Annotated in this window: 93 protein-coding genes and 5 tRNA genes (1 of these 98 running past the window's edge); 62 read left to right on the top strand and 36 right to left on the bottom strand. The window is 73.8% G+C overall.

Annotated elements, in window-relative coordinates:
• From nadD to P3H78_RS02255, 8 genes are all read left to right on the top strand, one after another.
• Nucleotides 1–40, top strand: the end of a protein-coding gene (nadD, locus tag P3H78_RS02290; RefSeq protein ID WP_276107006.1) for a nicotinate-nucleotide adenylyltransferase. It extends 635 nt beyond the left edge of the window; the window shows 40 of its 675 coding nt (coding positions 636–675); its start codon lies off the left edge, out of view; the stop codon is at nucleotides 38–40.
• Nucleotides 41–56: 16 nt separating this feature from the next.
• Nucleotides 57–1,817 (top strand): LytR C-terminal domain-containing protein, encoded by a 1,761-nt coding sequence (locus P3H78_RS02285; RefSeq protein WP_276107005.1) that lies wholly within the window; start codon nucleotides 57–59, stop codon nucleotides 1,815–1,817.
• Between the two features lie 114 nt (nucleotides 1,818–1,931).
• On the top strand, nucleotides 1,932–2,378 hold the full coding sequence (rsfS, locus tag P3H78_RS02280) for a ribosome silencing factor (protein WP_276107004.1): 447 nt from the start codon (nucleotides 1,932–1,934) through the stop codon (nucleotides 2,376–2,378).
• Nucleotides 2,375–3,046: a histidine phosphatase family protein gene (locus P3H78_RS02275; RefSeq protein ID WP_276107003.1), complete on the top strand. Its 672-nt coding sequence runs from the start codon at nucleotides 2,375–2,377 to the stop codon at nucleotides 3,044–3,046. The genes rsfS and P3H78_RS02275 overlap by 4 nt, the downstream gene beginning before the upstream one ends.
• A 92-nt stretch (nucleotides 3,047–3,138) precedes the next feature.
• Nucleotides 3,139–3,211, top strand: a tRNA-Ala gene (locus tag P3H78_RS02270).
• 333 nt (nucleotides 3,212–3,544) lie between these two features.
• A complete protein-coding gene (locus tag P3H78_RS02265; protein ID WP_276107002.1) occupies nucleotides 3,545–3,718 on the top strand; it encodes a hypothetical protein in 174 nt (57 codons plus the stop codon).
• A 3-nt stretch (nucleotides 3,719–3,721) separates the two neighbouring features.
• A complete protein-coding gene (locus tag P3H78_RS02260; RefSeq protein WP_019523121.1) occupies nucleotides 3,722–3,955 on the top strand; it encodes a hypothetical protein in 234 nt (77 codons plus the stop codon).
• Nucleotides 3,956–4,117: 162 nt separating this feature from the next.
• Nucleotides 4,118–4,190: transfer RNA gene (locus P3H78_RS02255), tRNA-Ala, on the top strand.
• 126 nt (nucleotides 4,191–4,316) lie between these two features.
• Here P3H78_RS02255 and P3H78_RS02250 read toward each other — a convergent pair.
• On the bottom strand, nucleotides 4,317–5,930 hold the full coding sequence (locus tag P3H78_RS02250; RefSeq protein ID WP_276107001.1) for an NADH-quinone oxidoreductase subunit NuoF family protein: 1,614 nt from the start codon (nucleotides 5,928–5,930) through the stop codon (nucleotides 4,317–4,319).
• Complete coding sequence (locus P3H78_RS02245; protein ID WP_276107000.1) at nucleotides 5,927–7,213, bottom strand: cytochrome b/b6 domain-containing protein; 1,287 nt, start codon at nucleotides 7,211–7,213, stop codon at nucleotides 5,927–5,929. The genes P3H78_RS02250 and P3H78_RS02245 overlap by 4 nt, the downstream gene beginning before the upstream one ends.
• A 431-nt stretch (nucleotides 7,214–7,644) precedes the next feature.
• Here P3H78_RS02245 and leuS point away from each other — a divergent pair, with 431 nt between their 5' ends.
• The 8 genes from leuS (at nucleotide 7,645) to holA (ending at nucleotide 19,080) form a co-directional block, all read left to right on the top strand.
• Entirely contained in the window at nucleotides 7,645–10,527 is a 2,883-nt protein-coding gene (gene leuS, locus P3H78_RS02240) for a leucine--tRNA ligase (RefSeq protein ID WP_276106999.1), read from the top strand.
• A 137-nt stretch (nucleotides 10,528–10,664) separates the two neighbouring features.
• Nucleotides 10,665–11,384, top strand: coding sequence for a hypothetical protein (locus P3H78_RS02235; RefSeq protein WP_276106998.1), 720 nt, complete (start codon nucleotides 10,665–10,667; stop codon nucleotides 11,382–11,384).
• A 72-nt stretch (nucleotides 11,385–11,456) separates the two neighbouring features.
• A complete protein-coding gene (locus P3H78_RS02230) occupies nucleotides 11,457–12,302 on the top strand; it encodes a DegV family protein (RefSeq protein ID WP_276106997.1) in 846 nt (281 codons plus the stop codon).
• 220 nt (nucleotides 12,303–12,522) lie between these two features.
• Complete coding sequence (locus tag P3H78_RS02225) at nucleotides 12,523–13,791, top strand: ComEA family DNA-binding protein (RefSeq protein WP_276106996.1); 1,269 nt, start codon at nucleotides 12,523–12,525, stop codon at nucleotides 13,789–13,791.
• Nucleotides 13,792–14,036: 245 nt separating this feature from the next.
• Entirely contained in the window at nucleotides 14,037–16,736 is a 2,700-nt protein-coding gene (locus P3H78_RS02220) for a ComEC/Rec2 family competence protein (protein WP_276106995.1), read from the top strand.
• A gap of 4 nt (nucleotides 16,737–16,740) precedes the next feature.
• Nucleotides 16,741–17,595, top strand: coding sequence for an arylamine N-acetyltransferase family protein (locus tag P3H78_RS02215; RefSeq protein ID WP_276106994.1), 855 nt, complete (start codon nucleotides 16,741–16,743; stop codon nucleotides 17,593–17,595).
• Nucleotides 17,596–17,702: 107 nt separating this feature from the next.
• The gene (locus P3H78_RS02210) at nucleotides 17,703–17,948 is read left to right on the top strand and encodes a hypothetical protein (RefSeq protein WP_276106993.1); all 246 of its coding nucleotides are present in this window, start codon (nucleotides 17,703–17,705) and stop codon (nucleotides 17,946–17,948) included.
• Between the two features lie 142 nt (nucleotides 17,949–18,090).
• A complete protein-coding gene (holA, locus tag P3H78_RS02205; protein ID WP_276106992.1) occupies nucleotides 18,091–19,080 on the top strand; it encodes a DNA polymerase III subunit delta in 990 nt (329 codons plus the stop codon).
• Between the two features lie 211 nt (nucleotides 19,081–19,291).
• Here the strand turns inward: holA and rpsT are convergent, their stop codons facing one another.
• The gene (rpsT, locus tag P3H78_RS02200) at nucleotides 19,292–19,558 is read right to left on the bottom strand and encodes a 30S ribosomal protein S20 (RefSeq protein WP_276106991.1); all 267 of its coding nucleotides are present in this window, start codon (nucleotides 19,556–19,558) and stop codon (nucleotides 19,292–19,294) included.
• Between the two features lie 258 nt (nucleotides 19,559–19,816).
• On the opposite strand from rpsT, the gene lepA reads away from it, so the two are divergent.
• The 4 genes from lepA (at nucleotide 19,817) to hemW (ending at nucleotide 27,446) form a co-directional block, all read left to right on the top strand.
• Entirely contained in the window at nucleotides 19,817–21,685 is a 1,869-nt protein-coding gene (gene lepA / locus P3H78_RS02195; protein ID WP_276106990.1) for a translation elongation factor 4, read from the top strand.
• Nucleotides 21,686–21,929: 244 nt separating this feature from the next.
• Nucleotides 21,930–23,804: an AMP-dependent synthetase/ligase gene (locus P3H78_RS02190; protein WP_276106989.1), complete on the top strand. Its 1,875-nt coding sequence runs from the start codon at nucleotides 21,930–21,932 to the stop codon at nucleotides 23,802–23,804.
• A gap of 374 nt (nucleotides 23,805–24,178) precedes the next feature.
• Entirely contained in the window at nucleotides 24,179–26,146 is a 1,968-nt protein-coding gene (locus P3H78_RS02185; RefSeq protein WP_276106988.1) for a SpoIIE family protein phosphatase, read from the top strand.
• Between the two features lie 67 nt (nucleotides 26,147–26,213).
• On the top strand, nucleotides 26,214–27,446 hold the full coding sequence (gene hemW / locus P3H78_RS02180) for a radical SAM family heme chaperone HemW (RefSeq protein WP_276106987.1): 1,233 nt from the start codon (nucleotides 26,214–26,216) through the stop codon (nucleotides 27,444–27,446).
• Between the two features lie 88 nt (nucleotides 27,447–27,534).
• Here the strand turns inward: hemW and P3H78_RS02175 are convergent, their stop codons facing one another.
• Entirely contained in the window at nucleotides 27,535–28,344 is an 810-nt protein-coding gene (locus P3H78_RS02175) for a DUF3097 domain-containing protein (RefSeq protein ID WP_276106986.1), read from the bottom strand.
• Between the two features lie 32 nt (nucleotides 28,345–28,376).
• A complete protein-coding gene (locus tag P3H78_RS02170; RefSeq protein WP_276106985.1) occupies nucleotides 28,377–29,102 on the bottom strand; it encodes an MBL fold metallo-hydrolase in 726 nt (241 codons plus the stop codon).
• A 171-nt stretch (nucleotides 29,103–29,273) separates the two neighbouring features.
• Between P3H78_RS02170 and hrcA the strand changes: the two genes are divergently transcribed.
• The 9 genes from hrcA (at nucleotide 29,274) to P3H78_RS02125 (ending at nucleotide 39,487) form a co-directional block, all read left to right on the top strand.
• Nucleotides 29,274–30,290, top strand: a complete 1,017-nt coding sequence (gene hrcA, locus P3H78_RS02165; RefSeq protein WP_276106984.1) for a heat-inducible transcriptional repressor HrcA — start codon at nucleotides 29,274–29,276, stop codon at nucleotides 30,288–30,290.
• Nucleotides 30,291–31,430, top strand: a complete 1,140-nt coding sequence (gene dnaJ, locus P3H78_RS02160) for a molecular chaperone DnaJ (protein ID WP_276106983.1) — start codon at nucleotides 30,291–30,293, stop codon at nucleotides 31,428–31,430. It begins immediately after the preceding gene.
• Nucleotides 31,431–31,506: 76 nt separating this feature from the next.
• The gene (locus P3H78_RS02155) at nucleotides 31,507–32,634 is read left to right on the top strand and encodes a nitronate monooxygenase (protein ID WP_276106982.1); all 1,128 of its coding nucleotides are present in this window, start codon (nucleotides 31,507–31,509) and stop codon (nucleotides 32,632–32,634) included.
• Entirely contained in the window at nucleotides 32,631–33,371 is a 741-nt protein-coding gene (locus tag P3H78_RS02150; RefSeq protein WP_276106981.1) for a 16S rRNA (uracil(1498)-N(3))-methyltransferase, read from the top strand. Before P3H78_RS02155 ends, P3H78_RS02150 begins: the two co-directional genes overlap by 4 nt.
• 16 nt (nucleotides 33,372–33,387) lie before the next feature.
• On the top strand, nucleotides 33,388–33,780 hold the full coding sequence (locus tag P3H78_RS02145) for a VOC family protein (protein WP_276106980.1): 393 nt from the start codon (nucleotides 33,388–33,390) through the stop codon (nucleotides 33,778–33,780).
• Nucleotides 33,781–33,870: 90 nt separating this feature from the next.
• Nucleotides 33,871–37,113, top strand: coding sequence for a S41 family peptidase (locus P3H78_RS02140; protein WP_276106979.1), 3,243 nt, complete (start codon nucleotides 33,871–33,873; stop codon nucleotides 37,111–37,113).
• A 40-nt stretch (nucleotides 37,114–37,153) separates the two neighbouring features.
• Entirely contained in the window at nucleotides 37,154–37,507 is a 354-nt protein-coding gene (locus tag P3H78_RS02135; protein WP_276106978.1) for an HIT domain-containing protein, read from the top strand.
• A 30-nt stretch (nucleotides 37,508–37,537) separates the two neighbouring features.
• Nucleotides 37,538–38,443 (top strand): ribonuclease Z, encoded by a 906-nt coding sequence (locus P3H78_RS02130; protein ID WP_276106977.1) that lies wholly within the window; start codon nucleotides 37,538–37,540, stop codon nucleotides 38,441–38,443.
• A gap of 45 nt (nucleotides 38,444–38,488) precedes the next feature.
• The gene (locus P3H78_RS02125) at nucleotides 38,489–39,487 is read left to right on the top strand and encodes an adenosine deaminase (protein ID WP_276106976.1); all 999 of its coding nucleotides are present in this window, start codon (nucleotides 38,489–38,491) and stop codon (nucleotides 39,485–39,487) included.
• Nucleotides 39,488–39,537: 50 nt separating this feature from the next.
• Here P3H78_RS02125 and P3H78_RS02120 read toward each other — a convergent pair whose 3' ends face one another.
• Nucleotides 39,538–40,866 carry an MFS transporter gene (locus P3H78_RS02120; RefSeq protein ID WP_276106975.1) on the bottom strand — a complete coding sequence of 443 codons (1,329 nt, stop codon included), beginning with the start codon at nucleotides 40,864–40,866 and terminating at the stop codon, nucleotides 39,538–39,540.
• Between the two features lie 528 nt (nucleotides 40,867–41,394).
• On the opposite strand from P3H78_RS02120, the gene P3H78_RS02115 reads away from it, so the two are divergent.
• The 6 genes from P3H78_RS02115 to P3H78_RS02090 all read left to right on the top strand — a co-directional run bounded on the left by P3H78_RS02115 (nucleotide 41,395) and on the right by P3H78_RS02090 (nucleotide 48,371).
• Nucleotides 41,395–42,561 (top strand): carbohydrate kinase family protein, encoded by a 1,167-nt coding sequence (locus P3H78_RS02115; protein WP_438827894.1) that lies wholly within the window; start codon nucleotides 41,395–41,397, stop codon nucleotides 42,559–42,561.
• 309 nt (nucleotides 42,562–42,870) lie between these two features.
• On the top strand, nucleotides 42,871–44,958 hold the full coding sequence (locus tag P3H78_RS02110; RefSeq protein WP_438827893.1) for a glycoside hydrolase family 31 protein: 2,088 nt from the start codon (nucleotides 42,871–42,873) through the stop codon (nucleotides 44,956–44,958).
• Between the two features lie 160 nt (nucleotides 44,959–45,118).
• Nucleotides 45,119–46,198, top strand: a complete 1,080-nt coding sequence (locus P3H78_RS02105; RefSeq protein WP_276106974.1) for a PhoH family protein — start codon at nucleotides 45,119–45,121, stop codon at nucleotides 46,196–46,198.
• A gap of 12 nt (nucleotides 46,199–46,210) precedes the next feature.
• A complete protein-coding gene (gene ybeY / locus P3H78_RS02100; protein ID WP_276106973.1) occupies nucleotides 46,211–46,708 on the top strand; it encodes an rRNA maturation RNase YbeY in 498 nt (165 codons plus the stop codon).
• Nucleotides 46,705–48,015, top strand: coding sequence for a hemolysin family protein (locus P3H78_RS02095; protein WP_276106972.1), 1,311 nt, complete (start codon nucleotides 46,705–46,707; stop codon nucleotides 48,013–48,015). The genes ybeY and P3H78_RS02095 overlap by 4 nt, the downstream gene beginning before the upstream one ends.
• Nucleotides 48,012–48,371: an MmcQ/YjbR family DNA-binding protein gene (locus P3H78_RS02090; RefSeq protein WP_276106970.1), complete on the top strand. Its 360-nt coding sequence runs from the start codon at nucleotides 48,012–48,014 to the stop codon at nucleotides 48,369–48,371. The genes P3H78_RS02095 and P3H78_RS02090 overlap by 4 nt, the downstream gene beginning before the upstream one ends.
• Here P3H78_RS02090 and P3H78_RS02085 read toward each other — a convergent pair.
• Nucleotides 48,333–49,784 (bottom strand): MFS transporter, encoded by a 1,452-nt coding sequence (locus P3H78_RS02085; RefSeq protein ID WP_276106969.1) that lies wholly within the window; start codon nucleotides 49,782–49,784, stop codon nucleotides 48,333–48,335. The genes P3H78_RS02090 and P3H78_RS02085 overlap by 39 nt on opposite strands.
• A gap of 93 nt (nucleotides 49,785–49,877) precedes the next feature.
• Between P3H78_RS02085 and P3H78_RS02080 the strand changes: the two genes are divergently transcribed.
• Together P3H78_RS02080 and P3H78_RS02075 are read left to right on the top strand one after the other, a co-directional pair.
• Nucleotides 49,878–50,753, top strand: a complete 876-nt coding sequence (locus P3H78_RS02080; RefSeq protein WP_276106968.1) for a helix-turn-helix transcriptional regulator — start codon at nucleotides 49,878–49,880, stop codon at nucleotides 50,751–50,753.
• A gap of 85 nt (nucleotides 50,754–50,838) precedes the next feature.
• Entirely contained in the window at nucleotides 50,839–51,201 is a 363-nt protein-coding gene (locus tag P3H78_RS02075; protein WP_276106967.1) for a cytidine deaminase-like protein, read from the top strand.
• Between the two features lie 158 nt (nucleotides 51,202–51,359).
• Here P3H78_RS02075 and P3H78_RS02070 read toward each other — a convergent pair whose 3' ends face one another.
• Together P3H78_RS02070 and P3H78_RS02065 are read right to left on the bottom strand one after the other, a co-directional pair.
• Nucleotides 51,360–51,698, bottom strand: a complete 339-nt coding sequence (locus P3H78_RS02070) for a P-II family nitrogen regulator (RefSeq protein ID WP_276106966.1) — start codon at nucleotides 51,696–51,698, stop codon at nucleotides 51,360–51,362.
• Nucleotides 51,695–53,050: an ammonium transporter gene (locus tag P3H78_RS02065; protein WP_438827892.1), complete on the bottom strand. Its 1,356-nt coding sequence runs from the start codon at nucleotides 53,048–53,050 to the stop codon at nucleotides 51,695–51,697. The genes P3H78_RS02070 and P3H78_RS02065 overlap by 4 nt, the downstream gene beginning before the upstream one ends.
• 178 nt (nucleotides 53,051–53,228) lie before the next feature.
• Here P3H78_RS02065 and era point away from each other — a divergent pair, with 178 nt between their 5' ends.
• Nucleotides 53,229–54,182: a GTPase Era gene (gene era, locus P3H78_RS02060; protein ID WP_276106965.1), complete on the top strand. Its 954-nt coding sequence runs from the start codon at nucleotides 53,229–53,231 to the stop codon at nucleotides 54,180–54,182.
• A gap of 79 nt (nucleotides 54,183–54,261) precedes the next feature.
• Here the strand turns inward: era and P3H78_RS02055 are convergent, their stop codons facing one another.
• The 4 genes from P3H78_RS02055 to P3H78_RS02040 form a co-directional block, all read right to left on the bottom strand.
• Nucleotides 54,262–55,545 carry an MFS transporter gene (locus tag P3H78_RS02055; protein ID WP_276106964.1) on the bottom strand — a complete coding sequence of 428 codons (1,284 nt, stop codon included), beginning with the start codon at nucleotides 55,543–55,545 and terminating at the stop codon, nucleotides 54,262–54,264.
• Nucleotides 55,542–56,846, bottom strand: a complete 1,305-nt coding sequence (locus P3H78_RS02050; RefSeq protein WP_276106963.1) for a GH1 family beta-glucosidase — start codon at nucleotides 56,844–56,846, stop codon at nucleotides 55,542–55,544. The genes P3H78_RS02055 and P3H78_RS02050 overlap by 4 nt, the downstream gene beginning before the upstream one ends.
• A gap of 71 nt (nucleotides 56,847–56,917) precedes the next feature.
• Nucleotides 56,918–57,184, bottom strand: a complete 267-nt coding sequence (locus tag P3H78_RS02045; RefSeq protein WP_276106962.1) for a protealysin inhibitor emfourin — start codon at nucleotides 57,182–57,184, stop codon at nucleotides 56,918–56,920.
• A 21-nt stretch (nucleotides 57,185–57,205) separates the two neighbouring features.
• The gene (locus P3H78_RS02040; protein ID WP_276106961.1) at nucleotides 57,206–58,276 is read right to left on the bottom strand and encodes a M4 family metallopeptidase; all 1,071 of its coding nucleotides are present in this window, start codon (nucleotides 58,274–58,276) and stop codon (nucleotides 57,206–57,208) included.
• 359 nt (nucleotides 58,277–58,635) lie between these two features.
• On the opposite strand from P3H78_RS02040, the gene leuA reads away from it, so the two are divergent.
• Entirely contained in the window at nucleotides 58,636–60,357 is a 1,722-nt protein-coding gene (gene leuA / locus P3H78_RS02035) for a 2-isopropylmalate synthase (RefSeq protein ID WP_276106960.1), read from the top strand.
• Between the two features lie 184 nt (nucleotides 60,358–60,541).
• Nucleotides 60,542–61,237, top strand: coding sequence for a TerB family tellurite resistance protein (locus tag P3H78_RS02030; protein ID WP_276106959.1), 696 nt, complete (start codon nucleotides 60,542–60,544; stop codon nucleotides 61,235–61,237).
• Between the two features lie 37 nt (nucleotides 61,238–61,274).
• On the opposite strand, the gene P3H78_RS02025 is transcribed toward P3H78_RS02030, so the two are convergent.
• Complete coding sequence (locus tag P3H78_RS02025) at nucleotides 61,275–61,499, bottom strand: hypothetical protein (protein WP_276106958.1); 225 nt, start codon at nucleotides 61,497–61,499, stop codon at nucleotides 61,275–61,277.
• A 374-nt stretch (nucleotides 61,500–61,873) separates the two neighbouring features.
• Here P3H78_RS02025 and P3H78_RS02020 point away from each other — a divergent pair, with 374 nt between their 5' ends.
• Genes P3H78_RS02020 through P3H78_RS02005 form a run of 4 tightly spaced genes read left to right on the top strand, consistent with a single transcriptional unit; the run spans nucleotide 61,874 to nucleotide 64,688 of the window.
• Complete coding sequence (locus tag P3H78_RS02020) at nucleotides 61,874–62,494, top strand: DUF1266 domain-containing protein (RefSeq protein WP_276107325.1); 621 nt, start codon at nucleotides 61,874–61,876, stop codon at nucleotides 62,492–62,494.
• Between the two features lie 22 nt (nucleotides 62,495–62,516).
• Nucleotides 62,517–63,266 (top strand): DNA repair protein RecO, encoded by a 750-nt coding sequence (gene recO / locus P3H78_RS02015; RefSeq protein ID WP_276106957.1) that lies wholly within the window; start codon nucleotides 62,517–62,519, stop codon nucleotides 63,264–63,266.
• A gap of 26 nt (nucleotides 63,267–63,292) precedes the next feature.
• Complete coding sequence (locus P3H78_RS02010; RefSeq protein WP_276106956.1) at nucleotides 63,293–64,132, top strand: isoprenyl transferase; 840 nt, start codon at nucleotides 63,293–63,295, stop codon at nucleotides 64,130–64,132.
• A gap of 22 nt (nucleotides 64,133–64,154) precedes the next feature.
• Nucleotides 64,155–64,688: a YcxB family protein gene (locus P3H78_RS02005; protein WP_276106955.1), complete on the top strand. Its 534-nt coding sequence runs from the start codon at nucleotides 64,155–64,157 to the stop codon at nucleotides 64,686–64,688.
• Between the two features lie 10 nt (nucleotides 64,689–64,698).
• Here the strand turns inward: P3H78_RS02005 and P3H78_RS02000 are convergent, their stop codons facing one another.
• The 4 genes from P3H78_RS02000 to P3H78_RS01985 are packed head-to-tail and all read right to left on the bottom strand — an operon-like array spanning nucleotide 64,699 to nucleotide 67,884.
• Nucleotides 64,699–65,115, bottom strand: a complete 417-nt coding sequence (locus P3H78_RS02000) for a Fur family transcriptional regulator (RefSeq protein ID WP_276106954.1) — start codon at nucleotides 65,113–65,115, stop codon at nucleotides 64,699–64,701.
• A gap of 59 nt (nucleotides 65,116–65,174) precedes the next feature.
• Nucleotides 65,175–66,092, bottom strand: a complete 918-nt coding sequence (locus P3H78_RS01995) for a metal ABC transporter permease (RefSeq protein ID WP_276106953.1) — start codon at nucleotides 66,090–66,092, stop codon at nucleotides 65,175–65,177.
• Nucleotides 66,092–66,904, bottom strand: a complete 813-nt coding sequence (locus P3H78_RS01990; protein WP_276106952.1) for a metal ABC transporter ATP-binding protein — start codon at nucleotides 66,902–66,904, stop codon at nucleotides 66,092–66,094. The genes P3H78_RS01995 and P3H78_RS01990 overlap by 1 nt, the downstream gene beginning before the upstream one ends.
• Nucleotides 66,905–66,921: 17 nt before the next feature.
• Nucleotides 66,922–67,884: a metal ABC transporter substrate-binding protein gene (locus tag P3H78_RS01985; protein WP_276106951.1), complete on the bottom strand. Its 963-nt coding sequence runs from the start codon at nucleotides 67,882–67,884 to the stop codon at nucleotides 66,922–66,924.
• A gap of 218 nt (nucleotides 67,885–68,102) precedes the next feature.
• Here P3H78_RS01985 and P3H78_RS01980 point away from each other — a divergent pair, with 218 nt between their 5' ends.
• The 3 genes from P3H78_RS01980 to P3H78_RS01970 all read left to right on the top strand — a co-directional run bounded on the left by P3H78_RS01980 (nucleotide 68,103) and on the right by P3H78_RS01970 (nucleotide 71,291).
• Nucleotides 68,103–69,485, top strand: coding sequence for a glycine--tRNA ligase (locus P3H78_RS01980; protein ID WP_276106950.1), 1,383 nt, complete (start codon nucleotides 68,103–68,105; stop codon nucleotides 69,483–69,485).
• A 187-nt stretch (nucleotides 69,486–69,672) separates the two neighbouring features.
• Nucleotides 69,673–70,677, top strand: coding sequence for an aldo/keto reductase (locus tag P3H78_RS01975; protein ID WP_276106949.1), 1,005 nt, complete (start codon nucleotides 69,673–69,675; stop codon nucleotides 70,675–70,677).
• A 26-nt stretch (nucleotides 70,678–70,703) separates the two neighbouring features.
• The gene (locus tag P3H78_RS01970; protein WP_276106948.1) at nucleotides 70,704–71,291 is read left to right on the top strand and encodes a TetR/AcrR family transcriptional regulator; all 588 of its coding nucleotides are present in this window, start codon (nucleotides 70,704–70,706) and stop codon (nucleotides 71,289–71,291) included.
• 378 nt (nucleotides 71,292–71,669) lie between these two features.
• Here P3H78_RS01970 and P3H78_RS01965 read toward each other — a convergent pair whose 3' ends face one another.
• Complete coding sequence (locus P3H78_RS01965; protein WP_276106947.1) at nucleotides 71,670–73,100, bottom strand: MFS transporter; 1,431 nt, start codon at nucleotides 73,098–73,100, stop codon at nucleotides 71,670–71,672.
• Nucleotides 73,101–73,201: 101 nt separating this feature from the next.
• On the opposite strand from P3H78_RS01965, the gene P3H78_RS01960 reads away from it, so the two are divergent.
• A complete protein-coding gene (locus P3H78_RS01960) occupies nucleotides 73,202–74,101 on the top strand; it encodes a helix-turn-helix transcriptional regulator (protein ID WP_438827891.1) in 900 nt (299 codons plus the stop codon).
• A gap of 49 nt (nucleotides 74,102–74,150) precedes the next feature.
• Here P3H78_RS01960 and P3H78_RS01955 read toward each other — a convergent pair whose 3' ends face one another.
• Nucleotides 74,151–75,605: an MFS transporter gene (locus tag P3H78_RS01955; RefSeq protein WP_276106946.1), complete on the bottom strand. Its 1,455-nt coding sequence runs from the start codon at nucleotides 75,603–75,605 to the stop codon at nucleotides 74,151–74,153.
• 161 nt (nucleotides 75,606–75,766) lie between these two features.
• Between P3H78_RS01955 and dusB the strand changes: the two genes are divergently transcribed.
• Nucleotides 75,767–76,921, top strand: coding sequence for a tRNA dihydrouridine synthase DusB (gene dusB, locus P3H78_RS01950; RefSeq protein WP_276106945.1), 1,155 nt, complete (start codon nucleotides 75,767–75,769; stop codon nucleotides 76,919–76,921).
• An 85-nt stretch (nucleotides 76,922–77,006) separates the two neighbouring features.
• On the opposite strand, the gene P3H78_RS01945 is transcribed toward dusB, so the two are convergent.
• From P3H78_RS01945 to P3H78_RS01935, 3 genes are all read right to left on the bottom strand, one after another.
• Nucleotides 77,007–78,665 carry an alkaline phosphatase family protein gene (locus P3H78_RS01945; protein WP_276106944.1) on the bottom strand — a complete coding sequence of 553 codons (1,659 nt, stop codon included), beginning with the start codon at nucleotides 78,663–78,665 and terminating at the stop codon, nucleotides 77,007–77,009.
• A gap of 1,116 nt (nucleotides 78,666–79,781) precedes the next feature.
• Nucleotides 79,782–81,719, bottom strand: coding sequence for an amylo-alpha-1,6-glucosidase (locus P3H78_RS01940; protein ID WP_276106943.1), 1,938 nt, complete (start codon nucleotides 81,717–81,719; stop codon nucleotides 79,782–79,784).
• A complete protein-coding gene (locus P3H78_RS01935) occupies nucleotides 81,716–83,434 on the bottom strand; it encodes an MGH1-like glycoside hydrolase domain-containing protein (RefSeq protein ID WP_276106942.1) in 1,719 nt (572 codons plus the stop codon). The genes P3H78_RS01940 and P3H78_RS01935 overlap by 4 nt, the downstream gene beginning before the upstream one ends.
• 122 nt (nucleotides 83,435–83,556) lie before the next feature.
• On the opposite strand from P3H78_RS01935, the gene P3H78_RS01930 reads away from it, so the two are divergent.
• From P3H78_RS01930 to P3H78_RS01920, 3 genes are all read left to right on the top strand, one after another.
• Nucleotides 83,557–85,023 (top strand): ROK family protein, encoded by a 1,467-nt coding sequence (locus tag P3H78_RS01930; RefSeq protein ID WP_276106941.1) that lies wholly within the window; start codon nucleotides 83,557–83,559, stop codon nucleotides 85,021–85,023.
• Between the two features lie 558 nt (nucleotides 85,024–85,581).
• Nucleotides 85,582–88,329 carry a pyruvate, phosphate dikinase gene (ppdK, locus tag P3H78_RS01925; protein ID WP_438827890.1) on the top strand — a complete coding sequence of 916 codons (2,748 nt, stop codon included), beginning with the start codon at nucleotides 85,582–85,584 and terminating at the stop codon, nucleotides 88,327–88,329.
• A gap of 320 nt (nucleotides 88,330–88,649) precedes the next feature.
• Nucleotides 88,650–89,153: a P-loop nucleotide/nucleoside kinase family protein gene (locus tag P3H78_RS01920; protein WP_276106940.1), complete on the top strand. Its 504-nt coding sequence runs from the start codon at nucleotides 88,650–88,652 to the stop codon at nucleotides 89,151–89,153.
• Nucleotides 89,154–89,840: 687 nt separating this feature from the next.
• On the opposite strand, the gene P3H78_RS01915 is transcribed toward P3H78_RS01920, so the two are convergent.
• The 3 genes from P3H78_RS01915 to P3H78_RS01905 form a co-directional block, all read right to left on the bottom strand.
• The gene (locus P3H78_RS01915) at nucleotides 89,841–90,458 is read right to left on the bottom strand and encodes a class F sortase (RefSeq protein WP_276106939.1); all 618 of its coding nucleotides are present in this window, start codon (nucleotides 90,456–90,458) and stop codon (nucleotides 89,841–89,843) included.
• Between the two features lie 112 nt (nucleotides 90,459–90,570).
• On the bottom strand, nucleotides 90,571–91,095 hold the full coding sequence (locus P3H78_RS01910; protein ID WP_276106938.1) for a GVDTG sorting domain-containing protein: 525 nt from the start codon (nucleotides 91,093–91,095) through the stop codon (nucleotides 90,571–90,573).
• Between the two features lie 438 nt (nucleotides 91,096–91,533).
• Nucleotides 91,534–93,177 (bottom strand): M4 family metallopeptidase, encoded by a 1,644-nt coding sequence (locus tag P3H78_RS01905; protein ID WP_276106937.1) that lies wholly within the window; start codon nucleotides 93,175–93,177, stop codon nucleotides 91,534–91,536.
• Between the two features lie 131 nt (nucleotides 93,178–93,308).
• Between P3H78_RS01905 and P3H78_RS01900 the strand changes: the two genes are divergently transcribed.
• Complete coding sequence (locus tag P3H78_RS01900) at nucleotides 93,309–93,725, top strand: gamma-glutamylcyclotransferase family protein (protein WP_276106936.1); 417 nt, start codon at nucleotides 93,309–93,311, stop codon at nucleotides 93,723–93,725.
• Between the two features lie 79 nt (nucleotides 93,726–93,804).
• On the opposite strand, the gene P3H78_RS01895 is transcribed toward P3H78_RS01900, so the two are convergent.
• On the bottom strand, nucleotides 93,805–94,491 hold the full coding sequence (locus P3H78_RS01895) for a SanA/YdcF family protein (protein ID WP_276106935.1): 687 nt from the start codon (nucleotides 94,489–94,491) through the stop codon (nucleotides 93,805–93,807).
• A 213-nt stretch (nucleotides 94,492–94,704) separates the two neighbouring features.
• Between P3H78_RS01895 and P3H78_RS01890 the strand changes: the two genes are divergently transcribed.
• The 5 genes from P3H78_RS01890 (at nucleotide 94,705) to P3H78_RS01870 (ending at nucleotide 101,309) form a co-directional block, all read left to right on the top strand.
• Entirely contained in the window at nucleotides 94,705–94,902 is a 198-nt protein-coding gene (locus P3H78_RS01890) for a hypothetical protein (protein ID WP_276106934.1), read from the top strand.
• 135 nt (nucleotides 94,903–95,037) lie between these two features.
• Nucleotides 95,038–96,423 carry a deoxyguanosinetriphosphate triphosphohydrolase gene (locus tag P3H78_RS01885; RefSeq protein ID WP_276106933.1) on the top strand — a complete coding sequence of 462 codons (1,386 nt, stop codon included), beginning with the start codon at nucleotides 95,038–95,040 and terminating at the stop codon, nucleotides 96,421–96,423.
• Between the two features lie 154 nt (nucleotides 96,424–96,577).
• Nucleotides 96,578–97,843 (top strand): NAD(P)/FAD-dependent oxidoreductase, encoded by a 1,266-nt coding sequence (locus P3H78_RS01880; protein ID WP_276106932.1) that lies wholly within the window; start codon nucleotides 96,578–96,580, stop codon nucleotides 97,841–97,843.
• Nucleotides 97,844–97,880: 37 nt separating this feature from the next.
• Nucleotides 97,881–99,800, top strand: coding sequence for a DNA primase (gene dnaG, locus P3H78_RS01875; RefSeq protein ID WP_276106931.1), 1,920 nt, complete (start codon nucleotides 97,881–97,883; stop codon nucleotides 99,798–99,800).
• Between the two features lie 180 nt (nucleotides 99,801–99,980).
• Nucleotides 99,981–101,309 carry an RNA polymerase sigma factor gene (locus P3H78_RS01870; RefSeq protein ID WP_276106930.1) on the top strand — a complete coding sequence of 443 codons (1,329 nt, stop codon included), beginning with the start codon at nucleotides 99,981–99,983 and terminating at the stop codon, nucleotides 101,307–101,309.
• Nucleotides 101,310–101,360: 51 nt separating this feature from the next.
• Here P3H78_RS01870 and P3H78_RS01865 read toward each other — a convergent pair whose 3' ends face one another.
• From P3H78_RS01865 to P3H78_RS01850, 4 genes are all read right to left on the bottom strand, one after another.
• A complete protein-coding gene (locus P3H78_RS01865) occupies nucleotides 101,361–103,289 on the bottom strand; it encodes an ABC transporter ATP-binding protein (RefSeq protein ID WP_276106929.1) in 1,929 nt (642 codons plus the stop codon).
• Nucleotides 103,289–105,022, bottom strand: a complete 1,734-nt coding sequence (locus tag P3H78_RS01860) for an ABC transporter ATP-binding protein (RefSeq protein ID WP_276106928.1) — start codon at nucleotides 105,020–105,022, stop codon at nucleotides 103,289–103,291. The genes P3H78_RS01865 and P3H78_RS01860 overlap by 1 nt, the downstream gene beginning before the upstream one ends.
• Before the next feature lie 241 nt (nucleotides 105,023–105,263).
• Nucleotides 105,264–106,718 carry a xylulokinase gene (locus P3H78_RS01855; protein WP_276106927.1) on the bottom strand — a complete coding sequence of 485 codons (1,455 nt, stop codon included), beginning with the start codon at nucleotides 106,716–106,718 and terminating at the stop codon, nucleotides 105,264–105,266.
• A gap of 99 nt (nucleotides 106,719–106,817) precedes the next feature.
• The gene (locus P3H78_RS01850; protein WP_276106926.1) at nucleotides 106,818–107,120 is read right to left on the bottom strand and encodes a YtxH domain-containing protein; all 303 of its coding nucleotides are present in this window, start codon (nucleotides 107,118–107,120) and stop codon (nucleotides 106,818–106,820) included.
• A gap of 143 nt (nucleotides 107,121–107,263) precedes the next feature.
• Here P3H78_RS01850 and P3H78_RS01845 point away from each other — a divergent pair.
• The 3 genes from P3H78_RS01845 (at nucleotide 107,264) to P3H78_RS01835 (ending at nucleotide 107,681) form a co-directional block, all read left to right on the top strand.
• Nucleotides 107,264–107,336, top strand: a tRNA-Asn gene (locus P3H78_RS01845).
• Between the two features lie 5 nt (nucleotides 107,337–107,341).
• Nucleotides 107,342–107,414, top strand: a tRNA-Asn gene (locus P3H78_RS01840).
• Nucleotides 107,415–107,604: 190 nt separating this feature from the next.
• Nucleotides 107,605–107,681: transfer RNA gene (locus P3H78_RS01835), tRNA-Ile, on the top strand.
• An 848-nt stretch (nucleotides 107,682–108,529) separates the two neighbouring features.
• On the opposite strand, the gene P3H78_RS01830 is transcribed toward P3H78_RS01835, so the two are convergent.
• The 4 genes from P3H78_RS01830 to P3H78_RS01815 all read right to left on the bottom strand — a co-directional run bounded on the left by P3H78_RS01830 (nucleotide 108,530) and on the right by P3H78_RS01815 (nucleotide 113,378).
• The gene (locus P3H78_RS01830; RefSeq protein WP_276106925.1) at nucleotides 108,530–109,567 is read right to left on the bottom strand and encodes a rod shape-determining protein; all 1,038 of its coding nucleotides are present in this window, start codon (nucleotides 109,565–109,567) and stop codon (nucleotides 108,530–108,532) included.
• A 144-nt stretch (nucleotides 109,568–109,711) separates the two neighbouring features.
• Entirely contained in the window at nucleotides 109,712–110,059 is a 348-nt protein-coding gene (locus P3H78_RS01825; RefSeq protein WP_438827889.1) for a CU044_2847 family protein, read from the bottom strand.
• Nucleotides 110,060–110,284: 225 nt separating this feature from the next.
• Nucleotides 110,285–111,832, bottom strand: a complete 1,548-nt coding sequence (locus P3H78_RS01820; RefSeq protein WP_276106923.1) for a carboxyl transferase domain-containing protein — start codon at nucleotides 111,830–111,832, stop codon at nucleotides 110,285–110,287.
• Nucleotides 111,825–113,378, bottom strand: a complete 1,554-nt coding sequence (locus tag P3H78_RS01815; RefSeq protein WP_276106922.1) for an acyl-CoA synthetase — start codon at nucleotides 113,376–113,378, stop codon at nucleotides 111,825–111,827. The genes P3H78_RS01820 and P3H78_RS01815 overlap by 8 nt, the downstream gene beginning before the upstream one ends.
• 406 nt (nucleotides 113,379–113,784) lie before the next feature.
• Here P3H78_RS01815 and P3H78_RS01810 point away from each other — a divergent pair, with 406 nt between their 5' ends.
• Entirely contained in the window at nucleotides 113,785–114,660 is an 876-nt protein-coding gene (locus tag P3H78_RS01810; RefSeq protein WP_276106921.1) for an ATP-grasp domain-containing protein, read from the top strand.
• A gap of 85 nt (nucleotides 114,661–114,745) precedes the next feature.
• Here P3H78_RS01810 and P3H78_RS01805 read toward each other — a convergent pair whose 3' ends face one another.
• Nucleotides 114,746–115,336, bottom strand: a complete 591-nt coding sequence (locus P3H78_RS01805; protein ID WP_276106920.1) for a hypothetical protein — start codon at nucleotides 115,334–115,336, stop codon at nucleotides 114,746–114,748.
• Nucleotides 115,337–115,343: the final 7 nt, after the last annotated feature.

Raw genomic sequence — 115,343 nt, 5'->3', positions numbered from 1 at the left:
GCGCTACATCGACAAGCGCGAGCTGTACCGCGGCGAGTGAGCCGAGAGGGGCACCGGTGAACGAGCGATACGACGCCGAGTACGGCGGCGAACCGTACGAGATCGTCGGCTACGACGAGTACGGCCGGCCGGTGTACCGGCAGGTCCCGTCCCAGCAGGCCCCGCAGACGGCGTACGACGGGTACGGGCAGCAGGGCTACGGCTACGACCCCTACGCCGCCGGCGGCCAGGAGCAGCAGCCGCCCGCACCGCCCCACGGCGGCTACGGCACCGGCCAGCAGGCCCCTGCCTCCCCCTACGGAGCCCCGGGCGGCTACGACCCGTACGGCACCGGAGCGGCGGGCGGGCAGGCGGCGTCCTACGACCCGTACGGCCGGACCGCGACCAGCGGCCGGCAGCCCCGGGTCTCCGAGCAGACCGCCCACATCCCCCAGCAGGCCGGACCCGCCGAGGAGGCGCCCGCCCGGCCGGCGCGCCCCGGGACGCAGCGGCCGGACGGGGGCGAGGGCCCCCGTGACGGGGAGCCTGCGGGCGAAGAGGACTACCACACCGAGCAGTTCGCCTTCGTCGAGGAGCCGAGCGACGACTCCGAGGACGTCATCGACTGGCTCAAGTTCACCGAGAACCGCACCGAGCGCCGCGAGGAGGCGCGCCGGCGCGCCCGCAGCCGGATCGTCGCCCTCGCCGTGGTCCTCGCGCTGGCCGCGGCCGGCGGCGTCGGCTACCTCTGGTACGCGGGGAAGCTGCCGGGACTGTCCGCGTCCGGGCCGGCCGCCGGCACCACCACGCCGGTGGCCGCGCAGAACCGCGACGTGGTCGTCGTCCACCTGCACGACACGGCCAAGGGCGGCACCGCCACCGTGCTGCTGGTCGACAACACCACCACCAAGCAGGGCACCACCGTGCTGCTGCCCAACTCCCTCGCGCTGACGGGAGACGACGGCACCACCACGACGCTCGCCAAGTCGGTCCAGGACGACGGCTCCTCCGGCACCCGGGACCAGCTCGGCACCGTCCTCGGCACCAGCATCGAGGGCACGTGGCGGCTGGACACCCCGTACCTGCAGAACCTGGTCGACATGGTCGGCAACATCGACCTGAACACCGACGCCGACGTGCCCGACCCGGACGCCGGCAAGAAGAAGGGCACCGGGCCCCTCGTCCACCGCGGCCAGGACCAGACCCTCAGCGGGCGGATGGCCGTCGCCTACGCCACCTACCGGGCGCCCGGCGAGACGCAGAACGCCCAGCTGCAGCGGTTCGGCCAGGTCATGCAGGCGGTGCTGCGCAAGCTGTCCTCCGACCCGCAGGCCGCGACCACCACCGTGCAGACGCTGGCGCAGATCCTCGACCCGTCGCTCACCGACAAGGACCTCGGCACCTTCCTCGCCAAGCTCGCCGACCTCGCCAAGGGCGGCTCGTACCGCACGGCGCTGCTGCCCGTGCAGGCCGACGGCACCCTGAGCGCCCAGACCAGCGACAGCGTCGTCCGGCAGATCCTCGGCGGCACGGCCAAGAGCCCCGACCAGGGCGCGGCCGTCCGGGTCTCGGTGCAGAACGCCTCGGGCATCCGGGACAACACCGAGAAGGCCCGGGTGGTCCTGCTCAACGGCGGCTTCACCTTCCTGGAGGGCGGCTCGTCCACCGCCGTCCGGACCGGGTCCCGGGTGGTCTACGGCGACGCCGCCGACCGGCAGAAGGCCACCGAGGTCGCCAAGACCCTCGGGCTCCCCGCGAGCGCCGTGGCCAAGGGAACGGTCGGCTCCAACGCCGACGTGTCGGTCGTCCTCGGCCAGGACTACCGCCCGTCCTCCTGACGGGCCGCAGGCACCCCGCCCCCGCCCCGGGACCGCAGCACGCCGGTCCCGGGCCGGGGGCGGTCCGTCCGTGAGACCCTTGAGGTCCAGTGACCGCCGACGGAAAGCCATGCAGTGACCGCGACCGACCGTTCCCTCGAGCTCATCAACACCGCCGCCCAGGCGGCCGCCGACAAGCTCGCGCACGACATCATCGGCTACGACGTCAGTGACGTCCTGTCGATCACGGATGCCTTCCTCCTGGCGTCCGCGCCCAACGACCGCCAGGTCAAGTCGATCGTCGACGAGATCGAGGAGCGGCTGCAGAAGGAGTGCGGCGCCAAGCCCGTACGCCGCGAGGGCGACCGAGAGGCCCGCTGGGTCCTGCTCGACTACGTCGACATCGTCGTCCACGTCCAGCACAGCGAGGAGCGCGTCTTCTACGCCCTGGAGCGCCTGTGGAAGGACTGCCCCGAGATCGAGCTGCCCGAGGACGCCCGGGCCACCCGGGGCAAGGCGGAGGAGCACGCGAAGCTGCAGGCCGCCGAGGAGTCGGCGGACCTGGGCGGTGAGTGGCGATGACCACCGCCGGTGAGGCGCCCGCCCCCGCGCGGGACCGCGGCCGCCGCGTCATCCTGTGGCGGCACGGCCAGACCTCCTGGAACGTGGAGCGCCGCTTCCAGGGCAGCACCGACGTCGAGCTCACCGACGCCGGGCGGGAGCAGGCCCGCCGCGCGGCCCGCCTGCTGGCCTCGCTGAAGCCCGACGCGATCGTCGCCTCGGACCTGAGGCGCGCCGCGGACACGGCGGCCGAGCTGGCCGCCCTCACCGGCCTGGAGATCACCCACGACGAGGGTCTGCGCGAGACCTACGCGGGCGTCTGGCAGGGCCTGACGCACGAGGAGATCCTCGCCCGCCACGGCGACGAGTACACCGCGTGGAAGCGCGGTGAGCCGGTGCGCCGCGGCGGCGGCGAGCTGGAGACCGAGGTCGCCGACCGGGCCGCCCCCGTCGTGCTGCGGCACGTCGAGAAGACGCCTGAGGACGGCACGCTCGTGGTGGTCAGCCACGGTGGCACGATCCGCACCACCATCGGGCGCCTGCTCGGTCTGGAGTCCCGGCACTGGGAGAGCCTCGGCGGTCTCTCCAACTGCTGCTGGTCCGTCCTGGGCGAGGGCGCCCGCGGCTGGCGCCTGCTGGAGCACAACGCCGGCACCCTGCCGGAGCCCGTCCTCGGCGACGACGACTGAGCCCTCGGGCCACGGGGCCGGCGGATTTCACTTTCCGGCAGGTCGCAGGCTAAAGTTCTTCTTGTTCGCCCCGCCGAGCGGGAAGAACGCAAGGGGCTATAGCTCAGTTGGTAGAGCGCCTGCATGGCATGCAGGAGGTCAGGAGTTCAATTCTCCTTAGCTCCACTGATCGGCATCCACCCGGTGCCAAGGATCGGTGAAGAGGATCCCGTCCCCGTCTGGGGGCGGGATTTTCTGCATCCCGGCTCCGCGGGTCCTGTTCCGGGGCCGGCCCGGTGAACGGGGCGTGCGCATTGTTCCGCCGGTGGCTTGAGTCACTCGGGGCCCGGGGGCGTATATCTCTGCGAGGGCGCCCCCGGTGCGTGCGTTCGTGCTGGCCGGAACGGCCGCCACGGGTGCCGTGGCCGGACTGGTACCGAGGCGTCGCTGACCGTATTGGCCCGGCCGTGGCAGAATCAAACGGCCGGAGGGTGCGCGGCCCGACGGGAGGGAGTAGCGATGCCTGCCAGCATCCACGAGGAGGTCGACGGCCTCCTCGGTGCGGCGTTGACCCGGGACACGGTCACCCGCCTCGTCTGCCCCTCCTGCGGCTCCCTCCATGTGGCCCAAGTCCTCGGCGACAACGGGGGGATCTCGTACGTGTGCACGGCCTGCGGCCACAGCTGGAGCTGATCGATGGGTGCACACAGGCGGAAGTGCGACTGGTGCGGCAGCGGCACGCCGATCGTCCGTGACATGGAGCCGCTGAACCCCGACTACCAGTACTGGTGCGAGGAATGCGCACGGGCGCTGATCATAAAAGGCGACCCCATCGAGACGTACCGCGAACTCGAGGGGGAGCCGATCTACGGCCGCCTCCTGGAGGAGCACTGCACGCTGAAGCGGTTCTACTCGTTCGTCACGGCCTGAGGCCCGCGGGGCCCGGTGTCCGGCAAGCGGGTTCGCACAACGGTCAATTCGGGCGCGACGGAAACCGATTTGGTGCAGCGCCCCGACCACCTGTAATGTTGGCGACGCCGCCGGGGAAACCGGGCGACACGGTGGAAAAGCGGTTCGGCCGCTTCGCCGCGAGGGGCTATAGCTCAGTTGGTAGAGCGCCTGCATGGCATGCAGGAGGTCAGGAGTTCAATTCTCCTTAGCTCCACAGGAGAAGAAGGCGGGTCATCCCATCGGATGGCCCGCCTTTCGCATTCCGCACGCCGCCCCGCGGACGCACGGCCACGGCGGGCCACCCCGGAAGGGGTGGCCCGCCGTGGCCGTGTCCGGCCCGTCAGCGGCCCAGGGCGCGGCGGCCGCGGCCCTGGGAGAGCACCGGCAGATTGTTGCGCGAGGGCGCCTGGGAGCGGGTGTCCTCCTCCAGCCGCAGGGCGAGGGCCGGGCAGCGGCGCACCGCGCGCAGCGCCTTGGCCTCCGCGTAGCGCGGGACCTGCGCCTGGGCGACGGTCGGGAAGCCGTCGGCGCCCAGCTCGAAGACCTCCGGCAGGATGTCCGCGCACAGGCCGTGGCCGCGGCACAGCGTCCAGTCCACGTGGATCTTCTGCCGGCTGGGCCCGTTCTCCTCGGTCTCCGCGCCGCCCAGGACGCCCGCTGGGGCCCTGCCTCCCTCGAAGAGCGGCAGTACGCCCTCCACGGGCCGTCCGCAGCCGTTGCCGAGGACGTGGGCCGCGAGGTCGTCGGTGAACGCCTTGATGGTCGACTCCAGGAACATCGCGGAGCCGTCCGGATGCGAGCACGCGCCGCGTCGCTTCACGTTCTTGGCGACCTGTTTCAGCGCCTCCAGGGCGGCCGGTCCGCCACCGTTCAGGATGTCCTCCAGGCCGCGCGCGGCGGCCGGCAGACCGAGATAGCAGGGGCCGCACTGGCCGGCGCTCTCCTCGGCCAGCCAGCGCGCCACCTGGAGCGACTCGCCGAGCGGGCAGGTGTCCTGACTGATCGGCAGGATGGCGCCCGCGCCGAGGGAACCGCCCACGGCGTCCAGGGAGTTGCGCGAGACGATCGCCTCGTTGACGGTCGCCGCGTCGATCCACTTGCCGTGGTAGCCGCCGGTGAGCACGCCCTGCGGCAGCGGCGGCGCGCCGGCCAGCTGCAGGACGTAGCGCAGCGGCACGCCCGTCGGCACCTCGATCACCATGGGACGGGCCACCGCCCCGGAGACGGTGAGCATCACAGTGCCCGGCTCGTCGTACAGGCCGGTGTTGCCGTAGCGCTCCGGCCCGATGCGGGCGGCGATGGCCAGCTGGGCGAACGTCTCCGCGTTGGACAGCAGGGTCGGGGCGCCGCCCACGCCGGTCTGCGAGGCGCTGATCTTGCGGCCCGGCGGGATGGCCGGGCCGCCGTCGATCGAGCGGACCAGGGAGGCAGCCGCGCCGGTCACCATCCGCACTGGATTGCGCTGCACGCGCGCGCGGAGGGCCGACCGGCGGCCGTTGCTGAGGCCGCGCTCGGCGAGCGCGGCCTCCATGGAGCGCTGCGTGGACTCCCGGGTGACCCCCACCACGAGCGTGCGGGCACCGAGGGCCTCCGCGCAGAGCAGAGCACCGTCGAGGATGAGGTGCGGGGCACGGTTGATGAGCACCGTGTCCTTGCGGCAGGCCGGTTCGTCCTCGCTGCCGTTGACGACGACGACCGGGCGGACGCCGCGGCGGATCGCCGCCTCGGCGACCGAGCGCAGCTTCTTGTGGAACGGGAAGCCCGCGCCGCCGCGGCCCTTCAGGTTGATGGCCTCGGCGAGCTGCGCGAGCTGCTCGCCGCCCATCGGCTCGAGCGGCCCGTGCACCTTGAGGTGCATGGGCAGATCGAGCCGTTCGACAAGGTCGAAGCCGGACGTGAGCTGGGGAAGTCCGACCACGCGGACTTCGGGTACGTCGGGCAGGGCCTCGTTCACCTATAGCCTCCGGAAGGCGTGTTCCAAGGTTCGCCCGACCCCGGTGCGTCGTAGGAGGCACCGGGGGGTGTTTCAGTGGCGGGACCGCTGTTGTACGTGTCGTTCGAGTTGTACGTGCCGTAGAGGGTGTTCGTCTCACCGGTGTCGTACACGTCACGTCCGCCGTAGCCGCCCGCGCCCGTATTGTCATGGGCCGGGACGGTGTATCCGGTGCCGGTCACGGGGCCGTAGGCGGACGGGGTCGCCTCGCCGACCGGGGGCGGCGACGGGATCGGCCAGCTGCCGGTGCCGCCCTCCACACGCGGCATCGCCTCCGTGGCCTGCAGGTCCCAGGACCGGTCCGGGCCGCCGTAGGACGGCCGGCCGCCCGGGGCCGACACGGCCCGGTAGGCCGCGGCGAAGCCGGACGGGGGCTCCGGGGTCGCGGAGGGAGCCTGGGCCTCGTAGCGCGGCGGGGACTGGCTCGGGATGCGCGGCAGGGAGCCCGTGCCGTCGGTGCCCCGCGCCCGGGACGCCCGGCCGCCCTCGTAGCCGGGCAGCGAGGACTCCGCCGACCGGGCCCGGCTCGCGTCCAGGTCCTCCAGCTCCGGCCGCTCGCCGCCGCCGAGGAGGGTCACCAGCCGGTCGGCGATCCTGCGCTTGACCGGGCGCGGAGCGCCGCGCAGGGCCAGTGCGGCCATCACGCCGAGCAGGGAGAGGCCGTAGAGGATCACGAAAACCGGCTTGGCCTGGCGACCCGCGTAGAGCCCGTGCACGAGCGCCGCGCACCAGGCCGGGTAGGCCAGCATGTGCATCGCGCGCCAGCGGGCCGCCACCGGGGCCGGGGACGCGAAGTTGCTGCGCAGCGCGCCGGTGATGCCCACGAAGATCATCAGCAGGCCGGCCAGGGAGCCGAGTCCGATCAGGCCGGCGCTTCCGGTGAAGCCGAGCGAGAACGGGATGATCGCGGCGATCAGCTGGGTGTGGTCCAGCGCGATCTTCGTGGTGATGTGCAGCAGGAGGAAGGCGATCGAGGCGACCGCCGTCGTCCGGTGCACGCCCTGGCCGACGATCCGCTGGCGGGTGTTGAGGAAGATCCGGTCCTGGGCGACCAGGCCCCAGATCACCGAGCAGCTCAGGGAGACCAGGGAGAGGACGCCGGCACCGAAGTTGAGGAAGTTGCGGACCGTGTCGCCTCCGACCGACACGATCAAGGGTATGAGGAGCAGAACGGCAGCCGACACCACCCCGTAGGCCGAGCGGCCGGGTTTGGGGAGCGAGCTGTTACTGCGACGAGGGTTCATGGGGGCAACTCCGAGCGGTCTGTCGGGCAAGCGGTCCCGAGGACGAACTCTAAGCGGCCCCAAACTGGGGCGGTACGCCGTTTGAGTTATTGCGTTGTTATCTGACTGACGGTCACGAAGCGCGATGTCCCCTTAGCGTCCGTTACGCCGGGTAATGATTGAACTTTGTTCAGCTTTTCCTTACCTTCACAAGTGGCCCCACCGCTTCCTGGTGTGCGGCCGGAACCCCGTCGCGGGGGGCTCGACGGCTGGGGTACCCTGACGCCATGCGTGCCGTACGCCTTCTGCTTAGCGAGCCGCGCTGATCAGTCCCGACCGCCGGGCGAATCGGATGGTCGGAATCGGCGCGGCGTCCCCTCCTGTGCGAGGGGATTTTTCATTTCTGGAAGTCGCAGCCGCTGGCAGAGACGATCGATGGAGCTTTGAGGACCATGAGCGAGACGAACCCCGCTGCCGCCGCTGCCGTGACGGCGGAGGCAGCGCCGCACCGCTACACGGCAGCCGTGGCGGCCGAGATCGAGGCACGCTGGCAGGACATCTGGGACGCCGAGGGCACCTACGCGGCGCCCAACCCCGAGGGTGACCTGGCCGGCGACCCGGAGCTGGTGGCCCGGCCCAAGAAGTTCATCATGGACATGTTCCCGTACCCGTCCGGTGCGGGCCTGCACGTCGGCCACCCCCTGGGCTACATCGCCACCGATGTGTACGCCCGCTTCCAGCGCATGACCGGCCACAACGTCCTGCACACCCTGGGCTTCGACGCCTTCGGCCTGCCCGCCGAGCAGTACGCCGTGCAGACCGGCACGCATCCGCGCGTGTCCACCGAGGCCAACATCGCGAACATGAAGTCCCAGCTGCGCCGGCTGGGCCTGGGCCACGACAAGCGCCGGTCCTTCGCCACGATCGACCCGGACTACTACAAGTGGACCCAGTGGATCTTCCTGCAGATCTTCGACTCCTGGTACGACGAGGAGGTCCGCAGGGCCCGGCCCGTCTCCGAGCTGGTCGCGCAGTTCGAGAGCGGTGAGCGCGCCGTCCCCGGCCACACGCGCGGCTGGCACGAACTGAACCACGCCGAGCGGGCCGACGTCCTGGGCGGCTTCCGCCTGGCCTACGCCTCCGACTCGCCCGTCAACTGGTGCCCCGGTCTGGGCACCGTGCTGGCCAACGAGGAGGTCACCGCCGACGGCCGCTCCGAGCGCGGCAACTTCCCCGTCTTCAAGGCCAAGCTGCGCCAGTGGAACATGCGCATCACGGCCTACGCCGACCGGCTGCTGGACGACCTGGAGGAGCTGGACTGGCCGGAGGCCATCAAGCTGCAGCAGCGCAACTGGATCGGCCGCTCCGAGGGCGCCCGCGTCGACTTCCCGATCGACGGCGAGAGCATCACCGTCTTCACCACCCGCCCGGACACCCTGTTCGGCGCCACCTACATGGTGCTGGCTCCCGAGCACCCGCTGGTCGAGAAGTTCACGCCGGCCGCCTGGCCCGAGGGCACCCGCGAGGCCTGGACCGGTGGCCACGCCACCCCTGCCGAGGCCGTCGCCGCCTACCGCGCTCAGGCGGCCTCGAAGTCGGACGTCGAGCGGCAGGCCGAGGCCAAGGACAAGACCGGCGTCTTCACCGGCGCCTTCGCGACCAACCCGGTCGACGGCGAGCAGGTCCCCGTCTTCATCGCCGACTACGTCCTGATGGGCTACGGCACCGGCGCGATCATGGCCGTCCCGGCCCACGACACCCGCGACTTCGCCTTCGCCCGCGCCTTCGAGCTGCCGATGCGCTGCGTGGTCGAGCCGAGCGACGACCGCGGCACCGACCCGTCCACCTGGGACGACGCCTTCGCGTCCTACGAGGCGAGGATCGTCAACTCCGCGGGCGATGACGTGACGCTGGACGGCCTGGGCGTCATCGACGCCAAGGCCCGCGTCACCGAGTGGCTGGAGCGCAAGGGCATCGGCGAGGGCACCGTCAACTTCCGCCTGCGCGACTGGCTGTTCAGCCGCCAGCGCTACTGGGGCGAGCCCTTCCCGATCGTCTACGACGAGGACGGCGTCGCCCACCCGCTGCCCGAGTCGATGCTGCCGCTGGAGCTGCCGGAGGTCGAGGACTACCGCCCCCGCACCTTCGAGCCGGACGACGCGGACACGCAGCCCGAGACCCCGCTGTCCCGCAACGAGGACTGGGTCCACGTCACCCTGGACCTGGGCGACGGGCCGAAGAAGTACCGCCGCGAGACCAACACCATGCCCAACTGGGCCGGCTCCTGCTGGTACGAGTTCCGTTACCTGGACCCGCACAACGCCGAGAAGCTGGTCGACCCCGGCACCGAGCGGTACTGGATGGGCCCGCGCGCGGGCATGCCGCACGGCGGCGTCGACCTGTACGTCGGCGGCGCCGAGCACGCGGTGCTGCACCTGCTGTACGCGCGCTTCTGGTCCAAGGTGCTGTTCGACCTGGGGCACGTCTCCTCCGCGGAGCCGTTCCACAAGCTGTTCAACCAGGGCATGATCCAGGCCTACGTGTACCGGGACGCCCGGGGCATCGCGGTGCCCGCCGCCGAGGTGGAGGAGCGCGACGGCGCCTACTTCCACCAGGGCGAGCAGGTCTCCCGCCTGCTGGGCAAGATGGGCAAGTCCCTGAAGAACGCCGTCACCCCGGACGAGATCGCCGCCGAGTACGGCGCCGACACGCTGCGCCTGTACGAGATGGCGATGGGCCCTCTGGACGTCTCCCGGCCCTGGGACACGCGCGCGGTGGTCGGCCAGTTCCGGCTGCTGCAGCGGCTGTGGCGCAACATCGTCGACGAGGCCACCGGCGAGGTCACCGTGACCGACGCCGAGCCCGGCGAGGACACGCTGCGCGCCCTGCACAAGGCGATCGACGGCGTCCGCGGCGACCTGGAGGGCATGCGGTTCAACACCGCCATCGCCAAGGTCACCGAGCTGAACAACCACCTGACCAAGGCGGGCGGCCCGCTGCCGCGCCCGGTCGCCGAGGCACTGGTGCTGATGGTCGCGCCGCTGGCCCCGCACATCGGCGAGGAGCTGTGGCGCCGGCTGGGCCACACCGACTCGGTCGTGCACCGCGACTTCCCCGTCGCCGACCCGGCCTACGTCGTGGACGAGACCGTGACCTGTGTCGTGCAGATCAAGGGCAAGGTCAAGGCCCGCCTGGAGGTCCCGCCGACCATCTCCGACGAGGAACTGGAGAAGGCGGCGCTGGCCGACGACAAGGTCGTCGCGGCACTGGACGGGGCGGGCATCCGCAAGGTGATCGTGCGGGCGCCGAAGCTGGTCAACATCGTCCCCGCGTGACGGCCGGGGCGTGAGTGCCTCCGGGTAGTCCCCTACGGGCAGGTTCGGGGTTCCGACGGAACTCCGGGCCTGCCCGTAGCGTTTACCGTTGAGGAGCGGCGCGAAGTGCGCGCCGCGGTGGACGGAGGAGGAGCGCAGTGGAAGCATTCGTCGCCGTCCTCGCCCTGTTCCTGGTGCTCTTCCTGGGACTCGGGGCGTACGCCGCGGTCAAGGTCGCCGCCGCCGCCCGGCGCGGCGTGGACCGCACCCTCGGCCAGGCCCGCCGCACCGTCGAGGACCACACCCTGCGGGCCAGGTCCGTCGCCCAGCCGGGCCCGGCGGGCGAGCTCGCCCGTCTGCGGCTCTCCCTGCGCACGTCGATGCGCGCCACCCAGGACGCCCTGTGGGCGGGCAGCAGCGAGGACGAGTCGCTGAAGGAGCCCCTCGGCCTCTTCGAGCGCCTCAGCTCCCACGGCCGTGAACTGGACGCCGACCTCAAGCGCCTGCAGGCGGAGCCCGACCGGGCCGCCCTGGCCGAGCGGCTCCCCGCGCTGCGCGAGCGCACCACGCGCATCACGCGGTCCGCGGACTCCCTGCGCTGGGCCGCCCGCGACCGCGCCCGCCGCTTCGCCGACGACGACCTGGACAGCCTCAGCGCCCAGATCGACGTCGAGGCCGGAGCCCTGCGCCACTGGACCACCGCCGGCACAGCGCCGCCCCCGTGGCCGGAGCCCGCGGCCGCCGACGCCCGCCCTCACCAGGACCGGCCCGCACCGCCGGAGCGGTCCCAGGAGCCCGCCCGGCCGGCCATCACCCCGCCGGGCCGCCGGCCGGCGTACCCGTGGCAGAAGCAGGCCCGCCCCGAGAGCACGACGTGAGGCAGCCGGCGGAGCACCCGGAGGGAGGGGCCGGGCTGCCGTCCCCCGGCTACGCCAGGTAACCTCCAGCTCATGTCCCGCCATGTCGCCATCGTCACCGATTCAACGGCCTACCTGCCGCCGCGGACGATGGAGCGCCACGGCATCACAGCGGTCCCCCTGACCGTGGTCCTCGGCGACGAAGCGCTCGAGGAGGGCACCGAGATCTCGACCCGGTCCCTGGCCCAGGCGCTGCAGAAGCGGCGCTCCGTCACCACCTCCCGGCCCAGTCCCGAGCTCTTCGCCGAGACCTACCGCAGGGTCGCCGAGTCCGGCGCCACCGACATCGTCTCCCTCCACCTCTCCGCGGAGCTGTCCGGCACCTACGACGCCGCCGTGCTCGCCGGACGCGGGGCGCCGGTGCCGGTACGGGTGGTCGACACCGGGACGGTGGCCATGGCGCTCGGCTTCTGCGCGCTGTCCGCCGCCGAGACCGCGGAGGCGGGCGGCACGGTGGACGACGCCGTCATGGCCGCCGAGAAGCGCGCCGGCAGCAGCTCGGCGTACTTCTACGTCGACACCCTCGACTATCTGCGCCGGGGCGGCCGGATCGGCGCCGCGCAGGCCCTGCTCGGTTCCGCACTCGCCGTGAAACCGCTGCTCCAGCTCCAGGACGGGCGCATCGAACTCCTGGAGAAGGTGCGGACGGCCTCCCGGGCCATCGCCCGCCTGGAGGAGGTCGCGGCCGAGCGGGCGGGCAGCGGCGGAGTCGACATCGCCGTCCACCATCTCGCCGCTCCGGACCGCGCGGCGGCCCTGGCGGACCGGTTGCGGGCACGGGTGTCCGGACTGGGCGACCTCCACGTCAGCGAGGTCGGCGCGGTGATCGGGGCGCACACCGGTCCGGGGCTGCTGGGGGTCGTCGTCTCACCCCGGTGAGCGCGCGGGCGGGCCGTCACCTCACCCGTGAGGGCGAGCCGTCACCCCGGGAGGTCCGGTCGTCACCCGCGGGTGCGGGCCGTCACCCGTGGGGGTGGGTCGTCACCCGTGGAGGTTGCTGTCACCCGTGAGGGTGTCGGAGTTGTCCACAACCGGGGGGCCGCCCACAGAATCCGACCAAGATCATCGCGGATCCGCGGTGCGGCCCGATCCTCGTGGCATGGCACTTCGATCACGCACCCGCACAGCGACCGCCACGAGCGGGCCGGGCCGCGCCCCGGCCTCCGACGGACGGACCCGCCACCGCCGCGCCCCGGGACGGCACGGTCACCGGCAGCGCCCGGCACCGGCCGAGGATCTGCGCCGCCGCGCGTATGCGCTCTTCCCCGAACACCCCGTGCCCGCGGGGGAGTCGGGAAGCGGGCCACCGGATCCGGCACGGGTGCCGCCGGTCCGTCCTGACGGACCGGGCGGTCGGGGCGGTGAGAGGACCGGTGGTGCGGGGGTGGGGGCTCCGGGGACGGAGGCTCCGGGGAAGTGTGGTGAGGGGCCGCGGGCTCCGGGGAGCGATGCCCCGGGGAGCGATGCCCCGGGGAGGGGCGGGGCCGGTACGGATGCCGAAATCCGTGCCGGTGCACGGGCCGTTGCCGGGGCCGGCTCCGGGCCGGGGGAGAGGACGGCCGGCGACGGCGACGGCGCCGGCGACGGTGACGGCGGCCGCGACCGCGAGGTGCGCGGGGTTCTTGCCGAGGCGGTGGGGCCCGCCTGGCGGGAGCGGGCGGCGCTGGCGCTGAGGGAGCGGATGCCCCTGTGGTGGCAGACGCGGTGCGGGCTGGAGCGCAGGAGCGTCGTCGCTCTCACGGCGCTGCTCGCGCTCGCCGCCGTCCTCGCCGTGCAGCACTTCTGGACCGGCCGCGTCCGCTCGGTCGCGGCACCCGAGGTGGTCCGGGCGGCCGCGCCCTTGGCGGATCGGGGCGGGAGCGGCGGAGCCGCGCCGGGTGGTGCCGTCACCCGGCAGGCCTCCGGGGCCTCCCCGGGACCCGAGATCGTGGTGGACGTCAGCGGCAAGGTCCGGCACCCCGGCATCCGGCGCCTGCCGGCGGGGTCACGGGTCGTCGACGCGTTGCGTGCGGCGGGCGGAGTACGCCCCGGGACCGACACCGACGCACTGAACCGGGCCCGCTTCCTCGTGGACGGCGAGCAGGTGGTCGTCGGCGGACCGGCACCGACGGGAGGGGGCGTCCCGGCCGGACCGGCGGCCGGCGGTGCGGACCCGGGAGCGTCCGGGGGCGTGCCCGCGCCCGTCTCCCTCAGCACGGCCACCGCGGACCAGTTGGAGACGCTGCCGGGAGTCGGCCCCGTCCTGGCCCGGCACATCATCGACTACCGCACCCAGCACGGTGGTTTCCGCTCCATGGACGAGCTGCGCGAGGTCAACGGCATCGGCGACCGCCGCTTCGCCGATCTGCGCCCCCTGGTCCGGCCGTGAACGGCCCCTCCGACGCCCACCGGGGCGAACGGCGCCCCGGCGACACGGTCTCCTCCGGCCCCGGACCCGATCCCGGCCTCGGACCCGATGTCGGTCCTGGTCGCGGACTCGATCCCGGCCTCGGACCCGATGTCGGTCCTGGCCTCGGACTCGATCCCGGCTTCGAACCCGATGTCGGTCCTGGCCCCGGACCCGATGTCGGTCCTGGTCGCGGTCCCGGCCCGGCACCTCGTGCCCGCCGGTCCGTGCACGCCGCCTCGGGCACCCGCCTCGGGACATCCCATCCCCGCCAGGAGGGGCCACCGGACCTGCGGCTGGTCCCGCCCGCGCTCGCCGCCTGGGCCGCGGCGGCCTGCACGCTGGACGCGTCGCCCGGCGCCGTCACCGTGCTCGCCGCGACGTGTCTGGCCGCCGCGTGCATCCTCCTGGCCGTCCGGAGACGCGCGTCCTCGGAGCCCGAGGGGGTGGGCCGCAGGCCCGTGGCCCCGGAGCCCGACGCGGCGGGCCGGCGTTCCGTCGCCCGGGAGTTCGACGCGGTCGCCCGGATGCCCGCGGCTTCGGAGCCCGATGCCGGGGTTCGGCGGTCCGCGGCCCCGGAGCCCCGAGCCGTGGAACGGTGGCCGCGTCCCGCCCGGCCGGAGTGGGCACGCGTGAGCGCCGCCGCCATGCTCCTCGCCGTCGCCGCGGCCGCCACCTCTGCCGCACTCCACGGAGCCGACCTGCGGCGCGGCCCGATCCCCGAGCTCGCACAGCACTTCGCCACCGTGACCGCCGAGGTGGAGGTGACGTCCGATCCGCGGCTGACCCGGCAGCGGATCAGCGGCGACCACATGGCGCCGGAGTCCGTCCTGCTCGACGCGGAGGTGCGGCGCGTCGAGCGGGTGGGCGGCCGCGCGGACGTGGAGACCAGGACCCCGGTCCTGGTCCTCGTCGACACCGGCCCCCGGCGGGCGGCGCCTCCCGGCGGTGTACGGAGGCCGGCGGCGGGGCGTCCCGAGGACGGGCCCGACCGGTCCCCGTGGCTGGAGTTGCTCCCCTCCACACACGTGAGAGTGACGGCGCGGTTGGCGCCCCCGCTCACCGGCGGCGACCGGATCGCGGCGGTGCTGCGGGTCCGGGCCCGGGAGGCACCGGAGGTGGTGGGGGAACCGTCCGGGGCGCAGCGGCTGGCGGGACACCTGCGTGAAGGGCTGCGCACGGCCACCGACGGGCTGCCGGCCGACGCGCGGGCGCTGCTGCCCGGGCTGGTCGTCGGAGACACCTCGCGGATCACCCCCGAGCTGGACGAGGCGTTCCGGGAGACCGACCTGGCGCACACGCTGGCCGTCTCCGGCAGCAACCTCACGATCCTGCTGGCCCTGCTGCTCGGTCCGCCCGGCCTGGCGCAGCGCGCCGAACGCCGCGGCATCGCACCGCGGCTGGGGATCCCGCTGCGGGCGACGGCGGTGCTGGGCGGTGTGCTCACCGCCGCGTTCGTCGTGGTGTGCCGGCCCGACCCCAGCGTGCTGCGCGCCGCGGCCTGCGGAGCGGTCGCCCTGCTCGCCCTGGCCACCGGGCGCCGCAGGTCACTGGTCCCCGCGCTGGCGACGGCCGTGCTGCTGCTGGTGCTGTACGACCCGTGGCTGGCCCGCAGTTACGGGTTCCTGCTGTCCGTGCTCGCCACCGGCGCCCTGCTGACGCTGGCACCGCGCTGGGCCGCCGCACTGCGCCGGCACGGGATGCCAGCCCGGCCGGCCGAGGCGCTGGCGGCGGCGGGCGCGGCGCAGGCGCTGTGCGCGCCGGTCGTGGCGGTGCTCTCCGCGCGAGTGAGTCTGGTCGCGGTGCCGTGCAACCTGCTCGCGGAGCTCGCGGTCGCACCGGCGACGGTGCTCGGCTTCGCGACGCTGGCGGTGGCACAGGTGTCGATGCCGGTGGCCGCCGTGCTCGCCCGGTGCGCCGGCCTGCCCGCGGGCCTGCTCGCCGGCGTGGCCCGGACGGGGGCGGCGCTCCCCGGCGCCGGAGTGGACTGGCCGGGTTCATGGGCCGGTGCCCTGCTGCTGGCCCTGGTCACGGGCGCGGTCCTGCTCGTGGGCCGGCGACTCCTGCGCCACCCGTGGTGGTGCGGGGCCTGCGCCCTGCTGCTGGCGCTGGTGGTGGTGCGGCCGTCTCCGCTGACCCGGGCGGTCACCGGCTGGCCGCCGCCGGGCTGGCGGTTCGCGATGTGCGACGTGGGGCAGGGCGACGCCACCGTGCTCGCGGCGGGAGAGGGCACCGGCGTGGTGGTGGACGCCGGACCCGACCCGGCCCCCGTCGACCGGTGCCTGCGCGCCCTGGGCGTCACCCGGATCCCGCTCGTCGTCCTCACCCACTTCCACGCCGACCACGTCGCCGGTCTGCCGGGTGTGCTGCGGGGGCGCGCGGTGGGCGCGATCGAGACGACCGGCTACGAAGAGCCCGCGGACCAGGTCGGTTTCGTACGACGCGAGGCCGCCGAGCGGCACATCCCGGTCATCCGCGCCGCCGCCGGGGAGGAGCGGCGCACCGGCCCGGTGTCCTGGCGGGTGCTGTGGCCGCCGCCGAGCCCGGTCCCGGACCCCGACGGGCCCAACGACGCGAGCGTGACCCTGCTCGTGCGGACCGGCGGCCTGCGGCTGTTGCTGCTCGGGGATCTCGAACCACCGGCCCAGCAGGCCCTGCTGAGATCGCCCGAGGCGGCTCTGCTGACGGGCGTGGACGTCCTGAAGGTCGCCCACCACGGCTCGGCCCACCAGGACCCGGACCTCCTGCGCCGGGCGGCCCCGCGCCTGGCCTTGATCTCGTGCGGTGCGGACAACCCGTACGGTCACCCCGCTCCCCGTACCGTCGCGGGACTGCGGGCGGCCGGGGCGGTGGTGCTGCGCACGGACCGGGACGGGGCGCTGGCCGTGACCGGGGAGGGTGCCGGGCTGCGGGTGGCGCGAGACTGAGGGCATGAACACCGCACAGGCCGATGCCTATCTCCGTCGTATCGGTGCCGGGCGCCGGCCCCGCCCCACCTCCGAGGTCCTGCGGGAGCTGCACCTGCGCCATCTGCGCACCGTGCCGTTCGAGAACCTGTCGATCCATCTCGGCGAGGAGATCGTGCTGGAGGAGCAGCGGCTGGTGGACAAGGTGGTGGGGGACCGCAGGGGCGGCTTCTGCTACGAACTGAACGGCGCCTTCGGGGCGTTGCTCGCCGCGCTCGGCTTCGGCGTCACGCTGCTCGCGGCGCGCGTCTACGGGGAGGAGGAGCGGACCGGCATCCCGTACGACCACCTCGCGCTGCGGGTGAGGACGGTGGACGGCGGGGACTGGCTCGCCGATGTGGGCTTCGGCACGCACAGCCACTTCCCGCTGGCCTTCGGGGAGCGGGGCGAACAGGTGGAGCCGGGCGGCACGTTCGGGGTGGTGGAGTCGGGGCCGGACACCGCCGGGGTGCGCGGGCCGGGCGGGGCGGCCGGAGCCGCCGACCTGGACGTCGTGCGGGACGGACGGCCCCAGTACCGCCTGGAGCTGCGGCCCCGGGCGCTCGGGGACTTCGCGGTCGGGGCCTGGTGGCACAGCACCTCCCCGGCCTCGCACTTCACGCGGTCGCTGGTGTGCTCCCGGCTCACCGAGGACGGCGGCCGCGTCACCCTCGCCGGCCGCACGCTCACCACCACGCGCGCCGACGGCACACGGGAGGTCGCGGACCTGACGTCGGACGCGGAGGTCCTGGCGGCCTACCGGGACCTGTTCGGCGTGGAGCTGCCCACCGTCCCGACCGTCCGCTCCCGCGGCCGCGACGGCGACGGCGGCGAGGGCTGAGACCGGCTCCTCCCGGTCCGGCGGCGGACCTCCTGGGCTCGGACGGGCCCGGGACCGGGCCCGGGACCGGGCCCGGGGGCGCCGGCCGGGTGCCGGAGAATGGCTCCGTGAGTGACGTGAGACATGTGCTGGTGCTGCCCGACCGCGAGTCCGCCGAGGAGGCGGCGGAGGTGCTCGGAGAGCGGTTCCGGACCGACGAGGAACCGCACATCGTGCGGGACGCGCTGGCGGGCGAGGACGACGCGGAGGACGCGCAGTGGCTCGTGGTCGTCGAGGACGCGGGGGAGCGGCTCGACCCCCGGGAGCTGGACGCGTTCGCGGCGGAGTGGGACGGCTGGCGGGAGGAGCCGTAGCCGGCGCAGGCCCCGCCGCCGCCCCCGAACCCGGTATCGGCGCCGGCGCCGACCCGGGCACCCTCACCGGGGACAGCGGCCCGGGCCGGGGCCGGAGTGGGGCCCGGGGGTGTTGTCGGTGGTGCGTGGGATGCTTGTCCCGATGGCCAGGAAGACTGCGAACGAAGACCTGCTCGCCCCGGTGACGCTCGCCGTGGGGCAGGAGGACCTGCTGCTGGACCGTGCCGTGCAGGAGGTGGTGGCCGCCGCCCGCGCCGCCGACGCCGACACGGACGTACGGGACCTGACGCCCGACCAGGTGCAGCCCGGCACGCTGGCGGAGCTGACGAGCCCGTCGCTGTTCGCGGAGCGCAAGGTCGTCGTCGTCCGCAACGCGCAGGACCTGTCGGCGGACACGGTCAAGGACGTCAAGGCGTACCTGGGGGCGCCCGCCGAGGAGATCACCCTCGTGCTGCTGCACGCGGGCGGGGTCAAGGGCAAGGGACTGCTGGACGCGGCGCGCAAGGCGGGGGCGCGCGAGGTCGCCTGCCCGAAGATGACGAAGCCGGCCGACCGGCTGGCCTTCGTGCGCGCCGAGTTCCGCGGCCTCGGCCGGTCCGCCGCTCCCGAGGCGTGCCAGGCGCTGGTCGACGCCATCGGGAGCGACCTGCGGGAGCTCGCGTCGGCGGTGACGCAGTTGTGCGCCGACGTGGAGGGCACCATCGACGAGGCGGTCGTCGGGCGGTACTACACGGGCCGGGCCGAGGCGTCGAGCTTCACGGTCGCCGACCGGGCCGTGGAGGGGCGGACGGCGGAGGCGCTGGAGGCGCTGCGCTGGTCGCTCGCGACGGGCGTGGCGCCGGTGCTGATCACCAGTGCGCTGGCGCAGGGCGTGCGGGCGATCGGCAAGCTGTCCTCGGCCCGCGGCGGACGCCCCGCGGATCTCGCCCGTGAGCTGGGCATGCCGCCGTGGAAGATCGACCGGGTGCGGCAGCAGATGCGCGGCTGGACGCCGGACGGGGTGGCGGTCGCCCTGCGCGCCGTGGCCGACGCCGACGCCGGGGTCAAGGGCGGCGGCGACGACCCGGAGTACGCCCTGGAGAAGGCCGTGGTGATCATCGCGCGCGCCGCACGCTCCCGGGGCCGCGCCTGACCCCCTCCCCCCGATGCCTCCCCGGCCCCCGGGAAGCCCGAAGGCCCCGGCGTCTCCCTGGGGAAGGGAGGGCGCCGGGGCCTTCGGTTCAAGCTGGTGAGCCCGCACCCGCGTGGCGAACGCAGGCCGCGTACGAGCTCGGGGGCCGGCCGGGAGCGGATGAGAGAGGGCCCGCTCTGGGTCCCGCCGGCGATCAGATCACAGAAGGGGTTCAGCCCTTGAGGGAGACGACCTTCGAAGCAAGCGCCGACTTCTTGTTGGCGGCCTGGTTCTTGTGGATGACGCCCTTGGAGACGGCCTTGTCCAGCTGACGCGCGGCAACGCGCTGCAGCTCGGTGGCCTTCTCGACGTCACCCGCGGCAGCAGCCTCACGGGCCTTGCGGATCGCGGTCTTCAGGGAGGACTTGACGGCCTTGTTGCGCAGCCGAGCCTTCTCGTTGGTCTTGATCCGCTTGATCTGGGACTTGATGTTCGCCACGAATGAGCCTCTACAGATTCAGGCACGCGGGAACGGGACCGCTGGCGGCCCGCCTCACGTGCCGGTGATTTCTTGAAGACGTGTCCCCTGCGGAGAGGGCATGAGACACAGCCGCCCACACTACCAGCGGCCCGTGGAGTGGCCCAAACCGGTCGCAGGTCCCCGGGCGTGGGACCATGGAGGCTACGTATCGATCCGACCCGAGACCGCAGACGGACAAGCACACGGATGCGGCTGCCTCAAGAATCAGGACCCTGCGTGCCCGCGACCCCCAGCCATGTGCCCGAGCCGAGCCGTACCGACCCGGCGCTGATCCGCAACTTCTGCATCATCGCGCACATCGACCACGGCAAGTCCACACTCGCCGACCGGATGCTCCAGCTGACCGGTGTGGTCGAGCAGCGGCAGATGCGCGCCCAGTACCTCGACCGCATGGACATCGAGCGCGAGCGCGGTATCACGATCAAGTCCCAGGCGGTGCGTCTGCCGTGGGCCCCGACCCGCGATCCGGGCAACACCCACATCCTGAACATGATCGACACCCCCGGGCACGTCGACTTCACCTACGAGGTGTCCCGGTCCCTCGCGGCCTGCGAGGGGACCGTCCTCCTCGTCGACGCCGCCCAGGGCATCGAGGCGCAGACCCTCGCCAACCTCTACCTGGCGATGGAGAACGACCTCACGATCATCCCGGTGCTCAACAAGATCGACCTGCCGGCGGCGCAGCCGGAGAAGTTCGCCGAGGAGCTCGCGAACCTCATCGGCTGCGACCCCGACGACGTGCTCAAGGTCTCCGCCAAGACCGGTCTGGGCGTCGACGCGCTCCTGGACCGGGTCGTGGAGCGGATCCCGGCCCCGGTCGGCGTCGCCGACGCGCCCGCCCGCGCGATGATCTTCGACTCGGTCTACGACTCCTACCGCGGTGTCGTCACCTACGTCCGGGTCGTCGACGGCCAGCTCAACAAGCGCGAGCGCATCCGGATGATGTCCACCGGCGCCACGCACGAACTGCTGGAGATCGGCACCAACTCCCCGGAGATGCTGCCCGCCGACGGCCTCGGTGTGGGCGAGGTGGGCTATCTGATCACCGGCGTGAAGGACGTCCGCCAGTCCAAGGTCGGTGACACCATCACCAGCCAGGCCAAGGGCGCCGAGGTGCCGCTGGGCGGCTACAAGGACCCCAAGCCGATGGTCTTCTCCGGGCTGTACCCGCTGGACGGCTCCGACTACCCGGACCTGCGCGAGGCCCTGGACAAGCTCCAGCTCAACGACGCCGCCCTGGTCTACGAGCCGGAGACCTCCGCCGCCCTCGGGTTCGGTTTCCGTGTCGGCTTCCTCGGCCTGCTGCACCTGGACGTGGTCCGGGAGCGCCTGGAGCGCGAGTTCGGGCTCGACCTGATCGCCACCGCCCCCAACGTGGTCTACCGCGTGATCATGGAGGACGGCAGCGAGACCACGGTCACCAACCCGAGCGAGTTCCCCGAGGGGAAGATCGCCGAGGTCTACGAGCCGGTGGTGCGGGCCACGATCCTCGCGCCCACCGAGTTCATCGGCGCGATCATGGAGCTGTGCCAGACCCGCCGCGGCGCCCTCCTCGGCATGGACTACCTCTCCGAGGACCGCGTCGAGATCCGCTACACGCTGCCGCTCGCGGAGATCGTCTTCGACTTCTTCGACCAGCTGAAGTCCAAGACCCGCGGCTACGCCTCGCTCGACTACGAGCCCACCGGCGAGCAGTCCTCCAGCCTGGTCAAGGTGGACATCCTGCTGCACGGCGACAAGGTGGACGCCTTCTCGGCGATCACCCACAAGGACCAGGCGTACGCGTACGGCGTGCGGCTCGTCGCCAAGCTCAGGGAGCTGATCCCGCGGCAGAACTTCGAGGTGCCGGTGCAGGCCGCCGTCGGCTCCCGGGTGATCGCCCGCGAGACCATCCGCGCCATCCGCAAGGACGTCCTCGCCAAGTGCTACGGCGGTGACATCTCCCGCAAGCGGAAGCTGCTGGAGAAGCAGAAGGAAGGCAAGAAGCGGATGAAGATGGTGGGTTCGGTGGAGGTTCCGCAGGAGGCCTTCATCGCGGTCCTGTCCAGCGATGACGGTGCGGGGTCGGCCAAGAGCAAGAAGTGACCTCGGGCCGCTCGGGGTAGGCCCGCAAACCGGGTGCAAGAGGGGTCCGTCGTGCGAAAGCGCGGCGGACTTCGGCACGTGGGACCGGGCATGCTCTGGAGGAAGTGACAGGCCGCCGCCCCTTACACAGTGGCCGGTCGCGTTCTAGTCTGATCCCTGCTCGATAGTTACTCGCGAGTTAAACAACGCGAAGCAACCCAGCCGCACCCAGCCAGCCGCACTGCCGCGGGCCCCGGAGGATGTCGTGAGCGACGCACAGACCTTGATCGAGAACCGTCCGCCGACCGTGGCGGCCCTCTTCCTGGAGCGTGTGGCGGCCACACCGGACGCCGAGGCCTATCGCCATCCGGTGCCTCCGGCGTCGGGGCAGGGCCCGGACACATGGAAGTCGCTGACCTGGGCCCAGGCCGCGGAGCGGGTCTACGCCGTCGCGGCGGGACTGATCGAGCTGGGCGTGCAGCCGGAGGAGCGGGTCGCCCTCGCCTCGTCAACCCGCATCGAGTGGATCCTGGCCGACCTCGGCATCATGTGCGCCGGCGCGGCCACGTCCACCATCTACCCGCAGACCAACGCCGACGAGTCGGCGTTCATCCTCGCCGACTCCGAGAGCCGGGTCCTGATCGCGGAGAACGCCGAGCAGGTCGCGAAGGCGGTCGCGCACCGCGCCGAGCTGCCCGACCTGCACCACGTGATCGTGATCGACGCGGCCGGCGTGGAGACCGACGACTGGGTGATCAGCCTGGCCGAGCTGGAGAGCCGGGGCGCGGCCCATCTGGAGAAGCACCCCTCGCTGATCAAGGAGCGGGTCGGCGCGATCAGCCGGGAGCAGCTCGCCACGCTGATCTACACCTCGGGCACCACCGGCCGTCCCAAGGGCGTCCGCCTGCCGCACGACAACTGGTCGTACATGGCGAAGGCGATCTCCGCGACCGGTCTGGTCGGCCCCGACGACGTGCAGTACCTGTGGCTGCCCCTCGCGCACGTCTTCGGCAAGGTGCTCACCTCCGGCCAGATCGAGGTCGGGCACGTCACCGCCGTCGACGGCCGCGTGGACAAGATCATCGAGAACCTGCCGGTGGTGCAGCCGACCTACATGGCGGCCGTCCCGCGCATCTTCGAGAAGGTCTACAACGGCGTCGCCGCCAAGGCCCGCGCCGGCGGCCCGGCCAAGTACAAGATCTTCCAGTGGGCGGCCGGCGTGGCCCGCGAGTACGCCAAGGTCAGCCAGGACAACTTCCGGCGCACCGGCACCCACTCCGCGCCGCTGGGCCTGTACTCCAAGCACAAGGTCGCCGACCGGCTCGTCTTCGCCAAGATCCGCGAGGCCTTCGGCGGCCGGCTGCGCGCCTGCGTCTCGGGCAGTGCCGCCCTCTCCCCGGAGATCGGCTACTTCTTCGCCGGCGCCGGCATCCACGTCCTGGAGGGCTACGGCCTCACCGAGTCCTCGGCGGCGTCCTTCGTGAACCCCGGCGAGGCCTACCGCACCGGCACGGTCGGCAAGCCGCTGCCCGGTACGGAGGTGCGGATCGCCGACGACGGCGAGATCCTGCTGCGCGGCCCCGGCATCATGCAGGGCTACCACCGGCTGCCGGAGAAGACCGCCGAGGTGCTGGAGTCGGACGGCTGGTTCCACACCGGCGACATCGGCGAGCTGTCCCCGGACGGCTACCTGCGCATCACCGACCGCAAGAAGGACCTCATCAAGACCTCGGGCGGCAAGTACATCGCGCCGGCGGAGGTCGAGGGCCAGTTCAAGGCCGTGTGCCCGTACGTCTCCAACATCCTCGTGCACGGCGCCGACCGGAACTTCTGCACCGCGCTCATCGCCCTGGACGAGCCGTCGATCATGGAGTGGGCCAAGGAGAACGGCCTGGAGGGCCGCCCCTACGCGGAGGTCGTGGCCGCGCCCGCCACGGTCGAGATGGTCGACGGGTACGTCAAGGAGCTCAACGCGGGGCTGCAGCGCTGGCAGACCATCAAGAAGTTCCGGCTGCTGCCGCGCGACCTGGACGTCGAGCACGGCGAGATCACCCCGAGCCTGAAGCTGAAGCGGCCGGTGGTCGAGCGCGAGTACAAGCACCTGATCGACGAGATGTACGCGGGCGCCCGCGAGGACTGACGGTCGTCCGCCCGCCCGTGACGGGGCGCCGGGGTTCCCGCCCCGGCGCCCCGTCGGCGTGCCGTCGCGTCCCGGTGCTCCCGGGCGGTCGGGCCCTCCCGCTCCCGGTCCGCCGCGTCCTCACGCCCGCGGACCCGGCGCGTGCTCCGGCCGGCGAGTCCGTCGCCCTTCCCTCCCGCCCTGTCGCCCCGTCCCCCCGTCGGGTGACACGGGCCGGTTTTCGATCGTTCCTGGCCGGCTTTGCGCGTGAGTGGAGCAGTCCTGCTCCTTATGGCGGCCGAGTTCGGTAACTCGGCGCTTCCGGGTGCGGCCGTTCTGTCACCCTGTCGGCATCGACCGAGGCGAATCCGTCCGAACTGCCCGGGGGGCTGTAGATGGGGGCCATTCCCACGCAACGGGAGACCGCCGCCCGCGCCTGCGACGTGCCCGCGCCCCCGGGTGCGCCCGGCCCCGAGGGAGCCCGCGGCCCCGCGGGCGGCCCCGTGGGCGTCCCCGGTCCCGGGGAGCCCGCAGGGCCGCCCCCGGCGCACGCCGTCCTGCCGGGCGGCCCCCTCGCCCCCCGCTCCGCCCGCACCCTGCTGCGCGCCGCGCTGACCGAGTGGGCGGACCGCGGGCACCCCGTGGGCGAGCGTCTGGCCGAGGACGTCACGGTCGTCGTCAGCGAACTGGTCACCAACGCCGTGGTGCACGCGGGCACCGACGTGGACCTGGTGTGCCGCCTGGAGCCGGACACCGGCGCGTGCGTCGTGGAGGTGACCGACCAGCACCCCTCGCGCGCCCCCCGCGAACCGGTGGCCGACCCGGCCCACGAGGCGCCCGAGTACGGCCGCGGCCTGCCCCTCGTCGCCGCGCTGGCGGAGTCCTGGGGCATCACCTACCGGCCCGCCCGCAAGACGGTGTGGGCGCGGCTGCCCGCCGGGGGCACCGCGGCCGGCGGGGCGGGCGCGGAGGACGGTGCGTACACCGGCCCGTACGGCCTCGGCGTCGCCGAGATCCTCGCCCCCGAGCCGCAGCGCGCCGAACGGGACCGCGAATGGCTCGGCCGCGGCGCCCTGTCCTTCCTCGCCGAGGCCTCCGACCTGCTCGCCGGACAGCTCGACGAGGACCTCGTCGCCGCCCTCACCGGTCAGCTGCTGGTGCCGAGGCTCGCCGACTGGTGCGCGGTGTGGCTGCAGGACGAGGCGACGTCCCGCGGCGGCTGGAGCGAGGCCGGCGGTGCGGCCGGGCCCCGGCTCGCCCGGGTCTGGCACGCCGGAGAGGACCACGTCGAGGAGCTGCGCCGGGTCCTGGACAAGGAGCCGCCCCGTCCGTCCGACGGGCCCTGCTCCGGGCCGGCGCCCCACCCCTGGCCCGCCGAGGCGCTCGGCCCGCGCGGCCGCCACGGGTCCGCGGTCGCCTACCGGCTGATCGCCGGCGGCCGTCCGCTGGGCACCCTGGTCATCGGCCGGTGCGGGCTGCTGCCCTTCCCCGACGAGATCACCGGGCTGGTCGAGGACCTCAGCCGCCGGGTGGCGCTCGCCATCGGCGCCGCCCGGCAGTACGCCCGCCAGGCCACCATCAGCGCCGTCCTCCAGCGCGGGCTGCTGCCCGGCGCGGTGGCGCAGATCCCCGGGGTGCGCAGCGCCCTCGTCCACGAACCGCGCGACCAGGGCGGCCCGAGCGGCGACTTCTACGACCTCTTCCCGGCCGGCGACGGCCGCTGGTGCTTCGCCGTCGGCGACGTCCAGGGCAAGGGGCCGGAGGCCGCCGTCGTGATCGGGCTGGCCCGGCCCTGGCTGCGTCTGCTGGCCCGCGAGGGCTACGGCGTCGCCGACGTCCTCGACCGCCTCAACCAGCTCCTCCTGGACGACGCCACGGAGGCCGCGGACGCCGCCGCCCGCGTCCTGGCCGCCGCCGGCGGCCGCCCGCCCGCGCCCGGCGACGGCCCGCAGACCCGCTTCCTGTCGCTGCTCTACGGCGAGCTGGCCCCCTTCGAGGGCGGTGTCCGCTGCACCCTCGCCTGCGCCGGGCATCCGCTGCCGCTGCTGCTCGGCCGGGACGGCACCGTCCGCACCGCCGCGCGCCCGCAGACCCTGCTCGGCGTCGTCGAGGACGAGACGTACACCACCGGGACCGTGGTGCTGGAGCCCGGCGACACCCTGCTGTGCGTGACCGACGGGGTGACCGAGCGCCGCTCCGGCTCGCGCCAGTTCGACGACGGCGACGGGCTCGCCGCGGTCCTCGCCGGGTGCGCCGGACTGGACGCGGACCTGATCGCCGAGCGCATCCGGCGGCTGGTGCACGACTTCGGGTCCCGCCCGCCGGAGGACGACCTGGCGCTGATGGTCCTCCAGGCGTACTGACGCCCGGCCGGTGCCCGGGGATCGGGGCCGGACCGGGTTCCCGCGCCGGTGCTGGACAATGGAGGGCATGCCTTCCGCACTCCCCGACGGCGAGCCCGTCCCCGCCGACGGCGCACTGCCCGCGTCCGCGCTCGCCGGAGCCGCCGGCCGGCCCCTCGGGTTCTACCTGCACGTCCCCTACTGCGCGACCCGCTGCGGCTACTGCGACTTCAACACCTACACGGCCACCGAGCTGCGCGGCACCGGCGGCGTCCTCGCCTCCCGGGACAACTACGCCGAGACCCTCGTGGACGAGGTCCGCCTGGCCCGCAAGGTCCTCGGCGACGACCCGCGCGAGGTCCGCACGGTCTTCGTCGGCGGCGGCACCCCGACGCTGCTGGCCGCGGAGGACCTGGTGCGGATGCTGCGCGCGATCCGCGACGAGTTCGGCCTCGCGGCCGACGCGGAGGTCACCACGGAGGCCAACCCGGAGTCGGTCGACCCCGCCTACCTGGCGGCCCTGCGGGAGGGCGGCTTCAACCGGGTCTCCTTCGGCATGCAGAGCGCCCGCCGGCACGTGCTGAAGGTCCTCGACCGCACCCACACCCCGGGCCGCCCGGAGGCGTGCGTGGCCGAGGCGCGCGCCGCGGGCTTCGATCACGTCAACCTCGACCTGATCTACGGCACGCCCGGCGAGTCCGACGACGACTGGCGGGCCTCCCTCGACGCGGCCCTGGGCGCCGGACCCGACCACGTGTCGGCGTACGCGCTGATCGTGGAGGAGGGCACGCAGCTCGCCCGCCGCATCCGCCGCGGCGAGGTCCCCGCCACCGACGACGACGTGCACGCCGACCGGTACCTGATCGCCGAGGAGGCGCTCTTTGCTGCGGGCTTCGCCTGGTACGAGGTCTCGAACTGGGCCGCCACCCCGGCCGGCCGCTGCCTGCACAACGAGCTGTACTGGCGGGGCGCCGACTGGTGGGGCGCGGGCCCCGGCGCGCACAGCCACGTGGGCGGTGTGCGCTGGTGGAACGTCAAGCACCCGGGCGCCTACGCGGCCGCCCTCGCCGCCGGCCGCTCGCCGGGCGCCGGACGGGAGGTCCTCACGGACGAGGACCGCCGGGTGGAGCGGATCCTGCTGGAGTTGCGGCTGCGCGAGGGCGTGCCGCTCACGCTTCTCAGGGAGGAGGGGCTCGCGGCCTCCCGGAGGGCGCTGGCGGACGGCCTGCTCCAGGCAGGCCCGTACGACGGAGGACGGGCCGTGCTCACCCTGCGCGGACGGCTCCTGGCGGACGCGGTGGTGCGGGACCTGGTGGACTGAGCCCCCGGGAGGGGTGAGTCACTGCGAATGCGGGTGAGCCGCTCGCCCTCGAACCGGACACCGGCGCATGCGCCGGTGTCCGGGAAGGTCAGGCCCCACCGCTGTCCGTGACGAAGTCGATCAGCTCCTCGACGCGGCCCAGGAGTTCCGGCTCCAGGTCCTTGTAGGAGCGCACCGCGGAGAGGATGCGCTGCCAGGCGGCGCCGGTGTTCTCCGGCCAGCCCAGGGCCCGGCAGACGCCCGTCTTCCAGTCCTGGCCGCGGGGGACGCGGGGCCAGGCGGGGATGCCGACGGCGGACGGCTTCACGGCCTCCCAGACGTCGATGTACGGATGGCCCACCACGAGCGCGTGCGCGCTGGTCACCGACTCGGCGATGCGCCACTCCTTGGTGCCGGGGACCAGGTGGTCGACCAGGACGCCCAGCCGGGCGCCGGGGCCGGGCGCGAAGTCGGCGACGATCGACGGCAGGTCGTCCACACCCTCCAGGTACTCGACGACGACGCCCTCGATCCGCAGGTCGTCGCCCCACACCCGCTCGACCAGCTCGGCGTCGTGGCGGCCCTCCACATAGATGCGCCCGGCGCGCGCGACCCGGGCGCGGGCGCCGGGGACCGCGACGGAGCCCGACGCCGTGCGGGTGGGCCGCGCAGGGCCCGCCGCGGGCCGCACCAGCGTCACCGGTCTGCCCTCCAGCAGGAAGCCCCGCGGCTCCAGCGGGAACACCCGGTGCTTGCCGAAGCGGTCCTCCAGGGTCACGGTGCCCGCCTCGCAGCGGATCACCGCCCCGCAGAAGCCGGTGCCGGGCTCCTCCACCACCAGGCCCGGCTCCGCCGGGACCTCCGGCACCGCAGTGCGCTTCTTCCACGGCGGGGTCAGGTCGGGCGAGTACGAACGCATTCGAACGACGATAGGGAGAACGGACCGCCCGATCAGGTCGACACGCCGAAGCGTGCGGCGAGGGCGTCGCGCTGCGCCCGGACGAAGGCCGCGTCCACGACCGCTCCGTGACCGGGCACGTACCGCGCGTCCTCGCCGCCCAGGGCGAGCAGCCGGTCCAGGGCCGCGGGCCAGCGTCCCGGCGAGGCGTCGGGCCCGGCCTGGGGCTCGCCGGACTCCTCCACCAGGTCGCCGCAGAAGACCACCGCCGGGTCGCCGGGCACCACGACGACGAGGTCGCCCGGCGAATGGCCGGGGCCGAGGTCGTGCAGCACGGCCGTCCGCCCGCCCGGCAGCTCCAGCACCCGCGCCTCCCGCACGTCCTCGTGCGGGCGGACCAGGGCGCCGGCCGCGGCCGACGCCTCCGCCGCGTCCAGGCCGTGGCGCACCGCGTCCGCGGACAGCTCCGCCCGCCCGTCCTGAAGCGCGGCCCGCGCGCCGGCCGCGGCGAGGACGTGCGCCCCGGGGAACGCGGACGCGCCGAAGACGTGGTCGAAGTGCGGATGCGTGAGTGCGAGAAACCGCACAGGGCCGCCGGCCAGCCGCTCGGCCTGCCCGCGCAGCCGGGCGCCTTCCGCCGGGCCCGACCCGGCGTCGACCAGCAGGGCGCCCCCCTCGCCGACGACCAGCCCCGCCGTGCAGTCCCACACCGGGAGCCGGCACCGGCCGACCCCGTCCGCCACCCGCTCCCACCCGAGCTCTTCCCAAGTCACCGTCATACGGCGACGCTAGCGGTCGACCGGTGACGCGCGGCGACCGTGCAGGCCGACGCCGGACCGGCCTTGCCGCGGGCGTACCCGGCAGCCGTACACTGGGCCGGGTAAAGCTGGCACTCGTATGCGCCGAGTGCCAGGCAGGGACCCGAGGGGCGACTTCTGGAGGTGTGCGCGATGCTCAGCGAACGAAGGCTTCAGGTGTTGCGCGCCATCGTCCAGGACTACGTCGGCACCGAGGAGCCGGTCGGCTCCAAGGCCCTCACCGAGCGGCACAGCCTCGGCGTCTCCCCGGCCACGGTCCGCAACGACATGGCGGCCCTGGAGGACGAGGGGTACATCGCGCAGCCGCACACCAGCGCCGGGCGCATCCCCACCGACAAGGGGTACCGCCTCTTCGTCGACAAGCTCGCCGGGGTGAAGCCGATGACCGCGCCCGAGCGGCGCGCCATCCAGAACTTCCTCGGCGGCGCGGTCGACCTCGACGACGTCGTCGCCCGGACGGTGCGGCTGCTCGCCCAGCTGACCCGGCAGGTCGCGGTCGTGCAGTACCCGTCGCTGACCCGGTCCACCGTGCGGCACGTGGAGCTGCTGGCGCTCGCGCCGGCGCGCCTGATGCTCGTGCTGATCACGGACACCGGCCGGGTCGAGCAGCGGATGATCGACTGCCCGGCGCCCTTCGGCGAGACCTCCCTCGCGGACCTGCGGGCGCGGCTCAACAGCCGGGTCGCCGGACGCCGCTTCGCGGACGTCCCGCGCCTCGTCGAGGACCTCCCCGAGGCCTTCGACGCGGAGGACCGCGGTGCGGTCGCGGCGGTCCTGTCCACCCTCCTCGACACCCTCGTCGAGGAGAACGAGGAGCGGCTGATGATCGGCGGCACCGCCAATCTCACCCGCTTCCCGCACGACTTCCCCCTCACCATCCGCCCCGTCCTCGAGGCGCTGGAGGAACAGGTCGTGCTCCTGAAGCTGCTCGGCGAGGCCAAGGAGCCGGGCATGACCGTGCGTATCGGTCACGAGAACGCCTACGAGGGACTCAACTCCACATCCGTGGTGTCGGTGGGCTACGGTTCGGGCGGCGAGGCAGTCGCCAAGCTCGGCGTGGTCGGACCGACCCGCATGGACTATCCGGGAACGATGGGAGCGGTACGCGCAGTGGCACGGTACGTCGGACAGATCCTGGCGGAGTCCTAAGTGGCCACGGACTACTACGCCGTACTCGGCGTGCGCCGCGACGCGTCGCAGGATGAGATCAAGAAGGCCTTCCGCCGGCTCGCCCGCGAGCTGCATCCGGACGTGAATCCGGACCCGAAGACCCAGGAGCGGTTCAAGGAGATCAACGCCGCCTACGAGGTGCTGTCGGACCCGCAGAAGAAGCAGGTCTACGACCTCGGCGGCGACCCGCTCTCGCAGGCCGGCGGTGCCGGCGGCGCGGGCGGCTTCGGGGCCGGCGGCTTCGGCAACTTCTCCGACATCATGGACGCGTTCTTCGGCACGGCCTCGCAGCGCGGCCCGCGCTCGCGCACCCGCCGCGGCCAGGACGCCATGATCCGGCTGGAGATCGAGCTCGACGAGGCGGCCTTCGGCACCACCAAGGACATCCAGGTCGACACGGCCGTCGTCTGCAACACCTGCAGCGGCGAGGGCGCGGCGCCCGGCACGACCGCCCAGACCTGTGACATGTGCCGCGGCCGCGGCGAGGTCTCGCAGGTCACCCGGTCCTTCCTCGGCCAGGTCATGACCTCCCGCCCGTGCCCGCAGTGCCAGGGCTTCGGCACCGTCGTCCCGACGCCGTGCCCGGAGTGCGCGGGCGACGGCCGGGTCCGCTCCCGCCGCACGCTCACCGTGAAGATCCCCGCCGGTGTCGACAACGGCACCCGCATCCAGCTCGCGGGCGAGGGCGAGGTCGGCCCCGGCGGCGGCCCCGCCGGCGACCTCTACGTCGAGATCCACGAGCTGCCGCACTCGACCTTCCAGCGGCGCGGCGACGACCTGCACTGCACGGTCACCCTCCCCATGACGGCGGCCTCCCTCGGCACCAAGGTGCCGCTGGAGACCCTCGACGGCATGGAGGAGGTGGACATCCGGCCGGGCACCCAGTCCGGGCAGTCCATCCCGCTGCACGGCCGCGGCGTCACGCACCTGCGCGGCGGTGGCCGGGGCGACCTGATCGTCCACGTCGAGGTGCAGACCCCCAGCAAGCTCGACCCCGAGCAGGAGCGCCTGCTGCGGGAGCTCGCCAAGCTGCGCGGCGAGGAGCGGCCCCAGGGCCAGTTCCAGCCGGGCCAGCAGGGCCTGTTCTCCCGTCTGAAGGACGCCTTCAACGGCCGCTGAGCCACCCCGTCCCCCCGGCCCGGCCGGGGGGACGGCCGGGTTCGGCGGGACCGTGCGGACGTGACACCATGCGGGCATGTCCTTGGCTCTGACCGGTCTCCTGCCGTACCCGATCGTGCAGGCCCCGATGGCGGGCGGCGTGTCCGTGCCGCAGCTCGCCGCGGCGGTCTCCGACGCCGGCGGCCTCGGGTTCCTCGCCGCCGGTTACAAGACCGCCGACGGCATGTACCAGGAGATCAAGCAGCTGCGCGGGCTGACCGGCCGCCCCTTCGGCGTGAACGTGTTCCTCCCGCAGCCGGAGACCCCCGGAGCGGCCGCCGGCGCCACCGCGGCGGCCGGCACCGTGCCGCCCTCGGGCGCCGTCGACCTCTACGCCCACCAGCTGGCCGGGGAGGCCGGCTGGTACGACACCGAACTCGGCGACCCCGACAGCGGGCGCGACGACGGCTACGACGCCAAACTGGCGGTGCTCCTGGACAACCCGGTGCCGGTGGTCTCCTTCCACTTCGGCGTGCCGGCCCCCGCCGTCGTGGACGCCCTGCACCGCGCCGGCACCCTCGTCCTGGTCACCGCGACCACCGCCGACGAGGCGGTGGCCGTGCAGCGGTCCGGCGCCGACGCCGTGATCGCGCAGGGCGCGGAGGCCGGCGGCCACCGGGGCAGCCACCGCGACACGCCGGAGACCGACGGTGCCGCCGTCGGCCTGCTCGCGCTCGTCGCGCAGGTCCGGGAGACGGTGGACCTTCCGGTGGTCGCCGCGGGCGGCATCATGCGCGGCAGCCAGATCGCCGCCGTCCTCGCGGCCGGTGCGAGCGCCGCCCAGCTGGGCACCGCGTTCCTGGCCACCCCCGAGTCCGGTGCGCACGCCCTGCACAAGCGGGCGCTGACCGACCCGGTGTTCCCGCGCACCGAGCCGACCCGCGCGTTCTCCGGGCGCCCGGCGCGCGGCCTGGTCAACCGCTTCGTGCGCGAGCACGGCCCCTACGCCCCGGCCGCGTACCCCGAGGTGCACCACCTCACCGCGCCGCTGCGGAAGGCGGCCGCGCGGGCGGGGGACGCGCAGGGCATGGCGCTGTGGGCGGGGCAGGGGCACCGCATGGCCCGTGATCTGCCCGCCGGCCGGCTGGTGGAGGTCCTGGCCGCCGAACTCGATGCCGCCAGGAGGGCGTTGGCGGCCCGCCCGGCAGGAGGTGAGGGGCGATGACCGCTCCGGTGTTCGTGGTCGAGGACCTGGCGTCCGGCACGTCCGGCCCGTACGTCCTCGACGGCCCCGAGGGGCGGCACGCCGTCTCCGTGAAGCGGCTGCAGCCCGGGGAGGCCGTCGTGCTCACCGACGGCGCCGGGCGGTGGGCCACCGGCGAGGTGACCGGCACCGAGGGCAAGGACCGGCTGCTGGTCCGCCTGGCCGAGGTGGCCGAGGAGGCGCCCGGGGCGCCGCGGATCACCGTCGTCCAGGCGCTGCCCAAGGGCGACCGGGGCGAGCTGGCCGTGGAGACCATGACCGAGGTCGGCGTCGACCGGATCGTGCCGTGGGCGGCGTCCCGCTGCATCACGCAGTGGCGGGGCGACCGGGGCCTGAAGGCGCTCGGCAAGTGGCGCTCGACGGCCCGCGAGGCCGGCAAGCAGTCCCGACGGGTCCGCTTCCCCGAGGTCGCGGACGCCGCGACGACCAAGGAGGTGGCCCGGCTGCTCGCCGGCGCGGACTTCGCCGCCGTACTGCACGAGAGCGGCGACAGGCCGCTGGCCACCGCCGATCTCCCCCCGGACGGCGAGATCGTGCTCGTCGTCGGGCCCGAAGGGGGCGTCTCCCCCGATGAGTTGGCGCTGTTCGCCGACGCCGGTGCGCTGCCCCACCGGCTCGGGCGTAGCGTGTTGCGCACATCGACCGCCGGGACGGCGGCGGCCGCGCTGCTGCTCGGCCGCTCCGGACGGTGGTCCTGAGCCCAGGGGGACGGCCGTGGAACTCGCCCAGGTCCGGCTGCTCGTCACCGACTTCGCCGCCTGCTACCGCTTCTACGCCGAGGTGCTCGGCCTGAAGCCGCAGTCCGGGGCGGAGCGGGGACCGTACGAGAAGTTCAGCCCCGCCACCGGCTCCGCCGGGATCGCGCTGCAGGACCGCGCGATGATGGCGCGGCTCCTGGGCGAACTGGGCGACACCGCGACCGGGCACCGCTCGCTGGTGGTGCTCCGGGTGGACGACCTCGACACCTACTGCGCGGAGATATCCGCGCGCGGCGCGGACGTCCTGCACGGCCCCGCCGCCCTGACCGAGCGCATGCGGGTGGCCCACCTGAAGGACCCGGAGGGCAACCTCGTCGAACTCCAGGAATGGCTCCTCCTCCGCGGCTGACACCCTGTTGCCGCCGCGGCGCGCGGCCCGGCGCCGGCGAGGTGATCGAAACCCCTGTCCGTGCAGGCCGACGCTGCGTAGGGTGATCGTGTGACCCAGTCCGCATCCTCCTCGTACCTCCGGTTCCCGCACCTGCACGGCGAGTTGGTCGCCTTCACCGCCGAGGACGACGTGTGGCTCGCCCCCCTCGACGGCGGACGCGCCTGGCGGGTCAGCGCCGACAACGTCCCGGTGACCCGGCCCCGCATCTCGCCGGACGGCACCGCGCTCGCCTGGGCCTCCACCCGGGACGGCGCCCCCGAGGTGCACGTCGCCCCCGTCGAGGGCGGACCCGCCCGGCGCCTCACCCACTGGGGCAGCCGGCAGACCCAGGTCCGCGGCTGGACCCCGGACGGCGAGGTCCTCGCGATCACCACCCACGGCCAGGCGAGCCTGCGCCGCACCTGGGCCCGCGCCGTCCCGCTGGACGGCGGTCCGGCCGCCGTGCTGCCCTACGGGCCCGTCGGCCATGTCGCCCACGGCCCGCACACCGTGCTGCTGTCCGCGCCGATGGGCCGCGAGGCGGCCTGGTGGAAGCGCTACCGGGGCGGCACCGCGGGCAAGTTGTGGATCGACCGCGGCGAGGGCGCGGACGCCGGGGAGTTCGTCCGGCTGCACGAGGACCTCGACGGCAACATCGAGGACCCGGTGTGGGCCGGCGGCCGCATCGCCTTCCTCTCCGACCACGAGGGCACCGGCGCCCTCTACTCCTCCCTCCCCGACGGCTCCGACCTGCGCCGGCACACCCCCCTCGGCGACACCCCGGGGGCCGGCTTCTACGCCCGGCACGCGTCCGGCGACGGCACCCGCGTCGTCTACGCCAGCGCCGGGGAGCTGTGGCTGCTGGACGACCTCGACGGCGCCGAGCCCCGCCGGCTGGACGTCCGGCTCGGCGGCGCCCGCACCGACCTGCGGCCCCACCCGCTGAACGCCGCCCACTGGTTCGACCACGCGACACCCGACCACACCGCGCGCGGCAGCGCGGTCGCGGTGCGCGGCGCCGTCCACTGGGTCACCCACCGCGCCGGACCGGCGCGCGCCCTGGCCGCCGTGCCCGGCGTGCGGGCCCGGATGCCGCGCACCTTCCGCGCCGACGGCGAGGAGTGGGTGGTGTGGGTGACGGACGCCGAGGGCGAGGACGCCCTGGAGTTCGCACCCGCCACCGGCGTGCCCCTCGGCGCCACCCCGCGCCGGCTCGCCGCCGGGCGGCTCGGCCGCGTCCTGGAGCTGGCCATGGCCCCCGACGGCAGCCGCGCCGCCGTCGCCGCGCACGACGGGCGGCTGCTGCTCGTCGAGCGTGCGACCGGGGAGGTCCGCGAGGTCGACCGCAGCGAGGACGGCGACGTCGGCGACCTCGCCTTCTCGCCCGACTCCGGCTGGCTCGCCTGGTCGCACCCCGGACCGCGCCCGCTCAGCCAGCTCCGGCTCGCCCACACCACCGACCTGACGGTCACCGAGGCCACTCCGCTGCGCTTCCGGGACTTCGCGCCGGCGTTCACCCTGGACGGCAGGCACCTCGCCTTCCTGTCGAACCGGTCCTTCGACCCGGTCTACGACGAGCACGTCTTCGATCTCGCGTTCGTGGAGGGCACCCGCCCGCACCTGATCACGCTGGCGGCGGCCACCCCGTCGCCGTTCGGCCCGCAGCGGCACGGCCGCTCCTTCGACTCCCCGGACCGGGGCGGGACCCCGGACAGCGAGGGCATCCCGGTCACCCGCGTCGACCTGGAGGGGCTCGCCGACCGCATCGTGCCGTTCCCGGTCGAGGCCGCCCGCTACACCACCCTGAGAGCCGCCAAGGACGGCGTGCTGTGGCTGCGCCACCCGGTGCGGGGCGTCCTCGGCGCCACCCGCGCCACGCCCGACGACCCCGACCCGCGAACCGAGCTGGAGCGCTTCGACCTCGTCCAGCAGCGCCTGGAGCACCTGGCCGCCGACGCCGACCACGTCGAGGTCAGCGGCGACGGCCGGCGGGTCCTGCTGTGGACCGACGGCAAGCTCAAGGTGGTGCCCAGCGACCGGCGCGCCTCCGGCGACGACGACAGCGACTCGAACATCACCGTCGACCTCGGCCGCGTCCGGCAGACGGTCGAACCGGCCGCCGAGTGGCGGCAGATGTACGAGGAGACCGGGCGGCTGATGCGACAGAACTTCTGGCGCCCCGACCTGGGGGGCGTGGACTGGGACGGCGTCCTGGACCGCTACCGGCCCCTCCTGGACCGCATCGCCACCCACGACGACCTGGTCGACCTGCTGTGGGAGGTCCACGGCGAACTCGGCACCTCCCACGCCTACGTCACCCCGCGCGGCGGCGGCCGCCGCGCCCGCCAGGGACTGCTGGGCGCGGACCTCTCCCGCCACGAGGACGGCACCTGGCGCATCGACCGCGTGCTGCCGTCGGAGACCTCCGACCCGCACGCCCGCAGCCCGCTCGCCGCACCCGGCGTCGCGGTGCGCGCCGGGGACGCGGTCGCCGCGGTCGGCGGGCACCCGGTCGACCCGGTGACGGGCCCCGGCCCGCTGCTGGTCGGCACGGCGGGCCGGCCCGTCGAGCTGACCGTCTCGCCGGCCGGCGGGGGAGAGCCGCGGCACGTCGTGGTCGTCCCGGTCGAGGACGAGGAGCCGCTGCGCTACCACGCCTGGGTCGCCGACCGCCGGGCCTACGTCCACGAGCGGTCCGGGGGCCGCCTCGGCTATCTCCACGTCCCCGACATGCAGGCGCCCGGCTGGGCGCAGATCCACCGCGACCTGCGCGTCGAGGTGGCCCGCGAGGGGCTCGTCGTCGACGTCCGCGAGAACCGCGGCGGCCACACCTCCCAGCTGGTCGTGGAGAAGCTGGCCCGCCGGATCGTCGGCTGGGACCTGCCGCGCGGCATGCGCGCGGAGAGCTATCCGAGCGACGCTCCCCGCGGTCCCGTCGTCGCCGTCGCCAACGAGTTCTCCGGCTCCGACGGCGACATCGTCAACGCGGCGATCCGGGCGCTCGGCATCGGCCCGGTCGTCGGCACCCGCACCTGGGGCGGGGTCGTCGGCATCGACAGCCGCCACCACCTCGTCGACGGCACCCTGGTCACCCAGCCCAAGTACGCCTTCTGGCTGGAGGGGTACGGCTGGGGCGTGGAGAACCACGGCGTCGACCCGGACGTGGAGGCGGTGCAGCGTCCGCAGGACCACGCGGCCGGGCGGGACGTCCCGCTGGACGAGGCGATCCGGCTGGCGCTGGCCGCCCTGGAGGAACACCCGGCGAAGACGCCGCCGGACATCCCGGAACCGGGCCCGCGCACGGCTCGGTAGCATGCCCCCGTACTGATCGACCGGCGTGAGGAGGCACCCGATGGCAGGGGAGCCGCAGGACGACTGCCTGTTCTGCAAGATCGTGGCGGGGCAGGTCCCGGCGACCATCGTCCGCGAGACGGAGACCACCGTCGCCTTCCGTGACATCAACCCCCAGGCGCCCACGCACGTCCTGGTGATCCCGAAGGCGCACCACCGCGACGCCGCCGCCCTGGCCGCCGCCGACCCGGCCCTCGCCGCGGACGTCCTGCGCGAGACCCAGGCCGTCGCCGACGAGGACAAGCTGGAGAGCTACCGCGTCGTCTTCAACACCGGCGCCGGCGCCGGCCAGACCGTCTGGCACGCGCACGCCCACGTCGTCGGCGGCCGCGGCCTCCAGTGGCCCCCCGGCTAGGGCCGCGGGAAGAGGAGAGGCCCGGGCCCCATGTCCGTCCGTGAACTCGTCGTCCTCGGCACCGCCAGCCAGGTGCCGACACGGCACCGCAACCACAACGGCTACCTGCTGCGCTGGGACGGCGAGGGCATCCTGTTCGACCCGGGCGAGGGCACCCAGCGCCAGATGCTGCGGGCCGGCGTCGCCGCGCACGACGTCAACCGGATCTGCATCACCCACTTCCACGGCGACCACTGCCTGGGCCTGCCCGGGGTGATCCAGCGCATCAACCTCGACCGGGTGCCGCACCCGGTCACCGCGCACTACCCGCGCTCCGGCCGGGCGTTCTTCGACCGGCTGCGGTACGCCACCGCGTACCGGGAGACGGTCGCGCTGGAGGAGGTGCCGGCCGACGCCGACGGCGACCTCGCCACCACGCCGGCGTACACGCTCCAGACGCGCCGGCTGTCCCATCCGGTGGAGTCCTTCGGCTACCGCCTCGTCGAGCCCGACGGGATCCGCATGCTCCCCGCGGAGCTCGCCGCGCACGGCATCTCCGGTCCGGACGTCGGCCGCATCCGGCGCGAGGGCGCGCTGGGCGGGGTGACCCTGGCGGAGGTGAGCGAGGTGCGCCGCGGACAGCGGTGCGCGTTCGTCATGGACACCCGGCTGTGCGAGGGCGTGTACGCCCTTGCGGAGGGCTGCGACCTGCTCGTCGTCGAGTCGACCTTCCTCGACGAGGACGCCCCGCTCGCCGAGGAGCACGGCCATCTGACGGCGGGACAGGCCGCCCGGGTGGCAAGGGAGTCGGGGGTGCGGCACCTGCTGCTCACCCACTTCAGTCAGCGCTACACCGACCCCGGGGAGTTCGAGCGGCAGGCCCGGGCCGCCGGGTACGAGGGGGAGCTGACCGTGGCCCGCGACCTCATGCGCGTGCCGGTTCCGCGACGACGCTGAACGTGGCATTCCGTATCGCTCGCCGCGCGCCCGTACGATGCTGCGATGCCCCTCCCCAAAGCTGAACTGCACCTCCACGTCGAGGGCACCCTCGAACCCGACCTGGCCTTCGAGCTGGCCGCCCGCAACGGCGTGGCGCTGCCGTACGCCGACACCGAGGACCTGCGCACCGCGTACCGGTTCGAGGACCTCCAGTCCTTCCTGAACCTGTACTACGAGCTGATGGCCGTGCTGCGCACCGAGCGCGACTTCGAGGACCTCGCCAACGCCTACCTGGCCCGGGCCGCGGCGCAGGGCGTGCGGCACGCGGAGATCTTCTTCGACCCGCAGGCGCACCTGGCCCGCGGGGTCGCGATGGGCACGGTCGTCGAGGGGCTGTGGCGGGCGCTCGGCCGCAGCGAGGAGAACCACGGCGTCTCCACCCAGCTCATCCTGTGCTTCCTGCGCGACGAGTCCGCCGAGTCGGCCCTCGCCACCCTGCGGGCCGCCGAGCCGTACCTCGACCGGATCTCGGGCGTCGGCCTGGACTCGGCCGAGGTGGGGCATCCGCCGGCGAAGTTCCGGGAGGTGTACGAGGCGGCCGCCGCGCTCGGCCTGCGGCGCGTGGCGCACGCCGGCGAGGAGGGCCCGCCGGAGTACATCACCGAGGCGCTGGACGTGCTCGGCGTGGAGCGCATCGACCACGGCCTGCGCTGCATGGAGGACCCGGCGCTGGTCGAGCGGCTGGTCCGGGAACGGATCCCGCTGACCCTGTGCCCGCTGTCCAACGTACGGCTGCGCACGGTCGACACCCTCGCCGACCACCCGCTGCCCGCGATGCTCGACGCGGGCCTGCTGTGCACCGTCAACTCCGACGACCCCGCCTACTTCGGCGGTTACGCGGGCGACAACTTCGACGCGGTGCGCGGCACCCTCGGCCTGACCGGGGAGCGCCTGCGCGAGCTGGCCCGCAACTCCTTCGTCGCCTCCTTCCTGGAGCACGACGAGGAGCGCCGCCGGCGCTACCTCGCCGAGGTGGAGGCCTACGAGTTCCCGAAGGACTGAACCGGCCGGCGCCGGTCCCGGGCAGTTCCCGGGACCGGCGCTGTACCGGCCTAGACCGCGGCGCCCGGTCCGTGCAGGGGGCCCGCCGTGTCGTAGGCCGGACGGGTGGGCAGCGCGGCGGTGCCCACCGGGATCTCCACCACCGGCTGTTCGGGGGCGCCGAGCTGCGGGACCGCGCCCGTGGGGGCTCCTGCGGAGACGGCGAGCAGGGCGGCCGGGGCCCCGCCGCGGCGGCGGACCGTGCCGGGCAGCAGCGGCCGCCCGCCGGTGTGCAGCGCGACGGCGGTCATCGGCAGCGCGACCACCAGGAGGCCGACGGCCAGCACCGCGCCCATCGCCGGGAAGCCCGACTGCGCGGAGAGCACGCTGCCGGCCAGCGGGCCCACGGCCGTGCCCAGCGACGAGGCCGAGCCGACCAGCACCGCCCAGCGGCCCTTCGGGTCGAGCGAGGCGGCCAGACCGATCAGGTACGACAGGACCACCGGGTAGAGCGCGTTCCAGGAGATCTCGCCGCCCGCGAAGGTCCGCAGGTCGGTGGCGGAGGAGCTGAGCACGATGCAGCCGGCGATGAGCGCCGTGCCGGCGCCGATCGGCAGCGCCCGGCCGATCCGCGGCCCCAGCGCCCCGGCGCCGAGCACGCCCAGCAGCCCGGCGCCCAGCGCGACCGCGAAGACCGCGCCGACGGTGACCTCGCCGAGGTGCGCCTGGACCAGGCCGATCCGGCCGCTGACGCCCCACAGGGAGTTCTGGGCGAGGGACCAGCAGAGCATGGCGGCGGCGAGCACCAGGCCGGAGCGGCGGTGCGGCAGCCGCGCGGTGTCCTGCACGGCCGTCCGGGCGGCGGTGCGTTCGGGGAGCCGGCCGGTGAGCGGCCACACGGCGAGCGCGGTGAGCGCGATCGCGGCCGGGGGCTGCCCGTGTCCGGGCCCGAGATGAGGCACCGTCAGGTAGAGGAGGCCGGCGAGCGCGGAGACGCAGAGCAGGCCGAAGGTCGAGATCCGGTGCGGATCCCGCTGGGCGGCGATGCCGGTCGCGGCGACCGTGGTGGCCGTGCCGGATCCGAACCCGCCGACGACCAGGCCGGCGACGACCACCGGCACGGAGTCGCTCAGGGCGGCCACGCCGTAGCCGGCGACGGCGAGGGCGAGGCCGGTCCGGGCGAGGGTGCGGGCGCCGATCCGCTCGACGCGGGAGGCGAGGAGGAACCCGGCCGACGCCGAGCTCAGCAGCAGGGCGCTGCCGACGGCTCCGGCCTGGGTCGCGGACAGCGGCAGTCCGGTGTCCAGGCGGCCGACCGTGGTGGGCAGCAGGTAGGAGGCGAGGTACCCGGCCGTGAAAAGGGCAACGAGCGGCCAGGGGAGGGTGCGGGGGGCGGACACGGGCGTTCCCAGGGCATGCGAAAGGAGCGGTTGGAAGGGGGGAGGGGCGCCGACCGTCGACGGACAGGAACGCGCGCGAAATTTGTATCAAGCACGGAGTGGGCTCGGAGACACCGGGGGCTGTGATCTGAACCACATTCAGTTTGTGGGCGGAGTGCCGGGGTAGACGAGCGGGTTTCGGTGCGGATGCGGCGCACGCCGGTGGCCCCGCGCCTCCGCCTCCGTCCGTGCCCGGGCCTCCGCGCCACCGCGCCCGCACGAACCCCGTCGTCCCGGGACGGACCGGACCCGGCGCCGGCCAACCGGACCGTCCGCTGGAGGAGTTGCGCGCCCCGGCGGGCGAGAGGCCGCGGCAGGGGTGCGCCCGTGCCGCAGCCGGGCCGCCGGCGCCAGCGGCCCGTCGCCCCGGACCGGCCCCGCCCTCCGGTGCCGGACCGGGCGGGCGGCCGTCGCGGGACGCGCACCGGGCCGCCCGCCCGGACCGGTGGTGCACACTGGCCTGATCCGCACCACGTCAGGGAGCGCACCGTGACCGCGTCCAACGCCTCCGCCGGAGAGGGACCGGAGTACCCGGAGTACATCCTCGGAACACCCCACGCCCACGGCCGGGTCGATCCCCTGGCCGCCCTGCGCGCCCCGGACGACCCGCCCTGGGACGTCTACCTGACCGGCCCCGTCTTCCTCGACATCATCTTCACCGGCCTCGACTCCGCCCCGGTGCGCGGCACCGAGTCCTGGGCCCGCGGCATGGGGTCGAGCCCCGGCGGCGTGGCCAACATGGCGACCGCGCTGGCCCGTCTCGGCCTGCGCACCTCCCTCGCGGCCGCCTTCGGCGACGACCACTACGGCGAGTACTGCTGGGACGCGCTCGAACAGGGCGAGGGCATCGACCTCTCCCCGTCGGCCACCGTGCCCGGCTGGCACTCCCCGGTCACCGTCTCGATGGCGTACGAGGGCGAGCGCACGATGGTCTCCCACGGCCACGAACCACCGCCCGACGCCGTCCGGCTCCACCAGGACGCCTCCGGCGGCCCGCCCCGGGCGCGCGCCGCCGTCGCCTCGCTGACCCCCGGCGAGCGGGCCCCCTGGGTCGCGGCAGCCGCCGCCCGCGGCACCCGCGTCTTCGCCGACGTCGGCTGGGACGACACCGGCGCCTGGGACCTCGCCGGCCTCGCCGACCTGGAGCACTGCGAGGCGTTCCTGCCCAACGCCGAGGAGGCGATGCGCTACACGGGCACCGACTGCCCCCGCGCCGCCGCCCGCGCCCTCACCGCGCACGTCCCGCTGGCGGTCGTCACCCTGGGCGCCGAGGGCGCCTACGCGGTGGACCGGCGCACCGGGGAGACCGCCGAGGTCCCCGCGATCGAGGTCGAGGCGCTGGACCCCACGGGCGCGGGCGACGTCTTCGTGGCCGGCTTCGTCACCGGCACCCTGGCCGGCTGGCCGCTCGCCGACCGGCTCGCCTTCGCGGGCCTCACGGCCGCGCTGTCGGTGCAGGAGTTCGGCGGCTCGCTGTCCGCGCCCGGCTGGTCCGAGGTCGCCGCCTGGTGGCGCCGGGTCCAGTCGGTGGACGGCCAGGACCCGGCCGCCCTGCGCCGGTACGCCTTCCTGGAGGGCCTGGTGCCGGAGGCCGACGTCGAACCCTGGCCGCGGCGGAGGGCCGTGCCCACGATCGGCTTCCGCAGGTCGGCTTGACGCCCCCGCCCCGGCTCCCGTCCTCGCCCCCGGTCCGGCGGCCGGTCCGCGCGGCCGTGCCCGGATCCCGCTCCGGACTGCTCATACCGGGCTGACGGGCACTCACCGTCCGGGCGGGAGTTCGGCGTACCTCCATGTCGCTGCGCCCTGCCCGTCACCCGCCCGTGACACGCTCCCCATCGGAGCCCGCCGTTGACAGATGACGTTAACCGCTCAATTATCGGCAGAATCAAGCACGATTTTGCACGGGCCCTGCTCCTCCTGACCCATGACTCCCGCCGAGACTCCCTCCGTCGAAGGACATGCGTCGTGCGCAGACCAATTCGCAGCCCCCATGTGCTCCTCGCCGCCCTGCTCCTGACCCTCGCCCTCCCCGTCGGACCCGCCGCCCCCACCACCGCCCAGGCCGCCCCACAGAGGCCCGGCCCCACGGTCGCCGCCACCGCCTCCGGTCCCGTCCTGACCGTCCCGCCCAGCGGCAACGCCCCCGGCTACTCGGTCCATGTGACGGCCGCTCAGCTGTCCCTGGACGTCCGCCGCGCCGGGCACACCGTGCTGGCCGGCGCCGGCGGCGCCACCGGAGCCCTCCGCTTCCGCACCGGCGGCACCTGGCAGCACGCCACCCGCCTGACCCGCTGGACCTTCGGGAACGGCGTCCTCGCCCTGACCGCCGCCACCACCGCCCCCGGCGCCACCGTCGAGGCCCGGGTGACCCCCGCCGCCGACCGCTACCGGCTCGAATGGCAGGTGAAGGGCGCCGCCGCCGACCGCCTCGGCCTCGCCTACGCACTGGCGTCCGCCGGGCACTGGTACGGCCACGGGGAGGCCCAGACGCCCACCGGCGGCCCCGCCACCGACCAGCCCTGGCCGCTCGACTCCGGACAGGTCGTCCACCCGGGCTTCAGCCCGGCCTCGTACTACATGATCGACCCGTTCTGGTACACCTCGGACGCCACCGGACTGCGCGTCGACACCGGGCACGTCATGGACGTGGCCATCAACCAGCAGGACGACGGCCTCGGCCGCTTCGACGTCGAGTCCGCCGAGCCCTACCGGGCCACGGTCTTCGTGGAGTCCACGCCCCTGGAGGTCTACCGCGACTACGTCGGCATCGTGGGCAAGCCCGCCAAGAGCGACGCCACCGACGCGCAGTACGCCGATCCGGTGTGGAACTCGTGGGCGCAGTTCTACACCCACGTCGACCAGGCCAAGCTCCTCTCCTACGCCCGCGCCCTGCACGACCACGGCGTCCGCGGCCACACCCTCCAGCTCGACGACAAGTGGGAGTCCGACTACGGGAACATGACCTTCGACGCGAAGGCCTACCCCGACCCCGCCGCCATGTCCCGCACCATCCACTCCCTCGGCTTCGACTTCGGCCTCTGGGTGACGCTCTGGATCAACCTCGACTCCGACCAGTACCGGTACGCCGCCGACCACGGATACCTGCTCAAGGACGCCGCCGGCACCGCCAGGCCGTGCACCGTCACCTGGTGGAACGGCACCGCGGGGATCATCGACCTCGCCAACCCCGACGCCCGCGCCTGGTACGTCGGCCGGCTCCACCACCTGATGAGCACCTACGGCATCGACGGGCTGAAGTTCGACACCCGCTTCTTCGACGACCGCTGCGCCCCCCACCCCGGGTACAAGCCCACCGACTACCAGCGGCTCGGCGCCGAACTCGCCGACGGCTTCGACCTCCAGGGCGTCGGCATCCGGGTGCACTGGGACACCACCGCCCACCGCGCCGGATTCGTCACCCGGCAGGTCGACAAGGGCACCGGCTGGAACTCGCTGCGGGCCTCCGTCACGCAGAACCTGGCCATCTCGACCATCGGCTACCCCTTCGTCACCACCGACATGATCGGCGGCTCCAGCGGGCAGCCCGCGCCGAGCAAGCAGGTCCTGGTGCGCTGGGCCCAGTCGGCCGCCCTGCAGCCGCTCATGTACGCCTCGACCTCGCCCGTCGACACCGTCGACGTCACCACCGGCAAGAAGGTGACCTACGACCGGGAGACCGTCGACCTCTACCGCGCGGCGATCGCCCGCCACGAACGCCTGGCGCCCTACATCCGCGACCAGGTGCGGCAGACCCTGCGCACCGGCGACCCGATCATGCGGCCGCTGTTCTTCGACTTCCCGAAGGACCCAGCCGGCTACACGGTCACCGACGAGTGGCTGCTCGGCCCGGCCGTCCTGGCCGCCCCCCAGCTCACCCCCGGGGGGTCCCGGACCGTGCACCTGCCGCAGGGGACCTGGTACGACGTCGTCCACGGCACCACCCTGCACGGCCCGCGGACCCTCACGGGCTACGGCACCCCGCTCGGCACCACGCCCGTCTTCGTGCGCCGCGGCGCCCCGGGCGCGGACAAGGCACTGCGCGCGCTGCGCTGACCCGGAGCGCCGGCACCCGGGGGCCGGGCCGCTCCGCCCGGCCCCCGCACCGAAAAGCCCTACGGCCCCGCCCGTGCCCCGTCGTACCCTGGGAGACGCGAGGCCGCCCTCAGCCGTGCGGCCCTGACGAGGAGGAATCACAGGCCTTCAGCGCCGGCCCATGACTCAGACACCCACAGCCCACACCCCCGAGCAGGGGAAGGCCAGAGCACAGATCACCGTCCCCGCCCAGCACCCCATGGTGACCGTGCTGGGGTCGGGCGACTCCCTGCTGCGCATCATCGAGCGGGCGTTCCCGGGCGCCGACATCCACGTCCGGGGCAACGAGATCAGCGCGGTCGGCGAGGCCGCGGACGTCGCCCTCATCCAGCGCGTGTTCGACGAGATGATGCTGGTGCTCCGCACCGGGCAGCCGATGACGGAGGACGCAGTGGAACGCTCGATCGCCATGCTCAAGGCGAGCGGGAACGGGGAGGGCGACGGCCAGGAGACCCCGGCCGAGGTCCTCACACAGAACATCCTGTCCTCGCGCGGGCGCACCATCCGCCCCAAGACGCTCAACCAGAAGCGCTACGTCGACGCGATCGACAAGCACACCGTCGTCTTCGGCATCGGCCCGGCGGGCACCGGCAAGACCTACCTCGCCATGGCCAAGGCGGTGCAGGCGCTGCAGTCCAAGCAGGTCAACCGCATCATCCTCACCCGCCCGGCGGTCGAGGCCGGCGAGCGCCTGGGCTTCCTCCCGGGCACCCTCTACGAGAAGATCGACCCCTACCTGCGCCCGCTGTACGACGCGCTGCACGACATGCTCGACCCCGACTCCATCCCGAGGCTGATGGCCGCGGGCACCATCGAGGTCGCCCCGCTGGCCTACATGCGGGGCCGCACGCTCAACGACGCCTTCATCATCCTGGACGAGGCGCAGAACACGAGCCCCGAGCAGATGAAGATGTTCCTCACCCGCCTCGGCTTCGACTCGAAGATCGTGATCACGGGCGACGTCACCCAGGTGGACCTGCCGAGCGGCACCAAGTCCGGGCTGCGCCAGGTGCAGGAGATCCTGGAGGGCCTCGAGGACGTCCACTTCTCCCGCCTGTCCTCCCAGGACGTCGTCCGGCACAAGCTGGTGGGCCGTATCGTCGACGCGTACGAGAAGTACGACAGCACGCACGGCACCGAGAACGGCGCCCGCCAGGGCGCGGGCCGCGGCAAGCCCGGCCACGGGCACAAGGGGAAGTAGACCAGCACGACCATGTCGATCGACGTCAACAACGAGTCCGGAACCGAGGTCGACGAGCAGGCGATCCTCGACATCGCCCGCTACGCGCTCGCGCGGATGCGCATCCACCCGCTCTCCGAGCTCTCGGTGATCGTGGTGGACGCCGACGCCATGGAGCAGCTGCACATCCAGTGGATGGACCTGCCCGGGCCGACGGATGTCATGTCCTTCCCGATGGACGAGCTGCGTCCCCCGGCCAAGGACGAGGAGGAGCCCCCGCAGGGCCTGCTCGGCGACATCGTGCTCTGCCCCGAGGTCGCCACGAAGCAGGGCGCCGAGGCCCCGACGCAGCACACCATGGACGAGGAGCTCCAGCTCCTCACCGTCCACGGTGTGCTGCACCTGCTCGGCTACGACCACGAGGAACCGGACGAGAAGGCCGAGATGTTCGGCCTGCAGGCCGCCATCGTGGACGGCTGGCGCGCGGAGAAGGGCATCACCGGCCCGTCCCCTGCCCCGACCGTCTCATGAGCCCGCAGATCGTCCTCGGCGCGATCGCGCTCGTCGTCGTCGCGTGGCTCGCCGCCTGTGCGGAGGCGGGCCTCGCGCGCGTCTCCAGCTTCCGCGCCGAGGAGGCGGTGAAGTCCGGCCGCCGCGGCGGCGCCAAGCTCGCGCAGATCGCCGCCGACCCGACCCGCTACCTCAACGTGGCCCTGCTGGTCCGCGTCACCTGCGAGATGGCGGCGGCCGCGCTGGTCACCTACGCCTGCCTGGAGGAGTTCTCCGACACCGCCGAGGCCCTCGTCGTCGCCATCGCGGTGATGGTGCTGGTCTCCTACGTCGCCGTCGGGGTCTCCCCGCGCACCATCGGCCGCCAGCACCCGCTGAACACCGCGACCGCGGCGGCGTACGTGCTGCTGCCGCTGGCCCGCATCATGGGCCCGATCCCGCCGCTGCTGATCCTCATCGGCAACGCGCTCACCCCGGGCAAGGGCTTCCGCCGCGGCCCCTTCGCCTCCGAGGCGGAGCTGCGGGCCATGGTCGACCTCGCCGAGCAGGAGTCGCTGATCGAGGACGAGGAGCGCCGGATGGTGCACTCGGTGTTCGAGCTCGGCGACACCCTGGTGCGGGAGGTGATGGTGCCGCGCACCGACCTCGTGGTCATCGAGCGCTACAAGACCATCCGTCAGGCCCTCACCCTCGCCCTGCGGTCCGGGTTCTCGCGCATCCCGGTCACCGGTGAGAGCGAGGACGACGTCGTCGGGATGGTGTACCTGAAGGACCTGGTCCGCAAGACGCACATCAGCCGGGACGCCGAGAGCGAGCTGGTCTCCACGGCCATGCGCCCCGCGGTCTTCGTGCCCGACACCAAGAACGCCGGCGACCTCCTGCGCGAGATGCAGAAGGAGCGCAACCACGTCGCCGTCGTCATCGACGAGTACGGCGGCACGGCCGGCATCGTCACCATCGAGGACATCCTCGAGGAGATCGTCGGCGAGATCACCGACGAGTACGACCGGGAACTGCCGCCGGTGGAGGACCTCGGCGACGACCGCTTCCGTGTCACCGCCCGCCTCGACATCACCGACCTGGGCGAGCTGTACGGCCTGGAGGAGTACGACGACGAGGACGTGGAGACCGTCGGCGGCCTCCTCGCCAAGGCCCTGGGCCGGGTGCCCATCGCCGGGGCGTCGGCCGTCGTGGAGGTCCCCGACGGCCGGGAGCTGCGCCTGACCGCGGAGGCTTCGGCCGGCCGCCGGAACAAGATCGTGACGGTGCTCGTCGAACCCCTGAAGCCGCCGGCCGCGCCGGACGGCGAGGAGGGGGCGCCGGAGTGACCCCGCAGGAGCTCCGCTCCCTCTGCCTGTCCTTCGACGCGGCCGGGGAGGACTTCCCCTTCGGCCCGGAGACCTCCGTCTTCAAGGTCGCGGGCCGGCTGTTCGCCCTGTCGGCGCTCGACGCCCGCCCGCTGAAGGCCAACCTCAAGTGCGACCCGGAGGACGCGGTCCGGCTGCGCACCGAGCACGAGGGACTGATCGTGCCCGGCTGGCACATGAACAAGCGCCACTGGAACACGGTCACCGTCGACGCCGGACTCCCGGACCGGCTGGTCCGGGAGCTGATCGAGGACTCCTACGACCTGGTGGTGGCGGGACTACCGCGGGCCGAGCGGCTCCGTCTCGACCGGCCCTGAGGCGGCCCGCCGGCCCCGCAGTCCGGCGGCGACCGCCGCGGCCGCGGCGAGGACGATCACCGCGTCCAGCGCCAGCACCGTGTGCACGCCCGCCGTCAGGTCCGCGGACGTCGTGGCGAGCACGCCCAGGAGCGGGATGCCCACGGTGAGGCCGACCTGCTGGGTCGAGGTGACCAGCCCGGTGGCCAGGCCCTGCTTCTCGTCGGGGACGCCGGAGGTGACCGTCAGCCCGTAGGAGACGATCGCGCCCAGGTGGCACATGCTCGCCAGGGACACGGCCGCGGTGGCCAGGACCACCGACCAGGGGCCCGCGTCCAGGCCGAGCAGCGCGGCGGTCAGCACGCCCTGTCCCGCCAGCGAGCCGGCCAGGGTGCGCCGGGCGCCGAAGCGCCCGACGACCCGGGGGGCCAGCGAGCCCGCCAGCGCCGACATCAGGCCCTGGACGCCGAAGACCAGGCCCGCCCCGAACGCCGACAGCCGCAGCACCTCCTGCAGGTACAGGGTCAGGACGAAGACCACCGTCGACATCATCGAGAAGGTGACCAGCCCGCCCAGGTTCCCCCACGCGACCGTGCGGCGCCGCAGCATCGGCAGCGAGACCAGCGGAGCGTCGGAACGGGCCTCCACCGCCGTGAACAGGGCGATCAGCAGGACGCCGGCGGTCAGCGGGGCGACGACGTCGGCGCCGCCGAAGCCGCGGTCGGCGGCCGTGGTCAGGGCGTAGATCAGGCAGAGCAGACCGCCGGTGACGGTGACGGCGCCGGGTACGTCGAGGCGGGGCCGGTGCGGGGTCCGCGACTCCGACAGCAGACCGGGGGCCAGCGGCAGCACGACCAGCGTGCACAGGGACAGCAGCCCCATCGTCGAGCGCCAGCCGAGGGTGTCCGTGAGGACGCCGCCCGCCAGCATGCCGACGGTGAAGCCGAGCGAGAGCAGCGTGCCGGAGATGCCGAGGGCGCGGTCGCGGGCCGGGCCCTCCGGGAAGGTCGTGGTCAGCAGGGACATGCCGGTCGGGACGATCGCCGCCGCGCCGAGCCCCTGGAGCGCACGGCCGGTGAGGAGGGTCGCCGGGTCCGGGGCGAGGGCGGCCAGCAGCGAGGCCGCGCCGAAGAGCGCCAGGCCGGTCAGGAACAGCCTGCGCCGGCCGTAGAGGTCGCCCACGCGGCCGAGGAGCAGCAGGAACCCGCCGGAGGGCAGCGCGAAGGCCGTCACCGCCCACTGCAGCGCCGACCGGCTCATGCCGAGGTCGGTGCCGAGGGCGGGCAGGGCGACGTTCAGGACGGAGAAGTCCAGCGCGACCATGAACTGGGCCGCGCACAGCACGAAGAGGACCAGGGTGTCGCGCGTCGACAGCCGGGCGGTGTCGGACGGTTCTGGCCGGGAGGGGGCCGGGGTGGTGGTGTCGATCGCCATGACCCCAGCGTCGGCCGGGCGGAACGCCCGCGGGGAGAGCGTGCTTATGGTGGTGGCGGCACCACCAGCCGGAATACGAGGGGGAGTTCCAGGATGGCCGAGGACGTGACGGGGAGTCGTCGGCGCGCCGAGCTGCGCGCGTTCCTGATGAGCCGGAGGGCCCGGGTCTCCCCGGCCGAGGCCGGACTGCCGGCCGGCGGGTCCCGGCGCCGCACACCGGGGCTGCGCCGGGAGGAGGTGGCCGTGCTCGCGGGGGTGGGCGCCTCCTGGTACCAGTGGCTGGAGCAGGGCCGGGACATCTCCGTCTCGCCGCAGGTGCTGAACTCCGTGGCCCGGGTGCTGCGGCTCGGGGACGCCGAGCGGCGCCACCTGTACGTGCTGGCCGGGCTCAACCCGCCCGCGCCCGAAGTGGCCCCGGAGCGGCGGGACATGTGCGACGGTCTGCGGCGTCTGATCGACACGTGGATGCCGTATCCGGCCCACATCATGGACCGGTACTACACCTGCGTGATGTACAACGAGGCGGCCGCGGCCGTGCTCGGCATGGGGCCCGGCGGCTCGCAGAACTGCCTGGTCGACTTCTTCACCGACCCTCTGTACCGCGCCCGCAGCCGGAGCTGGGAGAGCAACGCGCGGGCCGTGGTGGCGCAGTTCCGGGCCGCGTGCGCCGCCGCCCCCGGCGACGAGGGCCTGCAGGCCGTGCTCGCCGAGGTGAGCGCCGCCAGCGCCGAGTTCACCGCCCTGTGGGAGCAGCGGGACATCGAGGACGCCGGGCAGCTGCGCAAGGAGCTCGACCATCCGCTGGTCGGGCTGCTCAGCGTGGAGTCGACGGCGCTGAAGGTGCCGGCCCGCCCGGACCTGACGATCGTGCTGCACACGCCCCTGGACGAGGCGAACACGGCGGCGAAGCTGGAGTGGCTGGCCTCGCCGGAGGGCCGCCGCGGGGCGCTGTACCCGGTCGCCGGCTGACCGGGGTCCGGCGGGCGGCGGGGCGGGCGTCCCGGGAGGCGGGGTGAGCGGCCCGGACGCCGGGGCGGCTCCGTATGCTCGGGGCATGACCGACAGCAACGGGCTCGACCCCGAGGACCGCAAGATCGTCACTCTGGCCCGCTCGGCACGGGCCCGCAACGGTGTGCCGGAGGGCGCGGCCGTGCGCGACGACACCGGGCGCACCTATGTCGCCGGGTCGGTGCGGCTGGCGTCGCTGGAGCTGAGCGCGCTGCGGACGGCGGTCGCGATGGCGGTGGCGTCCGGGGCGACCTCGCTGGAGGCGGCGGCCGTGGTCAGCGAGGCCGGTGCCGTCGCCCCCGAGGACCTGGCCGCGGTGGGCGACCTGGGCGGCGCGGGCACCCCGGTGCTGCTGGCCGGCCCCGACGGCACGGTGCGGCAGACCGTCCCCGCGGTCCCGCAGGCCTAGGGCGGGTCCGCACAGTCCCGTCCGTGTCGCGACGCCCGCCCTGCGGGCGAACGACGCGACGTTGCGGACACGCCCCAGGACTCCGCCCGCCCGCCTACCCGTCCGTCCGCCGGACGGACGGGTAGGCGGGCGGGGCGAGAGGCCCGTGCGGCGGGTGGTCAGAGGGCGTCGGGGCCGCGTTCGCCGGTGCGGACGCGGACGACCGTCTCCACCGGCACCGCCCACACCTTGCCGTCGCCGATCTTCCCGGTCTGCGCGGCCCGGACCACCGCTTCGATGGCGGCCTCCGCGTCGGCGTCCTCCACGACGACCTCGATGCGGACCTTCGGCACCAGGTCGACCCGGTACTCGGCGCCGCGGTAGACCTCCGTGTGGCCGTGCTGGCGGCCGTACCCGCTGGCCTCGGTCACGGTCAGGCCGTGCACACCGAGCTCCTGCAGCGCGGTCTTGACCTCGTCGAGGCGGTGCGGCTTGACCACCGCGGTGATGAGCTTCATGCCTGGTACTTGACCTTCTGGGCGGGGGAGACGAGGGACGAGGCGCCGACCGCGGCGCCGTGCCCGAGGACCCCGTGATCGTAGGCCGTCTCCGCGTGCACCGTAAGGTCCAGCCCGTTCTGCTCCTCCTCCTCGCTCGCCCGGAAGCCCATCGTCCGGTCGAGCAGCTTCCCGAGGCCGTACGTCACCGCGAACGCGTACGCCGCCACGGCCGCCACGGCGAGCAGTTGCCGGCCGAGCGGGACGAGCCCGCCGCCGTAGAGCAGCCCCTCGGTCCGCCCGGTCATCTCGCGGACCGCGAAGACCCCGATGAGCAGGGTGCCGACGATGCCGCCGACCAGGTGAACGCCGACCACGTCGAGGGAGTCGTCGTAGTTCAGCCGGAACTTCCAGCCCACCGCGTAGCTGCACAGCACGCCCGCCGCCAGGCCCACCACCAGCGCGCCGAGCAGGGACACGGTGCCGCAGGACGGGGTGATCGCGACCAGGCCGGCGACCGCGCCGGAGGCCGCGCCCAGCGTCGTCGGATGGCCGTCGCGCCGCTGCTCCACGAAGAGCCAGCCGAGCAGTCCGGTGCAGCCGGCCGCCATGGTGTTGAGGAAGGCGGCGGCCGCCATGCCGTTCGCGCCGAGCGCGGAGCCCGCGTTGAAGCCGAACCAGCCGAACCAGAGCAGGCCCGCCCCCGTGACCACCATCGGCAGGTTGTGCGGGCGCATCGCGTCCTTCTTGAAGCCCAGCCGCGGCCCGAGGACCAGGCAGAGCGCCAGCCCGGAGGCGCCGGAGGTGATCTCGACGGGCAGCCCGCCCGCGAAGTCCAGCGCGCCCAGCTTCGTCGCGATCCACCCGCCGGGCCCCCACACCCAGTGCGTGACGGGAACGTAGACGAGCAGCGCCCAGACCGGCACGAAGACCAGCCAGGTGCCGAACTTCGCCCGGTCGGCCACGGCGCCGCTGATCAGCGCGGCGGTGATGACGGCGAAGGTGAGCTGGAAGGTGGCGAAGAGCAGGGTGGGCACGGTGCCGTGCACGCTGTGCGGGCCGAGCCCCGCCATCCCGGCGTGTCCCAGACCGCCGATCAGACCGGCGCCCGCGTCGTCGCCGAACGCGAGGGAGTAGCCCCCGGCCAGCCACACCACGGTCACCAGGGCGATCGAGACGAAGCTCATCATCAGCATGTTGAGGACGCTCTTCGTGCGGACCATGCCGCCGTAGAAGAGGGCCAGTCCCGGGGTCATCAGCAGGACGAGGGCGGTGGCGGCGAGCAGCCACGCGGTGTCGCCGGTGTCGACGGACGCCCGCGCGGGGGCGGCACCGAGGACGAGAGGGAGGGCGGCGGGGGTCACGGACTCCACGGACGGTCTCCTCGAAGGTGGGGGGCTCGTCCGAGGGTCACCGGCCGGCGTTTCCTGTCGCGTACGGACGTGTTTCCGTGACGTTTCGTGTTGCCGGTGGGTTACCGGAACCTCACGGTGGCAGGGGTGCGGGGCAGGCGGTGCGGCGGGGCCCCGGGGATCAGGGACAATGGGCGCCATGAGCGTTCGTACCCAGTCATCCGAGCAGCCCGCCGAGGCTGTCCACCGGGCCGGCTTCGCCTGCTTCGTGGGCCGCCCCAACGCGGGCAAGTCCACCCTCACGAACGCTCTGGTCGGGCAGAAGGTGGCCATCACCTCCAACCGCCCCCAGACCACGCGGCACACCGTGCGCGGCATCGTGCACCGGCCCGAAGCGCAGCTGATCCTGGTGGACACCCCGGGCCTGCACAAGCCGCGCACCCTGCTCGGCGAGCGGCTCAACGACGTGGTCCGCGCCACATGGGCGGAGGTCGACGTGATCGGCTTCTGCCTGCCCGCCGACCAGAAGATCGGCCCCGGTGACCGCTTCATCGCCAAGGAGCTCGCCGGGATCAGGAAGACGCCCAAGGTCGCCATCGTCACGAAGACCGACCTGGTGGACTCCAAGACGCTCGCCGAGCAGCTCATCGCCATCGACCAGCTCGGCCAGGAACTCGGGATCACCTGGGCGGAGATCGTGCCGGTGTCGGCGACCGCGAACCAGCAGGTGGACCTGCTGGCGGACCTGCTGATCCCGCTGATGCCCGAGGGGCCCGCGCTCTACCCCGAGGGCGACCTGACGGACGAGCCCGAGCAGGTCATGGTGGCCGAGCTGATCCGGGAGGCGGCGCTGGAGGGCGTGCGGGACGAGCTGCCGCACTCGATCGCGGTGGTGGTCGAGGAGATGCTGCCCCGCGAGGACCGCCCCGCGGACAAGCCGCTGCTCGACATCCACGCCAACGTGTTCATCGAGCGGCCCAGCCAGAAGGGCATCATCATCGGCCCCAAGGGGAAGCGGCTCAAGGACGTCGGCATCAAGTCCCGCCGGCAGATCGAGGCGCTGCTGGGCACGCCGGTCTTCCTGGACCTGCACGTGAAGGTGGCCAAGGACTGGCAGCGGGACCCCAAGCAGCTGCGCCGGCTGGGCTTCTAGCCCCCGACGCCTCCAGCCCCCGCCCTCTCCGGCCCCCGCCCCGGCCGTGCGCGACCCGCACGCGGGGCGGAACCGGGGCTCAGTCCACTCCCCGGATCCGGCCCACCAGCAGTGCCCCGGCCACTGCGGCGGCCGCCGCCAGCAGGTACAGCACGCGGTAGCCGCCGAGGTGGGTCACCACCGGCGCGGCCAGCGCGGGCGCCGCGACCTGTGGCAGGGCGTTGGCCACGTTGATCACGCCGAGGTCCTTGCCGCGGTCCGGGGCCGCCGGCAGGACGTCCGTCATCAGCGCGAAGTCGACGGACGTGAACACCCCGAAGCCGACGCCCAGCACGGCCGCGGCCACCACGGCCCCGGGCCACGTCGGCCACACGGCCAGGGCCGCCGTCGCGGCCGCCATCAGCACGCCCGAGGCGACCACGAACGGCTTGCGGCGGCCCACCCGGTCCGACCAGACGCCCCCGGCCACCACCGTCGCCAGCAGCGTGGCGCCGTTCACCGCGGTGAGCACCAGCACCCCGCGGCCCGGGTCGCCGTAGCGGATCCGGTCCCGCAGGTAGTACAGCAGGTAGAGCAGGACCAGCGCATTGCTCAGGTTGACCAGGAAGCGGGTCAGCCACGCCCAGGCCAGGTCCGGATGACGACGCGGGGAGAGCAGGAACCCGGCGAGGAAGCCGCGCCAGGACCACGCGGGCCGGTCCGCCGCCGCCAGCCGCAGGTCCCGGTGGAGCAGCAGGTACGGCAGCACGCCCGCCACCGTGAAGACCGCGCACGCCGCGTACCCGGCCGCCACCCCGCCGGCCAGGGTCGCCAGGCCCGTGCCGCCGACCACCCCGAGCAGCTGCGCCGCCCCAAGCCAGCCGCCCACCGCGCCCCGCCGGCTCCGCGGCACCCGGTCCGGCACCGCCGCCGTCACCGCCGCGAAGGCGGCGTTCAGCGTCAGCTGTACCAGGCACCAGCCGGCCGCCATCGTCACCGGCCCGCGTGCGCCCGCGAGCAGCAGCAGCGACAGTGCGCCGCCGGCCGTGCCGGCCGCGATCCACGGGGTGCGGCGGCCGCAGCGGGCCGTCGTGCGGTCCGACAGCGCCCCGAAGAACGGGTTCGCCACCAGCGACACCGCCGCGCCCGCGGCCGTCACCCAGGCCAGCAGTGCCTCCTTCTGCATTCCCGTGCCGGGGGCGAAGTCGCCCGCCTGCCGGGCCAGGAGGATCTGCAGCGGGCCGTACCAGCCGACCCAGATCGCCCCGTTGGCCAGCGCCAGTGCGGCCGTCCAGCCCCGGCCGACCGGTGCCACGGGCTCGGCGAGCGCGGCCGGCGCGACCGGCCGGACGGGCGGGGCCGGTTCGGCCCCGGCCGAGGTCACCCCTGGGCCCGCAGGACGTCCCGGAACCACGCGTACGACGCCTTCGGGGTCCGCTCCAGCGTCGCGAAGTCGACGTGCACGAGGCCGAAGCGGCGCGCGTAGCCCTCCGCCCACTCGAAGTTGTCGAGCAGCGACCACACGAAGTAGCCGCGCACGTCCACGCCCGCCTCCAGCGCCCGGTGCAGCGCGCGCAGATGGCCGTCGAGGTAGGCGATGCGCTCCTGGTCGTCGACGCCCTCGTACGAGCAGCCGTTCTCGGTGACGACCACGGGCGGCAGCCGCTCGCCGTAGCGGTCCCGGAAGCCGGTGAGCAGCTCGGTCAGCCCCTCCGGGACCACGGGCCAGCCGAAGTCGGTGACCGGGCGGTCCTCGATCTCGTGCAGCGAGAAGGGCAGCTCCGCCGGCAGGGTCACCCCGCCGAAGCTGCTCTGCGTGCCCTGCGGGGCACCGACCCGGGTGGGCGCGTAGTAGTTGACGCCGTACCAGTCGAGCGGCTCGGCGATCACCTTGAGGTCGGCCTCGACGTCCCCGGGCATCAGCGCGCCGAGCCCGGACGGGTAGCTGCCGAGCAGCAGCGGCTCGCAGAACAGGCGGTTCAGCAGGGTGTCGTAGAAGTCGGCCGCCGCCAGGTCGGCGGGGGCGGTGGAGGCGGGCCAGGTCGGGCCGTGCGAGTTGGCGATGCCCACGTCGGTGGCGCCGGCCGCGCGCAGCGCCCGGACCGCCAGGCCGTGGGCGAGGAGCTGGTGGTGGGCCACCGGCAGCGCGTCGAACAGCAGCCGCCTGCCGGGCGCGTGCACGCCCAGCGCATGGCCCAGCAGGGTGTGCTCGGCGGGCTCGTTGAGGGTGATCCAGGTCGGCACCCGGTCGCCGAGGCGCTCGGCCACCACGGCCACGTGGTCCGCGAACCGGGCCGCGGTGTCCCGCTCCAGCCAGTCCAGCCCGGCCGGCAGGTCCCAGTGGAACAGCGTCGGCACCGGGCGCACGCCGGCCGCGCCCAGCTCGTCCACCAGCCGGTCGTAGAAGTCCAGGCCGCCGGGGGAGTTCACCCGGGGCCAGGAGACGGAGAACCGGTACGCGTTCACGCCGAGGCCGGCCAGCAGCGCCACGTCCTCGCCGTACCGGTGGTAGTGGTCGCAGGCCACCGCCGCGGTCGAGCCGTCCTTCACCCGGCCCGGTTCGGCCGTGAACTCGTCCCACACCGAGGGCGCGCGCCGGTCCGCCGCGCCCTCGATCTGGTGGGCCGAGGTCGACACGCCCCACAGGAAGCCGGCCGGGAAGCGGGGCATCGGTTTCGTCGCCATGCGCGGATCATCCGTACCGGCGGTAACGGAAGTCAACGTCCATGCATCACAACGGAGTTGTTCCTCCGCGCCTACGCACCCTCCTTGAGCACCCTGGTGATCAGTTCGCGCTGGTCCCCGGTGAGCCGGGGGTCGGCCGCGTGGACGGTCCGGCCGTCCACGGTGATCTCGTACCGGAAGCCGTCGGGAACCCCCTCGGGGGGCGTGTCCCGGCCGGCGGCCAGTGCCCGCTCGGCCAGGGCCTGCCACTCGGGGGCGTCGGCCAGGCCGGAGGTGTCCACCTCGGCCTGGCGCTCGATGCCCGCGAACCCTCCACTGCGCCTCACTCGAATTCGCATGGGTCCGTGTCTAGTACGGATCTACAGTGTCCGCACCCCGACCTCCTCCCACGCCTTCTGCACGGCCTGGAGTTCGTCGCCCGCGCCGTACCGCTCGCGCGCCGCCTTCACGGTGAGGGTCGCGAAGTCCGCGAACTGCGCGTCCTGTTGCAGCGCGCCGCCGGTCAGCACGTCGTACCAGACCTGGCCGGCCCGCTCCCAGGCGTTGCCGCCGAGGGCGGTGGCCGCCAGGTAGAAGGCGTGGTTGGGGATGCCGGAGTTGATGTGCACACCGCCGTTGTCGCTGCCGGTGCGGACGTAGCCGTCCATGCTCGCGGGCTGCGGGTCCTTGCCGAGGACGTCGTCGTCGTAGGCCGTGCCGGGCGCCCTCATCGAGCGCAGCGCGGTGCCGGTGACCCGCGGGGCGAGCAGCCCGGCGCCGATCAGCCAGTCGGCGTCGGTCGCGCTCTGGTGGAGCGTGTACTGCTTGATCAGCGAGCCGAAGACGTCCGAGAGCGACTCGTTGAGGGCGCCGGACTGGCCGAAGTAGTCCAGGTTGGCGGTGTGCTGGGTGACGCCGTGGGTCAGCTCGTGGCCGATGACGTCGACCGGGATGGTGAAGTCGAGGAAGATCTCGCCGTCGCCGTCGCCGAACACCATCTGCTCGCCGTTCCAGAAGGCGTTGTTGTACTTCTCGTCGTAGTGGACCGTCGCGTCCAGGGGCAGCCCGCTGCCGTCGATGGAGTCGCGGCCGTACGCGGTGAGGTACAGCTCGAAGGTGGCGCCGAGGCCGGCGTAGGCGCGGTTGACGGTGGCGTCCTGGACGGCGCCCTGGCCCTCGGCGCGGACCTTCGTGCCGGGCAGGTCGGTGCCGTGGGCCGCGTCGTAGACGGTGCGGTGCGGCTGCGCGGGCTGCCTGCCCGCGGGCGCGGCGACGGAGGGCGCCCCGACGACGGTGGTCAGCCGGCGGTGGGTGCGCTCGTAGGCGTCGCGCTCCAGGGTGCGGCGGGCCGGGCCGGCGAGCGCGGAGTCCCCGTGCCGGGCGAGGCGGTCGAGGACGTGGGGCGGCACGATCGTGCAGAAGACGGGCTCGAAGCCCCCGTGGGTCGTCATGCCCGGCACCCTTGCACTCGGTGACCGGTCTGTCACTACCCGCAACCTTGATTGGTGAAATATCGGGGCACTCAGGGTGACGTTCCGTGACGGAATGGTAGGGGGCCGGATCCCGTGTGGCATGGCGCACCTTTAGTCCCATTCATCCCCTTGGTTTCGCATACTGGGACGGGCCCGCCCGTCCGGGGCGGCTCGGCTAGGCTGCGGAGCATCATGCGTTTCGGGCTGCTTCTTCTTAGCTGCCGCGGCGAGGGCCTGTAGTCGAGGCCGGCTCCCTCCCCGCGGAGTGTGGTGTTGCGCCGTCGGCCGGCCATCCGGACCCCGCGGACCCGCGGACATCTCGAGGAGCCCACGCAATCATGGCGAACCGCCAGCAGCCCAGTTCCCTGCCGATCCACAAGTACGGCCGGTACGAGCAGGTCGACATCCCCGACCGCACCTGGCCGGAGAAGCGGATCACCACCGCCCCCCGCTGGCTCTCCACCGACCTGCGCGACGGCAACCAGGCGCTGATCGACCCGATGTCGCCCGCCCGCAAGCGCGCCATGTTCGACCTGCTGGTCAAGCTGGGCTACAAGGAGATCGAGATCGGCTTCCCGGCCTCCGGGCAGACCGACTTCGACTTCGTGCGGTCGATCATCGAGGAGGAGGGCGCGATCCCGGACGACGTCACGGTCTCCGTGCTGACCCAGGCGCGCGAGGACCTGATCGAGCGGACCGTGGAGTCGCTGCAGGGCGCCCGCCGCGCCACCGTCCACCTCTACAACGCCACCGCCCCGGTCTTCCGCCGGGTCGTCTTCCGCGGCTCCAAGGACGACATCAAGCAGATCGCCGTCGACGGCACCCGCCTGGTGATGGAGTACGCCGAGAAGCTGCTGGGCCCGGAGACCGAGTTCGGCTACCAGTACAGCCCGGAGATCTTCACCGACACCGAGCTGGACTTCGCCCTGGAGGTCTGCGAGGCGGTGATGGACGTCTACCAGCCCGGCCCGGGCCGCGAGATCATCCTGAACCTGCCCGCCACCGTCGAGCGCTCGGCGCCGTCCACGCACGCGGACCGCTTCGAGTGGATGCACCGCAACCTCTCCCGCCGCGAGCACGTCTGCCTGTCCGTCCACCCGCACAACGACCGCGGCACCGCCGTGGCCGCCGCCGAGCTGGCCGTGATGGCAGGCGCCGACCGCGTCGAGGGCTGCCTGTTCGGCCAGGGCGAGCGCACCGGCAACGTCGACCTGGTCACCCTGGGCATGAACCTCTTCTCCCAGGGCGTCGACCCGCAGATCGACTTCTCCGACATCGACGACATCCGCCGTACGTGGGAGTACTGCAACCAGATGGAGGTCCACCCGCGCCACCCGTACGTGGGCGACCTGGTCTACACGTCCTTCTCCGGTTCCCACCAGGACGCCATCAAGAAGGGCTTCGACGCCATGGAGGCCGACGCCGCGGCCAAGGGTGTCACCGTCGACGACATCGAGTGGGCCGTCCCGTACCTGCCCATCGACCCCAAGGACGTCGGCCGCTCCTACGAGGCGGTCATCCGCGTCAACTCGCAGTCCGGCAAGGGCGGCGTGGCCTACGTGCTGAAGAACGAGCACAAGCTGGACCTGCCGCGCCGGATGCAGATCGAGTTCTCGAAGATCATCCAGGCCCGGACCGACGCCGAGGGCGGCGAGGTCACGCCGCGGGACATCTGGTCGGCCTTCCAGGACGAGTACCTGCCGAACCCGGACAACCCCTGGGGCCGCATCCAGGTCCGCACCGGCCAGTCCACCACCGACACCGACGGCGTGGACACCCTCACCGTGGAGGCCACGGTCGACGGCGAGGACACCGTCCTGACCGGCTCCGGCAACGGTCCGATCTCGGCCTTCTTCGACGCCCTGCAGAGCCTGGGCGTCGACGTACGCCTCCTGGACTACCAGGAGCACACGATGAGCGAGGGCGCCTCCGCACAGGCCGCCTCCTACATCGAGTGCGCCATCGAGGACAAGGTCCTGTGGGGCATCGGCATCGATGCGAACACGACGCGTGCGTCGCTGAAGGCGGTCGTCTCCGCCGTCAACCGCGCCACGCGCTGACCACTCTGATCAGTGGTTTCAGGGCCCCGGCCGCCCGCAGTGGCGGCCGGGGCCCCGTCGTATCTCGGCCACGGATGCGTGGAGGTCACGGAAAGGTCTCGTCCGAGGTGCTGACTCCGCCTCACCGATGTGGCTAACATCACGCCAGCGCGGCGATGAAGCCGTGGGGCTACGGAGGTGCGACGTGCTGCCTGGACGGGGACGAGACGGCCATGCGGCCCGGCACGCGTGCGTGCTGGGCGTCCGGACCGCGTGGTCGGCCGTCGGCGACGGCGAGTTCTACTGCCCGGGCTGCGGCGGCGACCGCAACTACCAGCGGCTCAGCGGACGCCGGCGCTTCACCGTCCTCGGCGTGCCCCTGCTGCCGCGCGGTGCGGCCGGGCCCGTCGTCGAGTGCGCCGACTGCCGGAGCCGCTACGGCACCGAGGTCCTGGACCATCCGACCACCCTGCGCTTCTCCGCGATGCTCCGGGACGCCGTGCACACCGTCGCCCTCGCCGTCCTGTCCGCGGGCGGCACCTGTGCGCGCCCGGCACTGGAGGCCGCCGCCACCGCGGTGCGCGCCGCCGGGTTCGACGACTGCACCGAGGAACAACTGGCCACCCTGGTCGAGGCGGTGGCCGCGGACACCGGGCGGGTCCACGAGCGGCCGTGCGGCCCGGGGCTGAACATAGAGCTGCACGAGGCGCTCGACCCGCTGGCCCCGCACCTCGCCCCCGCGGGCCGCGAGTCGGTCCTGCTCCAGGGCGCCCGCATCGCCCTGGCCGACGGCCCGTACACCCCCGCCGAGCGGGACGTCCTGGCCACGGTCGGCGCGGCGCTGACCATCTGCGCGGACGACGTCGGCCGACTGCTCGCGGCGGCGCGGACGCCGTCCTGACGCGGTCCGCGCACGGCCACGCCCTCCGGGCTGTGGGTCAGTGCCGGCACCTCTCCCGCAACCGCCTGCCCGCCTCGCGAGCACTGGCGTTGCGTTCGTCCCGGAGCCGGCCCGGCACCAGCAGGAGCGGCGCCCCGGCCGACGCGAACGGGAATGCGCGGTCCCACGGCGTCCCGTTGCGTCCGAACCGGAACACCAGCACACGGACGGCGTAGCAGAACAGCAGTGTCGACAGCAGCTTCCACGCCTTCGGCGGCTTCATCCGGTCCGGGTATCCGGCTCCGGTGACGGCATGGTGGGCGCGTCTCAGGCGCCTCGGGGGAGCGGCGGGGGCTCCGGAAGGGGCAGGCCGGCGTCCGCTGTTCTCCGGAGCAGCCCGGGAGCCGCCAGGTGCTTGCCCACGTGCTCCGTCTTTTCCGGCGCCGGCGGGGTCTGCGGGTCCGCCGTGGCCGGTCGCCGGGGCCGCGGCCCCGGATCCACTGGAGGCCGCGGTCCACCCCGTACGCCGACCTGCGCAGCCGGGGTGAAGGTTCCTCGAAGATCTCATGGGCACGGGCGCGCGCTCCTGCCGTAGGGTGCGGGCGCATGGGGTCGTGGAACGTGTCGACGTTGTCGAGTCTGCCCGGTCTGTCTCGCATGGCGCGGTGGCGGCGGCCGCGGGCCAGTCGCCGGTACCCCGTCCCGCTCACCCTGCACCAGCTGTGGATGGTCTCGTTGAGCGCGCCGGTCGGCCGCGGCCCGAAGGCCTCGCGGACCACCCTCCACCCGCTCAGGCGGATCGACGACGACAGCGCCCGGCGTTGGCTGGCCGACCAGTGGGAGATCATCTCCCGTCAGGAGCTGGCCGGCCGGCTCGACTGGCTGGCGCGCACCGGCTATCGCGCGCGGGCCCACGGGCTGCTCGGCGTCTCGCCGCTGGCCTGGGACGCCGCCCTGTACGTCGACATCTCCCGCCGGGGCTTCGCCGCCGGGCTGATCACCGAGGCCGACGCCTGGACGGCCCTGAAGAACATCGTGCCGTCGGTCGCGGGGACCTACGGCTCCTGGCAGGAATACGCCGACCACTACCTGCTGGGGCGGAAGGTGTGGCGGGACGGCCTCAGGAGCCCCGGCGGCGGTGCCTCCGAGCCCGGTCGCCCCGCCCCGCAGGCCGTCGCGGACGCCCATCTGCGCTCCCTGCTGGACCCGGCGAACCGGGCCAGCCCCTGGAATCTCGCGCCTTGGGACGTCATACGTCACCCCGACCGCCCGCGCTGACCCCGTACGCGACAATGGGGCCATGAGCCTGTTCCGCGACGACGGCATCGTGCTGCGCACCCAGAAGCTGGGTGAGGCGGACCGGATCATCACGCTGCTCACCCGCGGTCACGGCCGGGTACGGGCCGTGGCTCGCGGGGTGCGCCGCACCAAGTCGAAGTTCGGCGCCCGGCTGGAGCCCTTCTCCCACGTCGACGTGCAGTTCTTCGCCCGCGGAAGCGAACTGGTGGGCCGCGGGCTGCCGCTGTGCACGCAGAGCGAGACCATCGCCCCCTACGGCGGCGGGATCGTCACCGACTACGCCCGCTACACCGCCGGCACGGCGATGCTGGAGACCGCCGAGCGGTTCACCGACCACGAGGGCGAGCCGGCCGTCCAGCAGTACCTGCTGCTCGTGGGCGGACTGCGCACCCTCGCCCGGGGCGAGCACGCGCCGCACCTCGTGCTCGACGCCTTCCTGCTCCGGTCGCTGGCCGTCAACGGCTACGCGCCGAGCTTCGGCGACTGCGCCCGGTGCGGCATGCCCGGCCCGAACCGGTTCTTCTCGGTGGCCTCGGGCGGCTCCGTCTGCGCCGACTGCCGGGTGCCCGGCAGCGTCGTACCCTCGCCGCAGGCCCTGGAGCTGCTCGGCGCGCTCCTCACGGGAGACTGGGAGACCGCGGACGCCTGCGAGCCGCGGCACGTCCGGGAGGGCAGCGGGCTGGTGTCCGCCTACCTGCACTGGCACATGGAGCGCGGGCTGCGCTCGCTGCGCTACGTAGAGAAGTCCTGAAACACACACGAGGAGACGAGGAGCACATGGTGGTACGCGGGATCCTGGGACGCCGGCGCCGTGAGTACAGGGCGCCGGAGCCGCACCCGTCCGGCGCCCGCGCGCCCAAGCTTCCGGGCGAGCTCGTCCCGCGGCACGTGGCGATCGTCATGGACGGCAACGGCCGCTGGGCCAAGGAGCGCGGCCTGCCCCGCACCGAGGGCCACAAGGTCGGTGCCGAGCGGGTCCTGGACGTCCTCCAGGGCGCGATCGAGATGGGCGTCGGCAGCATCTCCCTGTACGCCTTCTCCACCGAGAACTGGAAGCGCTCGCCGGACGAGGTCCGCTTCCTGATGAACTTCAACCGCGACTTCATCCGCAAGACCCGCGACCAGCTCGACGAACTCGGCATCCGGGTGCGCTGGGTGGGCCGCATGCCCAAGCTGTGGAAGTCGGTCGCCAAGGAGCTCCAGATCGCCCAGGAGCAGACCAAGGACAACGACCGGCTCACCCTGTACTTCTGCATGAACTACGGCGGCCGCGCCGAGATCGCCGACGCGGCCCGGGCGCTCGCCGAGGACGTCGCCGCGGGCCGCCTCGACCCGTCGAAGGTCGGCGAGAAGACCCTCGCGAAGTACCTGTACTACCCGGACATGCCGGACGTGGACCTGTTCCTGCGCCCGAGCGGCGAGCAGCGCACCTCCAACTACCTGCTCTGGCAGAGCGCGTACGCCGAGATGGTCTTCCAGGACGTGCTGTGGCCGGACTTCGACCGGCGCGACCTGTGGCGGGCGTGCGTGGAGTTCGCCTCCCGCGACCGCCGCTTCGGCGGTGCGATCCCCAACGAGGAACTCCTCGCCATGGAGGGCCGCTCCGAGGAGGGTTGAGGGCCCGGTACGATCCCGCCCCATGGTCATGGACATGGGGCGGGACGCCGGGCAGGGCGTGGTCGAGCTGGAGTACCGGCCGACGGGGAAGGACTTCACGGCCGCGCTGCGCCAGCGCAGCCGGATCGCGCGGTCCCGGCGGGCGCAGAAACTGTCGGTCCTGCTGGCGGCCGTCGTCTTCGCCATCGAGGTCGCCCAGGCGCTGACCGGCGGGGGCGTCCACTGGTTCCCGATGCTCTGGGCGCCGTGCTTCGTGCTGCTGCTGGTCGCCTCGCCGTGGTTGCAGGGCCGCCAGTTCCTGAAGCTCGCCGCACGCAACGGCACGTTCCGCGTCACCGTGTCGGACGCCGGTGTGACGGTGGCCACCGAGCACAGCACCACGTCGATCGGCTGGCCCGCCCAGCCCCGCTACCGGGAGACCCCGGAGATCTTCGTGACCTTCAGCGACGACAAGAACGCCAGCTGCTTCACGGTCCTGCCCAAGCGGGGCCTGCAGGACCCCGCCGACGCGGACCGGCTGCGGGAGATCCTGGACCGCCACCTGACCCGGGCGTGAGGCGCCGGCTTCAGGTGCCGGACGCCGCGCACTCCGCGCAGGTGCCGAAGATCTCGACCGTGTGCGCCACGTTGACGTAGCCGTGCTCGGCGGCGATCGCCTCGGCCCACTTCTCCACGGCCGGGCCCTCCACCTCGACGGCCCGGCCGCAGGCGCGGCACACGAGGTGGTGGTGGTGCTCGCCGGACGAGCAGCGGCGGTAGACCGACTCGCCCTCGGAGGTGCGCAGGACGTCGACCTCACCGGCCTCGGCGAGGGACTGCAGGGTGCGGTAGACCGTGGTCAGGCCGACCGAGTCGCCCTTGTGCTTCAGCATGTCGTGCAGGTCCTGCGCGCTGCGGAACTCGTCGACCTCGTCGAGGGCCGCCGCGACTGCGGCGCGCTGCCGGGTGGCGCGGCCCTTCACGGGCGGTCCTGCGGTCGTCACGGGATGCCTCCTTGCGTCTGCGCCTGCCGGGCCATTGTGCCAGCCCGGACCGGGTGCGGTCAGGCGCCGGCCTCCTCCGCGGCGCCGCGGGTGGCCGGAATCGTGCACCCCGCCGGGTCCGCGGCGGGCCGCGCCGCGGCGGGCCGCGCCGCGGCGGCCGGCCGCGCTCGCCGGCGGGCCGGCGGCGCGGACAGCGCCGTCAGTGCCACGAACGCGGCGATGGCCAGCAGCACGATCGTCGCGCCCGGCGGCACGTCCTGGTAGTACGAGGTGACCGTGCCGCCGATCGTGACGCTCACGCCGATCGCCACGGCGATCGCGAAGGTGGCGGCGAAGCTGCGGCCGAGCTGCTGCGCGGCGGCCACCGGCACCACCATCAGGGCGGAGACCAGCAGCAGGCCGACCACCCGCATCGCGACCGTCACGGTGACCGCCGCGGTGACGGCCGTGAGCAGGTTCAGCGCGCGCACCGGAAGCCCGGTCACCCGCGCGAACTCCTCGTCCTGGCTCACCGCGAAGAGCTGGCGGCGCAGGCCCAGGGTGACCGCGACGACGAACGCGGCGAGCAGGCAGATCGCCGTCACGTCGGAGGGGGAGACCGTCGACAGCGAGCCGAAGAGGTACGAGGTCAGGTTGGCGTTGGAGCCGCCGGGCGCGAGGTTGACGAACAGCACGCCGCCGGACATCCCGCCGTAGAAGAGCATCGCCAGGGCGATGTCGCCGCGGGTGCGGCCGTACCAGCGGATCAGTTCCATGAGGAGGGCGCCGGCCACGGAGACGGCCGTCGCCGTCCACACAGGGGAGGCGGACAGCAGGAAGCCGAGGCCGACGCCCGTCATCGCGACGTGGCCGATGCCGTCGCCCATCAGGGACTGCCGGCGCTGCACCAGGTAGATGCCGATGGCGGGGGCGGTGACGCCGACCAGGACGGCGGCCAGCAGGGCCCGCTGCATGAGGGCGTAGTTCAGGAAGTCCATCAGCTCAGCGGTCCCGTGCGGATCGGTGCGGCGCCGGAGGCGTCGTGCGGGTGTACGTGGTCGTGGCCCGGCTGGGGGTACCCCCTGCTCGAACGAAGTGGAGAGCTCGGGGGAATGTCGGCACTGGCCCTCGGCGGCGGGCCGTCGTGCAGGACGCAGCCGTCGCGCAGGACGACGGCCCGGTCGATCAGCGGCTCCAGCGGGCCCAGCTCGTGCAGGACGAGCAGCACCGCCGTCCCGCGGCCGACCTCCTCGCGCAGGGTGTGCGCGAGCACCTCCTGGCTGGCGAGGTCCACGCCCGCCATCGGCTCGTCCATGATCAGCAGCTCGGGTTCGACGGCGAGCGCGCGGGCGATCAGCACCCGCTGGTGCTGGCCGCCGGAGAGCGCGGTGACCGGGTCCTTCGCCCGGTCCGCCATGCCCACCCGCTCCAGCGCCTCCCGGACGGCCGCGCGGTCGGCGCCGCGGAAGAGGCCGAAGCGGGTGCGCGCGAGCCGGCCCGCGGAGACGATCTCGGTGACCGTCGCCGGGACGCCGCCCTCGGTGGTGGTGCGCTGCGGGACGTATCCGACGCGGGCCCAGTCGCGGAAGCGGCCGAGCGGGGTGCCGAAGAGTGCGACCTCGCCCGCGGTGACGGGCACCTGGCCGATGGCGCTGCGCACGGCGGTCGACTTGCCGGAGCCGTTGGCGCCGAGCAGGGCGACGACCTCGCCGCGGCGCACCGCGAGGTCGATGCCGCGCAGGACCGGGCGCGAGCCCAGTTCGGCGCGGACGCCGCGCAGGGACACGACGGTGTCGTCCTGACGTTCCATGCTGTCCTCCGTGCCGGTCACGAGGTGCCCAGGGCCTTGCGCAGGGCCTGGAGATTGGCGTCCATGACCTGGATGTAGTCACGGCCGCGGGAATGCGCGGTGATGCCCTCGAGCGGGTCGAGGACGTCGGTGTGCAGGTGTGTGTCGCGGGCGACGGTCCGGGCGGTGCGGTCGCTGAGGAGCGTCTCGTGGAAGACGGTGGTGACGCCGTCGGCCTCCGCCATCGACTCCAGCTCCCGCACCCGGGCCACGCTGGGCTCCGACTCGGGGTCCAGGCCGTTGACGGCCTCCTCGGTCAGGCCGTAGCGCTCGGCGAGGTAGCCGAAGGCGGCGTGCGTGGTGATGAAGACCTTGCTCCGGGTGTGCCGCAGTCCGGTCCGGTAGCGGGCGTCGAGGTCGTCGAGGCGCTTCACCAGGGCCGCGGTGCGCGTGCGGTAGTCGGCCGCGTGGGCCGGGTCGGCCTTCGCGAGGGCGGCGCCGACGCCCCGGGCGATCTGCGCGTAGCGCAGCGGGTCGAGCCAGACGTGCGGGTCGCGGCCGCCGGTCTCCTCGTCGGGTGCGGTGTCGTGGGCGGCCGCGTGGCCGCCCACCTCGGTGCCGTGGTTCTCCAGCGTGGTGAGCGAGGCGGCGTCGATCTTCGTCCGGATCCCGGACTGGGCGACGGCGTCGTCGATGGAGGGCTGCAGGCCCTTGAGGTAGAGGACGGCGTCGGACTCCTCCATGCGCGCGGCCTGCCGGGCGCTGATCTCCAGGTCGTGCGGCTCCTGGCCTGGTTCGGTGAGCGTGGTGACGTGCACGTGGGCGCCGCCGATCTGCTCGGCGAGGTAGGCCATCGGATAGAAGGACGCCACCACGTCGAACCGGCCCGGGGGGCCGTCCGCGGCGCCGGCGGCGGCCGAGCAGGCGGAGAGGGACCCGAGGCCGAGCGCGAGGGCGGCCGCGGCCGCGGTGCCGGTGAGGAGACGGCGTCCTATGTTCATGACAGTCATTTTCATCAAACATGGAAACCGTTGTCAACAAGCTGTCCGTGATGTCCCCTGTCCCCGGTTGTCCGGGATCCCTGCACCGACCTTGCACCGACCTTGCACGGTCGTGGACCGGCACCGATTTGGTTGAGGGGGAGCCCCCGCCGGTACGCTGAAGCATTCGCTCTGAAGCGTCTCGCTTCGTCGCCCGTCGTCGTAATGAAGAGAGCACCGTGGCCGCCGACAAGATCGACACCATCGTCAGCCTGAGCAAGCGCCGTGGCTTCGTATTCCCCTGCAGTGAGATCTACGGCGGCCAGCGCGCCGCGTGGGACTACGGGCCCCTGGGTGTCGAGCTCAAGGAGAACCTCAAGCGCCAGTGGTGGCGTTACATGGTGACGTCGCGCGAGGACGTGGTCGGTATCGACTCGTCCGTGATCCTGGCCTCCGAGGTCTGGGTCGCCTCCGGTCACGTCGCCACCTTCACGGACCCGCTCACCGAGTGCACCGCGTGCCACAAGCGGTTCCGCGCGGACCACCTGGAGGAGGCCTACGAGGCGAAGCACAAGCGCCTCCCGGAGAACGGCCTGGCGGACGTCAACTGCCCGAACTGCGGCAACAAGGGCCAGTTCACCGAGCCCAAGCAGTTCTCCGGCCTGCTCTCCACCCACCTCGGCCCGACCCAGGACTCCGGCTCCGTCGCCTACCTGCGCCCCGAGACCGCCCAGGGCATCTTCACCAACTTCGCCCAGGTGCAGACCACTTCGCGCCGCAAGCCGCCGTTCGGCATCGCGCAGATGGGCAAGTCCTTCCGCAACGAGATCACGCCCGGCAACTTCATCTTCCGCACCCGCGAGTTCGAGCAGATGGAGATGGAGTTCTTCGTCAAGCCGGGCGAGGACGAGGAGTGGCAGGAGTACTGGATGCAGCAGCGCTGGAACTGGTACACCGGCCTGGGCCTGCGCGAGGAGAACATGCGCTGGTACGAGCACCCCAAGGAGAAGCTCTCCCACTACTCCAAGCGCACCGCCGACATCGAGTACCGCTTCAGCTTCGGCGGCAACGAGTGGGGCGAGCTGGAGGGTGTGGCCAACCGCACGGACTACGACCTCGGCGCCCACGCCAAGGCCTCCGGCCAGGACCTCTCCTACTTCGACCAGGAGGCCGGCGAGCGCTGGACGCCGTACGTCATCGAGCCCGCGGCCGGTGTCGGCCGTGCGATGCTCGCCTTCCTCCTCGACGCCTACGTCGAGGACGAGGCGCCCAACGCCAAGGGCAAGATGGAGAAGCGCACGGTGCTGCGCCTGGACCACCGCCTGGCCCCGGTGAAGGTCGCGGTGCTCCCGCTGTCCCGCAACCCGGAGCTGTCCCCGAAGGCCAAGGGCCTCGCCCAGGCGCTGCGGCAGCACTGGAACATCGAGTTCGACGACGCGGGCGCCATCGGCCGCCGCTACCGCCGCCAGGACGAGATCGGCACGCCGTTCTGCGTGACGGTCGACTTCGACACCCTCGAGGACAACGCGGTCACCGTCCGCGAGCGCGACACCATGAAGCAGGAGCGCGTGTCCCTCGACCAGATCGAGGGCTACCTGGCCAGCCGCCTGATCGGCTGCTGACCGTCGACGACGCCGCCGACGCCGGGCGGGCCGGAGCGACTCCGGCCCGCCCGGCGTTTTTTCGTGCCCGCGTCCGGGGTCGTGCGGCACCATGTGACAACTGACAGAAATTGAAATCTGTCAGTTGTCATGCGAAGGTGGGTACCCGCCGGAACACCCACCGGACCCGCAGTCCAAGGAGCCCCTCATGGACACCCGCCCCCTCGGCACCACCGGCCCCCAGGTCTCCGCGCTCGGCCTCGGCTGCATGGGCATGTCCGCGCTGTACGGCGACGCGGACCGGGCCGAGTCCGTCGCCACCGTCCACGCCGCCCTCGACGCCGGCGTCACCCTGCTGGACACCGGCGACTTCTACGCCATGGGCCACAACGAGATGCTGGTCGGCGAGGCCCTGCGGACCGCACCCGCCGCGCTGCGCGAACAGGCCCTGCTCAGCGTCAAGTTCGGCGCGCTGCGCGACCCGGCCGGCAACTGGATCGGCTACGACGGCCGGCCGGCCGCCGTGCGCAACTTCGCCGCGTACTCGCTCCAGCGTCTCGGCGTCGACCACATCGACGTCTACCGGATCGCCCGGGTCGACCCCGGCGTACCGATCGAGGAGACCGTCGGCGCCATCGCGGACCTCGTGCAGCAGGGCTACGTACGGCACATCGGCCTGAGCGAGGTGGGCGCCGACACCGTGCGCCGGGCCGCGGCCACCGCGCCGATCGCGGACCTCCAGATCGAGTACTCGCTCGTCTCCCGCGGCATCGAGGACCGGATCCTGCCGGCCACCCGCGAACTGGGCATCGGCATCACGGCCTACGGAGTGCTCTCCCGCGGCCTGATCTCGGGGCACTTCGGCCGCGACCGGCAGCTCGCCGCCCACGACTTCCGCGCCCACTCGCCCCGCTTCCAGGGCGACAACCTCCAGCGCAACCTCGACCTCGTCGACGCCCTGCGCAAGGTCGCCGAGCAGAAGGGCGTCACGGTCGCACAGATCGCCATCGCCTGGGTGCTCTCCCGGGGCGAGGACATCGTGCCCCTGATCGGCGCGCGCACCCGCGAACGGCTCGGGGAGGCCCTCGGCGCCCTGGAGATCTCCCTCGACGAGGCCGACCTCGCGGCGATCGAGGAGGCCGTGCCGGCCGGAGCCGCCGCGGGCGACCGCTACCCGCAGGCGCAGATGGCACACCTCGACAGCGAACGCTGACCCGGGCGCCGGGTACGGTCTAGGGCATGGCCCCCACCGCCGAGACCCTGACCGCCGAGCGCATCCTCGAAGCGACCGAGGAGGTGCTGCGCCGCCACGGCCCGGCGAAGGCCACCGTGGTGGACGTGGCCCGCGCGCTCGGCGTCAGCCACGGCACCGTCTACCGCCACTTCCGAACCAAGGCGGCGCTGCGGGAGGCGGTGACGAAGCGCTGGCTGGACCGCACCTCCGAGGCGCTGGCCGGCATCGCCGCCGGGGACCGTGCCCCCGAGGAGCGGCTGCGCGCCTGGTTCACCGGCCTGTTCGAGGCCAAGCGCCGCAAGGCCGGCGGCGACCCGGAGCTGTTCGCCACGTACTCGGTGCTCACCGGGGAGAACGGCGCCGCGGTCGGCGAGCACATCGACGACCTGACCGCCCAGCTGACCCGGATCGTCCGGGCCGGCACCGACAGCGGCGCCTTCACGGCCGCCGACCCCGCGGCGACCGCCCGCGCCCTCTTCCACGCCACCGGCCGCTTCCACGACCCCTGCTACGCCGGCGAGTGGCAACAGCCGGGCATCGAGGACGAGTTCACCGCGGTCCTGGACCTGCTCCTGCGCGGCCTGCGGGCCTGAGCGGCCTGCGGGCCTGAGGGGTCCGCGCGCCGCGTTGCTGGACCTGCTCCTGCGGCGGCCTTGCCGCTCTGAGCGGCCCGCGCCGTCGCGCGGTCGCCCGCCGGGAGGCGCGCATCGACGCCGTCGGGGTCGGGTCCGCCATCGGTACCCGGGTCGGCAGGATCGTGACCGTGCCGGTGGACGGGACGAGGCGGGCCGCGGTGTAGCGGCAGGCGCAGGTCGGCCGCTCCCGCGACCTGAGGGCGTGTCCGCACAGTACCGTCTGTGTCGCGGCGCCCGGCACGCTCCCCCGGGCTCTTCGAGCAGGAGGCCCCGGAGCACGCACCGGACGTCGCGACACCCGCCCTGCGGGCGAACGACGCGACTTCGCGGACATGCCTAGCCGACCGTGCGCGGCAGGCGCAGACTCAGCCCCACGGTCAGGGCCACGCCCAGCAGCTGGACGAGGAGCGCCGCCACCAGAGCGTCCCGCATGCCCAGGCGCGGGACCAGGGAGAGGAACAGCGTGCCGAGGGTGGCCACGCCGAGCGCCAGCGACGACTGCTGCGCGGTCACCATCACACCGCCGCCGACGCCGGCCCGTGCGGCCGGCACCTCCGACAGGATGATCCGGAACAGGATCGGCAGCTGCATCGACTGGCCCGCGCCCGCCACGGCCGCCCCGGGGAGCAGCGGGGCGAGCCCCAGGTGCGGCCAGTCCCGCAGCGCCGCCAGCACGATCAGGGCGAGGCCCACCGCCTGCACGATCCCGCCCGCGGTCACCACCCGGGTGCCGAAGCGGGCGACCAGCCGCGGCCCCGCCAGCGACACCAGGAAGAACGCCACGGCCATGGGGGCCAGCGCCAGGCCCGCGGGGACCGGGCCGAGCCCCGCACCCCGCTGCAGCGCCACCGCCACCACGAACATGAACCCGCTGAACCCGACGGAGAACGGCACGATCATCACCAGCCCGCGGCGCAGCGAGGTCAGCGCGAACAGGCTTGGCGGCACCAGCGGCGTACGGCCCCGGCGGTCCGCCCGGCGCTCCACCGCGTAGAAGGCGGCCGCCAGGCCGGGGAAGGCGGCCAGGGACAGCCATGTCCACAGCGGCCAGCCCGCCGCGCGGCCCTCGGTCAGCGGGACCAGCAGTGCCAGCAGGGACGCGGCGAGCAGCACCGTGCCGGGGGCGTCGATCGGCTCGGGGCGCTCGGAGCGGGTCTCGGGGACCGCCCGGGCCGCCAGCACCAGGCCGACGACCACCACGGGCACGTTCACCAGGAACACCGAGCGCCAGCCGGTACCGGCGACGTCCGCCGCGACCAGGACGCCGCCGAGGATCTGCCCGGCCACCATGGACAGGCCCGCGGTCGCGCCGTACAGGCCCATCGCCCGGGCCCGGCGCGGGCCGGACGTGGCCGCCTGGATGGTGGCCAGCACCTGCGGCAGCATCGCGGCGGCCGACGCGCCCTGCGCCACCCGCGCCGCGACCAGGGACCAGGCGCCGGGCGCCAGTCCGCACGCCAGTGAGGTCAGCCCGAAGGCCGCCATGCCCCCGAGGAAGAGCCGGCGCCGGCCGAAGAGGTCGCCGAGCCGGCCGCCGAGCACGAGGAGCACCGCGTACGCCACCCCGTACCCGGCGACGACGAGTTCGAGGACGGCCTCGCCCGCGTGCAGGTCCGTGCCGATGGTGGGCAGGGCGACGTTGACGATGAAGAAGTCGACGAGCGGCAGTGCCGCGCCGAGCAGCACCGTGAACAGTCCGGGGCCGCCGAGCAGGGGTGGCGCGGGCGGCGTCCGGACGGAGCGTGGGACGAGGGTTTCGGTGGTCACGAGGTCGAGCCTGCTCCGGCGCCCAGAGGGGTACCAGAGTCTTCCTATCCTGGTAGAAGCGGTACCTGGAAACAGGGTCCTGAGGGCGGCAGGCTGGAGGCATGACGACCATGGCACAGAGGGCACCGGAAGGGCGGACGCAGGCCCCGCGGGTCCGTGCGGCGGCGGCCTCGGAGATCCGCCGGCACGAGCTCGCCGCCTTCCTGCGCCACCGCCGCGAGCACATCGCGCCCGAGCAGGTCGGCCTGCCCCGGGGCGCCCGGCGCCGCACGCCGGGTCTGCGCCGCGAGGAGGTGGCGCACCTGTCCGCGGTCGGCGTCACCTGGTACACGTGGCTGGAGCAGGCCCGCGACATCCAGGTGTCGGTGCAGGTGCTCGACGCGCTCGCCAGGACCCTGCTGCTCGACCCCAGCGAGCGGGCGCACCTCTTCCAGCTGGCGGACGCCAGCGATCCCACCCCGGCGACCACCTGCCCGTCGGTCACGCCGGCGATGCGGGCGCTGCTCGCCCAGCTCGACCCCGTCCCGGCGTGCCTGCAGAACAGCCGGTACGACATCCTCGCCTACAACCGCACGTACTCCCTGCTGCTGTGCGACGTGGACGCGGTGCCGCCCGAGGACCGCAACTGCATGGTCCTGTCGTTCACGCACCCGGAGTGGCGCTCCTCGATCGTGCACCTGGAGGAGACCACCCGGCTCATGGCCGCCCGCTTCCGCGCCGCGATGGCCGGGCATCTCGCCGAGCCCGCCTGGAAGATGCTGCTCACGCGGCTGCGCGCGGAGTCCGCGGACTTCCGCGCGGCCTGGGACCGGCACGAGGTGGTCGGCGCCCGCACCAAGCGCAAGGAGTTCCGCAACGCCCACGTCGGACGGCTCGTCGTCGACCACACCGACCTGTGGCTCGGTCCGGCGCTCGGGCCGCGGATGGTGACGTACACGCCGGCCGACGAGGTGACGCGGGAGCGGCTGGAGAAGCTGCACGCCCTCGCCCTGTCCCGCTGAACCGTCCGGCGGGCGCCCCAGCGGTCCCGGGCGCCGGGGGACGGGGACGTCAGGAGGCCTGGGCGGGGACGCCCGCGGCCTCCCGGACCTCCGCCGACCGCAGCTGCTCGGCGGTGCGCTCGGCGGTGCCGCGGGCCCACCGGCCGGACGTCACCGCGCCGAGCGCCAGCACCAGGGCGCCGCAGCCCACCAGCACCCACCAGCCCGGCCGCGCGGCCGACACGAAGGTGTCCCGGTACGAGGAGGAGCCCACCTCGGACGCCAGCAGCGCGCCGACCACCGCGACCCCCAGGGTCTGGCCGAGCTGCCGGCTGGTCGAGGCGACGGCCGCGGCCACGCCCGCCTGGGCGCGCGGCATGCCGGAGACGGCCGTGTTGGTGATGGGCGCGTTGACGAAGCCGAAGCCGATGCCGAACAGGACGTAGCCGACGACGAGGGTGACGTCGGACGTCTCGGCCTCGAACCAGGCGAACAGGACGGCGCTCGCGGTCATCGCGCACCCCGCGACCAGCAGCGGCAGCCGCGGTCCCCGGCTGCCGACCAGCCGTCCGGACAGCGGCGCGCACAGGAACGTCGGCGCCGCCATCGGCAGCATCCACAGGCCCGCGTGCAGGGCGTCCAGGCCGCGCACGTTCTGCAGGTACAGGGTCGACAGGAAGAGGAAGCCGCCGAGCGCGGCGAAGGCGCTGACCGCGATCACGGTGGCGCCGCCGAACGGCACGGAGCGGAAGAAGCGCAGGTCGATGAGGGGTTCGGCGCGGCGCGGCTCGTAGCGGAGCAGGGCGGCCAGGGCGGCCACCGCCACGGCCGCGAAGGGCAGGACGGTGCCCGGTCCGACGTCCGGCGCCTCGATGATCGCGTAGGTGAGGGAGCCGAAGAGGGCGATGACCAGCAGCTGGCCCACGGGGTCGGGGCGGCGGGCCCGGGGGGCGCGGGACTCGGGGACGTAGCGCAGGGTGAGCAGCAGGGCGGCGAGGCCGACGGGAAGATTGACCCAGAAGATCGACCGCCAGCCGACCGACTCCACCAGCAGGCCGCCGACCAGCGGTCCGGCGGCCATGGATATGCCGACCACCGCGCCCCAGACGCCGATGGCGCGGGCGCGCTCGCGGGCGTCGGTGAAGGTGTTGGTGATGATCGACATCGCGACCGGGTTGAGCATCGAGCCGCCGACCGCCTGCACCATGCGGAAGACGACCAGCAGCTCCAGGTTCGGCGCGAGGGAGCACAGCAGCGAGCCGATGCCGAAGACGACCAGGCCGGCGGTGAACACGCGTCGGCGGCCGATGCGGTCGGCGGTGGAGCCCGCGAGCATCAGCAGCGAGGCCAGTACCAGGGTGTACGCGTCGATGGTCCACTGCAGGCCGGAGGTGGTGGCGTGCAGTTCGCGCTGCATCGAGGGCAGGGCGACGTTCAGGACGGTGTTGTCCAGGCTCACGATCAGCAGGCTCATGCAGCAGATCGCGAGCACCAGCAACCGTCGTCGGTGGCTGAGCTCGGGCATGCGTCCCATGGTACGCGGATATCGATAGTGCGGTTAACTAATGACCGATACATGGTCCGGCGCGGGCCGCGGTGCCGCGGTTCCGGGCCGCGTAACGCACGCCCCGGGCGGTTGTCCACAGGCCGCCGCGAGCACGCGGCGGCGTACGGGACAATGGAGCAATGTCCACGCCGACCGCCACCCCCGTGTCCCCGCTGCAGATCGGCCCGCACACGGTGCAGCCGCCCGTCGTGCTCGCACCGATGGCCGGGATCACCAACGCGCCCTTCCGCACCCTGTGCCGGGAGTTCAGCGGCGGCAAGGGCCTCTTCGTCAGCGAGATGATCACCACCCGCGCCCTGGTCGAGCGCAACGAGAAGACCATGCAGCTGATCCACTTCGACGCGAGCGAGAAGCCGCGCTCGATCCAGCTGTACGGCGTCGACCCGGCCACCGTCGGCAAGGCCGTCCGCATGATCGCGGAGGAGGGCCTCGCCGACCACATCGACCTGAACTTCGGCTGCCCGGTGCCCAAGGTCACCCGCAAGGGCGGCGGCTCCGCCCTGCCCTACAAGCGGCCCCTGCTGCGGGCGATCCTGCGCGAGGCCGTCACCGGCGCCGGAGACCTCCCGGTCACCATGAAGATGCGCAAGGGCGTCGACGACGACCACATCACCTACCTCGACGCCGGCCGGATCGCCGTCGAGGAGGGCGTCACCGCCGTCGCCCTGCACGGCCGCACCGCCTCCCAGCACTACGGTGGCACCGCCGACTGGGACGCGGTCGCGCGCCTGAAGGAGCACGTCCCCGAGATCCCCGTCCTCGGCAACGGCGACATCTGGTCCGCCGAGGACGCCCTGCGGATGGTCCGCGAGACCGGCTGCGACGGCGTGGTCGTGGGCCGCGGCTGCCTCGGCCGGCCGTGGCTGTTCGCCGACCTCGTGGCCGCCTTCGAGGGACGCACCGGCGACATCGCCCGTCCGGCCCTGCGCCAGGTCGCCGACGTCATGGTCCGCCACGCCACGCTGCTCGGCGAGTGGATCGGCGACGAGGCGCGCGGCGTGATCGACTTCCGCAAGCACGTCGCCTGGTACCTGAAGGGCTTCGCGGTCGGCTCCGAGATGCGCAAGCGCCTCGCGATCACCTCCTCGCTGCAGGAGCTGCGCGCCGGGCTGGACGAGCTGGACCTCGACCAGGCCTGGCCCGCCGGCGCCGACGGCCCCCGCGGCCGCACCTCCGGCAACAACCGGGTGGTCCTCCCGGACGGCTGGCTGAAGGACCCGTACGACTGCGCCGGTGTCTCGGAGGACGCCGAGCTGGACACCTCCGGGGGCTGAAGCGCCCCGGCGGCCCCCGCCCGGCGCGGCGAAGGCCCCCACCGTCCCGTCGCGGGCGGTGGGGGCCTTCGCCGTCCCGGGCCGGTCAGCCGGTGGACGGGTGCGGGACGGAGCCGTAGGCCGTCAGGAAGCGGTCCCGGAAGGCGCTCATCCTCCACACCGGGGCGTTGTGGGCCGGACGCAGACCATCGGTCCACCCCCAGCCCGAGATCCGGTCGAGCACCTTCGGGTCCTTCGCGACGACGGCGCACGGCACGTCACGGCTGGCGTGGTTGCCGCTGACCCGGGAGATGGGCTGGTGGTCGCCGAGGAAGACCAGCACGGTGTTGTCGTTGCCGTAGCGCTCCAGCCACTGGGTGAGGGCGGTCACCGAGTACTGGATCGACTTGCCGTACTCCTGGCGGGAGCGGGTGGGGTCGGTGATGATGTCGGCGGGCTTGGTTCCGGCCGCCTCGATCCCCTTGAAGACCGAGCCGTCGCCGAGCTGGTCCCAGCCGACCATCCTCGGGATCGGCGCCCAGGGCTGGTGGCTGGACGTCAGGATGACGAAGCCCATCAGCGGCTTGTCGCGCTTCCGGCCGTGCTCCAGCCGCTGGAAGGACTGCAGCGCGTACTGGTCGGGCATGGTCGACCAGCTGAACTTCGGTCCGCGGTAGCCCATCTGGAAGGCGTTGTAGACCTTGTCCAGGCCGTACCACTTCGCCTCGGGCCAGCCCTTCTGCACGCCCGGCATGACACCGACGGTGTCCCAGGCGCCGGTCTTCCTGAAGGCGTCGGTGAGCGTGAGGTGCTGTCCCGCGGTCACCGTGCGGTAGCGGTTCTGGTTGTCGACCCACAGGCCCGACATGAAGGTGGAGTGCCCGAGCCAGCTGCCGCCGCCGTACGTCGCCGAGGTCAGCCAGCCGCTCTTGGCGTGGAAGCCCGCCCTGGCCAGGGCCTGCGTGCTCGTGTCGAGGGTGCGGTCGACGCCGGGCGCCATGATCGGGTCCTCGACGGCGCTGCGGCCGTAGCTCTCGATGAACGTGAAGAGCATGTCCTTGCCGCGCAGGGCGGGCACCAGCTGGCTGCCCGGGGTGTTGCCGAAGGCGTCGGCCTGCGCCGTCCTCGCGAAGGCCTGCTCGTCCCGGATCGTCGAACGCAGCGCCTGCTCGTGGTACTTGAGCATCGTCACCGTGTGCTCGGCGGCCACGGGGACACCGGAGACCTGCACGTTCAGGGTGGCGCAGGTCATCCACAGGGCGCTCACCAGGAGCAGCCCGCGGGTGGAGCGGGCCCGGTTGCGGGCGAGGAAGGTGCCCACGCGGACGGTCGCCAGCGCCATCACGGCGACCACCGCGGCCACCAGCAGGGCCGCGCCGACGGCGGCGAGCAGCGCCGTCGTCGGGCCCAGGGCGTCCGCGAGGTAGGACTGGGCGTCGCCCAGCAGCTGCCAGTCCAGGATGACGTTGAAGCTGCGGCCCAGGTACTGGTTGAACTCGACGTCCGTCAGGTTCAGCACGGTGAGCACGCCGAGCGCCACCCCGCCGAGGGCCGCGACGGCCAGTCGCGGCCGGCGCGGCAGCGCGATCAGCACGGCCGCGCCGAGCAGCGCCTCCACGGGGATGCGGGTGAACTGCGCGAGCTCGAACTGCTCCCGCTTGTTCGGCAGGAGCAGCGCGGCCACGACGACCACGAGGGCCAGCGCCGTGACGGCGAGCGACAGGGCCCGGGCGGCCCGCGGGTTCCCGGCACGCCACCGCCGCACCCGCCACCCCGGCGCCCACACCGGCCCCCGGGGCGGCAGACCGTCCCCGGTGGCGACCCCAGCGTGTTCCGCACCGTCACCACCGTCCCCGGGAGGGGTCTCGGTGCCGTCCGAGGCGTCGCCACCGTCCCTGTCAGCGGTCTCGGCGTGTTGCGCACCGTCACCACCGTCCCCGGGGGCGGTCTCGGTGCCGTCCGAGGCGTCGCCACCGTCCCTGTCAGCGGTCTCGGCGTGTTGCGCACCGTCACCACCGTCCCCGGGGGCGGTCTCGGCGTGTTCCGCACCGTCACCACCGTCGCCGGGAGCGGTCTCGGTGCCGCCCGCGCCTGCCGGACGGTCCGCGCCTGCCGGACGGTCCGCGCCTGCCGGACCGTCGGCGTCTGCCGGACGGTCCGCGTCTGCCGGACGGTCCGCGCCGTCGGCCCCGGCAGTGGTCTCGGCGTCGTCCGGGGCCGCCGTGGCGGTGGTGCCGTCCTGGCCGGGCGTGGCCCTCGCGCCGGTGGTGGGACTCCCGCCGGTGGAGGTCTCCGCGCCGTCCGCGGCCGGTGTGCCTTCGGCGCCGGAAGCGGTCTCGGTCCCGTCCGCGGTGCCCGGGGCGGATGCGGCCGCGGGGGGGTCCTCCGCGCGGGGCCCGGTGGCCGGGGCGCGGTCGGACGTTCCCGCCGGTTCGGAGGAGGCCGTGGGCCCGCCGGGCCCGCCTCGGCCGGACGGTTCGGCGGCGGAGCCGTCGTCGGCGCCCGGGCCGTCCGGCGCGTCCGATGTGCTGGAGGGCTGGGGCGGGGCCGACGGGTCGGACGGGGCCTTCGGCCCCTCGTCCGAGGGCGCGGAGCCGGACTCGTCCGCCCCGCCCGTGCCCGATGACCGGCGTGTACTCGTCTGCTGGGGCACCCCGAAGGTCCTTCCGTGCGCGGCCTGGCCAAGGGGCGGGCCGCGCTGGGGAGGCACGACCCGCCGCCGTCCCGTACGGGCCGCCCGTCCCACCCGTTCACGCAGGTCGGCAAACACCCGGCAAACGGCTCGCCAACCCGCGCCCGGCGGCCCGTCCCGCCCGCCCGGCGGGGACCCGGGCGCGGCCGGACCGAGCCCGGCCCCTGACCGGGACCGGCCGGACCGGTCCTACGCGCCGCCGACCGCGGAGAGCAGTGCCAGCGGAGCCGCCGCCGAACGGGACTCGCGCACGCACGCGTGCGGGTACGGCACCGGCTCGGGGTGGGTGTCGCGGCCGTAGCCCGCGAGGACCTCCGGCAGCCGGTGCCCGGTGGCGGCCGCCGCGTCGACCAGGGTGTGGGCGACCGTGCGCGCCTCGTCGTGCAGACCGTAGCGGGCCAGGCCCAGCGCGATCAGCGCGTTGTCGTGCGGCCACACCGAGCCGCGGTGGTACGACAGCGGGTGGTACGCCGGCTGCCCGGCCGCGAGCGTCCGCACGCCCCAGCCCGAGAAGAAGTCCGGCTCCAGCAGCCTGCGGCCCACCGCCTCCCCGTACTCCTTGTCCAGCAGCCCCGACCACAGCAGGTGCCCGGCGTCGGAGGCGAGTGCGTCCAGCCGGTTGCCCTCGCCGTCCAGGGCGAGCGCCGGGAAGGAGCGGTCGGGCATCCAGAAGTCCCGCTGGAAGCGGTCGCGCAGATCGCCGGCCGCCTGCTGCAGCAGCGCGGCGTACACCTCGTCCTGCCACACCGTGCGCGCGATCCACGCCGTGCGGCGCAGTGCGTCGTACGCGTATCCCTGGGCGCCCGCCGCCGTCACCGGACCGGTGGGCCGGGTGCCGTCGGCGGAGCAGATGGCACCGGGGGAGTCCTTCCAGTTCTGGTTGGCGAGCCCGCCCCGGTCGGCCCGGTAGACGAGATAGCCGCGCGCCGTGAGGCCGCCGTGGTCCAGCATCCAGGCGACGGCGGCGCGTGCGTGCGGCTCCAGGCGCCGGGCCGGTCCGGTGTCCCCGGTCCGCTCCACGTAGGCGCCCAGCAGCACCAGGAACAGCGGGGTGGCGTCGACGGAACCGTAGTACCGCCCGAAGGGCACCTGGCCGAAGTGCGCCAGCTCGCCCTGCCGCACCTCGTGCGCGATCTTGCCGGGCTCGGCGACCGACTCCGGGTCGGCCCGCCGGGCCTGGGTCGCGGCGAGCGCGAGCAGCGTGGCCTCGGCGGGACCGGGCCGGTAGGGGAGGGCGAACAGCGAGGTGAGCAGCGCGTCGCGGCCCAGCAGGGTGAGGAACCAGGGTGCGCCGGCCGCCGGGACGCGCAGGTCCTCGCCGTCCGGGCCGGCCGCCGGGACCTGGAGCGCGGCCAGGTCGGACAGGCCTCGGACGCAGGCCGCCGCCAGCTCCGGCCAGTCGGTGGGGAAGGCGATGCCCTCCACGAACCGGTCCTCGGCCGAGACGCGCTGGTCGTGCACGGCGGACGGCGAACGCGGCACACGCACCGCCCGCCGGTCCCCGTGCGGGCGGGCCATCACCCGCAGCGTCAGCACCGCCGAGGCGTGCGGGGCGAGGTCCAGGGCCCACACCAGGCGGCGGGCGCCGGTGCCGGTCTCCTCCACGGCGTCCGGCGCGGGGTCCGCGGTGACCGTCGTGCAGGACCGCCATTCGGCCCGCCGGTAGCGGAACTCGACGCCGTCGCCGAGGACCTCGCGGGAGCGCACCGCACCGGCCTTGGCGTAGGTGCGGTGGTCGGAGCGCAGCTCGAACTGGTCGGTGAAGTCGGCGTCGGCGGTCACCGCGAGGTGCACCGTCGTCGGCACCGGACGGTTGCTGGTCACCCTCAGGCACTCCACGAACGCGGAGTCCGCGACGGCCTGTTCGCGGAAGAGCGTGTACGCCGGCGGCTCGGTGCGCCCGCCGCGCGGCACCAGTACGCAGCGCGCGGTGTCGCCGTCCGCGACCGGGGTCAGCGTCTCGGGGACCGCCCCGTCGACGGTGAGCTGCCACCGGCTCAGATGCCGGGCGTCGCGCACGAACAGCCCGTCCGGGGAGGGGCCGTGGCGCACGCCGCTGATGTCCCCTCCGTCACCCACGGCGGCGAACGTCGTTCCGTGCACGAGCAGATGATGCCGGTCCGTCATCCCCGGTCCCCTCCCTTGACGTCCTTGGCTGCCTCACTGGTGTCGAACGTGCCCGGGCCCGCGGCGGACACGCCCTGCCCGCAGGGGTCGTGCAGCAGGTCGAGCGCGAGCGCGGCGGTCCAGCCGAAGCCGGGGGCGCCGCGTGCCTCGCCGGTGTACGGGTCGGCGTACTCGGCGAAGCCGGTCGCTCCGGCGGTGTGCAGGACCGCCTCCCGCAGCGCGTCGGCGCTCTCCCGCTCGCCGTGCGCCCGCAGCCCGCGCTCCACCAGCCAGTTCGTGTTGAACCACGCCGGCCCCCGCCAGTAGCGGTGCGGGTCGAAGGACTCGCCGATCAGGTCGTAGCTTGCGACCAGCCGGGTGGCACCGCCCAGTGCGAAGTGCGGCCCGCGCAGGGTGCGCACCAATGCGGCGACGATCCCGGGGGGCAGGCCGGGCAGCAGCAGGGGCACCAGCCCGGAGACCGAGAGCTCGGGCACCAGCCCGGCGCCCGGGGGACCGGTTCCCGGACCGGGCACCTGACGCTCGGGCACCGGAGCGGAGCCGTGACTCCCGGCCCCCGTGCCGGGGACCGGCCGCTCGGGGACCGGACCGGACGGGTGACCCCCGGCCACCGGATCGGAGGCGTGACCCCGGTCCACCGGATCGGAGGCGTGACCCCGTGTCACCGGACCGGAGGCGTGACCCCGTGTCACCGGACCGGAGACACGCAGCCCGGCTGCCGGACCGGGGACCGGTCGCTCCGGCGCCTGTGCCGGGGCGCGCAGGTCCCGGCACAGGAAGATGCCCCGTGCCGGGTCCCAGAGCCGCTCGACCAGCGCGGCGGTGAGCCGTTCGGCGCGCGCGTGCCGGGCCGTGCCCGCCGCGCCCAGCTCCCGGGCGATGCGCGCCAGCGCGTGCTCGGAGGCGGCGAGCAGCGCGTTGAAGGCCGGGTCCTCCACCGCGAAGGCGCCCGCGCCGCCGCCGGGGCCGTCCCGGTAGCCGCCGTCGCGGTAGTCCGCCGCGAGCCGCACGTAGCGCCCGTAGTCCAGGTCGGTGGGCCGGTCCTCGGGGGAGCCGTGGTCGAGGTCGGCGCGGCGGAAGGAGCGGGCCGGCGCCGGGGCGACCCGGGCGAGCGGCACGTCCCAGCAGGGGCTGTTGTCCATGCCCTGCTCCCACGGGTGGACCACGGCCGCGAGCCCGCCGCCGCCGAGGTCCCGGTGGTGCAGCAGATAGCGGTGCCAGGCCGCGAGGCGCGGGTGGACGCGGGCGAGGAAGCCGCGGGCCCGGGACAGCCGGGGGTCGGCGCAGTGCACCAGCCAGGCGGCCAGCGCGTGCACCGGCGGCTGCACCAGTCCCGAGGTCTCGACCGCGGCCGGGGCGCCCGGGGCACGCCCGGCCGTCGAGGAGCGCCAGAAGTCGGGGCTCGGGAAGTACGCCCCGAGGGGCACGGAGGGGTTGAAGACGATGTGCGGGATCCGCCCGTCGGCCCACTGGGCGGCCAGCAGCGTCTCCAGCTCGGTCTGGGCCCGTAACGGCGACAGGTGCCGCAGGCCGACGGCGATGAACGCCGAGTCCCAGGACCACTGGTGCGGGTACAGGCCGCGCGAGGGGACCGTCGACCGGCCCGTCCAACTGTCCGCCAGCACCCGTGCGGCCGCCGCGTGCAGAGCGCCGTGCGCCCGCGGAGGATCGCAGGCAGGGGCGGAGTGGGCGGTGCGGTGGGCGGTGCGTTCCACTCGGGGCTCCCCGAAGAGACGTCCGGCTCGACCGGGCCGGTCGTGGCTGCCGTAGGGTTACGTCTATTTAACACGCACAACTCACTATGTAATGCAGACTTGATGAACACAAGGGGGTGCGTATGACGGGACGGAGCACCGGCCGGAGCGCGGAGCGGGGCGGCGCGCCGGGCAGCGCACGCGGCACCGGTCCGGCCACCGCACGGGACACCGCTCCGGCGGGCGCCGGGCCCGCCGGGCAGGACCGCGCAGGCGGCACCGGGGACACCGGGCAGGACCGCGCAGGCGGCCCTCGGGCCACCGTGCGGGCCACCGAGCGCGACACGGCTCCGGTCGGCGCCCGCGGCACCGGTCCCGCCGCGGAGACCGGCTCCGCTCCCGCCGCCGACCCCGGCGGCGGGCGGGCCCGGACCGGCGCCGGCGACCTGCTCGCCCTGGTGCGCAGCGGCCGTGCCGTCACCCGCGGCGCCCTCCAGCAGGCCACCGGGCTGTCCCGGGCCACCGTCGGCCAGCGCCTGGACCGGCTGTTCCGCGCCGGCTGGCTGCGCGAGGGAGCCGTCGGGCCGGTCGGCTCGCCGCTCGGCGGCCGCCCGTCCGTCACCCTCGAGTTCGACGACACCCACGCCGTCGTCCTCGCCGCCGAGCTCGACACCCGGCACGCGCGCGCCGCGGTCCTCTCGCTCGGTGGCGAGGTGCTCGCCGAGCACACCGGGGCGCTGCTCGTCGAGGACGGCCCGGAGGTGGTGCTCGGCCTGCTCGGGGCGTGGTTCGCCGGCCTGCTGCCCGCGGCGGGGCGCCGGGCGGAGGAGGTGTGCGGCATCGGACTGGCGGTGCCGGGCCCGGTCGACGGCGCGACGGGCCGTGTGGTGCAGCCGCCGATCATGCCGGACTGGGACGGCTACGACATACGGGGCCGCCTCGGCCGCGCCTTCACCGAGCACACCGGCGCGGACCCGGTCCCGGTGCTCGTCGACAACGACGCCAATCTGATGGCGTACGGCGAGCAGCGCACCGGCCACCCGGACTGCTCCGCCTTCGTCCTGGTCAAGGTGTCCACCGGGATCGGTGCCGGCGTGGTGGTGGACGGCGCGCTCTACCGGGGCGTCGACGGGGGAGCGGGGGACATCGGGCACATCCGGGTGGGCGCGGACGCGCTGTGCCGGTGCGGGTCGCGCGGGTGCCTGGCGGCGGTGGCGAGCGGGGGTGCCGTGGCGGCGCGGCTGGCCGAGTCCGGGGTGCCGGCGGCCTCCGGCTCCGACGTGCGGGACCTGCTGGCGGCGGGGCATCCGCAGGCGGCGGCGCTCGCGCGCGAGGCGGGCCGGGCGGTCGGCGACGTGCTGGCCACCGTCGTCACCCTGCTCAACCCCGGGGTGCTGATGATCGCGGGCGACCTGGCGGGGACGGCGTTCCTCACCGGGGTGCGCGAGCTGCTGTACCAGCGGGCGCTGCCGCGCTCCACGGCCCACCTGGAGGTGCTGACCTCGCGGCTGGGCGAGCGGGCCGGTCTGGTGGGCGCGGGCGCGCTGGTGGTGGAGCACCTCTACGCGCCCGGGCGGGTGGAGGAGCGGCTGCGAGCGCTCGGCCTGTGACGTGCGGGGAGCCGCGTACCCGGATGTCCCCCGGGAGCACCTCCCGGAGGATCGACGGGGAGCACCTCCCGGGCTCGGCCGAGGGTCTCTCCCGGGCTCGGCCGAGAGTCTCTCCCGGGGTCGGCCGAGGGTCCGTCCCGGGCTCGGCCGAGGATCCCTCCCGGGTGTCCGCGGGCGGGCCCGCATGGTGACATCGCGGCCGCTGTGACAGCGTGATTCTCGCCACCCCTGATCGGGGGTGCGCTCAGATGAGCGGATCATGGGCGACTGCACTTCTCCAAGGGGTGGCACTCAGTGCCACGCTTTGATCGTTCATCGATCGAACTCACTCGTGTCGAGATCCGCTCAAACGAGCGCCTGGACGCCTTCGGAAGGCATCCTGCGTTCAAGAAGTGAAAACATCCGGCCCTGACGACTTGCCAAGCTTTGACTTTCGATCCGCTGGCGGACGGGTGGTTACAGACGTATGACGCGCAAGTGGACCTCCCCATGAGCCTTCGATCTGGGTATGTTCCTGGCCGTCAGGGCAGCCACCGCGTCCTCGAGGAGTCGAGACCCGTGTCGGAAAACAAAGATCTTCAGGCGACCGAACACGGCGCCGGCGTTGAGGGCGTGAAGTTCGTCTACGACTTCACCGAGGGCAACAAGGACCTCAAGGACCTCCTCGGCGGCAAGGGCGCCAACCTCGCCGAGATGACCAACCTCGGTCTGCCCGTCCCGCCGGGTTTCACCATCACCACCGAGGCCTGCAAGGTCTACCTCGACAGCGGCGAGGAGCCGACGGCGCTGCGTGACGAGGTGAGCGCGCACCTCGACGCGCTCGAGCAGCGCATGGGCAAGAAGCTCGGCCAGTCCGACGACCCGCTGCTGGTCTCCGTGCGCTCCGGCGCGAAGTTCTCCATGCCGGGCATGATGGACACCGTCCTGAACATCGGCCTCTCCGACAAGTCGGTGCAGGGCCTGGCCAAGCAGGCCGGCGACGACCGCTTCGCGTGGGACTCCTACCGCCGCCTGATCCAGATGTTCGGCAAGACCGTCCTCGGCGTCGACGGCGAGCTCTTCGAGGACGCGCTGGACAAGGCCAAGGAGGCCAAGAAGGTCACGGTCGACACCGAGCTGGACGCCGCCGACCTCAAGAAGCTCGTCACCCGCTTCAAGAAGATCGTCAAGACCGAGGCCGGCCGGGACTTCCCGCAGGACCCGCGCGAGCAGATGGACCTCGCCATCAAGGCGGTCTTCGACTCCTGGAACGGCGAGCGCGCCAAGCTCTACCGCCGCCAGGAGCGCATCCCGCACGACCTCGGCACCGCCGTCAACGTCTGCTCGATGGTCTTCGGCAACCTCGGCCCCGACTCGGGCACCGGCGTCGCCTTCACCCGCGACCCGGCCTCCGGCCACCAGGGCGTCTACGGCGACTACCTGCAGAACGCCCAGGGCGAGGACGTCGTGGCGGGCATCCGCAACACCGTCCCGCTCGCGGAGCTGGAGCAGATCGACAAGCAGTCGTACGACCAGCTCATGCAGATCATGGAGACCCTGGAGAACCACTACAAGGATCTCTGCGACATCGAGTTCACCATCGAGCGCGGCAAGCTGTGGATGCTGCAGACCCGCGTCGGCAAGCGCACCGCCGGTGCCGCCTTCCGTATCGCCACGCAGCTGGTGGACCAGGGCCTGATCGACGAGGCCGAGGCGCTCCAGCGGGTCAGCGGCGCCCAGCTCGCCCAGCTGATGTTCCCGCGGTTCGACGAGGACGCGAAGGTCGCCCAGGTCGGCCGGGGCATCGCGGCCTCGCCGGGCGCGGCCGTCGGCAAGGCGGTCTTCGACTCCTACACCGCCGTGAAGTGGTCCCGCTCGGGTGAGAAGGTCATCCTGGTCCGCCGCGAGACCAACCCCGACGACCTGGACGGCATGATCGCCGCGGAGGGCATCCTGACCTCCCGCGGCGGCAAGACCTCGCACGCGGCCGTGGTGGCCCGCGGCATGGGCAAGACCTGCGTCTGCGGCGCGGAGGAGCTCGAGGTCGACACCAAGCGCCGCCGGATGACGGTGCCGGGCGGGCACGTCGTCGAGGAGGGCGACGTCATCTCCATCGACGGCTCCTCCGGCAAGGTCTACCTGGGCGAGGTACCCGTCGTACCGTCCCCGGTCGTGGAGTACTTCGAGGGCCGGATGCACCCGGGCGCCGACGACGCCGACGAACTGGTCGAGGCGGTCCACCGGATGATGGCCTTCGCCGACCGCAAGCGCCGCCTGCGGGTCCGCGCCAACGCCGACAACGCCGAGGACGCGCTGCGCGCCCGCCGCTTCGGCGCCCAGGGCATCGGCCTGTGCCGCACCGAGCACATGTTCCTCGGCGACCGGCGCGAGATGGTGGAGCGCCTGATCCTGGCGGACACCGAGACCGAGCGCGAGGAGTCCCTGAAGCAGCTGCTGCCGCTGCAGAAGCGCGACTTCGTGGAGCTGTTCGAGGCGATGGACGGCCTGCCGGTCACCGTCCGCCTGCTCGACCCGCCGCTGCACGAGTTCCTGCCCGACATCACCGAGCTGTCGGTCCGCGTGGCGCTCGCGGAGTCCCGCCAGGAGCCGCACGAGAACGAGCTGCGCCTGCTCCAGGCGGTGCACCGGCTGCACGAGCAGAACCCGATGCTGGGCCTGCGCGGTGTGCGCCTCGGCCTGGTGGTCCCCGGCCTGTTCACGATGCAGGTCCGCGCCATCGCGGAGGCGGCCGCCGAGCGCAAGGCCGCCAAGGGCGACCCGCGCGCCGAGATCATGATCCCGCTCGTCGGCACCGTCCAGGAGCTGGAGATCGTCCGCGAGGAGGCCGACCAGGTCATCGCCGAGGTCGAGGCGGCGACCGGCACCCGGCTCAAGCTCGCCATCGGCACGATGATCGAGCTGCCCCGGGCCGCGCTGACCGCCGGTCAGATCGCGGAGGCTGCGCAGTTCTTCTCCTTCGGCACCAACGACCTGACGCAGACGGTCTGGGGCTTCAGCCGCGACGACGTCGAGGCGAGCTTCTTCACCGCGTACCTGGAGAAGGGCATCTTCGGCGTCAGCCCCTTCGAGACGATCGACCGGGACGGCGTCGGCTCCCTGGTGAAACTGGCCGCCGAGGCCGGCCGCGCCACCCGCCCCGACCTCAAGCTCGGCGTCTGCGGCGAGCACGGCGGCGACCCGGAGTCCGTCCACTTCTTCCACGAGGTGGGTCTCGACTACGTCTCCTGCTCGCCCTTCCGCATCCCGGTCGCCCGGCTGGAGGCGGGCCGCGCGGCGGTGAGCGCCGAGGGCAGCGACCACCGGTAGAGCCCCGGAGTCCTCGTCGCGGTCCCCGACCCTCATGACCGATCGCGACGAGGACTCCGGCACACGAGGAGGGGCGGCACCCTGTGCGGGGGTGCCGCCCCTCCCTGCATCATCCGCGGGGACTGCCAAGCTACGTCGCTGACCAGGCGAAATGGTGTTTGCTGGCGTTGGCTGTCGTTGGGCCAGTCGGAAGCCGTTGTGCCCTCGTTGTGCCCTCTGGTGTGCCCAGTGCTCTGACCACATGGGTTGGCCGGGTTGGGCTTCAGCGGGCTCGCTGCTGGCCACTGAAGTCGGCGCGTCCTCGGTATTAACCTGGCGCGGTGACGCAGCGATTGAGCACAGTGGTGCTGATGTGTGGTCTTCCGGGAGCGGGCAAGACCACCTACGCGATGGATCTGGTGCGACGCGGTTACGTTCGTCTGTCGATCGACGAGGTGGTCTGGCAGCGACTCGGGCGGCGTGACGCCGGCCTGGTGCTGGAAGCGGAGGCGTTCGACCAGCTCAAGGAGGAGGTCCGCCGCGAGCAGCGGCGGCAACTGGTCGAGCTGATGCTGGCCGGGCGCGATGTGGTGGTGGACTACAGCTTCTGGAGTCGTGCCGCCCGTGATGATTACAAGGCGCTGATCGAGAAGCACGGCGGCCGCTGGGAACTGATCCATCTCAAGGCTGATCGGACGACGCTGGAATGTCGCCTTGAAGCACGGAACGACGAGGAGGGTCCCAACTCCGTCACCGTGGACGAGACCCTGTTCAGCCGCTACTTGACCAAGTTCGAGGACCCGGACGGAGAGGGTGAGCAGGTCGTCATGCAGCCCTCGACTTGAGGACCTGAAGCCGTTCAGTGGAGACGGGACGACCTCCCCAGCGGATGCCTTACTCGCAGCGGTTGCGGGCGCGCTCGCGCCGCTGGGCGGGCTCTCCCGTACCCCCGGCAGGATTCGAACCTGCGACACCCGTTTCAGGTGTGGCCGAGCACCATGTGCCGGGCCACAGCACACGCACCCCAGGCGGAGACCGTGCCGACCGCTACGACCAGCAGCCGTAACCAGCGCGGACGTTCCCGCAGCCGAACTCCGAAGACCGCTGGACCCCGAGACTCCGCCACACCCGTGCGGATACCCCCGAACGGGCCATGCGTGTTCGACCTCCCCGCCGCTTGAAGCCGCCGCCTCACCCGACGCCGGCTCGGCAACCTGCTCGTGCAGGTCGGCGACGTCGCCGCCGACACCGGGACAGCACGAGCGCATCGCATGAGCCACCGCATTCCGCCCGAGAGCCGAGGGACCGTCCAGCACCGCCCCGAGCCGGGACGAGGCCGCGGCGTGGAGCGATGTGCCCTGAGAGTGCCCTCGGGAGGCGGCGGATCCCGAGTGCCCTGGGCAAGGGCTTGGTCGTGCACCCGGTGCGGGGGCCGCTCTCCTGCGTCATCTGCGGCGACTGCCGAGCCGTGTCGCTGACCAGGCTGAACGGCGTTTGCGGGCAGTGGTCGCCGCTGCCGTGCGGACGCCGGGTCAGGCCGCGCCGGTGAGGTGGGCGAACACGACCACGTTGCCCTGGTAGCCGGTGGCCTTCGAGTAGCCGCCGCCGCAGGTGATGACCCGCAGCTCGGGCCGTTTCGCGGCGCCGTACACCTTGTCGTCGGGGAAGTCCTTCGCCTGGTACACCTCGACCGCGTCCACGGTGAAGCGGGCGACGCGGCCGTCCCGCCGGTCCACCTCGATGGCGCTGCCCCGCTTCAGTGCGCCGAGGTCGTAGAAGACGGCCGGTCCCTCCGCGTTGTCGACGTGCCCGGCGACGATCGCGGTGCCGGTCTCGCCGGGGGTGGTGCCGGCCTCGTACCAGCCGGCGAGGTTCTTCTGGCCGGCCGGCGGGACGTCGAGGCTGCCCGCCGCGGTCAGGCCGAGTCCGGTCAGCGGGGCGTTCACCCGGATCGAGGGGATGCGGATGCGGTCCGGCGGGGACGGCGGCAGCGCGGGTGCCGCGAGCGCCTCCTCACCGGGGTCGGGCCGGCCCTCCGTGACGGAGGGCTGCGGTGGGGCGTGCGCCCCGGTGCCGTGCAGCAGCCAGGCACCGGAGCAGAGGGCGGCCGCGGTGACGCTTGCTATGAGGGTGTTGCCGATCCTGGCCATGCGAACCCCTTCCCGGACTCGATGTCCCCGCCGCCTCCGGGCCGCGAGGGGCGTCGGGCCCGGAGGGGGGAGGGACCAGCGGTCCCGGCGGACGGACAGCGGAGGCCGCCCGTCAGATCCCGTCGCCTCGTGCCCGGCGATGCAGGAGCCAGGTACCGCCCGCGGCGGCGACGGCGAGAGCCGCCACGCCGGCCGCGGACTGCACGGGGTCGGGGCCCAGAGCGCCGCCGACCCCGGTCTTCACGCTGCCCCGCGGCAGCATCGCCTGCCCGCGCGAGGCGTTCAGGGCCACCACCAGGTCGCCCTTGACCTCCCGGCCGCCCTCGGCGCACTCCACGACGATCTCGTACGTCCCCGGCTGCGCGCTCTCCGGCACCCGGAACTGCCCGATCGCGTCGCCCTCGTGCGCGCTGGGCGCCATGGTGAAGGGCCCGGCGCCCACCGCGCTGGCGTCGCCGGCCGCGGTGGCCCGGTCCCCGCACGCCTTGGTGTTCACGGAGACCTGCCCGCCCGGTTCCACCGAGGACGGGAACACCTCCAGGCCGGCACCCTCCGCGGCGTACGCGGAGACGGCCGGGCCGCTCAGGGCGACCACGGTGAGCGCGGCCCCGGCCAGCAGACGGGCGGTTCGTCGCATCGGTGCTCCTCCGGGCTCTGCGGTGGGCCGCGGCCCGCGGCATGCCCATGTGCCGCTGCGTCGGTCGCGCCCCTGCACCTTCGAGGTAAGGGGCTCGACGGCCGGCGCGCTTCCCGAGCACCCGTCAGAAAGCGGGTGAACGGGTGTCAGGAGTACCGCCCTCCGGGTCACCTGTCCGACATTTGGGCAGGTCACGGCCCCGAGACTGACGCCCCGTCGAGAAATCCGGGAGCCAGGGGGTGAAACGGGTGACCCCGGCGCGCTGCGGGCACCCCCGGGCCCCGGGCCGCCCGGGGGCCCCGACGGCCGCTCCCCGGCCCAGCGCCGCCGGGAGCGCCCGAGCCCCGCCGCACGCCGAAGGCCGGCCCCACGGGGGGACCGGCCTCCTGCGAACCGAGCAGAGCGGTACGGAACCGAACGATGCCGTGCCGTGCCGGATCAGGACACGTTGACCGCGCTCCAGGCCGCGGCCACCGCGTTGTACTCGGTGCTGCCGGCGCCGTAGAGGTCCTTCGCCGCGCTCAGGGTCGCCGTGCGCGCGCCCGCGTATTTCGTGGACGACGTCATGTAGACCGTCAGGGCGCGGTACCAGATCTGCCCGAGCTTGTCCCGCCCGATGCCGGTGACCGTGGAGCCGTTGCAGGTCGGGGAGTCGTAGCCGACGCCGTTGATGGTCTTCGCGCCGCTGCCCTCCGCCAGCAGGTAGGCGAAGTGGTTCGCGACGCCCGAGGAGTAGTGCACGTCGAGGTTTCCGACCGAACTGCTCCAGCAGTCGGCCGAGTTGCCGTCCTTGGAGGGCTTGTCCATGTACCGCAGCGCGGACTTGCCGAAGCCGGAGCGGACGATCTTCTCGCCGATGAGGTAGTCACCGGGGTCGGACGGGTTGTTCGCGTACCACTCCACCAGCGTGCCGAAGATGTCCGACGTGGCCTCGTTCAGGCCGCCCGACTCACCGGAGTAGGTCAGCGCCGCCGTCTTCGACGTCACGCCGTGCGACATCTCGTGGCCCGCCACGTCCAGCGCCACCAGCGGCCCGAACGTGGTGCCGTCGCCGTCGCCGTACGTCATGCAGAAGCAGTTGTCGTCCCAGAAGGCGTTGTTGTAGTTGTTGCCGTAGTGGACGCGGTTGTACGAGCCCTTGCCGTCCCCGCCGATGCCGTTGCGACCGTGGACGTTCTTGTAGTAGTCCCAGGTCATGTTGGTGCCGTACTGGGCGTCGACCGCGGCCGACGAGCGGTCCGCCGTGGTGCCCGAGCCCCAGTGGTTGTCGGAGTCGGTGAACAGTGTCGAGGGTGCCCGGCTCAGGCAGACGCTGCCGAAGCACGTGTCGGTCTTGTTGGCGGCGTCACCGGTGTAGGTGTTGCCGCGCGTCGGGTCCTTGAGCTGGTAGGTCGACCCCGACTGCGTGGTCTCGAGCGGAACCGTGCCGCTGTAGAGCGACTGGCCGTCGCCGGTCGCCGTCTCGATGCTGTCCCAGGCGTCGATCTGCGTGCCGGTGCGGGCGTCGGTGAGGACCGTCCGGGCGACCGGGTTGCCGAGCGAGTCCTGTGCGACCGCGTTGGTGCGCCAGGCGAGCTTGGGGGCGCCGTGCAGGGCGTCGACGACGAGCTGCGGCTTGGCGGTGATCCTGTGCAGGGTCTCGCCGAGGTTGGCGGCGCGCAGCGCGTTGACCGCGAGGTCGGCGGCCTTCGGGGCGGACAGCGAGGGCGTGACGTTCGCCAGCGAGATCCGGTTGCGGACGGCGCGGTCGGCGCTGCGGTAGCTGCCGTTCGGTGCCAGGTGGACGACGAAGTCACCGCCAAGCACGGGGAGTTGCTTGTAGGTGCGGTCGTAGCGGACGTGCTGGGTGCCGTCCTTGTCGACGATCACGTCCCGTACGGCGGTACCCTGGCCGGCCGTGATGCCGATGGACGCCGCATGGTCGAGGAGCGCCGTCGCGGCGTTCTCGATCGCTCCGGCCCTGGTGGGTCTGCCGTCGGCGTGGGCGGCGGGGGAGAGCGCTGCGGCCAGCAGGGTGGCGGCGGTGGCGGCTATGCCGGCCGTGGCGAGGCGCGTGCCTCGGATGTGCCGTGTCCGACTCATCGGTCTCCTTGAGCGCAGGCGCCCTCGGGCGCGTGGGGATGGCGCTGATGTCGCTCTGAGATTTAAGAGTCCATGACATGTCATGTCCATAGGGTCCGCAGGGGGTTGTGTGAGGGGAGAGAATCGTTTCTGTGACCCTCCCCTTCTTCGTCTACGGCACCCTCCGCCCCGGGCGCGTCAACCACGGCCTGTTCCTGCGCGGCCGCACCGGTGCCGAGGAGCCCGGCCGGCTGACCGGCGCCGTGCTCTACGAGGGCCCCGGCTACCCCTACGCCGTGGAGGAACGGGAGGGCGTCGTGCACGGCGACCTGGTCACCGCGCGGCCGGGGACGTACCGCGAACTCCTGGCCGTATTGGACCGGTTGGAGGAGTACGTCCCCGGGGACCCGCGCAACCTGTACGAGCGGGTGGCCCGGGACGTCCACCGGGACACGGGCGGCCCGCCGGTGCGCGCCTGGGTCTACGTCGCAGCCGCCCCGGTCGCCGACCGGCTGCGGGCCCGCGGCGAGCGGATCCCCGACGGGCGCTGGCCCTCCCCGCGCCCGTAGCACCACCGGGGCCGGACCTCCCCTCCGTGCGCGCACCGCGCCGCGGAGGGAGTGCGGCGGGGCGACCGCGGACGCCGTGTCAGCGGGCGCCCGCCAGAGCCCGGTCGACGCCCGTCTCCCGCGGGCCCAGGAACGTCGGGTCGGGGTGGAACACCGCGTCCAGCGCCGCCTTGGCGGCCGCGAACACCTCCCGGGTGCCGCCGTAGTACCAGGTCGCGTCGTTCTTCTCCTCCACACCGACGCCCCAGGAGTCCACACCGGCCGCGTCGCACAGCGCGACCGCCCGCCGGATGTGGAAGCCCTGGCTGACCAGCACCGCGCGGTGCACCCCGAAGATCTTCCGGGCGCGCACGCAGGAGTCCCAGGTGTCGAAGCCGGCGTAGTCCGTCACGACCCGCGCGGCCGGGACGCCGTGCCGGGTCAGGTAGGCGCGCATCGCGTCCGGCTCGTCGTAGTCCCTGCGGCTGTTGTCGCCGGTGACCAGCAGGACCTTCACACGGCCCGCCCGGTAGAGCGCGGCCGCCGCGTCCAGGCGGTGCGCCAGGTAGGGCGACGGCTCGCCGTTCCACAGTCCGGCGCCGAACACGACCGCGACGTCGGTGCGCGGCGCGTCCGCCGTGCCGCGCAGCCGGCCGCCGGTCGCCGTCCACATCCACGTCGCCGGGAGCAGCGCCAGCACGCAGCCCGCCGCCACGGCCCGCACCAGCCGCCGCTGCCCGGCACGCGTGCGCGGCAGCCGCGGTCGCATCCGCTTCGGTCGACGCATCGGACGGTCTCCTCCCGTGGCCCCCGGCGGGCCTCCGATCATGGAGGACGCGCCGCGCCCCGGGCCGGTTCGCCGCCCGTGTACCACCCCGGCAACGGCCGCCGCCCCGTTGGCCGTTGACGTGGGCCGCGCACCCGCCGGGTGAAGCCCCCGTCCGGCCATCCGTCACGGCGCCGCAACGGCGATGCAACCTGCCGCGGGCAGGATCGCCGTATGACAGCCCCGAAACCCTCCCGCGACGAGTCCGGCCCGCCCCGGGACGACGGCTCCCCGTCCGGCGGCGCCCGCCTCGACAGCACGGCGCACATCCTGCACAGCATCGGCAGCGAACTCGCCGGCCGGCTCAGCCGCATCCCGCCCGCCGGACGGCACCGGCCCGGCCCGCCCGCCGGGCGCCCGGCGGGAGCCTGACGGCGGGAGCCCGACGACGGGACCCGGCGCACGGCAGCCGCCACCCGCGCGACGCGGCCGCCGCCGGCGCCCGCCGGACGCGTCCGTACGGACACCGACGCCCCGAATGTCACCGCCTGCGCTTACTGTCGAGGCATGGAAGGCACCGCCCCCGAGGCCCCGCAGACGTACCGGAACTCCCTGCAGGCGCACCAGAACCAGGTGCCGCCCTCCGGCTACGCGGTCGCGGCCGTCGAGCGCTGGGACCCGGAACCGGACAAACGGCCGGGGCGCACCGCCTTCCAGCGCGACCGCGCCCGCGTCCTGCACTCCGCCGCCCTGCGCCGGCTGGCCGGCAAGACGCAGGTGGTCACCCCGCTGGAGCTCCCGCGGATCCTCGGCGCCCGGAGCGGCGAGGGACACCCGGTGCAGTCGTGGGACGCCAGCCCCCGCACCCGGCTCACCCATTCGCTGGAGTGCGCCCAGGTCGGCCGGGAGCTCGGCGCCGCCCTCGGCTGCGACCCCGACCTGGTGGAGGCCGCCTGCCTCTCCCACGACCTCGGCCACCCGCCCTTCGGGCACAACGGCGAGCAGGCGCTCAACGAGTTCGCGCACGACTGCGGCGGCTTCGAGGGCAACGCCCAGTCGCTGCGGCTGCTCACCCGTATCGAGCCCAAGCGGTTCGTGCCCGGCCCCGGCTCCGGCGCCCCCGTCAGCGTCGGCCTCAACCTCACCCGCGCCGCCCTCGACGCGGCCACGAAGTACCCCTGGCCGCGCGGCGCCCACCCCACCGACCCGGCTTCGGTGAAGTTCGGCGTCTACGAGGACGACCGGCCCGTCTTCGACTGGGTCCGCAAGGACGCCCCGGGCACCCGCACCTGCTTCGAGGCCCAGGTCATGGACTGGTCGGACGACGTCGCCTACTCCGTCCACGACGTGGAGGACGGCCTGCACGCCGGCCACATCGACCCCCGCTGCCTGCACTCCGAGCCGGAGCGGCAGGCCGTCTTCACGGTCGCCGCCGGACGGTACGTGCCCGCCGGCACCGACCCCGCGGAGCTCGCCGAGGCCCTCGACCGCCTCCTCGCCCAGGAGTGGTGGCCGCACGGGTACGACGGCACGGCGGTCGCCCAGGCCCGTCTGAAGGACGCCACCAGCCAGCTCATCGGCCGGTTCTGCCTCGCCGCCGAGGGTGCCACCCGCCAGGCGTACGGCAGCGGCCGCCTCACCCGGTACGGCGCCGAGCTCGTCGTCCCGCACGGCACCCGGATGGAGTGCGCGGTCCTCAAGGCCGTCGCCGACCGGTTCGTCATGCAGCGCGCCGAGCAGGAGCGGATCCGCGCCGACCAGCGGATCGTGGTCGCCGAGCTGGCCGAGGCCGTCACCGCGCACGCGCCCCTGGCACTCGATCCCCAGTTCCGCGCCCTGTTCGACGCGGCCCCCGACGACCGGGCGCGCAAGCGGGTCGTGGTCGACCAGGTCGCGTCGCTCACCGACACCGCGGCCGCCTCGCTTCACGCCCGCCTGACGGGGCACATATGACAGGGGCGGGGGACCCGCTGCGACGCACGGGACCCGTGTGATCCAGGAGGTCCCCAGGTGACCCTCCGTGGCCTGATCGGGTCACTCCCTCTTCCCGCATCACGCTCCGTGCGGGACGCTCGCATGTGGCGGCACCCTTACGAGGAGGCATCAAGTGGTCGACGCGGATCAGACATTCGTCATCGTCGGTGGCGGTCTCGCCGGCGCGAAGGCGGCGGAGACCCTCCGCACGGAGGGTTTCAGCGGCCGGGTGATCCTCATCTGCGACGAACGCGACCACCCCTACGAACGCCCGCCGCTGTCCAAGGGCTACCTGCTCGGCAAGGAGGAGCGCGACAGCGTCTTCGTGCACGAACCGGCCTGGTACGCGCGCAACGACGTGGAGCTGCACCTCGGCCAGACGGTCGTGGCGATCGACCGCGCCGCGAAGACGGTCCACTACGGCGACGACGGCACCCTCGTCCACTACGACAAGCTGCTGCTCGCGCCCGGCGCGGAGCCGCGCCGCCTGGAGATCCCCGGCACCGGGCTCGCCGGCGTCCACCACCTGCGCCGCCTCGCCCACGCCGAGCGGCTCAAGGGCGTCCTGGCCCACCTCGGCCGGGACAACGGCCACCTCGTGATCGCGGGCGCCGGCTGGATCGGCCTGGAGGTCGCCGCCGCGGCCCGCGAGTACGGTGCCGAGGTCACCGTCGTCGAGCCCGAGCCGACCCCGCTGCACGGCGTCCTCGGCCCCGAGCTGGGGGGACTCTTCGCGGAGCTGCACAGCGAGCACGGCGTCCGCTTCCACTTCGGTGCCCGGCTCACCGAGATCGTCGGGCAGGACGGCATGGTCCTCGCCGTCCGCACCGACGACGGCGAGGAGCACCCCTGCCACGACGTGCTCGCCGCGATCGGCGCCGCGCCCCGCACCGCCCTCGCGGAGGCCGCGGGACTGGAGACGGCAGACCGCGCCCACGGCGGCGGCATCGCCGTCGACGACCGGCTGCGCACCTCCGACCCCGACATCTACGCCGCCGGCGACGCCGTGTCCTTCCCGCACCCGCTCTTCGGCACCCGGCTGCGGGTGGAGCACTGGGCCAACGCGCTCAACGGCGGCCCCGCGGCCGCACGCGCCATGCTGGGCCGGGACGTCGCCTACGACCGCGTGCCGTACTTCTTCTCCGACCAGTACGACCTCGGCATGGAGCACTCCGGCTGGGCGCCCCCGGGCGCGTACGACGAGGTGGTGATCCGCGGGGACGCCGGGAAGCGCGAGTTCATCGCCTTCTGGGTGAAGGAGGGCCGGGTCCTCGCCGGGATGAACGTCAATGTGTGGGACGTCACAGAGACCGTGCAGCAGCTGATCCGCGCCAAGGCGCCCGTGGACACCGAGGCGCTCGCCGACCCGCACGTCCCGCTGGAGAGCCTGGTCCCGTAGCGCGGGGAGTGTCCGTCCCGCCCCGTAGAATTCACGCGTGGCAGGACGGATCAACGACGAGGACGTGAAGGCGGTACGGGACGCGGTCCCCATCGACGCCGTGGTGTCCGAGTACCTCCAGCTGCGCAACGCGGGCGGCGGCAACCTGAAGGGCCTGTGCCCGTTCCACGACGAGAAGTCCCCGTCCTTCCAGGTCAGCCCGAGCAAGGGACTCTTCCACTGCTTCGGCTGCCAGGAGGGCGGCGACACCCTCACCTTCGTCATGAAGATCGACCACCTCACCTTCTCGGAGGCGGTCGAGCGCCTGGCGGCCCAGGCCGGCATCACCCTGCGGTACGAGGAGGGCGGGTACAACCCCACCCACCAGCGCGGCGAGCGCATCCGCCTGGTCGAGGCGCACAAGCTGGCCGCCGAGTGGTACGCCGAGCAGCTCGCGGGCTCGGCCGAGGCCGAGACCGGCCGGGTCTTCCTCGCCGAGCGCGGCTTCGACCAGGCGGCCGCCGTGCACTTCGGCGTCGGCTACAGCCCCCAGGGCTGGGACCACCTCACCCGCTTCCTGCGCGGCAAGGGCTTCAGCGACAAGGAGCTGGTCCTCTCCGGCCTGTCCCAGGAGGGCCGCCGCGGCCCCATCGACCGCTTCCGCGGCCGCCTGATGTGGCCGATCCGGGACATCGGCGGGGACGTCGTCGGCTTCGGCGCCCGCAAGCTCTACGAGGCGGACAACGGCCCGAAGTACCTCAACACCCCCGACACCGCGCTCTACCGGAAGTCCCAGGTGCTCTACGGCATCGACCTGGCGAAGAAGGACATCGCCAAGTCCAGCCGCGCCGTCGTCGTCGAGGGCTACACCGACGTCATGGCCTGCCACCTGGCCGGGGTGACCACCGCCATCGCGACCTGCGGCACGGCCTTCGGCGGCGACCACATCAAGATCCTCCGCCGGCTGCTGATGGACAACGGCTCGGCCCGCGTCATCTTCACCTTCGACGGCGACGCGGCCGGCCAGAAGGCGGCCTTGCGCGCCTTCGAGGACGACCAGAAGTTCGCCGCCGAGACCTACATCGCCATCGCCCCCGACGGCATGGACCCCTGCGAGCTGCGCCTGGCGAAGGGCGACGAGGCGGTCGCCGGCCTGGTCGAACCGCGCACCCCGCTCTTCGAGTTCGCGCTGCGCCAGATCGTCGCCCGCTACGACCTCGACACCCCGGCGGGCCGCGCGGCCGCGCTGGACGAGGCGGCCCCCGTCGTCGCCCGCATCAAGAACAGCGGCGCCCAGCACGAGGTGGCCGTGCAGCTCGCCGGGATGCTCGGCATCCTCGACACCCAGTTCGTGGTCAAGCGGGTGGCGCAGCTCGCGCGTTGGGCCCGCGAGCGCGGCGGCCGCGGCCCGGCGCCCGACCGTCAGCAGCGCCCGCAGCAGCCGGGCTGGACCTCCTCGCCGTCCGCGGCCCGCGGTCCCGCCCTGCACCTGCGCAACCCCGTCCACGCCACCGAGCGCGAGCTGCTCAAGCTGGCCCTCCAGCGCCCGGAGCTGGTCTCCCCGGCCTTCGACGCGTACGGCGTCGACGAGTTCACCGCCCCGCCCTACGCGGCCGTCCGCCAGGCCGTGCTGGACGCCGGCGGCGCGGAGTTCGGGGTCTCGGATCCGCAGGAGTACCTGATCCGCGTCCGCGAGGCGGCCCCCGACGACACCGTCCGCGCGATGGTGACCGAGCTGGCCGTCGAGGCGATCATGATGCCCCGGGGCGTGAAGGAGGCCGACGAGGCGTACGCGGGGGCACAGCTCGTCAGCGTGCGCCGACGCGCCGTCGAGCGCCGCGTCCACGACGTGCAGAGCACCTTCACCCGCCTCGCCGCGGGCGGCGACCCGGCCCAGCTGACCGCCGTCCAGAACGAGCTGTGGATCCTCCAGCAGTACGACCGCGCCCTGCGGGACCGGGGACCGGCCGCCTTGTGACGGCGGCCCGCCCTCTTCACGACATGTGCTGGGCGGGCCACCCGCCTCACGGTCCGCCCCCGGCCGGTCGCCCCGGCCCGAGGACGCCGGGCGGGGATCACCACGCGGTCACGGACCGGATGCAAAAAGTCACCGCACGCCCCTCGTGGCAGCGATGTGTCGTACCCCACACTGGGTCCGGTGCCTGAGTCCTCGGAGCGCGGCAGATCCGTCCCCCACGGGTCCTGGACCCCCGCGGTTCCGCTCATCGCGTACGGGACGGACAGCGGCGAGGCCGCCGACCCCGTCCCCCGAGCAGCGCTGCCGCCCACCCCGGCAGCGATCACCCTGGAGGCCGCCCCCGTGCAGACCCGGACCCGTGCGCAGAACGAGACGCCCACCGGCCGCGGCACCGCCCCGGTGCACGCGGCGGTCGACGCGGTCGCGGCCGTACCCCCGCAGGACCGGTCCGCGCACGAGCGCGACGCCGACCCGGACGACCCCCCGTCCGCCGGGCCCGCCGGAGCCGGGGAGCCGCCCGCCGAGGCGCTCACGGAGCCCGGGTCCGACGCCGCCGAGCCGCGCGGTCCCGCGGCCCCGGCCCGCACCGAGACCGCCGGTCCCTCCTCGGACCTGTTCCGCCAGTACCTGCGGGAGATCGGCCGCATCCCGCTGCTCACCGCCGCCGAGGAGGTCGAGCTGGCCCGCCGCGTCGAGGCCGGCCTGTTCGCCGAGGAGAAGCTGGCCGGCACCCCCGACCTGGACAGCCGCCTCGCCCACGACCTGGACCGGCTCGTCGTGCGGGGCCGCATGGCCAAGCGGCGGCTGATCGAGGCGAACCTGCGGCTGGTGGTGTCCGTCGCCAAGCGGTACGTCGGCCGCGGACTGACCATGCTCGACCTGGTGCAGGAGGGCAACCTCGGCCTGATCCGGGCGGTGGAGAAGTTCGACTACGCCCGCGGCTACAAGTTCTCCACCTACGCCACCTGGTGGATCCGCCAGGCCATGTCCCGCGCCCTCGCCGACCAGGCCCGCACCATCCGCGTGCCGGTGCATGTCGTCGAGCTCATCAACCGCGTCGTCCGCGTCCAGCGCCGCATGCTCCAGGAGCGGGGCTACGAGCCCACCCCCGAGGAGGTGGCCGCCCACCTGGAGCTGCCGCCGGAGCGGGTCAGCGAGGTGCTGCGGCTCGCCCAGGAGCCGGTGTCCCTGCACGCCCCGGTCGGCGAGGAGGACGACGTCGCCCTCGGCGACCTCATCGAGGACGGCGACGCGGCCTCCCCGGTGGAGTCGGCGGCGTTCCTGCTGCTGCGGGAGCACCTGGAGGCCGTCCTGTCGACGCTGGGGGAGCGCGAGCGCAAGGTGGTCCAGCTCCGCTACGGGCTCGCCGACGGGCGGCCGCGCACGCTCGAGGAGATCGGGCGCATCTTCGGCGTCACCCGCGAGCGCATCCGCCAGATCGAGTCCAAGACCCTCAACAAGCTCCGCGACCACGCCTTCGCCGACCAGCTCCGCGGCTACCTGGACTGACGCGCCGGGGCCGCCCACCCCGCGGGTGAGCGGCCCCGGCGCGCACTCCGGCTAGTCGACCTCGGCGACCGCCTGCGCGAACTGCGCCTGGTACAGCCGGGCGTAGGCCCCGCCCGCGGTGAGCAGGTCGGCGTGCGAACCCTGCTCGACGATCGAGCCGTTCTCCATCACGAGGATCGTGTCCGCGTCCCGGATCGTCGACAGCCGGTGCGCGATCACGAACGACGTCCTGCCGTGCTGCAGCTTGGCCATGGCCTTCTGGATCAGCACCTCGGTCCGGGTGTCCACGGAGCTGGTCGCCTCGTCCAGGACCAGGATCACCGGGTCGGACAGGAACGCCCGCGCGATGGTGATGAGCTGCTTCTCGCCGGCGCTGACCCCGGAGCCGTCGTCGTCGATCACGGTGTCGTAGCCGTCCGGCAGCGTCCGGACGAACCGGTCCGCGTGCGCGGCCCGCGCCGCCTCCTCGATCTCGCCGCGGGTGACCTCGCGGGAGGCGCCGTACGCGATGTTCTCCGCGATCGTGCCGCCGAACAGCCAGGTGTCCTGGAGCACCATGCCGATACCGGCGCGCAGTTCGTCCCGGCTCATCCGGGCGACGTCGACGCCGTCCAGCGTGATCCGCCCGCCGGACACCTCGTAGAACCGCATCAGCAGATTCACCAGGGTGGTCTTGCCGGCGCCCGTCGGGCCGACGATCGCGACCGTGTGGCCGGGCTCCACCGCCAGCGACAGGTCCTCGATCAGCGGCTTGTCGGGGTCGTAGCGGAAGGAGACGTGCTCCAGCGCCACCCGCCCGCGCAGCTCCTCCGGCCGGACGCCGGGGACCGGGTCGGCCTGCTGCTCCTCCGCGTCGAGGAGCTCGAAGATCCGCTCGGCCGAGGCCACGCCGGACTGCACCAGGTTCGCCATCGAGGCGACCTGCGTGAGCGGCATGGAGAACTGCCGCGAGTACTGGATGAAGGCCTGCACGTCACCGATGGACAGCGCGCCCGAGGCCACCCGCAGGCCGCCGACGACGGCGACCAGCACGTAGTTCAGGTTCGACACGAACATCATCAGCGGCTGCATGACACCGCTGTTGAACTGCGCGCGGAACCCGGCCTCGTACAGCGCGTCGTTCTGCTCGGCGAACTGCGCGGCGGACTCCCGCTGGCGGCCGAACACCTGCACCAGGGTGTGCCCGGTGTACATCTCCTCGATGTGCGCGTTCAGCTTGCCGGTGGAGCGCCACTGCTGCACGAAGTGCGGCTGCGACCGCTTGCCGACACGGGTGGCGACCAGGAAGGACAGCGGCACCGTCACCAGGGCGACCAGCGCCAGCAGCCAGGAGACGTAGAACATCATCACGAGCACGCCGACGATGGTCAGCACCGAGTTGATCAGCTGGCCCATCGACTGCTGGAGCGTCTGCCCGATGTTGTCGATGTCGTTGGTGGCCCGGCTGAGCACCTCGCCGCGCTGCCGCTTGTCGAAGTACGACAGCGGCAGCCGGGACAGCTTCGCCTGCACGTCCCCGCGCAGCCGGAACATGGTGCGGTTCACCGACCGGTTGACCAGCCGGGTCGCCACCGCCATCAGCAGACCGGCCACCAGGAAGGTGCCGAGCGCCAGCAGCAGCACCTCGCCCACGGCGCCGAAGTCGATGCCCCGGCCGGGCGTGAAGTCGGTGCTCCGGAGCATGTCCGCGATGCCGCCCTGCCCGCGCCGCCGCAGGGAGGCCAGGACCTGGTCCTTGGTGAGCCCGGCCGGCATGTTCCGGCCGACGATCCCGGAGAAGACCAGGTCGGTGGCCCTGCCGAGGATCTTCGGCCCGATCACGCTGAGCGCGACGCTCGCGACCACGCACAGCAGGAGCGTGCAGATCGTCACCCGTTCCGGGCGGAACTGGGCCAGCAGCCGCCGGCTGGACTTCTTGAACTCCATCGAGCGGTTGTCGGGGCCGCCCCCGGCCATCATCCGCCCCATCGGCCCTGCCATCAGGCGGCCTCCGCTTCCGTCAGCTGGGAGAGCACGATCTCCCGGTAGGTCTCGTTGTCCGCCATCAGCTCGTGGTGGCGGCCGGTGCCGACGACCCGTCCCTCGTCCAGGACCACGATCCGGTCGGCGTCCCGGATGGTCGCCACCCGCTGCGCCACGATCACCACGGTCGCCTCGGCGGTCTCCCGGCCGAGCGCGGCCCGCAGCGCCGCGTCGGTGGCGTAGTCGAGGGCGGAGAAGGAGTCGTCGAAGAGGTAGATCTCCGGACGCTGCACCAGGGTGCGGGCGATGGCCAGGCGCTGGCGCTGGCCGCCGGAGACGTTGGTGCCGCCCTGCGCGATCGGGGCGTCCAGGCCGCCCTCCAGACCGGTCACGAAGTCCTTGGCCTGCGCCACCTCCAGCGCGTGCCACAGCTCCTCGTCGGTGGCGTCCGGATTGCCGTAGCGCAGGTTGGTGGCGACCGTGCCCGCGAACAGGTACGGCTTCTGCGGCACCAGCCCGACGGTCCGGGCCAGCAGCGCCGGGTCCACCTCCCGCACCTCCACGCCGTCGACGAGGACCTCGCCGTCGGTGGCGTCGAACAGCCGGGGGACCAGCCCCAGCAGGGTCGACTTGCCGCTGCCGGTCGAGCCGATCACCGCGGTCGTCTCGCCGGGCCGGGCCACCAGGTCGACCGCCCGCAGCACGGGCTCCTCGGCCCCCGGGTAGCGGAAGCCGGCCGCGCGGATCTCCAGGTGCCCGTGCCGGCGCAGCTCGGTGACCGGCGCGAGCGGCGGGACCACGCTGGAGTCGGTCAGCAGCACCTCCTGGATGCGCTCGGCGCACACCTCCGCGCGCGGCACCATCATGAACATGAAGGTGGCCATCATCACGGACATCACGATCTGCATCAGGTAGGCGAGGAACGCGGTCAGGTCGCCGATCTGCATGCCGCCGCTGTCGATGCGGTGCGCGCCGAACCACACCACCGCGATGGAGGACAGGTTCACCACCGTCATCACGATGGGGAACATCAGCGACAGCAGCCGCCCGGTGGCCAGCGACATCTCGGTGAGGTCGGTGTTGGCCCCGCGGAAGCGGTCCTTCTCGTACTCGTCGCGGACGAAGGCGCGGATCACCCGGTTGCCGCTGATCTGCTCGCGCAGCACCCGGTTCACGGTGTCCAGCCGCGTCTGCATCGACCGGAACAGCGGGCGCAGCCGGCGCACGATCAGCGTCACGCAGATGCCGAGGACCGGCACGACCGCGACCAGCACCCCGGACAGCGGCACGTCCAGGCCGAGCGCGAGGACGACCCCGCCGACGCACATGATGGGCGCCGAGACCATCAGGGTGAACGTCATCAGGGTCAGCATCTGCACCTGCTGGACGTCGTTGGTCGTCCGGGTGATGAGGGACGGTGCGCCGAAGTGGCCCACCTCGCGCGCCGAGAAGGACTGCACCCGGTCGAAGACCGCGGCCCGCACGTCCCGGCCCAGCGCCGACGCGGTCCGGGCGCCGAAGTAGACGGCGCCGATGTTGCACACCACCTGCACCAGCGAGATGCCGATCATCAGCGCGCCGAACGTCAGGATGTAGCCCGTGTCGCCCTTGACGACACCGTTGTCGATGATGTGGGCGTTCAGCGTGGGCAGGTAGAGGGTGGCGCAGGTCTGCAGGAACTGCAGCAGCACCAGCAGTGCGATGGGTTTCTTGTACGGCCTGAGGTAGGTCCGCAGCAGTCGTATGAGCACGCTAGGTCTCTCGGAGTCGGCGGTGGGGGCGTCGGTATCCCTTCGCACCCATCGTCCGACACTCCACCCGTGTTACCTCAACCGATTATCCCGACAGCGGACCAACGTCCGACGCCGACTCGGCCTTTGGTCCTGGGCCGTGGCGTCCCGAATGCCCCGAACGGGTGACCTGGAACGGAGGGGAACACTCCGTTCCAGGGTTTTCGCGGTGCTCTGCACCGGAACGTCCGTATGGGGGAGGTCAGTCGCGGAACGCGCTCGGATGGGTCTGCTCCCGCACCGACACGTACTGCTGGCGCACCGCCTGGCCCACCGCCAGCTCCTCGCCGGGCTCCAGGACCTGCGCCGCCGCGCCCTGCCACGCCGGCGGGGTCCGCGGATCCAGCGCCCCGGTGGAGACGCCCAGTGCCCAGGCGGCCTGCCGGGCGGCGCCGGTCGCCGCGTAGTCGGCCGGCTGCGGCACCACCACCTGCGCCCCGAACAGCGCCGGGGCCGCCGCCTGCACGGCCGGCAGCTCCGCGGCCTGCCCGAGCAGGAAGACCCGGCGGACCTCCACCCCCCGGCCGCGCAGCACGTCGAGCGCGTCCGCCAGCCCGCACAGCATGCCCTCGAACGCGGCCCGCGCCAGGTGCTCCGGCTTCATCGACTCCCGGCGCAGGCCCGCCAGCGTGCCCGCCGTGTGCGGCAGGTTCGGCGTGCGCTCGCCCTCCAGGTAGGGCAGCAGCACCAGCCCGTGCGCGCCCGGCGTCGACTTCATCGCCAGCTCGGACAGGCTGTCCAGGTCCGGCAGCCCGAGCAGTTCGCAGGTGCCGCGCAGCGCCCGGACCGCGTTGAGTGTGGTGACCACCGGCAGGTGCATACCCGTGGCGTCGGCCAGCGACGTGATCATCCCGCGCTGGTCGACGAGCGCCTCGGGGTGGACCGCCATCACCGAACCTGAGGCGCCCAGCGAGACGACCGCGTCCCCCAGCCCGATCCCGAGCCCGAAGGCCGCGGCCTGCGTCTCACTGGTCCCGGCCGAGATCAGCAGCCCCTCCGGGGTGGTGCCCGCGGCCTCGGCGGGACCGATCACCTCGGGCAGCCCCGCCTGGTGACCGAGCGCCAGCTCCACCAGGTCGGGCCGGTAGCCGCCGGTCGCCGCCGACCAGTACCCCGTGCCCGAGGCGCCGCCCCGGTCGGTGGTCCGGCGCGTCGGGCGCCCGAGCAGCTGCCACACCAGCCAGTCGTGGGCCTGGAGCAGCATGGTGGTGCGCCGGGCGGCGTCCGGCTCGTTCTTCGCCAGCCAGCGCAGCTTGGTCACCGGCTGAGCGGCCTGCGGTACGCACCCCACGGCCTGCGCCCATGCCTCCCGGCCGCCGAGCGCGTCGATCAGGTCCGCGGCCGCGACCTGTGTCCGCCGGTCCCCGCCGACCAGCGCCGGCCGCACGGTGGCGCCCTGGCCGTCCAGCGGGATCAGCGCGTTGGCCTGCGCGGAGACGCCGATGGCCTGCACGCCCTCCAGGAGCCCGCCTCCCGCGGCCTCCCCGAGCGACAGCAGCCACGCCTGCGGGTCCACGTCGGCGGGGCGGCCGCCGCCCTCGGGAGTCTCTACCGGATGCGGTGCGTAGCCCTGCCTGAGCACGGCCCCCGTGTCCGTGTCGCAGACCACGATGCGAGTGAAATCGGGCGAACTGTCCAACCCGGCGACTATCCCCATGGCGAAAATTCTGCCGCACCGGAAGGGGTGGCCGCGCCGGGGACGCACCGCCGGGCCCGTCCGGCCGGTCGTGCGGGTGCCGCGGACGCCCCGCGGGGGCTAGGTGTTGCTGGTGCCCCAGTCGTCGGCGGCGCCGTCGCCGTTGCGCTCGCGCAGGGAGCGCACCCGGTCGGCCACCGCGTCGGGGACGTGGTCGCCGACCTTGTCGCTCACCACGTGGTACGTCTTGCCCGCGAACCGGCGGCCCTGCTGGGCGGCCGACTCCGCGGTGTTGCGCACCGCCGGGTTCTGCGCGAGCTGCCGCGCGGACTTCTTCAGCAGCTCGTAGCGCTCGCGTCCGGCCCGCGTACCCAGCACGTAACCCAGAGCCAGCCCTGCGATGAACGTGAGCCGGTACCGCATGGCGGCCACCCTTCGAGTCGAGGTCCAAGCCCGGGAGGGCCGATTGGCGGAGCACCCCCCTGCTTGCGCTAATGTATGTGTCGCAGCGAGCGCGTGCCCCCTGGCGGATACCCAGTGAGGTACGTTCGATGCAAACGAGGCATTCCTCCGTAGCTCAATTGGCAGAGCAGCCGGCTGTTAACCGGCAGGTTACTGGTTCGAGTCCAGTCGGGGGAGCTCGGTCCTCCGTAGCTCAATTGGCAGAGCAGCCGGCTGTTAACCGGCAGGTTACTGGTTCGAGTCCAGTCGGGGGAGCATGCTGAACGAGGACCCTTCGGGGTCCTTTTTCATGTCCGGTTTCGTGACCTGGGGAACCGCGGGCTCCGCGACGAGGTCCTCAAGGTCATGGAGGGCCGCAGCAAGCCGACCATGGCGAAGCAGGAGATCGTATGAGCGGCTATGCTGCGGCAGACGGCGCGCACATCTGTACGCGACGCGCCGTAACGGGGCGGTAGCTCAGCCGGTTAGAGCAGCGGACTCATAATCCGTCGGCCGTGGGTTCGAGTCCCACCCGCCCCACCACACAAGTGGTGACGGAGAAACGTTCCGGCCAGCGCACCCGCTGGTCGGGGCGTCCATCGGCGGATCCCGGCTCCATGCCCGCCCTGCACGCCCGCCCTCGGCGGCGCACCGGTGTGCCCCGCGCCCGGGTCCGCGCGCACCCGGGCCACGTCCTCCACCGCCGACCGGACCCCGCCGATCGCACCCGTGCACGCAGGCCGGGTGGCAGCCCTACGGGTGCGTGGTGGTGGCTTCTCCGGGGGCCTGCCGCGTGCCGGTCGCCGACCGCCCGCCGTGCGGGGGCGTACGTGCCCTCCCCATCGCCTCCATCAGGACCGTCGCGCCGTGGTCGTCCATGAACAGGGCCGCTCAGCAGAGAAGTTGAGTGGCACGGGGCGAGGCCGCACCGTGAGCAGGTCGAGCGAACGACCCGTCGGACGGGCCGGACGAGGTCTGTGCGCAGGCGGTCCACGGGCTTTGACAGGAGCTCAAAAGAGCATGACGGCATGCCTGTTGCCGCGACGGCGGACCGGCGGTGCGGCCGGGCCGCTGCCGGGGGCGGCAGGCGTGGTGTGGTGGGGTGCGGTCGATCAGGGCCGGCGCCGTCACTGAGCCTCACGGCAGTGGATCCCGGTCCTCCGGGAATGTCTCGTGCAGGCGCAGGAGCGCAGGAGCGCAGGAGCGCAGGAGCGCAGGAGCGCAGGAGGGGAGAGCGGGGGCGGGTCTCGGCCGGGGCGGGTGGCCGTGCCGATGCGGCGGGCGCTCCCGTCCGGCGCCGTCCCGGTCCGGCGGCCGGAACGCTTCGAGCCGGGTGGCGGGACCCCGGTGACGGGGGTCCCGCCACCCGGCTCGGGGTGGTCGGCGGGGGCTCAGGCGCTCAGCGGGTCCAGGACGAGCGGTTCGATCCTGCCCTCCAGCATCTCGCCGAGGCCCCGCACGGCGCAGACGTCGGGCCGTTCGGCGATGTGCACCGGCATGCCGGTCGCCTGGCGCAGCATCTGGTCCAGGCCGGGCAGCAGGGCGGAGCCGCCGACCATCATGATCCCGCGGTCGGCGAGGTCGGCCACCAGGTCGGGCGGGCACTCCCGCAGCACCTTGCCGATGCCGTCGAGCACGGCCGTCAGCGGGGTCTGGATGGCGTCCCGGACGGCGGCGGTGTCGATCCGGACCGACCGGGGCAGGCCCGTGGCCACGTCCCGCCCGTGGATCTCGGTGGACGTCGGGCCGGACGAGGTGATGCCGTTCCCGGACAGGGCGATCTGCAGCGGGCGTACCGACTGGCTCGGCAGCGTCAGCGCGTGCTGCTGGCGCAGGTGCTGCACGATCGCGTGGTCGACGGCCTCCCCGCCGACGGGAATGCGCTCGGCGGTGACGATGGAGCCGAGGGACAGGACGGCCACCTGGGTGGCCGCGGCCCCGCACACCATGATCATGGTGGCCTCGGCGCGTTCCACGGGCAGCCCGCAGCCGACGGCGGCCGCGATGAGGGTGTCGACGAGCTCCACGCGGCGGGCGCCGAGCCCCACGAGGGTCTCGATCGTCGCCCGCTGGGCGAGCGGATCGGAGTCGTGCGGGGTGCAGGCCGCGGCCCGCAGCCGGGGCTTGCGCCGCAGCGACCGGCGCATCTTGTCGCCGAGCAGGTGCCGCAGCATGCGCTGGGCCATCTCGATGTCGACGACGGTCCCCCCGGAGACCGGGCGCACCACCCGGATGTAGTGCGGGGTGCGGCCCGTCATCCGCTCCGCGAACTCGCCGACGGCGATCAGCGCGCCGGTGCGGGTGTTGACCGCGGCGACCGAGGGCTGGTCGACGACCAGTCCCGAGCCCTTGACGTACACACGGGTCCGGGCCGCTCCCAGGTCGACGGCGAAATGGCAGCGGCGCAATTGCTCCAGACTGGCGGTCATGGATGATCCTCCCGAGAGCGCGGACCGTGTGGCTGCCGCCGTTCGGCGGCCCCATAGGTATCCTGCGCGCGCAAGCGAGGAGTCGCCTGCTGGAGGGGGCCGGGTGGGCGAGGTCCCCGGTGGCCTGCCGAAACGTCCGGTCGGTCAGGAGTCCGCGGGCGGTTCCGGGGCGGTGGTGGCGGGGGTGTCGGGGGACCACGAGAGTTTGACGACGAGTTGACCCTCCACGGTGCTCCGGGCGATCAGCGCGCCCGCCTCCGCGCTGAACTTCACGCCGAACTCGATGTTCACCGAGTCCGGCCGCAGCGAGCCGTCGCGGAAGACGCGCAGCGCCGCCTCGGCGGCCGAGCGCACGCCGTCCAGCGCGTGCTCGAAGGTGCGGGTCGCCCGGACCGCGCCGTCGGGACCGCGCGCGACCAGCTGCGAGCCGGTCTCCTCGTCGGCCGCCTCGACCCTGACCACGGTGTCGTCGGCGGTCCGGAACTCGATCATGCCCTCCATGCTGTCCCCCCGTCGGGATGCCTGCGGGTGTTCCCGTCGACCGCACCGTACCGGGGGCGGTCCCGGCACCGAAGGCCGCCGAGCGCCCCGCGCGGGAGCGCGCCGCAAGGGACCGGCGCTCCACCGCGGTCCGCGGCCCGTCGATCGCGCAGGGCCCGCGTCCGGTGCCGCCGTGCCCTGCGGCGATCTCCGGGGCGGCGATCTCCGGGGCGGCGATCACCTGTTCCGGCGAGCACCCGAGCCCCTCGGATCCTCGTCGCCGGAGGCCGGCACGACGCCCCGGACCACGCCCAGTTCCACCAGGTCCTGCGGCCGGATGCGGAGCCGGTCCGCGGTCTCCCCGGCCAGGTGCGGCGGGCGCTTGAGGATGGCGGCGGCCGCCTCCGGGGCGATCACCGAGAAGTAACTGTCCGGTGTGGCCCAGGTGTTGCCGGGTGCGGCGAGCGCCAGGGCGCCGCCCGAGCCGCCCTCTCCGATCAGCAGCGTGGTCAGCGGCGTGCGGGCCGCGGCCACCGCGGCGAACAGGTCCGCGATCGCCGCGCCCGCGCCCTCCCGCTCCGCCGCCGCGTCGTTGGCCGCACCCGGGGTGTCCACCAGGGTCAGCACCGGGATGCCGAGCCGGTCCGCGAGGCGGATCAGCCGGGCCGCGGTGCGGTATCCGGCGGGCCGGGTGGCGGTGCCGGCCTGGGCAGCGTAGGCGACGGTACGGCCGTCGTGCTCGCCGAACCCGCAGAGCATGCCGTCGTCGGTGCCGCCGCAGCGGTCGCCGGACAGCGCCGTGCGCCGGGTGAAGTACGCGTCCAGGTAGCACGCGGCGCGCGGGCGCTCCCGGGAGCGTGCCCGCCGGACGGCCTCCTGCCCGGTGGCCGGGAGGCCGGAGGCCGGACGGCCGGTCGCCGGCCGTCCGGAGCCTGCGGACCCGGGGGCCGGGGGTTCGGCGGCTGGGAGGCCGGGGGCCGCGGATCCGGGGGCCGGGGGTTCGGCGGCCGGGGGCTCGGGGGTCTCCGGGGTGCCGGGGGCGCCGTCCGGGCGGGGCGGTTGCGGTGCGGCGGCGGCCCGCAGGGCGTGCGGCGGGGGAGCCGCGTCCGCCGACGGCCGGGTGAGCAGGCGCAGCCACAGGCCCAGGGTCCGCCGCAGCTCCCCGGGGGCCACGAGCGCGTCCACGGAGCCCGCCGCGGCCTGCGCCTCGGCCGTGTACGCCGCGGGGTCGGCGTCCGGCGGGCGGACCCGGGACCCGGCGAAGCCGACCTGCGCCCCGGGCAGCGCGAGGACCACGTCGGCGCCCGCGCCGAGGGTGGCCCAGCCGCCCCCGGTCGTCGGGTCGCGCACCACCGCCACCTGGGGCAGTCCCGCCTCCCGGGTCAGCACCGACTGGCGTGCCACGCGCTGGAGCTGGGTCAGCGCGAGCATGCCCTCCTGCATCCGGCTGCCGCCGGTCGCGATCAGCGGCACCACCGGCAGCCGGTGCCGGCGGGCATGGGCGTACGCCGACTCCAGCCGGTCGCCGGTGCGTTCGCCGAGCGAGCCGCCGAGGAAGCCGAACTCGAAGGAGATCAGGACGGCCCGGGTGCCCTCGACCACGGCGGTGCCGCACACCACGGACTCCGTCTCACCCGTGCGCCCGGCGGCGCGGGCGCGGGTGGCGTCGTAGTCCGGCCAGCCGAGCGGGCCGTCGGGCGCCGACGCCCGCTCGGGGGAGGGGAGTTCGGTGAAGTCGTCGGCGACGAGCGCCACGGCCTGCCGGGCGGAGAGCCGCTCAGTCACGGGGCAGCGCCCGCTTCATGACCTTGCCCATGTCGTTGCGGGGCAGGGCGTCCAGCAGGCGCACCACCCGGGGCCGCTTGTGCGGGGCGAGCCGCCCGGCCACATGGTCCGCCAACTCCGCCGCGTCCGGCGGGGACTGCGGGTCGGCCGGCACGATCCAGGCGACGACCCGCTCCCCGAGGTCGGCGTCCGGCTCTCCGGTGACGGCGGCCTCGCGGACCGCGGGGTGCTCCAGGAGCGCGTTCTCGATCTCGCCGGCACCGATCTTGTACCCGCCGCTCTTGATCAGGTCGGTGGCCTTGCGGCCGACGATGCGTACGTAGCCGTCGGTGTCGCGCACCGCCATGTCGCCGGTGCGGAACCAGCCGTCGGCGGTGAACGCGGCCGCCGTCGCGTCGGGCCGGTTGAGGTACTCGGTGAACAGGTTCGGGCCGCGCACCTGGATCTCCCCGACGCTCTCCCCGTCGTACCCCGTGATCGGGGTCCCGTCCTCCTCCACCAGCCGCAGCTCCACCCCGGGCAGGGGCACGCCCACGGTGCCCGCGCGCGGCTCGCCGTCCGCCCGGACACTGGTGTTCATCAGCGTCTCCGTCATGCCGTACCGTTCGACGACCCGCCGTCCGGTCGCGGCCGCGATCCGCTCGTGGTCGTGCACCGGGAGGGCGGCGGAGCCGGAGACCAGCAGCCGTGCCCCGGCGAGGGCCGCGGCCAGCTCCGGGTCGCCGGGCAGCGCCTCCGCCAGCCGGTGGTACATCGTGGGCACGCCGAAGAGCATGGTCGCCCCGCCGCGCAGTTCCCGGGCCACGCCCTCGGGGCTGAACCGCCCCAGGTGCCGCACGCTGCCGCCGCGCCGCAGCGGCCCGAGGATGCCCAGCACCAGCCCGTGCACGTGGAACAGCGGCAGCGCGTGCACCAGCACGTCGTCACCGGTCCACCGCCAGGCGTCCGCGAGTGCGTCCAGGGTGGTGGCGACGGCCCGCCGGGAGAGGACGGCGCCCTTCGGCGGGCCGGTGGTGCCGGAGGTGTACACGACCAGCGCGGGGTCCTCGTCGGCCGGGCCGGGCCCCGGGAGCGGGACGGGCGGGCCGCCGGGTGCGGCGTCGACGTCGATCCGCTCCAGGCCGGCGAGCGCGGCGGGCAGCACGTCACCGGGCCCCGCCAGGACCGCCGCCGGGGCGCTGTCGGACACGATGTGGCCGAGTTCCGTCTCCCCGGAGCGAGGGTTGAGCGGGACGGCCGGTACTCCGGCGAGCAGGGCGCCGACGACCCCGACCGCGGTCTCCGCCGTGGGCGTCGCCCATACGGCGACCCGTCCTGCCCCGCGGATCCGGGCGGCGACCCGGCCGGCCGCGGCCGCCAGGTCCCGGTAGCCGAGCGACCGGTCCTCGAAGCGCAGGGCGATCCGCTCCCCGGCGCGGGCCGCCGGAGGCGCCGCGCCCGCCTGCTCCGCGGAACCGGTCGCATCCACGGGATCCGGCGTGCGCACCGGCGGTGCCGCACCGGCCGTACGGGCCGGATCCATCAGGGCCGGAAAGAGGCAGGACACGCGGCGACTCCTCACACGCTGGGAACACGGCGGACGCGGCGGACACGGGGGCGAGGCGCACCCACGCAACGTGCCGCCGCACGGCACCCGCCGGAGCACCCCGCCCACCACCCCGTTCCTACACCAGCCACCCGCCCCCGACACCCCCGCCCGGCCGCGGGACCGGGACCGCCACCGCGACCGCTCCCGTTCCGGCCGTCCTCGCCCTGCCCCCCGTCCGGGTCAGGCCGCCGCGGACCCGGCCACGTCCGCGACCACACAGCCGATGTTGTCCGGGCCCCCCGCCGCACCGGCCGCGCCGATCAGCTCCCGCACCGCCGCCTCCGGGGTTCCGGGGCGGGCAGCGGTCCCGCCGCGGGCACGCCCCCGGGCGGGGAGGGGCGGCGGGGGCGGGGGAGAATGCCGTATGCCTCGTATCGCGCTCGTGACCTGCCGGCCCGGACCCGATGTCAGCACCGACCGTGATCTGCCGGTGCTGGCCGGGGCGTTCGAGGCGGCCGGGGCCGAGGCGCGGGTCGTGGAGTGGGACGACCCGGACGCCGACTGGGCCGGCTTCGACCTCGCCGTCATCCGCTCCACCTGGGACTACAGCTGGCGGGTGGACGCGTTCCTGGAGTGGGCCGAGCGGTGCGGCGCGCTGACGCGGCTCGCCAACCCGCCGGAGGTGGTCCGCTGGAACACCGACAAGCGCTACCTCGGGCAGCTCGCGGCGGCGGGCGTGCCCACCGTCCCCACCCGCTACGTCGCCCCCGGCGAGCCGGCGGGCGATCTGCCGGACGGCCACGGGTACGTCGTGAAGCCCGCCTCCGGCGCCGGGGCCCGGCTCGCCGCACGCCACCGGCCCGGCGAGCACGGCGCCGCGCTGGCCCAGCTCGCGCGGATGCACGCCAAGGGCCTCACCGCGATGGTGCAGCCCTACCTGGGAGGCATCGACGTCACCGGGGAGCGGGCGCTGCAGTTCTTCGGCGGGCGCCTGCTGCACGCCAGCCGCAAGGACGCCGTGCTCACCCCCGGCACGCCCTTCGACGAGCGCAAGGTCGCCCACCCCGGGCTGCGGCCCTGGACCCCCACCCCGGCCGAGCGCGACACCGCCGAGAAGGCACTGGCCGCGGTGCCCGGCGCGCCCGAACTCCTCTACGCCCGCGTCGACCTGGTGGACGGCGCGGACGGTGAGCCGGTGGTGATGGAGCTGGAGCTGGTCGAGCCGAACCTCTTCCTGCACCTCCACCCCGACTCGCTGCCGCGGCTGGTCGAGGACACGCTGGCCGCGGCGAAGGCGTGACGGCGCCGGGTCCCGGGGGGAGTCCGCACCGTCCCGCCCGCGTCGCGGCGCCCGGCACGCTCGTTCTCCCTGGTGCTCCGTCCGGCTAGCGCTCCGTCCGGGTCCGCTGGAGCAGGCCCCAGGTGAACTCGGCCACGACCGTGTGCCGCGCCCCGCTCGCGTCCGGGGCGGTGAAGGCGAGGCCCCAGCGGGTCGGGGCCGTGCCCTCCAGGGGACGGGCGGGGGCGAAGGCGCGGGCGGCCTCGTCGACCGTGCACGACCAGGCGGTCAGGTCCTCCACGGTGTGCAGTGCGGGGGCCGCGGCACCCGGGGCGCGCACCAGCCACTCGTTCCACACCTGTCCGTCCGGGCCGCACAGCACCTCGAAGCGCAGGTCGGGCCAGAGCGGAACGGGCCACTGCCGGGCCTCGCAGTCCAGGTCGCCGATGCGGCGGGGGGCGGCCGACTCGGGCCGGCCGAGGACCGAGCGGTAGCGCGCGGCGGCGGACCGGGCGCGCGGCGAGCGGACCATCGCCTGCCAGCGCTTGTTGGCCTCCCGCATGTCGGCCAGGGAGGCGTCGAGCGTGCGGCGGGCGTCCGCCACCAGGTCCGGGTTGTGGTCGGCCATGCGGCGGAGCAGGACGAGCTGGAAGTCGCGCGGGGTGAAGGGTCCGGCGGGTCGCTGCGGGGAGGACATGCCGACC

Origin of the sequence: Streptomyces tropicalis, from assembly GCF_029269835.1 — a bacterium.
Taxonomy (GTDB): domain Bacteria; phylum Actinomycetota; class Actinomycetes; order Streptomycetales; family Streptomycetaceae; genus Streptomyces; species Streptomyces tropicalis.
This window is presented reverse-complemented; position numbering and strand designations above follow the sequence as displayed.

Coding starts and splice junctions, on each gene's coding strand:
- P3H78_RS01905 (WP_276106937.1), bottom strand. CDS start 93,177: ATGAGTCGGACACGGCACATCCGAGGCACGCGCCTCGCCACGGCCGGC.
- P3H78_RS01855 (WP_276106927.1), bottom strand. CDS start 106,718: ATGGGGATAGTCGCCGGGTTGGACAGTTCGCCCGATTTCACTCGCATC.
- P3H78_RS01990 (WP_276106952.1), bottom strand. CDS start 66,904: ATGGAACGTCAGGACGACACCGTCGTGTCCCTGCGCGGCGTCCGCGCC.
- P3H78_RS02230 (WP_276106997.1), top strand. CDS start 11,457: ATGTCCCGCCATGTCGCCATCGTCACCGATTCAACGGCCTACCTGCCG.
- P3H78_RS02130 (WP_276106977.1), top strand. CDS start 37,538: ATGTCCGTCCGTGAACTCGTCGTCCTCGGCACCGCCAGCCAGGTGCCG.
- dusB (WP_276106945.1), top strand. CDS start 75,767: ATGTCCACGCCGACCGCCACCCCCGTGTCCCCGCTGCAGATCGGCCCG.
- P3H78_RS01960 (WP_438827891.1), top strand. CDS start 73,202: ATGACGACCATGGCACAGAGGGCACCGGAAGGGCGGACGCAGGCCCCG.
- ybeY (WP_276106973.1), top strand. CDS start 46,211: ATGTCGATCGACGTCAACAACGAGTCCGGAACCGAGGTCGACGAGCAG.
- P3H78_RS01995 (WP_276106953.1), bottom strand. CDS start 66,092: ATGGACTTCCTGAACTACGCCCTCATGCAGCGGGCCCTGCTGGCCGCC.
- P3H78_RS02085 (WP_276106969.1), bottom strand. CDS start 49,784: ATGGCGATCGACACCACCACCCCGGCCCCCTCCCGGCCAGAACCGTCC.
- leuS (WP_276106999.1), top strand. CDS start 7,645: ATGAGCGAGACGAACCCCGCTGCCGCCGCTGCCGTGACGGCGGAGGCA.
- P3H78_RS02005 (WP_276106955.1), top strand. CDS start 64,155: ATGGTCATGGACATGGGGCGGGACGCCGGGCAGGGCGTGGTCGAGCTG.
- P3H78_RS01885 (WP_276106933.1), top strand. CDS start 95,038: ATGGAAGGCACCGCCCCCGAGGCCCCGCAGACGTACCGGAACTCCCTG.
- P3H78_RS02125 (WP_276106976.1), top strand. CDS start 38,489: ATGCCCCTCCCCAAAGCTGAACTGCACCTCCACGTCGAGGGCACCCTC.
- hrcA (WP_276106984.1), top strand. CDS start 29,274: ATGCTCAGCGAACGAAGGCTTCAGGTGTTGCGCGCCATCGTCCAGGAC.
- P3H78_RS01890 (WP_276106934.1), top strand. CDS start 94,705: ATGACAGCCCCGAAACCCTCCCGCGACGAGTCCGGCCCGCCCCGGGAC.
- P3H78_RS02010 (WP_276106956.1), top strand. CDS start 63,293: ATGGTGGTACGCGGGATCCTGGGACGCCGGCGCCGTGAGTACAGGGCG.
- P3H78_RS02040 (WP_276106961.1), bottom strand. CDS start 58,276: ATGACGACCCACGGGGGCTTCGAGCCCGTCTTCTGCACGATCGTGCCG.
- P3H78_RS02095 (WP_276106972.1), top strand. CDS start 46,705: ATGAGCCCGCAGATCGTCCTCGGCGCGATCGCGCTCGTCGTCGTCGCG.
- P3H78_RS02080 (WP_276106968.1), top strand. CDS start 49,878: ATGGCCGAGGACGTGACGGGGAGTCGTCGGCGCGCCGAGCTGCGCGCG.
- P3H78_RS01895 (WP_276106935.1), bottom strand. CDS start 94,491: ATGCGTCGACCGAAGCGGATGCGACCGCGGCTGCCGCGCACGCGTGCC.
- P3H78_RS02170 (WP_276106985.1), bottom strand. CDS start 29,102: ATGACGGTGACTTGGGAAGAGCTCGGGTGGGAGCGGGTGGCGGACGGG.
- P3H78_RS01810 (WP_276106921.1), top strand. CDS start 113,785: ATGCCTCGTATCGCGCTCGTGACCTGCCGGCCCGGACCCGATGTCAGC.
- P3H78_RS01830 (WP_276106925.1), bottom strand. CDS start 109,567: ATGACCGCCAGTCTGGAGCAATTGCGCCGCTGCCATTTCGCCGTCGAC.
- P3H78_RS02175 (WP_276106986.1), bottom strand. CDS start 28,344: ATGCGTTCGTACTCGCCCGACCTGACCCCGCCGTGGAAGAAGCGCACT.
- recO (WP_276106957.1), top strand. CDS start 62,517: ATGAGCCTGTTCCGCGACGACGGCATCGTGCTGCGCACCCAGAAGCTG.
- P3H78_RS02275 (WP_276107003.1), top strand. CDS start 2,375: ATGACCACCGCCGGTGAGGCGCCCGCCCCCGCGCGGGACCGCGGCCGC.
- P3H78_RS02075 (WP_276106967.1), top strand. CDS start 50,839: ATGACCGACAGCAACGGGCTCGACCCCGAGGACCGCAAGATCGTCACT.
- era (WP_276106965.1), top strand. CDS start 53,229: ATGAGCGTTCGTACCCAGTCATCCGAGCAGCCCGCCGAGGCTGTCCAC.
- P3H78_RS02245 (WP_276107000.1), bottom strand. CDS start 7,213: ATGAACCCTCGTCGCAGTAACAGCTCGCTCCCCAAACCCGGCCGCTCG.
- P3H78_RS02050 (WP_276106963.1), bottom strand. CDS start 56,846: ATGGCGACGAAACCGATGCCCCGCTTCCCGGCCGGCTTCCTGTGGGGC.
- P3H78_RS02150 (WP_276106981.1), top strand. CDS start 32,631: ATGACCGCTCCGGTGTTCGTGGTCGAGGACCTGGCGTCCGGCACGTCC.
- P3H78_RS01985 (WP_276106951.1), bottom strand. CDS start 67,884: ATGAACATAGGACGCCGTCTCCTCACCGGCACCGCGGCCGCGGCCGCC.
- P3H78_RS01955 (WP_276106946.1), bottom strand. CDS start 75,605: ATGCCCGAGCTCAGCCACCGACGACGGTTGCTGGTGCTCGCGATCTGC.
- P3H78_RS01805 (WP_276106920.1), bottom strand. CDS start 115,336: ATGTCCTCCCCGCAGCGACCCGCCGGACCCTTCACCCCGCGCGACTTC.
- P3H78_RS02070 (WP_276106966.1), bottom strand. CDS start 51,698: ATGAAGCTCATCACCGCGGTGGTCAAGCCGCACCGCCTCGACGAGGTC.
- P3H78_RS02265 (WP_276107002.1), top strand. CDS start 3,545: ATGCCTGCCAGCATCCACGAGGAGGTCGACGGCCTCCTCGGTGCGGCG.
- holA (WP_276106992.1), top strand. CDS start 18,091: ATGGCCAGGAAGACTGCGAACGAAGACCTGCTCGCCCCGGTGACGCTC.
- P3H78_RS01930 (WP_276106941.1), top strand. CDS start 83,557: ATGACGGGACGGAGCACCGGCCGGAGCGCGGAGCGGGGCGGCGCGCCG.
- leuA (WP_276106960.1), top strand. CDS start 58,636: ATGGCGAACCGCCAGCAGCCCAGTTCCCTGCCGATCCACAAGTACGGC.
- P3H78_RS01865 (WP_276106929.1), bottom strand. CDS start 103,289: ATGGCAGGGCCGATGGGGCGGATGATGGCCGGGGGCGGCCCCGACAAC.
- P3H78_RS02025 (WP_276106958.1), bottom strand. CDS start 61,499: ATGAAGCCGCCGAAGGCGTGGAAGCTGCTGTCGACACTGCTGTTCTGC.
- P3H78_RS02045 (WP_276106962.1), bottom strand. CDS start 57,184: ATGCGAATTCGAGTGAGGCGCAGTGGAGGGTTCGCGGGCATCGAGCGC.
- P3H78_RS01940 (WP_276106943.1), bottom strand. CDS start 81,719: ATGACGGACCGGCATCATCTGCTCGTGCACGGAACGACGTTCGCCGCC.
- P3H78_RS01970 (WP_276106948.1), top strand. CDS start 70,704: ATGGCCCCCACCGCCGAGACCCTGACCGCCGAGCGCATCCTCGAAGCG.
- P3H78_RS02185 (WP_276106988.1), top strand. CDS start 24,179: ATGGGGGCCATTCCCACGCAACGGGAGACCGCCGCCCGCGCCTGCGAC.
- P3H78_RS01910 (WP_276106938.1), bottom strand. CDS start 91,095: ATGCGACGAACCGCCCGTCTGCTGGCCGGGGCCGCGCTCACCGTGGTC.
- hemW (WP_276106987.1), top strand. CDS start 26,214: ATGCCTTCCGCACTCCCCGACGGCGAGCCCGTCCCCGCCGACGGCGCA.
- P3H78_RS02020 (WP_276107325.1), top strand. CDS start 61,874: ATGGCGCGGTGGCGGCGGCCGCGGGCCAGTCGCCGGTACCCCGTCCCG.
- P3H78_RS02225 (WP_276106996.1), top strand. CDS start 12,523: ATGGCACTTCGATCACGCACCCGCACAGCGACCGCCACGAGCGGGCCG.
- P3H78_RS01915 (WP_276106939.1), bottom strand. CDS start 90,458: ATGGCCAGGATCGGCAACACCCTCATAGCAAGCGTCACCGCGGCCGCC.
- P3H78_RS02260 (WP_019523121.1), top strand. CDS start 3,722: ATGGGTGCACACAGGCGGAAGTGCGACTGGTGCGGCAGCGGCACGCCG.
- P3H78_RS01825 (WP_438827889.1), bottom strand. CDS start 110,059: ATGATCGAGTTCCGGACCGCCGACGACACCGTGGTCAGGGTCGAGGCG.
- P3H78_RS01850 (WP_276106926.1), bottom strand. CDS start 107,120: ATGCGGTACCGGCTCACGTTCATCGCAGGGCTGGCTCTGGGTTACGTG.
- P3H78_RS02215 (WP_276106994.1), top strand. CDS start 16,741: ATGAACACCGCACAGGCCGATGCCTATCTCCGTCGTATCGGTGCCGGG.
- P3H78_RS02135 (WP_276106978.1), top strand. CDS start 37,154: ATGGCAGGGGAGCCGCAGGACGACTGCCTGTTCTGCAAGATCGTGGCG.
- P3H78_RS02105 (WP_276106974.1), top strand. CDS start 45,119: ATGACTCAGACACCCACAGCCCACACCCCCGAGCAGGGGAAGGCCAGA.
- P3H78_RS02155 (WP_276106982.1), top strand. CDS start 31,507: ATGTCCTTGGCTCTGACCGGTCTCCTGCCGTACCCGATCGTGCAGGCC.
- P3H78_RS01975 (WP_276106949.1), top strand. CDS start 69,673: ATGGACACCCGCCCCCTCGGCACCACCGGCCCCCAGGTCTCCGCGCTC.